The organism is Rahnella sp. PCH160 (assembly GCF_047784855.1).
In the GTDB taxonomy this organism is placed as follows: domain Bacteria; phylum Pseudomonadota; class Gammaproteobacteria; order Enterobacterales; family Enterobacteriaceae; genus Rahnella.
The window spans coordinates 3855672-3968603 of sequence record NZ_JBLOGT010000001.1 but is presented as its reverse complement, the minus strand read 5'-3'; the positions used below and the strand labels follow the sequence as shown (position 1 = coordinate 3968603).

General features: G+C 50.9%; 122 protein-coding genes, 7 pseudogenes and 1 other annotated feature (1 of these 130 cut by a window edge). Of the genes and pseudogenes, 81 read left to right on the top strand and 48 right to left on the bottom strand.

The features are described 5' to 3' along the window. Window positions 1-1411: the 5' portion of a glycoside hydrolase family 3 N-terminal domain-containing protein gene (locus ACM5QY_RS18320; RefSeq protein WP_416122110.1), read on the bottom strand. Its footprint begins 968 nt before the window's first position; 1411 of the gene's 2379 nt are visible here — the first part of the coding sequence; its start codon is at window positions 1409-1411; its stop codon lies off the left edge, out of view. A gap of 263 nt (window positions 1412-1674) precedes the next feature. Between ACM5QY_RS18320 and ACM5QY_RS18315 the strand changes: the two genes are divergently transcribed. Beyond that, a complete protein-coding gene (locus ACM5QY_RS18315) occupies window positions 1675-2190 on the top strand; it encodes an RrF2 family transcriptional regulator (protein ID WP_416122109.1) in 516 nt (171 codons plus the stop codon). Between the two features lie 197 nt (window positions 2191-2387). Next, the gene (locus ACM5QY_RS18310) at window positions 2388-3038 is read left to right on the top strand and encodes an FMN-dependent NADH-azoreductase (RefSeq protein ID WP_416122108.1); all 651 of its coding nucleotides are present in this window, start codon (window positions 2388-2390) and stop codon (window positions 3036-3038) included. Between the two features lie 66 nt (window positions 3039-3104). Here ACM5QY_RS18310 and ACM5QY_RS18305 read toward each other — a convergent pair. From ACM5QY_RS18305 to ACM5QY_RS18295, 3 genes and pseudogenes are all read right to left on the bottom strand, one after another. Then, window positions 3105-3376, bottom strand: a pseudogene (locus tag ACM5QY_RS18305) (helix-turn-helix domain-containing protein). 73 nt (window positions 3377-3449) lie between these two features. Then, window positions 3450-3590: an ash family protein gene (locus ACM5QY_RS18300; RefSeq protein WP_195814525.1), complete on the bottom strand. Its 141-nt coding sequence runs from the start codon at window positions 3588-3590 to the stop codon at window positions 3450-3452. Window positions 3591-3799: 209 nt separating this feature from the next. After that, the gene (locus ACM5QY_RS18295) at window positions 3800-4135 is read right to left on the bottom strand and encodes a LysR substrate-binding domain-containing protein (RefSeq protein WP_416122107.1); all 336 of its coding nucleotides are present in this window, start codon (window positions 4133-4135) and stop codon (window positions 3800-3802) included. Between the two features lie 19 nt (window positions 4136-4154). Here ACM5QY_RS18295 and ACM5QY_RS18290 point away from each other — a divergent pair, with 19 nt between their 5' ends. The 6 genes from ACM5QY_RS18290 to ansP all read left to right on the top strand — a co-directional run bounded on the left by ACM5QY_RS18290 (window position 4155) and on the right by ansP (window position 12217). Beyond that, entirely contained in the window at window positions 4155-4316 is a 162-nt protein-coding gene (locus ACM5QY_RS18290) for an SDR family oxidoreductase (RefSeq protein WP_416122106.1), read from the top strand. A gap of 297 nt (window positions 4317-4613) precedes the next feature. After that, window positions 4614-6491 carry a PTS beta-glucoside transporter subunit IIABC gene (gene bglF, locus ACM5QY_RS18285; protein ID WP_416122105.1) on the top strand — a complete coding sequence of 626 codons (1878 nt, stop codon included), beginning with the start codon at window positions 4614-4616 and terminating at the stop codon, window positions 6489-6491. 22 nt (window positions 6492-6513) lie between these two features. Then, a complete protein-coding gene (locus tag ACM5QY_RS18280; RefSeq protein ID WP_416122104.1) occupies window positions 6514-7911 on the top strand; it encodes a glycoside hydrolase family 1 protein in 1398 nt (465 codons plus the stop codon). 149 nt (window positions 7912-8060) lie between these two features. Next, window positions 8061-9488 (top strand): carbohydrate porin, encoded by a 1428-nt coding sequence (locus ACM5QY_RS18275; RefSeq protein WP_416122103.1) that lies wholly within the window; start codon window positions 8061-8063, stop codon window positions 9486-9488. 166 nt (window positions 9489-9654) lie between these two features. Beyond that, window positions 9655-10503, top strand: coding sequence for a transcriptional antiterminator BglG (gene bglG, locus ACM5QY_RS18270; protein ID WP_416122102.1), 849 nt, complete (start codon window positions 9655-9657; stop codon window positions 10501-10503). Window positions 10504-10735: 232 nt separating this feature from the next. After that, on the top strand, window positions 10736-12217 hold the full coding sequence (ansP, locus tag ACM5QY_RS18265; RefSeq protein ID WP_416122101.1) for an L-asparagine permease: 1482 nt from the start codon (window positions 10736-10738) through the stop codon (window positions 12215-12217). 74 nt (window positions 12218-12291) lie between these two features. Here ansP and ACM5QY_RS18260 read toward each other — a convergent pair whose 3' ends face one another. Both ACM5QY_RS18260 and ACM5QY_RS18255 read right to left on the bottom strand, forming a co-directional pair. Then, window positions 12292-12981 carry a fumarylacetoacetate hydrolase family protein gene (locus ACM5QY_RS18260; RefSeq protein WP_416122100.1) on the bottom strand — a complete coding sequence of 230 codons (690 nt, stop codon included), beginning with the start codon at window positions 12979-12981 and terminating at the stop codon, window positions 12292-12294. A gap of 92 nt (window positions 12982-13073) precedes the next feature. Further along, window positions 13074-13868: an SDR family NAD(P)-dependent oxidoreductase gene (locus ACM5QY_RS18255; RefSeq protein WP_416122099.1), complete on the bottom strand. Its 795-nt coding sequence runs from the start codon at window positions 13866-13868 to the stop codon at window positions 13074-13076. Window positions 13869-13982: 114 nt separating this feature from the next. Here ACM5QY_RS18255 and ACM5QY_RS18250 point away from each other — a divergent pair, with 114 nt between their 5' ends. Then, window positions 13983-14435 carry a winged helix-turn-helix transcriptional regulator gene (locus ACM5QY_RS18250; RefSeq protein ID WP_416122098.1) on the top strand — a complete coding sequence of 151 codons (453 nt, stop codon included), beginning with the start codon at window positions 13983-13985 and terminating at the stop codon, window positions 14433-14435. Between the two features lie 306 nt (window positions 14436-14741). Here the strand turns inward: ACM5QY_RS18250 and ACM5QY_RS18245 are convergent, their stop codons facing one another. Genes ACM5QY_RS18245 through ACM5QY_RS18225 form a run of 5 tightly spaced genes read right to left on the bottom strand, consistent with a single transcriptional unit; the run spans window position 14742 to window position 21776 of the window. After that, window positions 14742-16769, bottom strand: a complete 2028-nt coding sequence (locus ACM5QY_RS18245; protein WP_416122097.1) for a CocE/NonD family hydrolase — start codon at window positions 16767-16769, stop codon at window positions 14742-14744. Beyond that, entirely contained in the window at window positions 16766-18409 is a 1644-nt protein-coding gene (locus ACM5QY_RS18240) for an ABC transporter ATP-binding protein (RefSeq protein WP_416122096.1), read from the bottom strand. Before ACM5QY_RS18240 ends, ACM5QY_RS18245 begins: the two co-directional genes overlap by 4 nt. Next, complete coding sequence (locus ACM5QY_RS18235) at window positions 18406-19233, bottom strand: ABC transporter permease (RefSeq protein WP_416122095.1); 828 nt, start codon at window positions 19231-19233, stop codon at window positions 18406-18408. Before ACM5QY_RS18235 ends, ACM5QY_RS18240 begins: the two co-directional genes overlap by 4 nt. A gap of 12 nt (window positions 19234-19245) precedes the next feature. Beyond that, window positions 19246-20193: an ABC transporter permease gene (locus ACM5QY_RS18230; RefSeq protein WP_416122926.1), complete on the bottom strand. Its 948-nt coding sequence runs from the start codon at window positions 20191-20193 to the stop codon at window positions 19246-19248. After that, window positions 20193-21776 (bottom strand): ABC transporter substrate-binding protein, encoded by a 1584-nt coding sequence (locus ACM5QY_RS18225; protein WP_416122094.1) that lies wholly within the window; start codon window positions 21774-21776, stop codon window positions 20193-20195. The genes ACM5QY_RS18230 and ACM5QY_RS18225 overlap by 1 nt, the downstream gene beginning before the upstream one ends. A 218-nt stretch (window positions 21777-21994) precedes the next feature. On the opposite strand from ACM5QY_RS18225, the gene ACM5QY_RS18220 reads away from it, so the two are divergent. After that, the gene (locus ACM5QY_RS18220) at window positions 21995-22276 is read left to right on the top strand and encodes a CBU_0592 family membrane protein (protein ID WP_195814541.1); all 282 of its coding nucleotides are present in this window, start codon (window positions 21995-21997) and stop codon (window positions 22274-22276) included. Between the two features lie 118 nt (window positions 22277-22394). On the opposite strand, the gene ACM5QY_RS18215 is transcribed toward ACM5QY_RS18220, so the two are convergent. Beyond that, window positions 22395-23285 carry a LysR substrate-binding domain-containing protein gene (locus ACM5QY_RS18215; RefSeq protein ID WP_416122093.1) on the bottom strand — a complete coding sequence of 297 codons (891 nt, stop codon included), beginning with the start codon at window positions 23283-23285 and terminating at the stop codon, window positions 22395-22397. 24 nt (window positions 23286-23309) lie between these two features. Beyond that, window positions 23310-24727, bottom strand: a pseudogene (locus ACM5QY_RS18210) (aminotransferase-like domain-containing protein). Between the two features lie 168 nt (window positions 24728-24895). Between ACM5QY_RS18210 and ACM5QY_RS18205 the strand changes: the two are divergent. Next, a complete protein-coding gene (locus tag ACM5QY_RS18205; protein WP_416122092.1) occupies window positions 24896-25159 on the top strand; it encodes a DUF1127 domain-containing protein in 264 nt (87 codons plus the stop codon). Window positions 25160-25300: 141 nt separating this feature from the next. Here ACM5QY_RS18205 and metG read toward each other — a convergent pair whose 3' ends face one another. Beyond that, entirely contained in the window at window positions 25301-27373 is a 2073-nt protein-coding gene (gene metG / locus ACM5QY_RS18200; RefSeq protein ID WP_416122925.1) for a methionine--tRNA ligase, read from the bottom strand. A gap of 110 nt (window positions 27374-27483) precedes the next feature. Here metG and apbC point away from each other — a divergent pair, with 110 nt between their 5' ends. The 4 genes from apbC to asmA all read left to right on the top strand — a co-directional run bounded on the left by apbC (window position 27484) and on the right by asmA (window position 31898). Next, on the top strand, window positions 27484-28596 hold the full coding sequence (gene apbC, locus ACM5QY_RS18195; protein ID WP_416122091.1) for an iron-sulfur cluster carrier protein ApbC: 1113 nt from the start codon (window positions 27484-27486) through the stop codon (window positions 28594-28596). A gap of 145 nt (window positions 28597-28741) precedes the next feature. Then, window positions 28742-29383, top strand: a complete 642-nt coding sequence (gene udk, locus ACM5QY_RS18190; RefSeq protein WP_104922420.1) for a uridine kinase — start codon at window positions 28742-28744, stop codon at window positions 29381-29383. Between the two features lie 38 nt (window positions 29384-29421). Beyond that, entirely contained in the window at window positions 29422-30003 is a 582-nt protein-coding gene (gene dcd / locus ACM5QY_RS18185) for a dCTP deaminase (RefSeq protein ID WP_120133513.1), read from the top strand. A 44-nt stretch (window positions 30004-30047) separates the two neighbouring features. Continuing rightward, window positions 30048-31898, top strand: a complete 1851-nt coding sequence (gene asmA / locus ACM5QY_RS18180; RefSeq protein WP_416122090.1) for an outer membrane assembly protein AsmA — start codon at window positions 30048-30050, stop codon at window positions 31896-31898. 78 nt (window positions 31899-31976) lie between these two features. Here asmA and ACM5QY_RS18175 read toward each other — a convergent pair whose 3' ends face one another. After that, window positions 31977-33566 carry a TerC family protein gene (locus tag ACM5QY_RS18175; protein WP_416122089.1) on the bottom strand — a complete coding sequence of 530 codons (1590 nt, stop codon included), beginning with the start codon at window positions 33564-33566 and terminating at the stop codon, window positions 31977-31979. Window positions 33567-34028: 462 nt separating this feature from the next. Between ACM5QY_RS18175 and galU the strand changes: the two genes are divergently transcribed. From galU to wzzB, 12 genes are all read left to right on the top strand, one after another. Further along, window positions 34029-34916: a UTP--glucose-1-phosphate uridylyltransferase GalU gene (gene galU / locus ACM5QY_RS18170; RefSeq protein WP_416122088.1), complete on the top strand. Its 888-nt coding sequence runs from the start codon at window positions 34029-34031 to the stop codon at window positions 34914-34916. 1007 nt (window positions 34917-35923) lie between these two features. Continuing rightward, the gene (gene wecA, locus ACM5QY_RS18165) at window positions 35924-36952 is read left to right on the top strand and encodes a UDP-N-acetylglucosamine--undecaprenyl-phosphate N-acetylglucosaminephosphotransferase (RefSeq protein ID WP_416122087.1); all 1029 of its coding nucleotides are present in this window, start codon (window positions 35924-35926) and stop codon (window positions 36950-36952) included. Between the two features lie 42 nt (window positions 36953-36994). Continuing rightward, window positions 36995-38080 carry a dTDP-glucose 4,6-dehydratase gene (gene rfbB / locus ACM5QY_RS18160; RefSeq protein ID WP_416122086.1) on the top strand — a complete coding sequence of 362 codons (1086 nt, stop codon included), beginning with the start codon at window positions 36995-36997 and terminating at the stop codon, window positions 38078-38080. Beyond that, window positions 38080-38979 carry a dTDP-4-dehydrorhamnose reductase gene (gene rfbD, locus ACM5QY_RS18155; protein ID WP_416122085.1) on the top strand — a complete coding sequence of 300 codons (900 nt, stop codon included), beginning with the start codon at window positions 38080-38082 and terminating at the stop codon, window positions 38977-38979. The genes rfbB and rfbD overlap by 1 nt, the downstream gene beginning before the upstream one ends. A 54-nt stretch (window positions 38980-39033) precedes the next feature. Next, window positions 39034-39912: a glucose-1-phosphate thymidylyltransferase RfbA gene (gene rfbA, locus ACM5QY_RS18150; protein WP_416122084.1), complete on the top strand. Its 879-nt coding sequence runs from the start codon at window positions 39034-39036 to the stop codon at window positions 39910-39912. Between the two features lie 5 nt (window positions 39913-39917). Further along, the gene (rfbC, locus tag ACM5QY_RS18145; RefSeq protein ID WP_416122083.1) at window positions 39918-40466 is read left to right on the top strand and encodes a dTDP-4-dehydrorhamnose 3,5-epimerase; all 549 of its coding nucleotides are present in this window, start codon (window positions 39918-39920) and stop codon (window positions 40464-40466) included. Between the two features lie 101 nt (window positions 40467-40567). Continuing rightward, window positions 40568-41827 carry a flippase gene (locus ACM5QY_RS18140; protein WP_416122082.1) on the top strand — a complete coding sequence of 420 codons (1260 nt, stop codon included), beginning with the start codon at window positions 40568-40570 and terminating at the stop codon, window positions 41825-41827. A gap of 133 nt (window positions 41828-41960) precedes the next feature. Beyond that, a complete protein-coding gene (locus tag ACM5QY_RS18135; RefSeq protein ID WP_416122081.1) occupies window positions 41961-42881 on the top strand; it encodes a glycosyltransferase family 2 protein in 921 nt (306 codons plus the stop codon). Beyond that, complete coding sequence (locus ACM5QY_RS18130; RefSeq protein ID WP_416122080.1) at window positions 42881-43945, top strand: EpsG family protein; 1065 nt, start codon at window positions 42881-42883, stop codon at window positions 43943-43945. Before ACM5QY_RS18135 ends, ACM5QY_RS18130 begins: the two co-directional genes overlap by 1 nt. 39 nt (window positions 43946-43984) lie before the next feature. Then, a complete protein-coding gene (locus ACM5QY_RS18125; protein WP_416122079.1) occupies window positions 43985-44893 on the top strand; it encodes a glycosyltransferase in 909 nt (302 codons plus the stop codon). A gap of 234 nt (window positions 44894-45127) precedes the next feature. Beyond that, window positions 45128-46537: an NADP-dependent phosphogluconate dehydrogenase gene (gndA, locus tag ACM5QY_RS18120; protein ID WP_416122078.1), complete on the top strand. Its 1410-nt coding sequence runs from the start codon at window positions 45128-45130 to the stop codon at window positions 46535-46537. A gap of 203 nt (window positions 46538-46740) precedes the next feature. Continuing rightward, the gene (gene wzzB, locus ACM5QY_RS18115) at window positions 46741-47733 is read left to right on the top strand and encodes an LPS O-antigen chain length determinant protein WzzB (protein ID WP_416122077.1); all 993 of its coding nucleotides are present in this window, start codon (window positions 46741-46743) and stop codon (window positions 47731-47733) included. Window positions 47734-47800: 67 nt separating this feature from the next. Here the strand turns inward: wzzB and hisIE are convergent, their stop codons facing one another. From hisIE to hisG, 8 genes are read right to left on the bottom strand one after another with little or no spacing between them, the layout of a single operon-like run. Further along, a complete protein-coding gene (hisIE, locus tag ACM5QY_RS18110) occupies window positions 47801-48415 on the bottom strand; it encodes a bifunctional phosphoribosyl-AMP cyclohydrolase/phosphoribosyl-ATP diphosphatase HisIE (RefSeq protein ID WP_416122924.1) in 615 nt (204 codons plus the stop codon). Window positions 48416-48438: 23 nt separating this feature from the next. Continuing rightward, on the bottom strand, window positions 48439-49212 hold the full coding sequence (gene hisF / locus ACM5QY_RS18105) for an imidazole glycerol phosphate synthase subunit HisF (protein WP_416122076.1): 774 nt from the start codon (window positions 49210-49212) through the stop codon (window positions 48439-48441). Further along, window positions 49194-49931, bottom strand: a complete 738-nt coding sequence (gene hisA / locus ACM5QY_RS18100) for a 1-(5-phosphoribosyl)-5-[(5-phosphoribosylamino)methylideneamino]imidazole-4-carboxamide isomerase (protein ID WP_416122075.1) — start codon at window positions 49929-49931, stop codon at window positions 49194-49196. Before hisA ends, hisF begins: the two co-directional genes overlap by 19 nt. Before the next feature lie 5 nt (window positions 49932-49936). Beyond that, complete coding sequence (gene hisH / locus ACM5QY_RS18095) at window positions 49937-50527, bottom strand: imidazole glycerol phosphate synthase subunit HisH (RefSeq protein WP_416122074.1); 591 nt, start codon at window positions 50525-50527, stop codon at window positions 49937-49939. Continuing rightward, window positions 50527-51609: a bifunctional histidinol-phosphatase/imidazoleglycerol-phosphate dehydratase HisB gene (gene hisB, locus ACM5QY_RS18090; protein WP_416122073.1), complete on the bottom strand. Its 1083-nt coding sequence runs from the start codon at window positions 51607-51609 to the stop codon at window positions 50527-50529. The genes hisH and hisB overlap by 1 nt, the downstream gene beginning before the upstream one ends. Beyond that, window positions 51606-52739, bottom strand: a complete 1134-nt coding sequence (hisC, locus tag ACM5QY_RS18085; protein WP_416122072.1) for a histidinol-phosphate transaminase — start codon at window positions 52737-52739, stop codon at window positions 51606-51608. The genes hisB and hisC overlap by 4 nt, the downstream gene beginning before the upstream one ends. After that, window positions 52739-54052, bottom strand: coding sequence for a histidinol dehydrogenase (gene hisD / locus ACM5QY_RS18080; RefSeq protein WP_416122071.1), 1314 nt, complete (start codon window positions 54050-54052; stop codon window positions 52739-52741). Before hisD ends, hisC begins: the two co-directional genes overlap by 1 nt. Window positions 54053-54056: 4 nt before the next feature. Continuing rightward, complete coding sequence (gene hisG / locus ACM5QY_RS18075; RefSeq protein ID WP_416122070.1) at window positions 54057-54956, bottom strand: ATP phosphoribosyltransferase; 900 nt, start codon at window positions 54954-54956, stop codon at window positions 54057-54059. Window positions 54957-55029: 73 nt separating this feature from the next. Continuing rightward, window positions 55030-55150 (bottom strand) — a sequence feature (His leader region). A gap of 318 nt (window positions 55151-55468) precedes the next feature. Here hisG and ACM5QY_RS18070 point away from each other — a divergent pair. The 8 genes from ACM5QY_RS18070 to ACM5QY_RS18035 all read left to right on the top strand — a co-directional run bounded on the left by ACM5QY_RS18070 (window position 55469) and on the right by ACM5QY_RS18035 (window position 63964). Continuing rightward, window positions 55469-56293: an SDR family oxidoreductase gene (locus ACM5QY_RS18070; protein WP_416122069.1), complete on the top strand. Its 825-nt coding sequence runs from the start codon at window positions 55469-55471 to the stop codon at window positions 56291-56293. A 1256-nt stretch (window positions 56294-57549) separates the two neighbouring features. Beyond that, the gene (flhD, locus tag ACM5QY_RS18065) at window positions 57550-57894 is read left to right on the top strand and encodes a flagellar transcriptional regulator FlhD (RefSeq protein ID WP_104922405.1); all 345 of its coding nucleotides are present in this window, start codon (window positions 57550-57552) and stop codon (window positions 57892-57894) included. 2 nt (window positions 57895-57896) lie between these two features. Beyond that, window positions 57897-58505 carry a flagellar transcriptional regulator FlhC gene (gene flhC / locus ACM5QY_RS18060; protein ID WP_416122068.1) on the top strand — a complete coding sequence of 203 codons (609 nt, stop codon included), beginning with the start codon at window positions 57897-57899 and terminating at the stop codon, window positions 58503-58505. Between the two features lie 177 nt (window positions 58506-58682). Further along, on the top strand, window positions 58683-59573 hold the full coding sequence (gene motA / locus ACM5QY_RS18055; protein WP_104922403.1) for a flagellar motor stator protein MotA: 891 nt from the start codon (window positions 58683-58685) through the stop codon (window positions 59571-59573). After that, window positions 59570-60700, top strand: a complete 1131-nt coding sequence (gene motB, locus ACM5QY_RS18050; RefSeq protein WP_416122067.1) for a flagellar motor protein MotB — start codon at window positions 59570-59572, stop codon at window positions 60698-60700. Before motA ends, motB begins: the two co-directional genes overlap by 4 nt. A gap of 10 nt (window positions 60701-60710) precedes the next feature. Beyond that, on the top strand, window positions 60711-62729 hold the full coding sequence (gene cheA / locus ACM5QY_RS18045) for a chemotaxis protein CheA (protein WP_416122923.1): 2019 nt from the start codon (window positions 60711-60713) through the stop codon (window positions 62727-62729). An 84-nt stretch (window positions 62730-62813) separates the two neighbouring features. Then, a complete protein-coding gene (gene cheW, locus ACM5QY_RS18040; protein ID WP_416122066.1) occupies window positions 62814-63311 on the top strand; it encodes a chemotaxis protein CheW in 498 nt (165 codons plus the stop codon). Between the two features lie 386 nt (window positions 63312-63697). Then, complete coding sequence (locus ACM5QY_RS18035) at window positions 63698-63964, top strand: helix-turn-helix domain-containing protein (RefSeq protein WP_416122065.1); 267 nt, start codon at window positions 63698-63700, stop codon at window positions 63962-63964. 281 nt (window positions 63965-64245) lie between these two features. Here the strand turns inward: ACM5QY_RS18035 and ACM5QY_RS18030 are convergent, their stop codons facing one another. The 9 genes and pseudogenes from ACM5QY_RS18030 to ACM5QY_RS17990 form a co-directional block, all read right to left on the bottom strand. Beyond that, on the bottom strand, window positions 64246-65391 hold the full coding sequence (locus tag ACM5QY_RS18030) for a phage integrase Arm DNA-binding domain-containing protein (protein WP_416122064.1): 1146 nt from the start codon (window positions 65389-65391) through the stop codon (window positions 64246-64248). Further along, entirely contained in the window at window positions 65372-65629 is a 258-nt protein-coding gene (locus tag ACM5QY_RS18025; RefSeq protein WP_416122063.1) for an excisionase, read from the bottom strand. The genes ACM5QY_RS18030 and ACM5QY_RS18025 overlap by 20 nt, the downstream gene beginning before the upstream one ends. A 207-nt stretch (window positions 65630-65836) precedes the next feature. Next, window positions 65837-66268 (bottom strand): annotated as a pseudogene (locus ACM5QY_RS18020) (hypothetical protein); the annotation flags it as partial. Beyond that, window positions 66232-66717 (bottom strand): annotated as a pseudogene (locus ACM5QY_RS18015) (DNA cytosine methyltransferase); the annotation flags it as partial. The pseudogenes ACM5QY_RS18015 and ACM5QY_RS18020, both read right to left, overlap by 37 nt. After that, window positions 66714-67649 carry an MT-A70 family methyltransferase gene (locus ACM5QY_RS18010; RefSeq protein ID WP_416122062.1) on the bottom strand — a complete coding sequence of 312 codons (936 nt, stop codon included), beginning with the start codon at window positions 67647-67649 and terminating at the stop codon, window positions 66714-66716. The gene ACM5QY_RS18010 and the pseudogene ACM5QY_RS18015, both read right to left, overlap by 4 nt. Next, window positions 67649-67888 carry a DUF4060 family protein gene (locus tag ACM5QY_RS18005; RefSeq protein WP_159281210.1) on the bottom strand — a complete coding sequence of 80 codons (240 nt, stop codon included), beginning with the start codon at window positions 67886-67888 and terminating at the stop codon, window positions 67649-67651. Before ACM5QY_RS18005 ends, ACM5QY_RS18010 begins: the two co-directional genes overlap by 1 nt. Window positions 67889-67967: 79 nt before the next feature. Next, complete coding sequence (locus tag ACM5QY_RS18000) at window positions 67968-68246, bottom strand: hypothetical protein (RefSeq protein WP_416122061.1); 279 nt, start codon at window positions 68244-68246, stop codon at window positions 67968-67970. 130 nt (window positions 68247-68376) lie between these two features. Beyond that, window positions 68377-68658, bottom strand: coding sequence for a hypothetical protein (locus ACM5QY_RS17995; protein ID WP_416122060.1), 282 nt, complete (start codon window positions 68656-68658; stop codon window positions 68377-68379). Window positions 68659-68984: 326 nt separating this feature from the next. Further along, on the bottom strand, window positions 68985-71333 hold the full coding sequence (locus ACM5QY_RS17990) for a prophage tail fiber N-terminal domain-containing protein (RefSeq protein ID WP_416122059.1): 2349 nt from the start codon (window positions 71331-71333) through the stop codon (window positions 68985-68987). Window positions 71334-71567: 234 nt separating this feature from the next. Here ACM5QY_RS17990 and ACM5QY_RS17985 point away from each other — a divergent pair, with 234 nt between their 5' ends. Then, the gene (locus ACM5QY_RS17985) at window positions 71568-71807 is read left to right on the top strand and encodes a hypothetical protein (RefSeq protein WP_416122058.1); all 240 of its coding nucleotides are present in this window, start codon (window positions 71568-71570) and stop codon (window positions 71805-71807) included. Here ACM5QY_RS17985 and ACM5QY_RS17980 read toward each other — a convergent pair. The 7 genes from ACM5QY_RS17980 to ACM5QY_RS17950 form a co-directional block, all read right to left on the bottom strand. After that, window positions 71804-72487 (bottom strand): hypothetical protein, encoded by a 684-nt coding sequence (locus ACM5QY_RS17980; RefSeq protein WP_416122057.1) that lies wholly within the window; start codon window positions 72485-72487, stop codon window positions 71804-71806. The two genes, ACM5QY_RS17985 and ACM5QY_RS17980, sit on opposite strands and share 4 nt — an antisense overlap. After that, window positions 72487-73170, bottom strand: coding sequence for an ATP-binding protein (locus ACM5QY_RS17975; protein WP_416122056.1), 684 nt, complete (start codon window positions 73168-73170; stop codon window positions 72487-72489). The genes ACM5QY_RS17980 and ACM5QY_RS17975 overlap by 1 nt, the downstream gene beginning before the upstream one ends. Further along, the gene (gene exoX / locus ACM5QY_RS17970; RefSeq protein WP_416122055.1) at window positions 73170-73838 is read right to left on the bottom strand and encodes an exodeoxyribonuclease X; all 669 of its coding nucleotides are present in this window, start codon (window positions 73836-73838) and stop codon (window positions 73170-73172) included. The genes ACM5QY_RS17975 and exoX overlap by 1 nt, the downstream gene beginning before the upstream one ends. Next, window positions 73816-74004, bottom strand: a complete 189-nt coding sequence (locus ACM5QY_RS17965; protein WP_416122054.1) for a hypothetical protein — start codon at window positions 74002-74004, stop codon at window positions 73816-73818. Before ACM5QY_RS17965 ends, exoX begins: the two co-directional genes overlap by 23 nt. Further along, a complete protein-coding gene (locus tag ACM5QY_RS17960; protein WP_416122053.1) occupies window positions 73995-74156 on the bottom strand; it encodes a hypothetical protein in 162 nt (53 codons plus the stop codon). The genes ACM5QY_RS17965 and ACM5QY_RS17960 overlap by 10 nt, the downstream gene beginning before the upstream one ends. A 12-nt stretch (window positions 74157-74168) precedes the next feature. After that, a complete protein-coding gene (locus ACM5QY_RS17955; protein WP_416122052.1) occupies window positions 74169-74327 on the bottom strand; it encodes a hypothetical protein in 159 nt (52 codons plus the stop codon). A gap of 355 nt (window positions 74328-74682) precedes the next feature. Continuing rightward, the gene (locus ACM5QY_RS17950) at window positions 74683-74889 is read right to left on the bottom strand and encodes a hypothetical protein (protein ID WP_159281201.1); all 207 of its coding nucleotides are present in this window, start codon (window positions 74887-74889) and stop codon (window positions 74683-74685) included. A gap of 10 nt (window positions 74890-74899) precedes the next feature. Here ACM5QY_RS17950 and ACM5QY_RS17945 point away from each other — a divergent pair, with 10 nt between their 5' ends. Next, window positions 74900-75124, top strand: coding sequence for a hypothetical protein (locus ACM5QY_RS17945; RefSeq protein WP_416122051.1), 225 nt, complete (start codon window positions 74900-74902; stop codon window positions 75122-75124). On the opposite strand, the gene ACM5QY_RS17940 is transcribed toward ACM5QY_RS17945, so the two are convergent. Further along, on the bottom strand, window positions 75102-75365 hold the full coding sequence (locus ACM5QY_RS17940) for a hypothetical protein (RefSeq protein WP_416122050.1): 264 nt from the start codon (window positions 75363-75365) through the stop codon (window positions 75102-75104). The genes ACM5QY_RS17945 and ACM5QY_RS17940 overlap by 23 nt on opposite strands. A gap of 489 nt (window positions 75366-75854) precedes the next feature. Here ACM5QY_RS17940 and ACM5QY_RS17935 point away from each other — a divergent pair, with 489 nt between their 5' ends. Beyond that, window positions 75855-76097 (top strand): hypothetical protein, encoded by a 243-nt coding sequence (locus ACM5QY_RS17935; RefSeq protein WP_416122049.1) that lies wholly within the window; start codon window positions 75855-75857, stop codon window positions 76095-76097. Window positions 76098-76100: 3 nt separating this feature from the next. Here ACM5QY_RS17935 and ACM5QY_RS17930 read toward each other — a convergent pair whose 3' ends face one another. From ACM5QY_RS17930 to ACM5QY_RS17920, 3 genes are all read right to left on the bottom strand, one after another. Further along, window positions 76101-76592 (bottom strand): hypothetical protein, encoded by a 492-nt coding sequence (locus tag ACM5QY_RS17930; RefSeq protein ID WP_416122048.1) that lies wholly within the window; start codon window positions 76590-76592, stop codon window positions 76101-76103. Between the two features lie 22 nt (window positions 76593-76614). Further along, window positions 76615-77040: a hypothetical protein gene (locus tag ACM5QY_RS17925; RefSeq protein WP_416122047.1), complete on the bottom strand. Its 426-nt coding sequence runs from the start codon at window positions 77038-77040 to the stop codon at window positions 76615-76617. A gap of 108 nt (window positions 77041-77148) precedes the next feature. Next, window positions 77149-77892: a S24 family peptidase gene (locus ACM5QY_RS17920; protein ID WP_416122046.1), complete on the bottom strand. Its 744-nt coding sequence runs from the start codon at window positions 77890-77892 to the stop codon at window positions 77149-77151. Between the two features lie 84 nt (window positions 77893-77976). On the opposite strand from ACM5QY_RS17920, the gene ACM5QY_RS17915 reads away from it, so the two are divergent. The 8 genes from ACM5QY_RS17915 to ACM5QY_RS17880 all read left to right on the top strand — a co-directional run bounded on the left by ACM5QY_RS17915 (window position 77977) and on the right by ACM5QY_RS17880 (window position 83375). Next, window positions 77977-78201, top strand: a complete 225-nt coding sequence (locus ACM5QY_RS17915; protein ID WP_416122045.1) for a helix-turn-helix domain-containing protein — start codon at window positions 77977-77979, stop codon at window positions 78199-78201. 63 nt (window positions 78202-78264) lie between these two features. Next, entirely contained in the window at window positions 78265-78762 is a 498-nt protein-coding gene (locus ACM5QY_RS17910) for a YmfL family putative regulatory protein (RefSeq protein WP_416122044.1), read from the top strand. A gap of 232 nt (window positions 78763-78994) precedes the next feature. Further along, a complete protein-coding gene (locus tag ACM5QY_RS17905) occupies window positions 78995-80056 on the top strand; it encodes a replication protein (protein ID WP_416122043.1) in 1062 nt (353 codons plus the stop codon). Beyond that, window positions 80056-81447 (top strand): replicative DNA helicase, encoded by a 1392-nt coding sequence (locus ACM5QY_RS17900; protein ID WP_416122922.1) that lies wholly within the window; start codon window positions 80056-80058, stop codon window positions 81445-81447. Before ACM5QY_RS17905 ends, ACM5QY_RS17900 begins: the two co-directional genes overlap by 1 nt. Further along, entirely contained in the window at window positions 81447-81872 is a 426-nt protein-coding gene (locus ACM5QY_RS17895) for a NinB/YbcN family protein (RefSeq protein WP_416122042.1), read from the top strand. Before ACM5QY_RS17900 ends, ACM5QY_RS17895 begins: the two co-directional genes overlap by 1 nt. Next, the gene (locus ACM5QY_RS17890) at window positions 81869-82357 is read left to right on the top strand and encodes a hypothetical protein (protein ID WP_416122041.1); all 489 of its coding nucleotides are present in this window, start codon (window positions 81869-81871) and stop codon (window positions 82355-82357) included. Before ACM5QY_RS17895 ends, ACM5QY_RS17890 begins: the two co-directional genes overlap by 4 nt. Next, window positions 82339-82695: a RusA family crossover junction endodeoxyribonuclease gene (locus ACM5QY_RS17885; protein WP_416122040.1), complete on the top strand. Its 357-nt coding sequence runs from the start codon at window positions 82339-82341 to the stop codon at window positions 82693-82695. The genes ACM5QY_RS17890 and ACM5QY_RS17885 overlap by 19 nt, the downstream gene beginning before the upstream one ends. After that, window positions 82692-83375: an antitermination protein Q gene (locus ACM5QY_RS17880; protein ID WP_416122039.1), complete on the top strand. Its 684-nt coding sequence runs from the start codon at window positions 82692-82694 to the stop codon at window positions 83373-83375. Before ACM5QY_RS17885 ends, ACM5QY_RS17880 begins: the two co-directional genes overlap by 4 nt. 131 nt (window positions 83376-83506) lie before the next feature. On the opposite strand, the gene ACM5QY_RS17875 is transcribed toward ACM5QY_RS17880, so the two are convergent. Next, on the bottom strand, window positions 83507-84103 hold the full coding sequence (locus tag ACM5QY_RS17875; RefSeq protein WP_416122038.1) for a hypothetical protein: 597 nt from the start codon (window positions 84101-84103) through the stop codon (window positions 83507-83509). A 249-nt stretch (window positions 84104-84352) separates the two neighbouring features. Here ACM5QY_RS17875 and ACM5QY_RS17870 point away from each other — a divergent pair, with 249 nt between their 5' ends. The 5 genes and pseudogenes from ACM5QY_RS17870 to ACM5QY_RS17850 form a co-directional block, all read left to right on the top strand. Then, window positions 84353-84622 carry a phage holin family protein gene (locus ACM5QY_RS17870; RefSeq protein WP_013575116.1) on the top strand — a complete coding sequence of 90 codons (270 nt, stop codon included), beginning with the start codon at window positions 84353-84355 and terminating at the stop codon, window positions 84620-84622. Between the two features lie 34 nt (window positions 84623-84656). After that, a complete protein-coding gene (locus tag ACM5QY_RS17865; RefSeq protein ID WP_416122921.1) occupies window positions 84657-85154 on the top strand; it encodes a lysozyme in 498 nt (165 codons plus the stop codon). Next, window positions 85147-85653, top strand: coding sequence for a lysis system i-spanin subunit Rz (locus tag ACM5QY_RS17860; protein WP_416122037.1), 507 nt, complete (start codon window positions 85147-85149; stop codon window positions 85651-85653). Before ACM5QY_RS17865 ends, ACM5QY_RS17860 begins: the two co-directional genes overlap by 8 nt. Before the next feature lie 14 nt (window positions 85654-85667). Then, the gene (locus tag ACM5QY_RS17855; RefSeq protein WP_152324080.1) at window positions 85668-85904 is read left to right on the top strand and encodes an Acb2/Tad1 domain-containing protein; all 237 of its coding nucleotides are present in this window, start codon (window positions 85668-85670) and stop codon (window positions 85902-85904) included. A gap of 73 nt (window positions 85905-85977) precedes the next feature. Continuing rightward, window positions 85978-86093, top strand: a pseudogene (locus ACM5QY_RS17850) (lysis system i-spanin subunit Rz); the annotation flags it as partial. 40 nt (window positions 86094-86133) lie between these two features. Here ACM5QY_RS17850 and ACM5QY_RS17845 read toward each other — a convergent pair. Genes ACM5QY_RS17845 through ACM5QY_RS17835 form a run of 3 tightly spaced genes read right to left on the bottom strand, consistent with a single transcriptional unit; the run spans window position 86134 to window position 86927 of the window. Next, window positions 86134-86418, bottom strand: a complete 285-nt coding sequence (locus tag ACM5QY_RS17845; protein ID WP_416122036.1) for a hypothetical protein — start codon at window positions 86416-86418, stop codon at window positions 86134-86136. Between the two features lie 21 nt (window positions 86419-86439). Continuing rightward, window positions 86440-86706 carry a DUF6953 family protein gene (locus ACM5QY_RS17840; RefSeq protein WP_416122035.1) on the bottom strand — a complete coding sequence of 89 codons (267 nt, stop codon included), beginning with the start codon at window positions 86704-86706 and terminating at the stop codon, window positions 86440-86442. Continuing rightward, window positions 86706-86927: a DUF2158 domain-containing protein gene (locus ACM5QY_RS17835; protein WP_416122034.1), complete on the bottom strand. Its 222-nt coding sequence runs from the start codon at window positions 86925-86927 to the stop codon at window positions 86706-86708. Before ACM5QY_RS17835 ends, ACM5QY_RS17840 begins: the two co-directional genes overlap by 1 nt. A gap of 121 nt (window positions 86928-87048) precedes the next feature. Here ACM5QY_RS17835 and ACM5QY_RS17830 point away from each other — a divergent pair, with 121 nt between their 5' ends. From ACM5QY_RS17830 to ACM5QY_RS17720, 23 genes and pseudogenes are all read left to right on the top strand, one after another. Further along, window positions 87049-88023, top strand: a complete 975-nt coding sequence (locus ACM5QY_RS17830) for a terminase small subunit (protein WP_416122033.1) — start codon at window positions 87049-87051, stop codon at window positions 88021-88023. Next, window positions 88001-89305 carry a terminase large subunit domain-containing protein gene (locus ACM5QY_RS17825; RefSeq protein ID WP_416122032.1) on the top strand — a complete coding sequence of 435 codons (1305 nt, stop codon included), beginning with the start codon at window positions 88001-88003 and terminating at the stop codon, window positions 89303-89305. Before ACM5QY_RS17830 ends, ACM5QY_RS17825 begins: the two co-directional genes overlap by 23 nt. A 3-nt stretch (window positions 89306-89308) precedes the next feature. Continuing rightward, entirely contained in the window at window positions 89309-90715 is a 1407-nt protein-coding gene (locus ACM5QY_RS17820) for a DUF4055 domain-containing protein (RefSeq protein WP_416122031.1), read from the top strand. Further along, window positions 90699-91811, top strand: coding sequence for a hypothetical protein (locus ACM5QY_RS17815; RefSeq protein ID WP_416122030.1), 1113 nt, complete (start codon window positions 90699-90701; stop codon window positions 91809-91811). Before ACM5QY_RS17820 ends, ACM5QY_RS17815 begins: the two co-directional genes overlap by 17 nt. Window positions 91812-91936: 125 nt before the next feature. Continuing rightward, window positions 91937-92689, top strand: coding sequence for a DUF6651 domain-containing protein (locus tag ACM5QY_RS17810; RefSeq protein ID WP_122095927.1), 753 nt, complete (start codon window positions 91937-91939; stop codon window positions 92687-92689). A gap of 14 nt (window positions 92690-92703) precedes the next feature. Beyond that, a complete protein-coding gene (locus ACM5QY_RS17805; protein WP_416122029.1) occupies window positions 92704-93840 on the top strand; it encodes a P22 phage major capsid protein family protein in 1137 nt (378 codons plus the stop codon). Between the two features lie 45 nt (window positions 93841-93885). Further along, window positions 93886-94065, top strand: a complete 180-nt coding sequence (locus ACM5QY_RS17800) for a hypothetical protein (RefSeq protein ID WP_416122028.1) — start codon at window positions 93886-93888, stop codon at window positions 94063-94065. An 11-nt stretch (window positions 94066-94076) separates the two neighbouring features. Next, a complete protein-coding gene (locus ACM5QY_RS17795; RefSeq protein WP_416122027.1) occupies window positions 94077-94559 on the top strand; it encodes a DnaT-like ssDNA-binding protein in 483 nt (160 codons plus the stop codon). A gap of 1 nt (window position 94560) precedes the next feature. Further along, window positions 94561-94911: a hypothetical protein gene (locus tag ACM5QY_RS17790; protein WP_416122026.1), complete on the top strand. Its 351-nt coding sequence runs from the start codon at window positions 94561-94563 to the stop codon at window positions 94909-94911. Between the two features lie 2 nt (window positions 94912-94913). Further along, complete coding sequence (locus tag ACM5QY_RS17785) at window positions 94914-95498, top strand: hypothetical protein (RefSeq protein ID WP_416122025.1); 585 nt, start codon at window positions 94914-94916, stop codon at window positions 95496-95498. After that, a complete protein-coding gene (locus tag ACM5QY_RS17780; protein ID WP_416122024.1) occupies window positions 95495-95902 on the top strand; it encodes a DUF4128 domain-containing protein in 408 nt (135 codons plus the stop codon). Before ACM5QY_RS17785 ends, ACM5QY_RS17780 begins: the two co-directional genes overlap by 4 nt. 46 nt (window positions 95903-95948) lie before the next feature. After that, window positions 95949-96626, top strand: coding sequence for a phage tail protein (locus tag ACM5QY_RS17775; protein ID WP_416122023.1), 678 nt, complete (start codon window positions 95949-95951; stop codon window positions 96624-96626). Window positions 96627-96686: 60 nt separating this feature from the next. Then, window positions 96687-96998, top strand: a complete 312-nt coding sequence (locus ACM5QY_RS17770) for a phage tail assembly chaperone (RefSeq protein ID WP_416122022.1) — start codon at window positions 96687-96689, stop codon at window positions 96996-96998. Between the two features lie 56 nt (window positions 96999-97054). Next, complete coding sequence (locus ACM5QY_RS17765) at window positions 97055-97303, top strand: DUF1799 domain-containing protein (protein WP_416122021.1); 249 nt, start codon at window positions 97055-97057, stop codon at window positions 97301-97303. After that, window positions 97303-99375, top strand: a pseudogene (locus ACM5QY_RS17760) (phage tail length tape measure family protein); the annotation flags it as partial. The gene ACM5QY_RS17765 and the pseudogene ACM5QY_RS17760, both read left to right, overlap by 1 nt. A gap of 356 nt (window positions 99376-99731) precedes the next feature. Continuing rightward, window positions 99732-100424 carry a phage tail tape measure protein gene (locus tag ACM5QY_RS17755; RefSeq protein ID WP_416122920.1) on the top strand — a complete coding sequence of 231 codons (693 nt, stop codon included), beginning with the start codon at window positions 99732-99734 and terminating at the stop codon, window positions 100422-100424. 36 nt (window positions 100425-100460) lie between these two features. Then, window positions 100461-100808 (top strand): phage tail protein, encoded by a 348-nt coding sequence (locus ACM5QY_RS17750; RefSeq protein ID WP_416122019.1) that lies wholly within the window; start codon window positions 100461-100463, stop codon window positions 100806-100808. Next, the gene (locus tag ACM5QY_RS17745; protein WP_416122018.1) at window positions 100805-101563 is read left to right on the top strand and encodes a phage minor tail protein L; all 759 of its coding nucleotides are present in this window, start codon (window positions 100805-100807) and stop codon (window positions 101561-101563) included. The genes ACM5QY_RS17750 and ACM5QY_RS17745 overlap by 4 nt, the downstream gene beginning before the upstream one ends. Before the next feature lie 2 nt (window positions 101564-101565). Beyond that, a complete protein-coding gene (locus ACM5QY_RS17740; protein WP_416122017.1) occupies window positions 101566-102279 on the top strand; it encodes a C40 family peptidase in 714 nt (237 codons plus the stop codon). 55 nt (window positions 102280-102334) lie between these two features. Next, window positions 102335-102673, top strand: coding sequence for a hypothetical protein (locus ACM5QY_RS17735; protein ID WP_416122016.1), 339 nt, complete (start codon window positions 102335-102337; stop codon window positions 102671-102673). 146 nt (window positions 102674-102819) lie between these two features. Next, window positions 102820-103644 (top strand): hypothetical protein, encoded by an 825-nt coding sequence (locus ACM5QY_RS17730; RefSeq protein ID WP_416122015.1) that lies wholly within the window; start codon window positions 102820-102822, stop codon window positions 103642-103644. Further along, window positions 103641-104123 (top strand): hypothetical protein, encoded by a 483-nt coding sequence (locus tag ACM5QY_RS17725; RefSeq protein ID WP_416122014.1) that lies wholly within the window; start codon window positions 103641-103643, stop codon window positions 104121-104123. The genes ACM5QY_RS17730 and ACM5QY_RS17725 overlap by 4 nt, the downstream gene beginning before the upstream one ends. Window positions 104124-104165: 42 nt before the next feature. Further along, complete coding sequence (locus ACM5QY_RS17720) at window positions 104166-104786, top strand: tail assembly protein (protein ID WP_416122013.1); 621 nt, start codon at window positions 104166-104168, stop codon at window positions 104784-104786. A gap of 15 nt (window positions 104787-104801) precedes the next feature. Here ACM5QY_RS17720 and ACM5QY_RS17715 read toward each other — a convergent pair whose 3' ends face one another. Further along, on the bottom strand, window positions 104802-105008 hold the full coding sequence (locus tag ACM5QY_RS17715; protein WP_416122012.1) for a hypothetical protein: 207 nt from the start codon (window positions 105006-105008) through the stop codon (window positions 104802-104804). Between the two features lie 161 nt (window positions 105009-105169). On the opposite strand from ACM5QY_RS17715, the pseudogene ACM5QY_RS17710 reads away from it, so the two are divergent. From ACM5QY_RS17710 to ACM5QY_RS17680, 7 genes and pseudogenes are all read left to right on the top strand, one after another. Next, window positions 105170-107703 (top strand): annotated as a pseudogene (locus tag ACM5QY_RS17710) (TipJ family phage tail tip protein); the annotation flags it as partial. Next, on the top strand, window positions 107685-109112 hold the full coding sequence (locus ACM5QY_RS17705) for a DUF1983 domain-containing protein (protein WP_463366399.1): 1428 nt from the start codon (window positions 107685-107687) through the stop codon (window positions 109110-109112). The pseudogene ACM5QY_RS17710 and the gene ACM5QY_RS17705, both read left to right, overlap by 19 nt. Before the next feature lie 313 nt (window positions 109113-109425). Continuing rightward, window positions 109426-110094: a hypothetical protein gene (locus ACM5QY_RS17700; protein ID WP_416122011.1), complete on the top strand. Its 669-nt coding sequence runs from the start codon at window positions 109426-109428 to the stop codon at window positions 110092-110094. Window positions 110095-110218: 124 nt separating this feature from the next. Beyond that, entirely contained in the window at window positions 110219-110455 is a 237-nt protein-coding gene (gene cor, locus ACM5QY_RS17695) for a phage exclusion lipoprotein Cor (RefSeq protein ID WP_416122010.1), read from the top strand. 63 nt (window positions 110456-110518) lie between these two features. Continuing rightward, window positions 110519-111970, top strand: coding sequence for a pyocin knob domain-containing S74 family peptidase (locus ACM5QY_RS17690; RefSeq protein ID WP_416122009.1), 1452 nt, complete (start codon window positions 110519-110521; stop codon window positions 111968-111970). Between the two features lie 111 nt (window positions 111971-112081). After that, window positions 112082-112321: a DNA polymerase V gene (locus ACM5QY_RS17685; protein ID WP_416122008.1), complete on the top strand. Its 240-nt coding sequence runs from the start codon at window positions 112082-112084 to the stop codon at window positions 112319-112321. A gap of 2 nt (window positions 112322-112323) precedes the next feature. Beyond that, window positions 112324-112716 carry a HumD family translesion DNA polymerase gene (locus ACM5QY_RS17680; RefSeq protein ID WP_416122007.1) on the top strand — a complete coding sequence of 131 codons (393 nt, stop codon included), beginning with the start codon at window positions 112324-112326 and terminating at the stop codon, window positions 112714-112716. Window positions 112717-112932 lie beyond the last annotated feature (216 nt).

The window sequence follows — 112932 nt, the reverse complement described above, 5'->3', positions numbered from 1 at the left end:
GGCAGCCTTTTGCGAAACGAATATTCTGCTCGCCGTACGCCGAGCGCAGCGCCCGAAGCGGCGTCGTGACCTGTCCGGTGTGCGCTTCCATCTCGCTGATAATCAGATGTACCGGGAAACTGTAACCGCTGAGCAACGCCAGCGGGTCGTCCGCCGTGGGGCCGATCACCGCGATTTTCTGGCCGGTTGCAGGTTTCAGCGGCAGAATGCCGTTATTTTCCAGTAATGTAATGGAGCGAACCGCCACTTCCCACGCCAGTTCACGCACGGCGGGTTGCTGCATTTCAGGCTGTGAATCGGGGGCATAAGGCCGTTCGAAAAGCCCGAGGCGGAATTTTTCCGTCAGAACCCGGCTGACAATGTCGTCGATTTTTGCCATATCAATCAGCCCGCGTGATACCGCGTCGGCCAGATGCTGGGTGCAATCGCCTTTCGGTAATTCAATATCCAGACCGGCATTAAATGCCAGCGCCGCCGATTCGGCATCATCGTGGCTGACGCCGTGATGCTGATGTAGCAGACTGACGCCACCGTAATCTGCCACGATCAGTCCGTCAAAGCCCCATTGTTCGCGCAGAATTTCCGTCAGCAGGAAATGATCGCTGTGGCACGGTTGGCCGTCGATATCGTGATAAGCCGGCATGACGGAACCGGCGTTTGCCAGTTTTACCGCCATTTCGAACGGCAGCAGGAAGGTATCGTTGAGTTCACGGAACCCCAGGTGTACCGGGGCGTGATTGCGTGCGCCTTCGCTGAAAGAATGGCCGACGTAATGTTTGAGCGTGGCGAGTAAATCGCGGTTTTCGCCCTGTAAACCGCGCACGTAGGCTGTCGCCATGATCCCCACCAAATACGGATCTTCGCCAAACGTTTCTTCGGTACGTCCCCAGCGCACATCGCGCGACACATCCAGAACGGGCGCTAACCCCTGATGGCATCCGACGCTCAGCGCTTCCTGCCGGATGGCGGCGGCGACCTTTTCCATCAGCTCCGGATCCCACGTCGACGCGTAACTGAGCGAAGAGGGGAACAGCGTGGCATCTTTGCACAGCAAACCGACCAGGCATTCTTCGTGAAACATCGCCGGAATGCCCAGTCGCGTTTCTTCAACCAGCGTTTTTTGCAGACGGTTCAGCGCCCGGACGCCTTCCTGCGGGCTGACAACGTGCGTCCCCATCGGACGGGTGATTTGCCCAGCGCCGGACGCCAGCTGCTTTTCCAGCGCCAACGTTTCTTTATGACCGGCAAAATCATCACTGAGATCTGAACGTTCTTTATGGTTTCCGTTGCTGTCGAGGATGAGCCAAAACGCGTGCATCTGGGCGAATTTTTCCTCCGGCGTCATGCGTGCCAGCAGGTCGGCAACGCGAGCTGCAACGGGCTGTGCAGCATCCTGATACAGATGAGTCATCGTATTTCTCCTTGATTAACCGCGGGAACAACGTATGAAAAGGTGAAGCATGAGCAGAAGTATTGTGAATGGGGCAAAGGTAAACAATTGAGGAAAGGAATATGTAATTTACGTTTTTTGATTTTGTTTTCTATTTGTGAACGGGATCAAACTGAGCGAAGCAAATGTCCGTGCCAGCAGAATTTGGGGCGGGAGGTGTTAATTACGGCGCATCTGGTGTTTAATTACGCGTTGAAGAGTCTTAGTTAGGAGTTGAACGTCGTATGTCCCATATCAGCGCTGGCGTTGAATACGCATTGCATTGCCTGTTGTATGTCGCCGATCCGCAGGGAAAGGTGACGGAGGCCAGTGTGCGCGATTTGTCAGAACTTCAGGGGGTGCCGTTCGACTATGTCGCGAAACTGTTTACCAAACTGCACAAAGCCCGGTTGATCATTGCGACCGAAGGCGCAAAAGGTGGGATCCGGCTGGCGAAGCCTCCACATGAAATCACCGTGCTGGACGTCGTGGACGCCGTTGACGGGCGCAAAAAACTGTTCGACTGTAAGGAAATCCGTAACCGATGTGCGGTATTCGAAGATACGCCGCCGTCCTGGGCGAGTGCGGGGCTTTGCGCGATTCACTCGCTGATGATTGATGCTGACAACAGCATGCGCGCCGTGCTCGCCGCCCAAACACTGGCCGGGCTGGCGGGCCAGTTCGGGCGCAAAGCGCCGCCGGAGTTCGGGCAACAGGTCAGCCGCTGGCTGGGCGATCGCGGTTCACGCCGGATCCTCTGAATTTTCAATTCCTCATATTTCGCTGAAACGGCCAGTATCCTGAAGATGCTGGCCGTTTTTGCATTTTCGTTCGCAATGTCCCCTGAAATTTTTCTGCAAAAGGATCTTGCCATGCAGGTATTAACAGGCGTATTTTTAACTACGACAAAATTAGTCGTAGTTAAAAAGTGTTCTGCACACTCACCCTAAGGAAAAGCATGAAAATTTTACACGTCGATGCCAGCTCGAAATTCCACCAGTGGTCAAACTCCCGTGCTTTGGGACGTTATTTTTTCGAGCAGCTTGAGCAGCAGGGAACGGATATTGAGATTGATTATCTGGATGTGACGGAAGAGGTGCAGCCACACATTTCTGCGGAATTCGTGCAGGCGACATATACGCCTGAAGATCAGCGTACAGGCCGCATGCGTGAAGTGCTGGCCGATTCAGATGCGCTGTGCAAACGCGTTCTGGAAGCCGATGCACTGGTGTGTGCGATGCCGATGTACAACTGGACTATTCCGTCGACGTTCAAAACGTTCATCGACAACATTGTCCGCACCAACATCACTTACGATTTGCATGCAGATGGCACCACCAGCGGTAATCTTGGCGATAAAAAAGTGCTGTTTATCACCACGCGCGGTGCGGATCTGGGCGAGGGAAGTCCTTACGCGGCAATGGATTCGATGACGCCGGTGCTGAGAAATGCGTTTCTTTTCATGGGCGTGCAAAACCCGTGGTTTGTTGATGCACAGCCACTGCAATTTTCTGATGAAGCGGCGCGCGATGCCGGGCTGGCAAAAGCCCGCACTGAACTGGATGCGATCTCCTGCGAATGGGCGGAAAGCGTTGCAGTCACAGCATAGTGATGAAAGACAGTGGGCTTGTCTGAACATTTTCAAAATGCGGTGAAAGCCAGGCTCTCACCGCTGTCACGGATTAAACCTCCGCTTTAGGGGCCGTAACTTTGGAACAACTAACTCCCCATTGGCATTGTAATAACGGCTTGGCCAGATTTCCCACGCCGGAACGCCGATCATTGCCGCAATAATCAACTCACCTTTGGGCCAGCGTCGCGACAGCGTATTGGACAGGGTTGATGCCCCCAGCCCCGAATCACGCGAGAGTGCCGTCAGCGTTGAGCTTTTTTGCGAATTGCAGCGATAATATCGGCGGGATGCCAGTCTTCACGGGTGTTCTTCATATGCTCTCTCCGTAAGACACGGGAGCATAAATCAACAGTGGGGGAGGAAGTATTGCCTGCCTTGGCGTGTCGTTCATGGTTCATTGTCCAGTAGTTTGATGTTACAGCGACCACCGGAGTTGAGAATCTCACTGGTGGTAGCCCTGACGGGGTTCTCAACACCGGTTCTACTGGATACCGGCCTGACCGAAGTCAGCCCCGCCTGAGCCACCATTGAGATATTGCTTGTTGTTTGTACAGGCAATAGCTATGCGCAGACCCAAAACGTGAAATGCAGTTGTACATTTCATGTCGCCAGTAAACATTTAGGTTGAGAATCCTGGTTACGGATTTTGCCGCAACGGGGGAATTATAACGTAACCGCTTACGGGTACCAACACCGCATTAGGAGTGCCTTTAAATTCCAGACGTTAAATGAGCGAATTAGTGGTTGGAGAGGGGCAAACGGAAGCTACTAATCACAGCTCTTAACGCCGCAGGAAGCTGGCGATGGCCGGGATAATACAGAAAAAAACCCGGAAACGTCACCGACCAGTCTTCGAGCACGCGGACAAGCAGCCCCTGCCCGACAAGTGCACATCGCCCCGGATGCGTACTCCTGATGATATCCACGAACCCATCGTTTGTGGCGAGCTCCAGCCGGATATCCGGAAACTTCCGGGTAAATTGTTTTAACAGCGGCATAAAAACAAGTTCAGCGGCAATGCGTGGCGTGTTAATGCGTACCGTTCCCTGCGGGAGTTCCCTGTACGTATTCACTTTCTCTACCGCACGGGTAATGGCCGAAAAAGCGGGCGCGATTTCGGCCAGCAGCGCAATACCGGCTTCAGTGGGTGAAACGGTGCGCGTGGTGGTGTGGCTGTGCAGCGACGAAGCGCGGTTTGTCACCGGGCAAAATCTGCTGGTGGACGGCGGTTTTACCATCGCCGGGTTGCGCTAGTTCCAATGCTGATGCTCAGGGATGAGCGTCAGCCTTCACAAAATCTGAAGCCCATCACAATTTCAACACCCGGCTGACATTACAACTTGTTTCTGCGAGCGATTCGCCAGAGAATCCGGGTCAGAAAGCAGGATTGTTACTGTCTGACAGGCAAAACCTAAACTTCTTGTTTCTTCGCATAACGTGAAGAAACCGGACGTTTAGGTTTTTTTTTGGCCTGAATTCAGGGGCCGGCCGCCCCTTTGAAATACAACGGCAATGTCGTGCACGACGCCATTACTCTGATGAGATAACACCATGGAATATAAAACCTTAGCCGAAGAGATTCTCCGCGGAGTAGGCGGAAAGGAAAACGTAAACAGCGTGGTGCATTGCGCCACCCGTTTACGGTTCAAGCTTAAAAATATCAGTAAAGCCGATGCCGCCGGATTAAAAAAGAATCCGGGCGTCATTATGGTGGTGGAAAGCGGCGGCCAGTTTCAGGTCGTGATCGGCAACCATGTCGGCGCGGTGTACGAAGCGCTGGTGCGCGGCAGTGCGCTTTCCGACAGCGGCGATGATGAAACGCAGGACAACGGCACTCTGTTTGCTCGCGCCATTGACGTCATTTCCGGCATTTTTACGCCGTTCATCGGCATCATGGCAGCGTCGGGGATCCTGAAAGGTTTCCTGGCACTGGCGCTGGCCTGCGGCTGGCTGAATCCGGAAAGCGGCACCTATAAAGTCTGGTTTGCCGCCAGCGATGCCATGTTTTACTTCTTCCCGCTGGTGATCGGCTTTACCGCCGGGAAGAAATTCGGCGGCAATCCGTTTGTCACGATGATGATTGGCGGTGCGATGGTGCATCCGCTGATGACGGCAGCCTTCAACGCCCAGCAGCCCGGCGTGCCCTCAGAACATTTCTTTGGTATCCCGCTGGTTTTTATTAACTACGCATCATCGGTTATTCCGGTGATCCTCGCCGCGTGGGCGTCGAGCTGGCTGGAAAAACGTATGATGAAACTGCTGCCGGGCTCCCTGCGCAATTTCATTACACCGCTTATCTGCCTGATGGTAATTGTTCCGCTGACGTTCCTGCTTATCGGGCCTGTCGCGACCTGGGCCAGCCAGCAACTCGCCAACGGCTATCAGTTTATCTACCACATCAGCCCGACAATCGCCGGTGCCTTTATGGGCGCGCTGTGGCAGGTTTGCGTCATTTTCGGCCTGCACTGGGGGCTGGTGCCGCTGATGATCAACAACTTCAGTATTCTCGGCCATGACACCATGTTGCCGCTGTTATTGCCTGCGGTCATGGGACAGGTTGGCGCTGTAATCGGCGTGATGTTGCGTGCCAAAGACGCGCGCACCAAAGCACTGGCGGGTTCGGCGATCAGCGCCGGAATTTTCGGTATCACAGAACCGGCGGTTTATGGGATTAACCTGCCACGCCGCCGTCCGTTTATTTTCGGCTGCGTCGGCGGCGCGCTGGGCGCGGCAATCCTGGGCTATTTCCAGACCACCGCCTATTCCTTTGGCTTTGCCAGCATCTTCACGTTCACGCAGATCATTCCACCGACAGGTTTCGACCAGACGGTTACCGCTGCAATTGCCGGCACCGCCGTTGCTATTGTTTTTGCTGCACTGGCGACCTTTTTCTTCGGCATGAACGACGAGGTTGCACAGCGTGAAACGGCCGATGCGGCGGTAGCTCCGGCTTCCGTTCAGGCTCCGCGCGGAAAAACGCTGGTGACCAGCCCGATGACCGGTGCCTGCGTGGCGCTGGAAGAGGTGAAAGACCCGACGTTTGCCAGCGGTTTGCTGGGCAAAGGCGTGGCAATTATTCCGTCTGCGGGCCGTGTGGTTTCGCCGGTCAACGGCACGGTGGTTTCCCTGTTTAAAACCCATCACGCCATCGGTATTGAATCGGAAGACGGCGCTGAAATCCTGATCCACGTCGGTATCGATACGGTGAAACTCGATGGCAAATTCTTCACGCCGCACGTAGCCGTGGACGCGGTCGTCAAACAGGGCGATTTGCTGCTGGAGTTTGATATTCAGGGCATTACTGATGCGGGTTACGACCTGACAACGCCGGTGCTGATTACCAACAGCGACGATTATCTCGACGTTATCCCGGCCAATATTGGTCATGACGTCGGCGAAGAAACCTTATTACTTACCCTTTTACGATAACAGTCAGAACCAGGAGGTTCACATGAGCAAGCACTTCCCGAAGGAATTCTTATGGGGCGGCGCAGTGGCAGCCAATCAGGTTGAAGGCGCATACCTGACCGACGGTAAAGGATTATCCACCTCAGACCTGCAACCGCAGGGCGTATTCGGCCCGGTGCAGGAACGTGTAGAAGGCGATTTCGGTATTAAAGATGTGGCGATTGATTTTTACCACCGTTACCCGGAAGACATGAAACTGTTTGCCGAAATGGGCTTCACCGTATTACGCACGTCAATTGCCTGGACGCGTATTTTCCCGCAAGGCGACGAGTTGCAACCTAACGAAGCCGGTCTGGCCTTCTACGACCGCCTCTTTGATGAAATGGCAAAATACGGTATCACGCCGCTGGTGACGCTATCCCATTATGAAATGCCTTACGGCATCGTGAAAAAACACGGCGGCTGGGGCAGCCGGGATACCATCGGATTCTTTGAGAATTACGCCCGTACCGTGTTCACCCGTTACAAAGATAAAGTGAAACACTGGCTGACGTTCAACGAAATCAACATGTCGCTGCACGCGCCGTTTACGGGCGTCGGGTTGCCGGAAGGCAGCAGCAAGCAGGCGATTTATCAGGCCATTCACCACCAGCTTGTGGCGAGTGCCAAAGCGGTAAAAGCCTGTCACGAAATTATTCCTGACGGCCAAATCGGCAACATGTTGCTGGGCGGAATGCTGTATCCGCTGACCTGCAAACCGGCCGATATGATGGAAACGCTGCAACAAAACCGGGAATGGTTATTCTTCGGCGACGTTCAGGTGCGCGGTGCGTATCCGGTCTATATGAAGCGTTTCTTTAAAGACCGCGGCATGGAAATAAATATTACTGCCGAAGATAAAATCGCTCTGAAAGAAACCGTCGATTTTATATCATTCAGTTATTACATGACCGGTTGTGTGACCACGGATGAAGAACAAAATATTAAAGCGCGCGCCAATATATTAAATATGGTGCCAAATCCACATTTACAAAGTTCAGAATGGGGCTGGCAGATTGATCCGGAAGGCTTACGGTTCTTAATGAATGAATTATATGACCGTTACCAGAAACCGTTATTTATTGTTGAGAATGGCCTGGGTGCCCGCGATAAAGTCGAAGCGGACGGCAGCATTAATGACGATTACCGCATTCAATATATCAACGACCATCTGGTGCAGGTGCGCGAAGCCATTGAAGACGGCGTGGAAGTTATGGGCTACACCAGCTGGGGGCCTATCGATCTGGTGAGCGCATCGAAAGCCGAATTCTCCAAACGCTACGGTTATATTTACGTCGACCGTGACGATCAGGGAAACGGGACGCTGGAACGCCGCCGTAAGAAAAGCTTCTTCTGGTATGCCGAGGTGATTAAATCTCACGGCGCATCGTTAAAAGCCTAAATAAACCGTAATCCGGTGGCCTGATTATTATCAGGTCACTCAAAATCTAAAATATTTATATAATGCGAAATTCCACCCGCAGGACATTCTGCGCCTGCGGGAAGGAATTCGAATAACAATAAAATAATCAATAATTCGAAGGGAATGTAATGATGAAATTTTCTCAGACTTCTGTTTTACCTACACAGGATGGCACGTTATATAAAAAACGACCCGCGCCATATTCTTATCGTCAATATCTTGCGCTGGCTGTTTGTCTGGCCAGCGCAGGACTTCAACCGGCGCTGGCCGCCAGTGACTGGAACGGAACCGTGCTCGGTTTTGAAGCACCGGCCAAAGGAATGCTCGGTGATATGCTGGGGATCCGACCGATTCTTGAAGACCACGGTTTCCATTATCAGCTCGGCTACCTGAGTGAATCCTCTTATAACGCCGGTGGCGGTTACAACCATGACAAGAAACTGGCGTACATCGACCAGTTCTCGCTGACGTTTACACAGGATCTGGAAATGTATACCGGCATTCCCGATGCGGCGATTGAAGGGAACATTGTCAACCGGAACCATAACGACAATCTGACGTCGGAACGCACACAGGATCCACGCGTCGGTTTTAACGATATCGCACAGGAAAGCTGGGGAGGCCAGTCGATTACGCGTCTGGGCTGGCTGACCTTCGGGCGCAGTTTCGACGACCGTAAACTGCACTGGCGTATCGGCATGATGAACAAGAATCAGGATTTCGATCAGATTATCCCGTGTGATTTCCAGTTGCTCAGCCAGTGCGGGGGGAAATCGGCGAACTCGATGACCTGGTACAACTGGAATAAGCATTACTGGGGCACCACCGTCCAGTACAAACTGACGCCCGGCCTGACGCTCAAAACCGGCATCATGGAACAGAACCCGGACGCGTCGGACCGAAAATACGCCTGGAGCGGTTCGCTGAAAGGCGCGCGCGGTATTTTACTGCCAATGGAAGCGGAGCTGAAAACCAAGGTCAACGGTTTGCCGGGGATTTATAATTTCGGGCTGTTGTACACCAACTCGCCGCAGCAGGATCTCTCGGAAGGGAAAACGCAAAGCGTCGGGGCCAGTGATCCTGAGGGTTACCGTTCCCACAGCAGCACCTGGTTTATGTACACTGGTTTCAACCAGCAGGTGACGCAGCGCGGCGATGACCCGAACCGCGGCATGAGCGTGTCGTACAGTCTCGGCCTGGCCGACCAGCGCAGCAACAGCATTCACTACACGCAGGCAGCGTCCATGCGCTATCGCGGGCTGTTCGATGCGCGTCCTGACGACTGGCTCGGCTTTGGCATGACGTACATTAAAATGAGCGATCACTACCGGCAAAATCAGGAAAACCTGAATGCCATTTATCAGGTCGATGATTACAGTAATCCGCTGTATACGCCGTTGTCCGGGCATTCGGTTAACGCGGATTTGTACTATCAGATTAAGGTGCGTTCATGGCTTATTCTGCAACCGGATTTGCAATACTGGTATCGTCCGGGCGGCGTGAAAGAAACGCAGGACGCCTGGGTGACCGGGCTGAAAGCGATTGTCACTTTCTGAGTGCCGGGCTTGTTGGAACGCCGGGATCGTTATCACGCTTTTTCAGTAATGTGCATTGAGTGGCTGATCTAACCTGTTAATATTATCAGACAGATACGCAATGCTGCGCCAGATAAAACCTGATCTTCTTCGCCGACGGTCGGGTTTTTCTTTTCAGGGAATCACAATGAAAATCGCCAAAATTTTAAATAATAACGTGGTGGTGGTTGTCAACGATCAGCAGCGGGAACAGGTCGTCATGGGCCGCGGTCTGGCGTTTATGAAAAAAACGGGAGATGAACTTGATGACAGCAAAATCGAGAAAATCTTTGCCCTGCAAAACGACGAACTGGTCGCGCATCTGACCGAGCTGCTGTCGCATATTCCGATGGAAGTGATGACCACCTGCGACCAGATCATCTCGCTGGCGCGAAACCGGCTGGGCAAGTTGCAGGAAAATCTGTATATCGCGCTGACCGACCACTGTAATTTTGCCATTGAGCGCCAGAAACAAGGCGTGCCCATCAGCAATGCGTTGTTGTGGGAAACCCGCCAGTTGTATCCGAAAGAATATGCGTTGGGCGTAGAAGCGCTGGACATTATCGATGCGCGTCTGGGTGTGCGTCTGCCGGTGGATGAAGCCGGATTCATTGCCCTGCATCTGGTCAACGCTCAACTGAACGGTGAAATGCCGGAAGTGGCACGCATTACCCGCGTGATGCAGGAAATCCTCAATCTGGTGAAATACCAGCTGCGCCTGGAATATGACGAAGAGTCGCTGAGTTATCAGCGCTTCGTTACCCACCTCAAATTCTTTGCCCAGCGGATGCTCAACCGTACCGTGGTCGCCGACGATGATATGACGCTGCATGTGGCGGTAAAAGAAAATTACCCGCAGGCCTGGCTGTGTTCAGAAAAAATCGGGGAATATCTGGCGGCGCAGTATGAACGCGGGCTGACGACCGAAGAAATCATGTACTTGTCGATCAACATCGAACGGGTGCGCAAAGAGAGCAAGCCGCCAGATCATGCATAAAACCGTCGTTGTGCGCACAATTCACGCTGCGAATTATGTCTTATCACAATTTTTAAGTACGGTTTTTTTTGCCTCATTTAATGAGAACAGGTAGCATCCTTCGCCGTTATTGCATCAAAAACAGTTCCGGCTAAAAAAACTACAGTGGGTTAACCACGTAAACGTCGTCGCTTGCAATCGTTTGCTTGCAGCACCGGCGTCAGGTGAAGGTTATTTTGGAGAACAAGTCATAATGAAGTCTCATAAGAAATCGGCAGAGGCAAAACACGCCGCAAAACGGCGCTGGCTGGATTCGCACGAAAGCGGTTATCACAAGAGCATGGGCAATCGTCAGGTTCAGATGATTGCTATTGGTGGCTCTATTGGTACCGGTTTATTCCTCGGTGCGGGTGCGCGTTTACAGATGGCAGGCCCGGCGCTGGCTATCGTGTATGCAGTATGTGGTATTTTCTCATTCTTTATTCTGCGTGCACTGGGCGAACTGGTTTTACACCGTCCGACCAGCGGCAGCTTCGTCTCCTATGCCCGTGAATTCCTGGGTGAAAAAGCCTCCTACGTGGCGGGCTGGATGTACTTCCTGAACTGGGCGATGACCGGCATTGTCGATATCACCGCAGTGGCTCTGTACATGCACTACTGGGGAACCTTCGGTGATGTCCCGCAATGGATGTTTGCCCTTGGTGCGCTGGCGATTGTGGCGACCATGAACATGATTGGCGTGAAGTGGTTCGCCGAAATGGAATTCTGGTTTGCGCTGATCAAAGTCGCGGCTATCGCGATCTTCCTGGTGGTCGGTGTGGTGTTCCTCGGCACCGGAAAACAGCTCGACGGGAATACTACCGGTCTGCATCTGATCACGGATAACGGCGGTATCTTCCCGCACGGCCTGTTACCGGCGCTGGTCTTAGTGCAGGGGGTGGTCTTCGCCTTTGCGGCTATCGAACTGGTCGGTACCGCCGCAGGCGAAACGAAAAATCCTGAAAAAGTGCTGCCGAAAGCCATCAACAGCGTGATCTGGCGTATTGCACTGTTCTACGTCGGCTCCGTGGTGCTGCTGGTTCTGCTGTTGCCATGGAATGCGTATCAGGCAGGCCAGAGCCCGTTTGTCACCTTCTTCAGCAAGCTCGGCGTGCCGTACATCGGGACGATCATGAATATCGTGGTGCTGACCGCTGCGCTGTCGAGCCTGAACTCTGGCCTGTATTCCACCGGTCGTATTCTGCGTTCGTTGTCGATGGGCGGTTCCGCACCGAAATTCATGTCGAAGATGAGCGCGCAACAGGTGCCTTATGCGGGTATTTTGGTGACTGTAGGCATTTACGTAATAGGCGTTATCCTCAACTATTACGTGCCGACGCAGGTCTTTGAGATTGTCCTGAACATCGCGTCACTGGGTATCCTCAGTTCATGGGCATTTATCATCGTGTGCCAGATGAAACTGCGTACCGCCATCAAAGAAGGTCGCGCGAAAGACGTCTCCTTCAAAATGCCGTGGGCACCATTCACGTCGTGGCTGACGCTGGTCTTCCTGGCGGGCGTGCTGATCCTGATGGCCTTTGATTACCCGAACGGAACCTACACGATAGCGACCATTCCGGTGCTGATCATTCTGCTGGTACTGGGCTGGATTGGTTTGCGTAAGCGCGCGGCGGAAGTTCATGCCGAGCAGGCTGCGCACGAAGAAGCGCATCAGGAAAGCGTGGAATCGAAGTAACCTGAGTTATCGCAGTTAAAATGGCCTTCCTCTTTACAGAGTGAAGGCCATTTTGTTTTTCAGGGGATAGCTAATCAGACGATAGTAAAGCTGAATTCGCTCAGCCCTTCGATCCCGCCGGTGATCACATCACCGCGCACCACCGGGCCGACGCCCGCAGGCGTACCGGTGTAAATCAGGTCACCCGGCTTGAGTTCTACCGCCTGCGACAGATAGCTGATCACATCCGCCACCGGCCAGATCTGATCATTTAAATCGCCGCGCTGACGTTTTTCACCGTTCACATCCAGCCATATTTTACCGGCGGCAGGATGTCCGGTCTGGCTGACCGGCAGCAGCGGATTTGCCGGTGCGGAATCATCAAACCCTTTAGCAAAATCCCACGGACGGCCCAGTTTTTTCGCCTGCGCCTGAATATCGCGACGGGTCAGATCCACGCCCACGGAATAGCCCCAGACGTGAGAAAGCGCGTCTTCGGGGGCAATGTTTTTCCCGCCTTTCGCCAGCGCGACCACCAGCTCAACTTCGTAATGCAAATCTTCGGTCAGCGTCGGATACGGCACATTGCCGCTGGCCGGGATCACCGCATCGGCAGGTTTTGAGAAGAAGAACGGCGGCTCGCGGTCAGGATCATGGCCCATTTCGCGGGCGTGTTCAGAATAGTTCCGGCCAACGCAATACACGCGGCGTAAAGGGAAACGCGCACTCTGGCCTTCAACGGCCAGAGAAGGCGTTTTGGGTACGGCAATTACAAATTCGGTCATCGTATTCACTTCACAAAGTTAACGTATTTTCATATTTGCAAAGCGGACACCGGTTGACCAGCAAATTGTTGTTACTGGTCAATGTCGGACGGTCAGGATTTGTAACGCGGTGCCGGATGTGACTGGCTGAACACCGGCACCATTGCGCTGCGGCGCGCTTCGAAATCAATCCATTGTTGTTCATCCTGCAACGGAGGAATGGTGATTTTTTCCTTGCTGTCAAAACCCAGCAGCGCGGCATCAACCAGTTCACCGACTTCCATCACGCCGGAAATTTCGTCGATATTCTTGCCGGAGCGTTCCCAGATTTCAGTGCGCGTCGCGGCTGGCAAGACGGCCTGCACGTATAAACCGCGCTCTTCCAGTTCGAACTGCAAGGTCTGGCTGAAGGTCAGCACAAAGGCTTTCGTCGCGGAATAGACCGCCGCGCGGGCTTCCGGCATCAGCGCCATCACTGAGGCAATATTGATAATCGCGCCGTCTTTGTGTTTCAGCAGGCCATCCAGCGCCACGCGGGAAAGACGCGCCACAGACGTGACGTTCAGGGTAATCAGATTTTCAATGGCATCGGCGTCGCTGTTTTCAAAGCCGCCTTTCAGGGAAGCCCCGGCGTTGTTGATCAGCAGAGTAATTTGCGGATTTGCGCGGATAAAATCTTCGACGCGAACCAGATCTTCAGAACGGGTCAGGTCTGCGGGCAAAACGGTCACGTTTGTGCGGTACTCCTGTTGCAGACGCTCTGCCAGTGCATCCAGTCGTGCAACGTCGCGCGCCACCAGAATCAGGTCATAACCGCGTTTCGCCAGACGGTCAGCATAGGTCGCGCCGATACCGCTGGATGCGCCGGTGATTAAAGCGACGGAGTGTGAAACTTTTGAATCAGACATGGCAGAACCTCTCAGAAATGTGAATGTGGTTTAATGATGAAACTAGGTGATTTTTAGCACTGGTGGTTTTATAATGCAACCAGATTTTGTAAACCGCCCTGAGCAGGAAGTGCCATGAAACGAACCCGACTGGAAAACACGCCATGCCCGGCAGGCCGCGCGCTGGATTTAATAGGTGACTGGTGGACGCTGCTGATTGTCCGTGATGCGATGCACGGTGTTTCGCGGTTCAGTGAATTCCAGCGTAGCCTGGGCGCGGCGAAAAACATTCTCAGCACGCGCCTGAAAGCGCTGGTTGCCGAAGGCATCCTGAAAGTGGAACCCGCCGCCGACGGTTCGGCGTATCAGGAATACGTCCTGACAGAAAAAGGCCACGCGCTGCGTCCTGTGCTGATCGCATTAGGACAGTGGGGAAGTGAATACCTGTTCGAAGAAGGCGAAGCCTGCACCCTGATGGTCGACACCAAAAACCGCCAGCCCCTGCGCAAAATCGAACTGCGCGCACAAGACGGACGAATACTGGAAGATAACGAAATTACAGCGATAGTCCCCCAAATCCCACACTGATCAGCTTTTGAGAAATTTCACTGGCGTATTCAAAAATGCATAAAAAATCCCACTGGCGCGCTCAGAAATTTTGCTGACCGAAGATTCGAGACCTGTGGCTCGAACCTTCGGGGAAGGAACCGCGCAGCGGCAAGATTTCGCGCCACGCGCCGGAGCAACAGAACATGTCCTTCGTTCCAGCGGTAGCGCGCAGTTAAAGAGCCCGGGATTCTTAAGGGGCGCGGCGAAAGGCGCTCCTTAAGGCCGGCGTGGGTGGCAACCCACGGTGTTGACCTCGATTTTGAATTTAAAAACTAAACTCCAAGCCTACCGCTTCACCCTCTCATGCCAGTACTTCGTAAACTCCTCCTCCCCGTTCAGACTCACCACCATGTCGCCGCTGACGATAAAATGCGTCAGGTCGCTGCGCAGCTCGAGTGTAATCTCCGCTTCCATCCACCAGCCTTCACGGCCCATTTTCATGGTTTGCGTCAGCAGATAGCGCGCGGAAAGCGGGTCGCTGTTACTGACCGTCAGCTCGCGGCGTAAACTGTGATCAACCGTCGTATCAATATCATCGAAACGATAAACGCCTTCGCCGAATACGCCGCCCACGCCGTGGGTCACGCTGGTCCAGCTGTCGGTCAGGAAATCATAAGTGATGTTGCGGTCAACGCGTCCCGGCGACAGCACGGTTTGCGGCGTCAGCGGGGCGCTTTGCGGTTCGGCGATCGGGCCATCAATCGACACCGGCTGCTCGCACACCGGCAGGCTAAGCTGCGCGCTGTGCAGGTCTACTGTCAGCGTCGCGGCTTCTGCCATCGGCCAGATCATCGGCCAGAAGGTGGTCGCCAGCGAGAGTCGCAGGCGGTGTCCGGCGGCAAAACGATGAGCGATGCCGTCCAGCTGTACCGGTACTTTGACTTTTTGTCCCGGCACGAGCGGTACAGATTTATCGTGGCCGTACAGATGCGCCAGATTCAGCCAGCCGTGCGTGACGCGGTTTACCGCACCTTCCGGTGAAACGTCGGAAAGGCGGACGTAAAGCATCGCCGCCGGTTTATCACTGCTCAGCTCCACCGTGAATTCCGGGAAACCGAAGATGGACAGTGGTTCGGCCAGCGGTTCGCCGTCAAAGATTTCCGCCATGCCGTCGTCAACGCGCTGATCCGGCGGCATTTCACCGGGCACGCCTGCGCCCATCCATTCCCCGGCCATCAGCCCGTGATTCTGAGGCGAACAGATATTGATGACGCCCGCAGTGGCGTCCGGCTGGGTATTGAGCTGGCCTCGCGAAAGCCAGCGGGGCATATAATTAATATTGCTGGCGGTGCCGCGATCAAAACCGACCCATTCGCCTTTGCTGACCGGACGCATCGCCGAAGGCGGCTGGCTGTCCTGCAACCAGGTCTGAATCATCGGGCCTTCCATCGCGCCGTTTTGTTCGCCCTTCAGCCAGTGATCCCACCAGCGAACCGCTTCCTGCAGGAAACCGATCGCCGGTTCCGGCGTGCCGTCCTGCGGGTAAATATGCGCCCACGGGCCGAGAATGGCGCGGCGCGGAACCTGTAAATTGTCCATCAGGCGGAAAACAGCATTGCTGTACGCATCCGCCCAGCCGCCAATCGCCAGCACCGGGCATTCAATGGCTGACCAGTCTTCGCACACCGAACCGTGCTGCCAGTATTCGTCGCGCAGCGGGTGTTCCATCCACAACGCCGGGAAGAACGGCATGTTTTCCAGACGGTTAAGCCAGTCGCCATACCAGCTTTCGCCGACCAGCGCCGGATCGGCCGGACGGCTCTGGTACGCCAGCATAATGCCGCCCCACCAGAGGTTATCGTTGAGCAGACAGCCGCCTTTGTAGTGGATGTCGTCGCGGTAGCGGTCGTCTGTGGAGCAGACGGTAATAATGGCTTTCAGCGCAGCAGGACGGCGCGCGGCGACCTGTAATCCGTTAAATCCGCCCCAGGATTTGCCCATCATGCCGACGTTGCCGCTGCACCAGTTTTGCTGCGTGATCCATTGGATGACTTCCAGCGCATCGTCCTGTTCCTGCAACAGGTATTCGTCGGCGAGTAATCCGTCGGATTCGCCGCTGCCGCGCATGTCCACGCGCACCACTGCGTAACCGTGACCGGCAAAAAAGCCGTGCATCGGTTCGTCACGCGTGCGGGTTCCGTCGCGTTTGCGGTACGGGATGTATTCAAGGAGTGCCGGAACCGGCTGGCTGGCGGCGTCGTCCGGCAGCCAGAGGCGGGCGGCGAGGCGTGTGCCATCGCTCAGCGGGATCCACAAATGTTCGGTCACGGTGACGGCGTGAGGGAATTCGGTCACGATGCGTTTGGTGCTCATAAGACTCCTGTCGAAGAGAGGACTGCCGCAGGAAGCGCGGTGCCGCGCAGGGCGAGAACGTCGTCCAGCCAGCTGGTGCGCATTTCCGGTACGGACGTCAGCAGTTTTTCGGTGTAGCTGTGCATTGGCGCACTGAATACCACGTCGGTATCGCCGCTGGCGACAACCTGGCCCTGATACATCACCGCGACCTGATGAGCGATGCGTTTTACCGTGCCCAGATCGTGCGTGATGAACAGGTAGGACAGCCCGAGCTGTTCCTGTAAACGGCGCAGTAAATTCAGTACTTCTTCCGCCACCAGCGGATCGAGCGCTGAAGTGGCTTCGTCACAGATAATCAGTTCCGGCTGTGCGGCCAGCGCGCGGGCGATACAGACGCGCTGTTTCTGCCCGCCGGACAGCTCGCCGGGGCGACGGTCGATCAGTTTCTCCGGCAGTTCGGTCAGGCGCAGTAACTCCTCCACGCGCTCGCGAACCTGCTTTTTGTTCATCCCGAAATAGAAGCTCAGCGGGCGGCCAATAATATCCAGCAGCGTCTGGCGCGGGTTCAGTGCCACGTCGGGAAGCTGATAAATCATCTGCATCCGGCGCAGGGTTTCTTTGTTGCGCTTCTGGTAATTATGCGAAAGCGCCATGCCGTCGAAATTCACCGAGCCTTCGGTGTCCGGTAACAGGCCCACCAGCGCCCGCGCCAGCGTACTTTTTCCGCTACCCGATTCACCGATAATCGCCAGCGTTTTGCCGCGCGGGAGTTGCAGGCTGACATCATGCACCACGCGTTTGCCGTTATAACCGGTGCTGAGTTTCTTCATGGTCAGCAGCGGCTGGCCGGAAGATTCATGGCCGCCAGCCAGTGGCGTCAGCGCGTGTTCACGCTCCGCGACCAGCCTGCGGGTGTAATCCTGCTGCGGGTTTTCCAGAATGGTTTGCGTGCTGCCGGTTTCCACTTCCTTGCCGTGGCGCAGCACCATAATGCGGTCGGCGAGCTGCGCAACAACGGCCAGATCGTGCGTGATATACAGCGCGGCGGTGTTGAACTCACGCACCAGTTTACGCAGCATCACCAGCACTTCAATTTGCGTGGTGACGTCCAGCGCCGTGGTCGGTTCGTCCATGATCAGCAAATCCGGTTTACAGGACATCGCCATCGCGGCCATGGCGCGCTGAAGCTGTCCGCCGGAAAGCTGATGCGGATAACGCTTGCCGATGTTTTCCGGATCCGGCAAATCCAGTGAACGGAACAGCGAAATCGCCCACTGGCGGCTTTCTTCTTTGTTCATCAGGCCGTGGCGGATCGGGCCTTCGCAAACCTGTTTTTCGATGGTCAGTGCCGGGTTAAACGAGGCAGCGGCGCTTTGCGCGACATACGCCACGCGCTTGCCGCGCCATTCGCGTTTAACGCGCGAAGGCTGTGAAACGATGTCGGTGCCGTCGAGGATCACTTTGCCGCCCGCAATCCGGCAGCCCTGACGCGCATAGCCCAGCGCCGCCAGCCCGATGGTGGATTTTCCCGCGCCGGATTCGCCAATCAGCCCGAGCACTTCGCCCGCCGCAAGCTTCAGGGAAATGTCCTGAACCAGCGGCGAGCCGTCGAGAGTTTCGATGCGCAGGCCGCGCATTTCTAAAATTGTCCGGGTCATGCTTCATCTCCATGCGGCAGGCTGTTACGTGCCAGCAGCCAGTCAACCACCAGATTGACGCCAATGGTCAGCAGCGCAATCGCCGCTGCCGGATACAGGGGCGCAAACTGGCCGAAGTTAATCGCCTGCGCGTTGTCACGCACCATGCTTCCCCAGTCTGCGTAAGGCGGCTGAATGCCCAAACCTAAGAAACTCAGCCCCGCGATAAACAGGAAAGTGAAGCAGAAACGCATACCAAATTCGGCCAGCAACGGCGGCAGGGCGTTTGGCAGAATTTCCCTGAACAGCACCCAGCGCAGGCCTTCGCCGCGCAGACGCGCCGCTTCGACATATTCCTGGCAGACAATCGCCTGCGCCACCAGCCGCGCCAGACGGAACACGCGGGTGGCGTCGAGCAGGGCGATCGTCAGCACCAGAACCGGAATTGACGTGCCCATCACGGACAATACGATCAGCGCGAAAATCAGTACCGGAATCGACATCACGGTATCGACGATGCGCGACAGCACGGTATCCACCCATCTGCCGTAAATCGCGGCGGTGAAACCGGCGACGATGCCGATGATAAAGGAGCTGAAGGTGATGGTCAGGGCGATGGCGATCGTCGTGCGGGCGCCAAATAAAATGCGCGAGAGCATGTCGCGCCCGAGGCTGTCGGTGCCAAACGGCGTGGCGGCAGACGGCAGCAGCCAGATATCGCCGACCTGTTCGGTTTCGCTGTGCGGCGCAAGCCACGGCGCGAAAATGGCGGCGAAGAGATTCACCGCAATAATCACAATGCCAATCCAGGCCGACAGCGGGATGTTAATGAAATACCGGTTCATGCTGTCCCTCTTTTAGCGCGCATGGCGCAGGCGTGGATTACACCAGATCGCCAGTAAATCGGCGGTGGTATTAAGAAAAATGTAGGTGCCGCCAAACAGCAGACCGCAGGCCTGAACCACCGGCAGGTCGCGCTTGGTGACAGCGTCCACCATATACTGGCCAATGCCCGGATAGACAAACACCACTTCCACCAGAATGACGCCGACCACCAGATACGCCAGATTGAATGCCACGACGTTGATGATCGGTGCGAGGGCGTTGGGCAGCGCGTGCGAGACAACAATGCGCCAGCGCGGAATGCCTTTGAGCACCGCGCTTTCGATGTACGGGCTGGACATCACCGCGGTCACCGACGCACGCGTCATGCGCAACATATGTGCCAGCACCACCAGCGTGAGTGTGAGCATCGGCAGGGTGCAGACGTAAAGCCGGTCGAGGAACGAAGATGAACTGTCAACCATCGCCAGACTCGGGAACCACGTCAGGCGGATAGCAAAGGCGATCACCAGAATGTAGCCGACGAAAAACTCCGGCACGGAAATGCTGATGAGCGTGAGGGTATTCGCCAGGCGGTCGAACACGGAACCGCGCCAGATGGCGGACGCAATTCCTAAACCGACCGCCAGCGGAATGGCGATCACAGCGGCGTATCCGGCCAGAAACAGCGTGTTTGCCAGGCGCGGCAGAAGCTCGTCGCTGATGGCGCGGCCATTGGCCAGCGAATGCCCGAGATCCCCGTGCAATATACCCGCCAGCCAGTGCAGATAACGCAGCACCGACGGTTCATCCAGCCCCAGTTGCAGCCGCAGCGCCGCCACGGTTTCCGGTGTTGCGCTTTGCCCTAAAATCGCGGTCGCAACGTCGCCGGGCAACATTTCTGTGCCGATAAAAATCAGCACAGAGACCAGCCACAGCGTGATAATGCCCAACAGGACCCGCTGTAAAATCCGTTTTTTCATCATGCCTCCAGCCAGACGCGCTCGGCCAGACGACCACCCATGAAGTTGAACATCGGATGCGGTTTAATCCCGCCGACTTTTTTGCTGGCGGCATCAAGATAATCCCCAAACAACGGGATCATGGCACCGCCGTTGTCGCGTACGATGCTTTGCAGCTCGCCGTAAATCTCCGCGCGTTTACTTTCATCCAGCAACGAACGCGCCTGAAGCAGCAGGGCGTCGAACTTTTCATCCTTCCAGTGCGTGTCGTTCCACTTGGCGGTGGACTGATACGCGGTAGAAAACATCTGGTCAGCCGTCGGGCGTCCGCCCCAGTAACCCATGCTGAACGGCGCTTTCATCCACACGTCGTCCCAGTAGCTGTCGGCAGGCTGGCGCTTGATGCTGACCTGAATGCCGCCTTTCTGCGCCTGACCCTGGAACAATGCGGCGGCGTCGAGTGCACCGGCAAAGGCAGCATCAGACGAAGACAGCTCGACTTTCAGGTCGGTTAATCCGGCTTTTTTCAGGTAGAACTTGGATTTGTCCGGATCGTAAACGCGCTGCTCGAGGCTGTGGTTGAAGAAACGATCGGTTTTCGGGATCGGGTGATCGTTACCCAGCGAGCCGTAGCCGCGCAGCACGGTATCAAGAATTTTCTGGCGGTCGATGCCGTGTTTAATCGCCATACGCACGTCGTTGTTGTTGTACGGCGCGACGCTGCAATCCATCAGGAACGTAAAGTGCTGGCCGCCGGAAGAACGGATGATGTTCAGGGCCGGGCTGCGTTTGAGGAAATCGACCGTTTTGAAATCGACGCGGTTGATCGCGTGAACCTGGCCGGAAATCAGGGCGTTGGTGCGCGCGGTCGGGTCGTTGATCACCAGCACTTCCACGGCGTCAACAAAGGCGCGATCCGGTTTCCAGTAATTCGGGTTGCGTTTGAACAGCGAGCGCACGCCCGGTTCGTACTGATCAAAGATGAAACCGCCCGTGCCAATCGGGTGCGACCAGTCGGTGAAGCCCGCGGGCACGACCACCAGATGGTAATCCGCCAGCAGATACGGCAGGTCGGCGTTGCCGCCGTCGAGCGTTATCAGGATCTGGTTGTCGCCCTGTTTGGTCAGGCCGGTAATCGGTGCCAGCTGCGTTTTGATGGCGCTTTTGGATTTGTCGCCGCGATGCAGGTTGATCGAATAGAGAATGTCGTCGGCGTCCAGCTTTTTGCCGTTGTGGAAGGTGACGCCCTCACGGACGGTAAACACCCATTCGGCCGCGCCCGGTTTGGCTTCCCACGCAGAGAACAGTTCCGGCGTGGCTTTGTTATTTTCATCAATTTCAATCAGGCCGTTCATCAGCATATATGCCTGGTTGAGCGGCACCCAGTCGCTGAATAACGTCGGGTCGAGCGTATCACTGGTATTTCCGCCTGACATACCCAGTTTTAATATGCCGCCTTTCTTCGGTTCAGCGGCGAAAACAGAAAACGGGGAGAAACCCATGGCGCTGGTAATACCCACAGCGGAAGCGCTGGTAATAAAGCCGCGACGGCTAAGTTGTGCATCCTGCATTAATTTCGTCAAAGGGGAATTATTATCTTTCATTAATTTTCTCCATAGTACGTGCTGGAATTTTATAGGTGCAGGCGAAATACTCCGGGTGTTTCAAAGGGACGAAATGGATTGCCCTGATGATTTATATCAAAACCCCCTGCGGAACTTGCATGAGAATTTATCATGAGGGTATGCGAAAAATGCGCGGCAGAACACCCTGAAAAGCTTTATTTTTCTGAGCTATCAATGTCTGGAAAGGGAAGTGACCGGTGGAACTGCATACGGTTGTCGGCTTAATAGGGGTGTTTTGCTACCTTCTGGCTTATGCGCTGGTTCAGATGCGCAGGCTAGCGGTTGATGCTAACAGTTACGCCTATCTTAATATAATCGGCGGTGTATTTGGCCTGTATTCCTTAAGCCATGATTTTAACCTTGCATCTTGTATTTCGCAGTCATGCTGGCTGTTGTTTACATTACTGGGCATGAATTCGGCGAGAAAACGCCGAATTCTGGAGAAAAATAAAATCCCACCGGCGGATGTCAATTCATAATATTTTATTATGACGTCAGATTATTATTATTTTTTATAAATAGTGTGACGATACTCTCGTCAGATCTGCTAAATAATGATTGCCAGACCAGATATCTGAAATCTGGCAATGCTCTTTTCTACGGCTGTTTCAGCCAGTTAATGACTTTGTGTACGATGGGCTTCAGGAATTTATCCTGCGGCGTCAGCATGTAACATTTTCCGGCAGCAGCCAGTTTACCGGGGTGCGCGGCCACCAGTTGTCCGTTGTTAATGTAATCCTGCACCAGACCTTCCCAGCCAAGAAGAATGCCATCGCCCAGCACCGCCGACTGCACCAGAAACGGGTAGTTATTGGCGCGCCATGTCCGGCGCGGGGTGACAAAAGTGGCATCCTGCGAGGCGAACCAGTCGCGCCAGCCGGTCCATTCGCGCTGCGGATCGTCCTGAATCAGCAGGGTTTGTTCCAGCAAATCTGCCGCGCTGGCACCGGCGGGCAGGCGGCTGAAAACTTCCGGCGAGCACATCGGATAACAAACTTCATCAAACAGCGCCTGGACGTGATAGCCGGGCGGTGGCTCACGGAGATAGAAAATAGCCAGATCAAATTCTGATGATTTGAGCTCAGAAAAACTGTCGGAAATTTTCATCTGGATTTGCAAATCAGGCATCACCTGGCGCAACGAAGACAGGCGCGATGACAGCCAGAGGCCGCTCATGGCGCTGGTACAGGCCAGCGTAACCTGCGGCAAACCATTCCAGCCCATGACTTCTGCCGTCGAAAGTGAGATATCGCCAAGCAGTTTCCGCACCTGATGCGCGTAGGTTTCTCCGCGCGGCGTCAGTGTGGTTTTACGCTGCGCCCGTTGGAAAAGTTTGCAGCCGAGCATTTCTTCAAGCTGAATAATCTGGCGGCTGATGGCGCTTTGCGTGAGGTTGAGTTCATCGGCTGCCCTGGAAAAACTGCAATAACGCGCCACACATTCGAATGCCACCAGGGTGTTGAGCGGCGGTAAAGGTTCTATCTGCACAGTGAGGGGTTCTCCGGGATGCGTTTAGCAGCTTTCCAGCATGTGTGACACCATCTGCCCGACCTGCTGGACGGCGCGTTCAGTTTTGGCCGCCAGAGGCTGAGCATAGTTAATCCGCAGGCAGTTGCGGTACTTGCCTGAGGCTGAAAATATCGAACCAATCGCAATTTGTACAAATTGTTCTTCCAGCAGCCGGTTCAGGCGCAGTGTATCAATACGTTCGTCCAGTTCGATCCACAGCAGGAACCCCCCTGAGGGCGGCTGACCCGCGTGCCGCACGGGAAATATTTCATCACCCAGTCGGTCATGGTGCACAGATTACGCTGGTACTGATTGCGCATTCTGCGTATGTGCTGGAGGTAGTGACCCTGTTTGATGAAATCTGCAATGGCGATTTGCGGCAGCGTGGCCGACGCGCCGGTGGTGATGTATTTCATGTGCAGCGCGCGGTCATGATAACGGCCCGGTGCAATCCAGCCGACGCGCAAACCGGGCGCCAGCGTTTTGGAAAATGAGCTGCAAAGCAGCACGCGGCCATCGTCATCAAACGAGGTAATGGTCGCCGGACGCGGATACTGATACGCCAGTTCACCGTAAACATCGTCTTCGATAATGGCGATATCGTAGCGCTGGGCCAGACGCAACAGCGATTTCTTGCGGTCATCCGGCATGTTGTAGCCGAGCGGATTGTTGCAGTTGGGTGTGAGCTGTATGGCTTTGATGGGCCACTGTTCCAGCGCCATTTCCAGCGCTTCCAGGCTGATACCGGTGACCGGGTCGGTCGGAATTTCCAGCGCTTTCATGCCGAAACCTTTCAGGGTTTGCATCGCGCCGTGAAAACTCGGCGAATCCACCGCCACGATGTCACCGTGTTCGCAGACCGAACGGATAGCGATAGACAGCGCTTCGTGACAGCCGGTGGTGATCAAAATGTTACTGGCATCCATGTGGCTGCCGCTGTCGATCATCAGGCGCGCAATCTGTTCGCGCAGATCTTCGGAGCCGTAAATGCTGTCGTAGTGGAAGGCGTTGAGGTTCTGATGCTGCCCCGCGCGGCCCATCAGGCGGCTGAGCGGTTTAAGCGTGGCGGCGGTGACGTCCGGCGAGCCGCGCCCGAGTTGAACAAAGCCGGGAAGGTGGGGCGAGGTGATCAGCTCCAGAACCTGATCCCACTGGGAAATCTCCACCGGGCGCTGCGTCGGGCGACACCCGCTCGGCAGCGCTGCCTGCAAGCGGGCTTCTTTGACGAAGTAGCCGGATTTTGGCCGCGCTTCCACCAGTTGTTTTTCTTCCAGTACGCGGTACGCCTGCTGCACGGTGCTGACGCTGACGCCGTGCTCACTGCTTAAGACGCGCACCGAGGGCAGGCGGATCCCCGCCGGATACAGCCCCTGTTCGATGCGGTCACTCAGCACATTAGCCAGATTTTCGTAACGGTTCATTTTCATTTCCTCAACGACTGCGCAATAAGAGCAGTACAGATGCGTCTAATCTAACGCTGAATCTGTCATTGGATCCAGATCTGTATGGTTGAAATACAAAAAAACTGAATCTGTAATGTTTTTGCTGAATGTTAGATCCTGATCACAGGTCGTTAACAGGAGCAGAAAATGAAAAATACCATTGAAGAACGGCAGTTTGCCGCGTGTGAGTCAGTGCGTGGTGCCGATATTGTTGAACCGGTACAGATGCCGGTTAAGCAGGGCGGATGGGTAAAACAGGCATTGAGTATTCTACACAGCTGGAATGAGCGCCGCGTCAGCCGCAAACTTCTGCATGCGCTGAGCCCGGAGCAACTGAAAGATATCGGGCTGGCGAGAGAGGATATTGACAGAGATTATCCGCGAGGCGTCTGGCCGAACTGGCCGAAATAAAATCCCCTTCGCATTTTGGGCGCCCTGTACGTTTTGCGCTGCGCTGTAACCTGTGTAAAAGGGTATTTAAAGCGAATTTGGATCTGAAAAATAAAAAAAGCCCGATGATTTCATCGGGCTTTGATCGTTGTTGCGAAGGGCTTATTTCACCTGCATGCCAGGCTGTGCGCCGGAATCCGGGCTGAGCAGGAAGATGTCTTTGCCGCCAGGGCCCGCGGCCATCACCATGCCTTCGGAAATGCCAAAGCGCATTTTACGTGGCGCAAGGTTCGCCACCATGATGGTCAGACGGCCTTCCAGCGCTTTAGGATCCGGATACGCGGAGCGGATACCGGAGAAAATCTGACGGGTTTCGCCGCCCAGATCCAGTTGCAGACGCAGCAGTTTGTCGGAACCTTCCACGAAATCAGCGCTTTTGATCAGCGCGATACGCATGTCGACTTTCGCGAAATCATCAAACGTGATGGTTTCCTGAATCGGATCATCCGCCAGCGGGCCAGTCGCCGGGGCTTTCGCCGCCGCAATGTCTTCTTTCGATGCATCAACCATAGCCGTGACTTTATCCAGTTCGATACGGTTAAACAGCGCCTTGAACGGATTCACCTGATGAGACAGCAGCGGTTGTGCAATCGCATCCCACTCCAGCGTGGTATTCAGGAACGCTTCGGTACGTTCAGACAGTGAAGGCAGAACCGGTTTCAGGTATGTCATCAGCACGCGGAACAGGTTGATGCCCATTGAGCAAATCGCCTGCAGGTCAGCATCGCGGCCTTCCTGTTTTGCCACAACCCACGGTGCCTGTTCGTCAACATAACGGTTCGCCAGATCAGCCAGCGCCATGATTTCACGGATTGCACGGCCGGATTCGCGGCTGTCGTACGCCTGCGCGATGCTTTCAGCCGCATCGGTGAAGGTTTTGTACAGCGCTTCGTCAGCCAGTTTATCCGCCAGTTGCCCATCAAAACGTTTGGCGATGAAACCGGCGTTACGTGAAGCCAGGTTAACCACTTTGTTAACGATGTCTGCGTTCACGCGCTGCACGAAATCTTCCAGATTCAGGTCGATATCGTCGATACGGGAGGACAGTTTCGCGGTGTAGTAATAACGCAGGCAGTCCGCATCCAGATGGTTCAGATAGGTGCTGGCCTTGATGAAGGTGCCACGTGATTTGGACATCTTCGCGCCGTTTACCGTCACATAGCCGTGAACGAACAGGTTGGTAGGTTTGCGGAAGTTGCTGCCTTCCAGCATCGCCGGCCAGAACAGGCTGTGGAAATACACGATGTCTTTACCGATGAAGTGATACAGCTCGGTGGTGGAATCTTTTTTCCAGAACTCGTCGAAGTTCAGGTCGCTGCGGCGGTCGCAGAGGTTTTTGAATGACCCCATGTAGCCGATTGGCGCGTCCAGCCAGACGTAGAAGTATTTGCCCGGCGCATCAGGAATTTCGAAGCCGAAATACGGCGCATCGCGGGAGATATCCCACTGTTGCAGGCCGGATTCAAACCATTCCTGCATTTTGTTCGCGACCTGCTCCTGCAACGCACCGGAACGGGTCCACGCCTGTAACATCGCGCTGAACTCCGGCAGGTCGAAGAAGTAGTGCTCGGAATCACGCAGCACCGGCGTCGCGCCGGAGACCACAGATTTCGGCTCGATCAGTTCAGTCGGGCTGTAGGTCGCGCCACACACTTCGCAGTTATCACCGTACTGGTCTGGCGATTTACATTTCGGACAGGTGCCTTTCACGAAACGGTCAGGCAGGAACATGCCTTTCTCCGGATCGTACAGCTGAGAAATGGTGCGGTTCTTGATGAATCCGTTTTCTTTCAGACGACCGTAAATAAGCTCAGACAGCACACGGTTTTCGTCACTGTGCGTGGAGTGATAGTTGTCGTAGCTGATGCCGAAGCCGGCGAAATCTTTCTGATGCTCCTGGCTCATTTCGGCAATCATCTCTTCCGGCTTGATACCGAGCTGCTGCGCTTTCAGCATGATCGGTGTGCCGTGCGCATCGTCCGCACAGATGAAGTGCACTTCATTGCCACGCATTCGCTGGAAACGGACCCAGACGTCAGCCTGGATGTGCTCGAGCATGTGGCCGAGGTGGATGGATCCGTTGGCGTACGGAAGTGCACAGGTTACCAAAATTTTTTTCGCGACGTGAGCCATAGTAAGAGCTTGCTTTCTGTAGTTGAAATCAGGGGTATTGATGTTAACCGAAAGCGCCGCCCCGCGTAAACAAACGGGGGGATCTCCTTACGGGTGTTCTGTTATGCTATTAGGCAGATAAACAGTCTGATAACCAGTTTCAAGGAGCCGGGATGACATCTCAATCCCCACAGCAGTCCACACCCGCAGGGCTGCGCGCACTAGTGACCGGCGTACTGGCCACCTTCCGTCATTCAACACTTCAAAAAGATTTAGTCGCGATAAAAGCGGTGCATCATTGCGTGCTGATGGACGAGGTTCTGCATATCGATCTGACGCTGCCGTTCGCGTGGAACAGCGGTTTCGATATTTTAAAAGAAGAGACCAGCGGCGAATTGCTGCGCGTGACAGGCGCTTCGTCCATCGAGTGGAAACTGCGTCACGACATCGCCACGATGAAACGCGCGAACGACCAGCCCGGTATCAAAGGCGTGCGCAATATTCTGGCGGTGAGTTCGGGCAAAGGCGGTGTGGGGAAATCCACCACAGCGGTGAATCTGGCGCTGGCGCTGGCTGCTGAAGGCGGGAAAGTCGGCATTCTGGACGCGGATATTTATGGCCCGTCTGTGCCGAACATGCTGGGCACGGAAGAAGAGCGTCCGACATCGCCGGATGGCGTACATATGTCGCCGATTATGGCGCACGGGCTGGCGACCAATTCCATTGGTTATCTGGTCACCGACGAAAATGCGATGGTGTGGCGCGGCCCGATGGCCAGCAAAGCGCTGATGCAGATGTTGCAGGATACACTGTGGCCGGATCTGGATTATCTGGTGATTGACCTGCCGCCGGGCACCGGCGATATCCAACTGACACTCTCGCAAAATATTCCGGTGACGGGCGCGGTGGTGGTGACGACGCCGCAGGACATCGCGCTGCTCGACGCCATGAAAGGCATCGTAATGTTTGAGAAGGTGCATGTACCAGTTTTAGGCATTATCGAAAACATGAGCATGCATGTGTGCAGCAATTGCGGGCATCATGAACCGATTTTCGGTACCGGCGGCGCACAGCGTCTGGCCGAGAAATACCGTTGCGAGTTACTGGCTCAGTTACCGCTGCATATTTCGCTGCGTGAAGATTTGGATCGTGGCGAACCGACCGTTGTCTCTAATCCGGAAAGTGAGTTCACGACGATTTATCGCGAACTGGCGTCAAAAGTGGCGTCTCAGCTGTACTGGAGAGGCGACGCAATTCCGACAGAAATCGCTTTCCGGGCGGTTTAATCTCCCAACTCTGCGAATTATTGCCCGATGTCAGCGATTACACCGCCTTAACGCTGGCATCGGGTAGTGTGTTGTACTTATAATTGGCGCGTTCAAAGCACACGCTGTGCTTGCCTTCCAACTTCCAAATCAGGTCTTTAATTTTATGTCTGACAAATTCCATCAGTGTGTCATCGTGGGTATCGCTGGCGCATCTGCTTCGGGAAAAAGCCTCATCGCCAGTACTATATACCGTGAACTTCGTGATCAGGTAGGTGATGAGCATATCGGGGTGATCCCTGAAGATTGCTACTATAAAGACCAAAGCCATATGACCATGGAAGAACGGGTCAAAACCAACTATGACCATCCGAGTGCCATGGACCACAATTTGCTGTTCCAGCACTTGCAGGCAATGAAGTCAGGTCAGGCTATCGAATTACCGAGTTACAGCTTTATCGAACATACCCGTCTGGCTGAGACCGTGACGCTCAAGCCGAAGAAAGTCATTATTCTGGAAGGGATCCTGTTACTGACCGATGTGCGTCTGCGTCAGGAAATGAATTTCTCTATCTTCGTGGATACGCCGCTGGATATCTGCCTGATGCGCCGCATGAAGCGTGATGTCAACGAGCGTGGCCGTTCTATGGATTCCGTGATGGCGCAATACCAGAAAACTGTCCGTCCAATGTTCCTGCAATTTATCGAACCTTCTAAACAATACGCAGACATCATTGTGCCGCGTGGCGGTAAAAACCGGATTGCGATTGATATTCTTAAGGCGAAAATCAGCCAGTTCTTTAACTAATCGCGGAACAATCCGTAGAAAACCACACCGGAGATACGATGAGACTTTGCGATCGAGATATAGAAGCCTGGCTCGACAGCGGCAAATTAGGTATTTCACCGCGTCCGCCAGTCGAGCGGATTAACGGTGCCACAGTAGATGTGCGTCTGGGCAACGGTTTTCGCGTTTTCCTCGGGCATAACGCCGGTTATATCGATCTGAGTGGCCCGAAAGATGAAGTGAGCGCCGCGCTGGATAAAGTGATGAGCGACGAAATCGTTTTGCCGGAAGGCGAAGCTTTCTTCCTGCATCCCGGCGAACTGGCGCTGGCGGTCACTTACGAATCCGTCACTATCCCGGATGATCTGGTCGGCTGGCTCGACGGACGTTCCTCACTGGCGCGTCTCGGCCTGATGGTGCATGTGACCGCTCATCGTATCGATCCGGGCTGGAAAGGTCGTATCGTCCTTGAGTTCTATAATTCCGGTAAACTGCCTCTGGCGCTTCGCCCCGGCATGCTGATTGGTGCGTTAAGTTTCGAGCCGTTGTCCGGTTCTGCTGCACGTCCTTACAACAGCCGTCAGGATGCGAAATACCGCGACCAGCAAAGTGCAATTGCCAGTCGTATTGATAAAGACTGATTCTGCTTTTTATCTGCGTGAGCGGATGAAAACGTGAGGAAGGCATGAGAAGACTACTGACAACACTGGTGATTTTACTGGTGGTTATCATTGCCGGCATGACTTCGCTGGTATTTCTGATCAATCCGAACGATTTCCGTCAGTACATGGTGGAAAGGGTTGAGATGAAAAGCGGTTACCATCTGGCAATCAATGGCTCACTGCGCTGGCACGTCTGGCCACAGTTGAGCATCATTGCCGGCCAGACCTCGCTCACCGCACCGGGTGCGAAAGAACCGGTGGTCAGCGCTGAAAATATGCGTCTGGATGTCAAACTCTGGCCTCTCATCTCTCATCAGCTCGCCGTCAAGCAGGTCCTGTTCAACAATGCCGTTATCCGGTTAACGCCGGATACTGAAGAGAACCAGCCTGATGCGCCGGTTGCGCCTTCTTCTCCGGTTCCTGTGGCACCCGGTGCGTCTGATCTGGACGCTGGCTGGAAGTTCGACATTGATAAAATCAGCATCGCTGACAGTCTGCTTATCTGGCAGCGCGGTGATGATGAGCAGATTAATGTGCGCGACATTAATCTCGAAATCGATAAAGACGACAACCGTCAGGCATCGGTTCAACTTTCCAGCCGCATCAACCGTAATCAACGTGATTTAGCCTTCACGATGAATGCCGAGCTGGATATGCAGCATTATCCGCAGGCCTTTGCAGCCAATATCAGCAAATTTACCTATCAGCTGAGCGGTGCGGATATCCCGGCGAAAGGCGTTCAGGGCAACGGTTCAATGCAGGCGAGTTATCAGCGGGATAATAATTCCGTTACGCTCAGCCAGCTGGCACTGACCGCCAATGATAATCAGATCTCCGGTACGGCTTCGGCCACACTGGGTGATGAACCGAATTATCAGCTGAACCTGAGCGCGGAAAAACTCGATCTGGATGCGCTTTCCGGCTGGCAGCCGAAAACGGCGGAACAAACGGCCACGACCTCTCAGGCCATCACCTCGGCACCGGTTATTGCCAGTGATATCGATGAACAGCCAAACGGGCTGAGTGAGCTCCAGACCTTTAATGCGCGTCTGGCGCTGAAAGTGGCTGATCTCACTTACCGCGGTATGAAAATCCAGAACCTGGCACTTGATGCTGACAATCAGCAGGGGCAGGTTTCACTGTCAACGTTCAGCGGCAATATGGGCACCGGTCACTTTTCATTACCCGGCGAAATGGATGTTACAGGTAAGAAAATTCAGGTTCACATGGTGCCTGACGTCAGTAAAATTGAGCTCGGCGATTTGCTGGCGGCTTATGAACTACCTAAGGCAATCACTGGCAACTTCTCGCTGAAAGGTGATGTGAGTGGTGAAGGTCTTTCAGCCGCTGATTTCGCGCGGCACTGGCAGGGCGACGGGCAGCTGTCTATGGACAATGCCCGTCTGAATGGCATGAATATTCAGCAGCTTATCCAGCAGGCCATTGCGAGAAACAGCGATAAAGTTCAGGGTCTGGATCGTTACGAGCACTACAGCCAGATTGATACGCTGAATGCGCAAGGGCATCTGGCCGACGGCACGCTGACGCTGAGCGATATGGAAGGGCTGTCGCCAATGGTATCAGGCAAAGGTAATGGCACCATTAACATGGCCGGGCAGCAGGTCGATATGAATCTGCTGATCCGTGTGACGGGTGGCTGGAAAGGCGACAGTAATCTGATCAATACGCTGAAAACGACCGATATTCCGCTGCGCATATACGGGCCGTGGTCGCAGATGCATTATCAGCTGCAAGTCGATCAGATACTGCGTCAGTCACTGGAGCAGAGCGCCCGCAGCGCTATTCAGAACTGGATTGATAAACGCAAAAACAGCAAAGCGGATGATGAAGTGCAGAAGTTATTGAAAAAGTAACATCGCTTTTGTTGATATAAATGAAACGGGGTGCTCAATGGCACCCCGTTTTTTTTGGTCACGTCCGACGGCAGAAACTCAGACTTCGTAATCGTGGGACACCGGGGGATTGAGCGGGGTGATCTTCACTTTCAAAATCCGGTGACTGCTGACTTCGAGCGGCTCATACAGATAATCGTTAATTTCAATCTGCGCGCCGACCTGCGGAATGCTTTGGGTATATTCCATCAGTAAGCCCGCCAGCGTGTGGTATTCGCGCTTATCATCGAGCGGCAGGGGAATGTACATCACCAGATCTTCGAGCGGCATGTAGCCATTTGCAATCCAGGTTCCGTCTTCCTGCTGCTGGATGTCGTGGCGCGCATCAGGCAGTTCATCGGATTCCGGCAGATTCCCGGCGATGGTTTCCATCACGTCGGTCAGCGTCACGATCCCTTCCACAGAACCAAATTCATCCACGACAAAAGCAAAGTGCGTTTTAGCCTGGCGGAACTGCTCAAGTGCCATCAGTAACGAAAGTTGCTCCGGGAATATCAACGGCTGGCGGATCAGCGCTTTGAGATCTAACTCATTTTGCAGAAGTTGTTGTTTGAGTAAATCAACCACATGAACAACGCCCAGCGGTTCATCGGTGGAGCTGTCTTCTGTTACCAGAATTCGCGTGTGCTGATTTTCGGCAATTTGATTGCGCAAAACCTCAATCGGATCATTCAGTTCGAGATTATCCACATCATGTCGAGAAGTCATCACGCTGCTGACCGTGCGCTGTCCCAGCCCCAGGACACGCTCAATCATGTTGCGTTCCTGCTGGTTGAAAATAGCATCGTCCTGGTCTCCGCTGTCAGCAATCAGGCCGGACGAATGGGCATCCAGTTCGGCTTCTTCATGCTTGCCACTTAAAACGCGAAGAACTGTCTCCGCCGTGCGTTCACGTAAAGAGCGGCGCGAAGATAAGAAGCGTTTACGGTTAAATTGTGCCAGCTGATTGAGCGCTTCAATGATGACCGAGAAACCGATAGCCGCGTACAGATAACCTTTCGGGATCGCATATCCAAACCCTTCCGCGACCAGACTAAAGCCGATCATCAGCAGGAAACTCAGACATAAAATAACGATGGTGGGATGCGCGTTCACAAACTTAGTCAGCGGCTTACTGGCCAGAAGCATCAACCCGATGGCGATACAGACTGCCGCCATCATGACGGCCAGATGATCCACCATACCGACAGCGGTAATCACCGAGTCGAGGGAAAATACTGCATCAAGAACCACAATCTGCGCCACGACAGGCCAGAATCTGGCACGGCTTTGCTGATGACTCTGCTCTTCATCTTTACCTTCCAGGCGCTCATTGAGTTCCATAGTGGCCTTGAAGAGCAGGAATACGCCGCCGGTCAGCATAATCATGTCGCGCGCGCTGAACGCATGCCCGAGCAATGTGATAAGAGGGCGGGTGAGGGTCGACAGCCAGGAAATCGACGCCAGTAACAACAGGCGCATCACTAATGCCAGCATTAAACCTGTAACGCGGGCTTTGTCGCGCTGCCGGCGGGGAAGCTTTTCTGCCAAAATGGCGATAAAAATCAGGTTGTCTATCCCTAAGACAATTTCGAGGATAACCAGGGTAGCCAGCCCGGCCCAGATTGACGGATCGGCGATCCATTCCATATTGCTTGTTTAACCTTTAGTTACACGACGGTTGTCGCACGTAGAATAATGGGCGTCAGAGGGCGAAATTTCAAATCTAAATCAGCGTGCTACCGCATATCGGGTATGAACAGAAACAAGAACAGTCCGGTGTGAGAAAAGTTTAAACGGATGTTTTGGAAAGCAGCAAATTGTGCACAGAAAATCAGCGAACAGGTTCAACATTCCTAATTTTAAGTCTTTAGCTTACCGTTATGTGCTGCTTGCTGGTATCGTAATGACATACACAGAATGGTGCTGGAGTCCTAAAGTCAGCAGTATAGTCTCCCTAAACGAAATCACAGGGACTATACTCAGGGAAGAAAATATCGTGCTGGGAAATAAATTTGTTTATACAATTTCAGTTCAGTGAACGCCCTGACATGTTTGGCTCCCAACTGACTGAATTTACACACCAATAGGTTTCAAGGAGTATCTTCTACAATGTTAAAAGCTGTTATCCCTGTTGCCGGTCTGGGCACACGTATGTTGCCAGCGACGAAAGCCATTCCTAAAGAAATGTTGCCTATCGTCGACAAGCCTTTAATCCAGTACATCGTTAATGAATGTGCGGCGGCGGGCATCAAAGAGATCATTCTCGTCACGCATTCTTCCAAAAATGCCATCGAAAACCACTTCGATACCTCATTCGAACTGGAAAGCATGCTGGAAACCCGCGTTAAGCGTCAGCTGCTGGAAGAAGTGCAGTCGATCTGCCCGAAAGGCGTGACCATCATGAACGTGCGTCAGGGTCAGTCTAAAGGCCTCGGGCACGCCGTACTTTGTGCTAAACCTCTGATTGGTAACTCACCTTTTGCCGTTATCCTGCCAGACGTTCTGATGGATGATTCAACCAGCGATCTGCGTAAAGACAACCTTGCCGCAATGCTGCGCCGTTTCCAGGAAACCGGAAACAGCCAGGTTATGGTTGAAGAAGTGCCTGAAAAAGACGTGTCTAAATACGGTATCGTGAACTGTAATGGTGTGGAAGTTGAGCCGGGCGAAAGCGCGCCAATGACTGCTATCGTTGAAAAACCTGAGCTGAAAGATGCGCCATCCAACCTCGCGGTTGTCGGTCGTTACGTGCTTTCAGAAGCAATCTGGCCTCTGCTGGCTGTCACTCCGTATGGTGCAGGCAATGAAATTCAGTTAACAGATGCGATTGCTATGTTGATGAAAAAGCAAACCGTAGAAGCTTTCTCCATGACCGGCCGCTCACACGACTGCGGTGACAAACTGGGCTATATGAAAGCGTTCGTCGAGTACGGCATCCGTCATAAAGCACAGGGCGAAGCGTTCAAGGCATGGTTGAAGGAATTTGCGCAAGAGTAAAACGTTGACAGTTTCGTAAAAAGCACCAGTCTATGGTGCTTTTTTATTGATAACAAATAGAGACTTAACTGTTTTTATGTTCCTGAAACGCCCTTTTCTAATTCTGAAGGAATTAACAATGAGAGTCTTCAGCCCAGGCTAAGATGTCTGGATGATTGTCAATCAAACAAAAGCTAATGCATTTACCGTAATCGTAACTAATACCTTTTATAGACTGAGCAGCGTCTTGCTTGTTATCTAATCATACAAGGGGATTGATCAGATTTTTACCAATAAAAGTTTATAATTGGTACTGCGTTGTTAAACACATTGCGCTAGGCTCTATAGCATCAGGTTGAAGCAGGGATAAGGTATTAATATTGATGGATTTGCGCGTTGCATATTTTGTGTTCAGTGCATGTAAGCACCTGTAAGGTTTACATCAATACTTGGCGCTGTTAAATGTAAATATGATTCGATGGCTGAACATTTTATAAGCGATTGTGGAAGCATTTTGCGTGTTCCGCAGAGGGAAGACACTTTTAGTGGGGCAGGGATAATTTAATCTTGTGGCGTAAGCCAAATAGGTTAAGAATCCTTTCAGTCAATGTTGCAATGCGTGTAAAATCCCTGACAGAAGCATGGAGTCATGTTGGTACCTTCAGGTAAACAATGAAATAAGTGTATTGGTAGCTTTGGAGCCAAGGGCGGTAGCGTGGTTTTTTATCATTGGTATGCATAACTGACGCCTGATATAGAATAGGACGAACATGTGGAGTGCCAATACGCCCGCTTGATTAGAAATACTTCAGATTTCTTACTTTCTAAGCATTAGATCCTTCATGCGCATTATTCTTCAGCTGGGTATCAATGAAAAGTGGGAGAGGGTAATTAAATTAAAAAATGCCTCAAAGGAATTGTAACGTGATGAGTAAACAGGATGCTGATTAATTTTAAAAGTTAGAACCCTCTTTTAAAAATTAGATAAATTATTTTTGATATATCAATTTAAAGAACATGGTGCGGTCATGCAAGAATATATTATAATATTTTTTAGTGCTCTAGTTTCTCTATTTATTGCACGTAAGGTTGCGCGACGAATAGGTTTGGTCGATAAGCCTAATGCGAGAAAACACCATAATGGTCACATCCCATTGGTTGGTGGTGTATCTATTTATATTTGCATTTGGGTTATTTATTTTTTACAACCTGAATGGTTTCCTGACTTTTATTACTACATTATTTCTGTAACCCTTCTTCTTGGTGTTGGTGTCTTAGATGATAGATTTGATTTACCCGTCACTCCACGTATAGCGCTTCAGGCCATTGTTGCTATTATCATGATGGTGAGTGGCATTAGATTAATTACGCTGGGCGACATTTTTCTTGGGCATGCAATAGGTCTGGGAATATTTGGGTATGTAATAACTATTTTTGCTGTAATGAGTGCGATTAATGCTTTTAACATGGTTGATGGAATTGATGGATTATTAGGTGCTTTGTCGTGTGTCAGTTTTGCCTCATTGGGGGTGGTCTTTGGATTACATGGTAAAGAAGAACTTGCGCAATGGTGCATATGTTTGACTATTGCCTGTGTCCCTTACATTCTGCTTAATTTGGGTATCCCATGGGGGCGGAAGTTCAAAGTTTTTATGGGTGATGCAGGAAGTACATTAATCGGATTTACGGTTATCTGGTTGCTTATCTTAGCGACCCAAGGTCAATCTGCCATTATTCATCCCGTCACGGCCTTATGGCTCATTGCAGTTCCCCTTATGGATATGGTACGCGTCATGATTTCACGAATTCGGCGTGGGGATAGCCCATTCAAGCCTGACCGTGAACATCTTCATCATATTCTTTTAAAATATGGCTTTAGCCACATAAAGGCCTTGGTCATTGTGTTGATAATATCAATATCGTTTTCAGTAATTGGTATTATGCTAGACCAATATAACACTTCACAGTTGGCTGTTTTAATATTATTCCTTTTTTGCTTTGGATTGTTTGTCAAATACATAAACTCCATGGGGAAAAAAGCTGAGAAAGTTGAATAATGTTGATACTTATAGAGCAATAACAAAAGAGAGATTTCTAAAATGAAAATACTGGTAACTGGTGGTGCGGGATTTATTGGTTCTGCAGTCGTTCGCCATATTATTGATAATACCAATGACCAGGTTGTTAATGTCGATAAATTGACATATGCAGGTAATCTTGAGTCACTTGGTGCTGTCTCTTTGAATGAACGATACGCTTTTGCTCAAGTAGATATCTGTGATTTGAATAATCTCAACCATGTATTCGAAGAGCACCAACCTGATGTAGTAATGCACCTCGCGGCAGAGAGTCATGTAGATCGCTCTATCACCGGACCCGCTGAGTTTATCGAGACCAATATAGTTGGTACATATACGCTGTTGGAAGCTACTCGTGGCTACTGGGCGAAATTAAACCAACAAAGAAAGGATAAATTCAGATTTCATCATATTTCTACAGATGAAGTTTACGGAGACTTGCCTCATCCTGATGAATGGCATAGCGAAGATCCTCTCCCACTCTTTACCGAAAAAACAGCTTATGCACCAAGCAGTCCTTATTCTTCATCTAAAGCTTCAAGTGACCATCTTGTGCGTGCCTGGCAGCGTACTTATGGCCTGCCGTGTATTGTGACGAATTGCTCAAACAATTATGGGCCCTATCATTTTCCTGAAAAACTCATTCCATTAGTAATTCTGAATGCACTGGAAGGAAAAAACCTTCCTATTTACGGAAAAGGCGACCAAATTCGCGACTGGTTATATGTTGAAGATCATGCCCGAGCACTTTACACCGTAGTCACCGAAGGTAAGGTTGGCGAGACATACAATATTGGTGGTCACAATGAGAAAAAAAATCTCGATGTGGTCCTGAGTATCTGTGATTTATTAGATGAGATTGTGCCTAAGGAACAGTCCTACCGTGAACAGATCACTTATGTCGCAGACCGCCCGGGGCATGACCGCCGTTATGCTATCGACGCAGATAAAATTAATCATGAGTTGAATTGGAAACCGCAAGAAACGTTTGATAGCGGGATTCGGAAAACGGTTCAGTGGTATCTGGATAATCAGGTTTGGGTTAATAACGTGAAAAGTGGTGCTTATAAATCCTGGGTCGAGCAGAACTATGGAGACCGCAAGTAATGGATATTCTTCTTTTTGGTAAGACAGGACAGGTGGGTTGGGAATTACAAAGAGCCTTAGCGCCTCTGGGGAACGTGATTGCTCTGGACGTGCATTCAGAAGCATACTGTGGGGACTTCAGTAACCCTGAAGGAATCGCTGAAACCGTTCGTCGCATTAAACCTGATGTTATCGTCAATGCTGCAGCGCATACCGCTGTTGACAAAGCTGAGTCGGAACGTGACTTTGCACAATTGCTCAACGCAACAAGTGTTGCAGCTATTGCAAAGGAAGCCGAGGCAATTAATGCATGGTTGATTCATTATTCAACAGATTATGTTTTCCCGGGAGATGGTGACAAACCTTGGTCTGAAGATGATGCTACTGGGCCGCTGAATACCTACGGTGAAACAAAACTGGCCGGTGAAATTGCCATCCAACAAAATTGCCAGAAGCATTTGATTTTTCGTACAAGCTGGGTTTATGCGGGTAAAGGTAACAACTTCGCTAAAACTATGCTTCGTCTTGCAAAAGATCGGGAAGAACTTTCTGTTATTAATGACCAATTTGGCGCTCCGACTGGCGCCGAGCTTCTTGCCGATTGTACCGCCCACGCAATAATGACCGCACTACGTAAGCCTGAAGTGTCGGGTCTCTATCATTTGGTGGCTTCAGGTGAAACGACCTGGTTTGATTATGCAAATGTTGTCTTTGCCGAAGCGCAAAATGCAGGTTATCCCCTCGCACTAAAACAGACTCATCCAGTTCCAACGAGCGCTTATCCGACCCCAGCCCGACGCCCACAAAATTCTCGACTCGATAACAGTAAATTTCAGCAGACCTTTAATCTGAATTTGCCTAGTTGGGATATCGGTGTAAAACGTATGCTTGCTGAGTTATTTACCCCAACTGGGTTGTAAAAGATAATATCGTGTTGCCTTTTAAAATGCTGCATTAAAAATTGAGAGCTAAATATGAATACACGTAAAGGAATTATTCTTGCTGGCGGATCGGGTACGCGCCTCTATCCAGTTACTATGGCTGTAAGCAAGCAACTTCTGCCGATTTATGATAAACCAATGATATATTACCCGATCAGTACACTGATGCTTGCGGGTATTCGGGATATCCTAATTATCAGCACTCCACAAGATACGCCGCGTTTTGAACAACTTCTGGGAGATGGCAGTCAGTGGGGCCTAAATCTTCAATATAAAGTGCAGGAAAGTCCGGATGGCTTAGCGCAAGCATTTGTCATAGGCGAAGAGTTTATCGGTGATGATAACTGTGCATTGGTACTTGGCGATAATATTTTCTATGGCCATGATTTACAGAAACAGTTAGAAGCAGCAGTTGCTAAGAAGTCGGGCGCAACTGTATTTGCCTATCATGTTCATGATCCAGAACGCTACGGTGTTGTAGAATTTGATAAAGAAGGGAAAGCTATTTCACTTGAAGAAAAACCTGTTGAGCCAAAAAGCAATTATGCCGTTACAGGGCTTTACTTCTATGACAACAGTGTTGTCAAAATGGCGAAAAGTCTAAAGCCTTCTGAACGTGGTGAGTATGAAATTACGGATATCAACAGGTTATATTTGGAGGAAGGTCGTCTTTCCGTTGCAATGATGGGACGTGGTTATGCTTGGTTGGATACGGGAACTCATCAGAGTCTGATTGAGGCGAGCAACTTTATTCAGACCATTGAACTGCGCCAGGGATTGAAAGTAGCGTGCCCGGAAGAAATTGCTTATCGAAAAGGATTCATTGATGTAGAGCAGGTCAAAAAATTGGCTGCGCCACTGATTAAAAACGATTACGGCAAATATCTATTAAAGATGATTAAAGGTCATTAAAACTCATGCAAATAATAAAAACCGAAATCCCAGATGTGTTGATTTTTGAGCCGAAAGTATTTGGTGATGATCGTGGTTTCTTTTTTGAGAGCTTCAATCAAAAAGTTTTTGAAGAGGCTGTAGGCCGCAAAGTTGACTTTATACAAGACAACCATTCAAAATCAACGCAAGGTGTGCTCCGTGGCCTTCATTACCAGTTACCTCCATTTGCTCAAGCTAAACTGGTCCGATGTATTGTTGGTGAGGTTTTCGACGTAGCAGTAGATATTCGCAAAACTTCATCAACATTTGGTAAATGGGTTGGTGTACATCTTTCTGCAGAAAATAAACGTCAGCTTTGGATCCCAGAAGGCTTCGCGCATGGTTTTCTTGTATTGAGTGAAACGGCTGAATTCGTGTACAAGACCACAAATTACTACTCACCGACGCATGATCGTGGTGTTATATGGAACGATTCAGATGTTGGCATTAAATGGCCATTAACTACGATCCCACTTCTGTCTGCAAAGGATGAAAGTGCAAAACTCTTAAAAGATTCCGAATCTTTTTCTTAAGAATTTTTTATTAACTATTTATCGGAAAAATAATAATCAGGGTGTCAGGGACGACATCCTGGTGAGAGTTTTTTAGACTAAATAAATAGTATGGGCGTATAATGAGTCTTATCAAAAATAGTATTTGGAATTTATCAGGCTATGTAATTCCAACCTTAATTATGGTTCCTGCCTTGGGGTACTTAGCAAGAGTCCTTGGGCCTGAACTGTTTGGTGTTTATACCATAGCTATAGCCATTGTTGGGTATGCAGGGATTTTTGACGTTGGGCTGACTCGCGCTATAGTAAGAGAAATAGCTGTTTATAGAAACAATGATGCAGAACGAAAGAGAATAGTGTCGACGGCAACTTCGTTTATTTTTGTGTTTAGTTCCTTTTGTGTATTAGGTTTATATTTCCTTATTCCTCAGGTTTTACATTTACTTAATATTACTTCGCAACATTTTTTAGAAGCAGAACAGTCTTTAAAAATTCTAATTTTTTCAATACCAATGTTTCTACTCAACCAACTTTGGACCTCAATTTTAGAGGGAGATGAAAAGTTTCAACTAGTTAATTTTCAAAGAAGTATTTCCAGCTCAATAATAGCAGGTTTTCCTGCTCTCTTTGTAATGCTACATACAAGCCTAGTTTACGCAATCATAGGTCTTGTCATTGGTCGTTTATTTTCATTAATTGTTGCTTTTATCTTTGTTAGAAAAGAAATTGTTGAAGCAAAAATACGTTTCCATTTCAATACATTTAAGAGACTCATCTTCTTTGGAGGATGGATGACAGTTAGTAATATTATTAGCCCAGTGATGGTTTATTTCGACCGTTTCGTAATAGCGAATATATTTGGTGCCAAAGTCGTTGGTTATTACACAGCACCCTCTGAAGCAATAGCAAGGCTTGGTGTTATACCAGGAGCATTGGCCAGAGCAGTTTTTCCGCGTTTAAGTAATATTGTAGATTCTAAAGACTTTCGCACGCAGTTAAGTTTTTCATACAAGCTGATGGCTATCGGTATTTTACCGGTTGTTATTTTAGGTGGTTTTTTTTCGTATAAAATCCTCTATATTTGGATGGGTAAGGACTACGCCGAAAATTCCACTTCGATATTATGCGTTCTGCTCTTTGGTTTCTTTTTCAATTCTATAGCTGCGATCCCATTTGCAGCTATACAATCCGTTGGTAAAGCCAAACTCACTGCATTTCTTCATTGCATAGAAGTCATACCTTATCTATTAATATTATATTTTTGCGTGTCAAAATTCGGGCTTATAGGTGCCGCTTACGCATGGTCATTACGAGTTATTGTAGATTGTTTTTTACTTATTATAATTTCTGATAAATGTATAAAGTCGTATCGTTCAAATTGATATCAAAATAATAATTTATTTTAAGGAACACCATAATTAATTTGTAGACGTAAAAATTTTATCTGACACTGTTATCAGTGCAAATATTTTCCGTCCTGATTAATTACTAATTAAAAATGGTATGGGGTTGTAAATGATTTCTGATTTTAAAAAAGTATGTGCGATAGTTGTTTTGTATAACCCAGATTTGATTGTTCTACACAGATTGCTAAAAAGCGTGATTAATCAAGTTGGGCAGGTTCGCCTGGTTGATAATACACCTGATGTTGAACTAGCAAAAATGGATTCGGAGTTTTCCCATTACGGTGCAAGTTTGAGCTACGAGCCATTTAATGAAAATCACGGCATTGCATATGCTCAAAATAGAGGTATCGATTATGCGAAAAATAATAACTTTAGCCATGTTTTGTTGCTAGACCAAGATAGTGAACTACCTGCTTTTATGACGGAGAAGCTACTAGAAGCAGAAAAAGAACTTTTAAAAAATGACGTTAAAGTCGCTGCAGTTGGACCTTCGTTTATTGATGAAAAGTCAGGCCATATCGGTCCAGCAGTATGCGTTAAATTTTTTAGAATTAAAAGAATTCCTATTACTGAAGATATTCCTTACTTTAAAAGTGATTACATTATTGCCTCTGGAAGTTTAATCAGATTATCGATATTGGATGTGACTGGTGTGATGGATGAAAAATTATTCATAGACTGGGTAGATATTGAATGGGGAGAGCGCTGTAGTAAATTAGGATATGATTCTTTTATCGTTTCTTCGGTTCAAATGAAACACAGCATTGGAGATAGTTATGTACAGTTTTTGGGTAGGAATATAAATCTTCATTCGGATTTTCGAAATTACTTCATAGTAAGAAATGCTTCATACCTTTTATTCAGAAATAATTTAAAATTTAAAAGTAAGTTTTTGCTTATTGTGAAAATTCCATATTATATTATTATGTTTTCCTATTTATCCAAAAGAAAACTATATTCAGTAAGCCTGCTCACCAAAGCATTCCTAGATGGTGTGGTTGGACGGATGTATAAGGGGTATTTCAAATAATGTTTTACTTTATTTTTGTAACGACAGCTTTTTATGTTTTTATTATTAGCTTGTTGTTTACTCAAGTGGAAAGTAAAAAAATACCCTATACTCTATACCTCCTCCCAATGTTAATTATTTTGTCTATAATTATTGGCAGTCGTACGCCAGGTGTTGATCACGATTATCAAAATTATATTAGTTGGCTTGACGAGATAGGCGGAGATTTCGGTGAGATATTTAAGCAAGGTAAGGATGTTGGTTTCATTCTAATATACATGTTTACATCCCTATTTGATGATAGTTATGTACTCTTTTTTATAATCATTGCTTTCTTATCGCTTTTTTTCAAACTTAAGTTTGCTAGCTTGGTTTTCGATGGGCAGTACTGTTTACTGATATTTCTAGTGATCTTATCTCGATTTATTATAGTACATGATTTCACGCAAATTAGGGCCGGACTTGCGATTGCAATGGCCTCATATGGTGTACTTAAGTTACTAAATAAAAGTAAAATTCTAGGGTGTTTTATAATTCTATTGGGAGTTTCAGTTCACCTCTCAGCTATACTTTTACCATTAGTTTATTTAGCTTATATTACTTTCGCCAATAGAAAATCCTTCACTACATTATTGCTTGCACTGCCTGTGGCGGGTATATTCATGGGAGCATTTATTAAAACAGTGCTTCCTTATCTCGACTCCTCACGTATTAATGTTTATCTCTCTGGAGAATATGCGACTGAACATATTTCGTTGTTTTCGTTTTATTATCTGGTAAGACTTGTTGCATTTTATGGGGTTATGTTCTTTATGTACAGAAAAACATCTGTTCATTACAGAATTTATCCTTTTGTCGCATCAATAAGTCTTTTTCTAAATGCTGCCTTTTCTTGGAATGATTCAATTGCGCTGAGACTGGTTGAAGTCCTTGGCTTCTTTGACATGGCATTACTGGTGCTACCCTTGCTTTATCTTGAAAAAAATAGCAAGTTAATCTATTTTTCTGTTATCGGCGCTGTATCTGTTATGTTTTTTGTATCCTCTACTAAGATAGTTAACGACTATATTAGTTATTTTTTCTAGAGCGAAAAGGGTAAATTGCCCAGGAGTCTTAGCATTCCCATGATCCAAACAGTTAAACCAAAAATTGCTGTGCTCTTTGCAGCCTATAACGGGATTGATTGGTTATCTGAACAAATAGAATCAATACTAAATCAGTCAGATGTACAAATCACAATATTTATAAGTGTTGACCTTTCCACTGATTCCACTTATGAAGCCTGCCAGGAATTATCTCAGGTTTATGATAATATTGAAATATTGAAATATGGTGCACGTTTTGGTGGTGCTGGTAAAAATTTCTTAAGGCTTTTCGTCGATGTTGATTTCACGGGTTTTGATTATATTAGTCTCGCTGATCAAGATGATATCTGGTTACCAACAAAACTCATAGATGCAATCAATGCACTAAACGCTAACACGTGTGATGGTTACTCGAGCAATGTGACAGCATTTTGGCCTGATGGAAAGACGTGCCTAATTGATAAAGCTCAAAAGCAAGTTGCGTATGACTTCTTTTTTGAACCGGCTGGACCTGGGTGCACCTATGTGCTTACTAATCGTTTGGCCAACCAGTTTAAACACTTTGTTCAGGAAAATAGGCATGACGCTGAACTTGTAGTGGCTCATGACTGGCTTATTTATGCGTATGCAAGATTTAATAATTATGGGTGGTATATCGATAAAAAGCCTTCTATGTTGTATCGCCAGCACGCAAATAACCAAGTTGGAGCAAACGTAAACCTCACGGCTTATTTTAAAAGACTCAAATTGGTTAAAAGCAAATGGTACCAAGGTGAAGTCTTTAAAGTTATTAATGTGTTAGGCGCTAAAAGTCATCCGTTCATTAAAAAAAATCTTGTTAAAGGCCAAGTTAATTATAATGGACTTGCATTAAGTGCGTTTAAATGTAGAAGACGCCTACGAGATAAGTGCGCACTACTAATTTTATGCATAGTTCATCTCTTTTAAACGTTTGGATAATTAAAAGCTACTTTTCGCTCAACATATCTCATCTAAACACCTCGTATTTGAAGGTTCTTTAAGTTTGTCAATATACTTTTGTGCTATCCACGCAAGTTATTTCCGATGGAATCGATTTTAACATCAAACTCTACCCACACCCCTTGTAGCTGGGTTAACATCGGGAACGTATCCAGTGCGGCATTGAAGTCGTAGCAACCATCCAAAAGACAGGAGTATGTAATGTCCAAACAACAGATCGGCGTTGTCGGTATGGCGGTCATGGGCCGTAACCTCGCGCTTAACATCGAAAGCCGCGGTTATTCCGTTTCCATTTTTAACCGTTCTGGCGACAAGACTGATGAAGTCATCGCAGAAAACCCGGGTAAAAATCTGGTTCCGCACTACACCGTCGAAGAGTTTGTTGAATCACTGGAAAAACCACGTCGTATCTTGCTGATGGTTAAAGCCGGTGAAGCAACTGACAAAACCATTGCATCCCTGACTCCGCACCTGGATAAAGGCGACATCCTGATCGATGGCGGCAACACCTATTATAAAGACACCATTCGCCGTAACCGCGAACTGTCTGAGCAGGGCTTCAACTTCATCGGTACCGGTGTTTCCGGCGGTGAAGAGGGCGCACTGAAAGGCCCATCCATCATGCCTGGCGGTCAGAAAGAAGCGTACGCACTGGTTGCGCCAATTCTTGAAAAAATCGCAGCACGTGCTGAAGATGGCGACGCTTGTGTAGCGTACATTGGTGCGGATGGTGCAGGTCACTACGTTAAGATGGTTCATAACGGTATCGAATATGGCGACATGCAGCTGATCGCAGAAGCCTATTCTCTGTTAAAACAGTCTCTGAACCTGAGCAACGAAGAGCTGGCCACCACCTTCGCAGAATGGAACAAAGGCGAGCTGAGCAGCTACCTGATCGACATCACCAAAGACATCTTCACCAAGAAAGACGAAGAAGGTAAATACCTGGTCGACGTGATTCTCGATGAAGCAGCGAACAAAGGCACCGGTAAATGGACCAGCCAGAGCTCTCTTGATCTGGGCGAACCCCTGACGCTGATCACCGAGTCTGTTTTTGCACGTTACCTGTCCTCTTTGAAAGATCAGCGTGTAGCGGCTTCTAAAGTGTTGTCCGGTCCGGCTGTTAAACCTTTCGCGGGTGACAAAGCTGAGTTTATCGAGAAAGTTCGTCGTGCTCTGTACCTGGGTAAACTCGTTTCTTACGCGCAGGGCTTTTCACAGCTCAAAGCAGCTTCTGACGAGAACAACTGGGATCTGAACTACGGCGAAATCGCGAAAATCTTCCGCGCAGGTTGTATCATCCGTGCTCAGTTCCTGCAGAAAATTACCGATGCTTACGCTGAAAACGCGTCCATCGCTAACCTGTTGCTGGCTCCGTACTTCAAAAATATTGCTGACGAATATCAGCAGGCGCTGCGTGACGTCGTATCTTATGCCGTTCAGAACGGTATCCCGACGCCAACGTTCTCTGCTGCGATCAACTACTATGACAGTTACCGCTCAGCGGTTCTGCCCGCTAACCTGATCCAGGCACAGCGTGACTACTTCGGTGCACATACTTACAAACGCACTGATAAAGACGGCGTATTCCACACTGAATGGTTGGATTGATTTTTACTCGTCTTTACATAAACGCCCCGGATTTGGGGCGTTTTTTTTGAAAATATCCCACTACCGCCTATTTTCTGCTATGACCTTTTCAGTCAATTCTTACGAAAATTATTACTTTTCATATAAATTTTTAATAGAAACAAGTCTATAATCTTCAGACGCAAATTACTGGTAAATTGTGACTGTTTCTTTTTAGGGTAAACATGAATCAAGATATTAAAATGACGAAAAATCAGCCTGCAAAGCAAAACGAAGAAATCGATCTGATCGACCTGGTTTTGCAATTGTGGCGCGGTAAATGGGTAATCGTTTCAATAATGGTTTTGACCATTATTTTGGCAACAGCATACTTGTTCGTCGCTAAACAGAAATGGACGTCTGAAGCAATTGTTACGTACCCGGATTCTGGTCAGATTGCTAATTATAACAATGCGATGGCCGTTTTATATAGCCAGAATCCAGCGAATGCCCCCACTGTGGTTGATGTCCAACAACGTTTTTTCAGCCGCTTCAACTCAGCGATTTCCGCTTTAGCTGAACAGCTTGATAATCAGGTCCAACCCGAAAAACTGACCATAGCTCCCGCGGTTAAAGATCAAACTGTACCGCTTAAAATTAGCTATACGTCAAAATCAGCTGGGGAAGCACAAAAGACGCTGACCACATACATCCAGCAGATTAATAAGCGGGTGGTAAGTGAGTTGGATGGTGACCTGCAGACAAGTATTAATTCCAAAATTGACGATATTAAAGTCGATTTGGAAACCCAAGAGAAAGTTGCTCAGGAGAAGAAAGATCGTCGCCTGCAGATATTAAACCAGGCTTTGCTCGTAGCTCAACAGTCCAATATTAAAGATACGTTGGTACAACAGGCTGAAACTCTTTCCGAAGACACGCTTTTTGTTCTGGGGAGCAATGCACTTTCTTCTACGATTAAAAACGAAGCGACGCGTCCATTACCTCTTGAAGGCTCTTATTATCAGGCTCGTCAGACTCTATTGGCAATTAGCGCATTAAAGTCTAAGCCGGATACTACCTATGCTCTTCGTTATGTGATGAAGCCTAATCTTCCAATTCATCGTGACAGCCCGAAGAAGAGTCTGATCCTTGTGCTGGGTGCGTTGGTCGGAATTATTTTAGGCTCAGTAATCGTCCTGGGTCGCAACATGGTGAAAAACTATTCACCACGTAGCTGATTTATTGTCATAAAAAAAGCCGCCAATGCATCTGCAAAGGCGGCTTTTTTACGTCTTAAGATTGCTGTTATTTCTTATGACGTTGACGCAGGTTGTCGATCACTGCGCTCAGGTTCAAATCCTGATCCTGCAACAACACCAGCAGGTGGTATACCAAGTCTGACGCTTCGTTTTTCAGCTCAAAACGGTCGTTAACGGTTGCTGCCAGCGCAGTTTCCACGCCTTCTTCACCGACTTTCTGTGCGATGCGTTTGGTGCCGCTGGCGTACAGTTTGGCGGTGTATGAGCTTTCCGGATCAGCAGTTTTACGCGATGCCAGCAGCTCTTCAAGTTGGTACAAAAATGCCCAGTCGGTTTCAGCAGGGTGGAAGCAGCTGTTATTGCCTTTGTGGCACGTCGGGCCAACCGGATTGACCAGAACCAGCAAGGTATCGTTATCGCAGTCAGGCGTAATACTGACCACGTTGAGATAGTTTTCTGAGGTCTCGCCTTTGGTCCACAGACGTTCTTTGGTGCGGGAATAGAATGTCGCTTTACCCGAAGATTGCGTGACGCTCAGTGCATCCTGATTCATGTAGCCAAGCATCAGCACTTCGCCAGACACCGCGTGCTGGATGATAGCTGGCATCAGGTTATCGACTTTTTCCCAGTCGAGCTGGCTGATTTGTTCCCCGGTCAGCAGACCGGTTTTTACTTCCTGATTGCTCACAAGCGGATCTCCACGCCATTTTCAGCTAAATAGCTTTTCAGCTCGCCAATATTGATAATTTGTTTGTGGAACACCGAAGCGGCCAGTGCGCCATCAACGCGTGCTTCACGGAAAGCGTCGAGGAAATGCGGCATCGTGCCCGCCCCGCCAGAAGCAATAAGCGGAACATGGCAGACTTCTCGGATCATCTTCAGCTGTTCCAGATCGTAGCCGTTGCGTACGCCGTCCTGATTCATCATGTTCAGCACGATTTCGCCCGCGCCGCGTTCCTGCACTTCCTTCACCCAGTCAATCGTCTGCCAGGTGGTCACTTTGGTACGTGCCTCATCGCCGGTAAACTGATGAACCTGATACGTGTCGGTTGCCGCGTCGTGCCAGGTATCGATGCCCACAACAATGCACTGTACACCATAACGGTCGGCGAGACGGCTGATCAACGTCGGGTCAGCAAGCGCAGGAGAGTTGATGGAGATTTTATCGGCGCCATACTGCAAAATCCGGCCCGCGTCTTCCAGGCTTTTAATCCCGCCCGCGACACAAAACGGGATATCAATGACTTCTGCCACGCGCGATACCCAGCTTTTATCCACCACGCGGCCATCGCTTGAAGCGGTGATGTCGTAGAACACCAGTTCATCGGCACCTTCTTGTGCATAACGCTGCGCCAGCGGGACGATGTCGCCAATGATTTCGTGATTGCGGAACTGCACGCCTTTTACGACCTGACCGTCTTTAACGTCGAGGCAGGGGATTATCCGTTTTGCCAGCATGAAATTGCCTCCGTCACATTGAATTTACCGTCGAGTAAAGCCCGCCCGACAATCACACCTTTCACGCCGCTGTCACGCAGATTGGCGATGTCCTGCAATGAACCGATACCGCCAGAAGCCTGAAAAGCGACCTGCGGAAAACGCACGGTCACTTCACGGTACAGCTCAACGTTAGAACCGGCCAGCGTCCCGTCGCGGGAAATATCCGTGCACAGAACGTGTTTCAGGCCGAAGGGCAGAAACTGTTCCACAATCTCTTCGAGTGTGGAATTGGAATTTTCCTGCCAGCCGCTGACGGCAACATTTTTAGTGCCATCAGCAGCAATACGGACGTCGAGCGCGAGAACAAGCGCATCCGCACCAAAACGTCTGAACCAGTCCTGAACCATCTCAGGATCTTTCACCGCCGTCGAGCCGACGACGACGCGTGTTGCACCGGCATTCAGCAACGCTTCTACGTCCTGTTCGGTGCGTATACCGCCGCCGACCTGAACGGGAACAGAAACGCCCGCCAGCAATGTTGTCAGCAACGGGATCTGGCGTGCCGCCGGATCTTTCGCGCCGGTTAAGTCAACCAGATGCAAAACCTCAGCACCTTGTTGCTGATAATCCTGCAAACGCGGAAGCGGGTCGTTGCCATAATCACGCTGCTGGCCGTAATCGCCCTGATGCAAACGCACCACGCTGCCTTCGATCAAATCTAAAGCCGGGATAATCATCCTGTTTACATCTCCAGAAAGTTTTTCAGCAACTGTGCGCCCGCCGCTCCGGAACGCTCGGGGTGAAACTGCACGCCGAAGAAGTTGTCTTTTTGCACGGCAGCGCTGAAAGGCTCACCGTAAAGCGTCTGCGCGACCGTGTTTTCACACACCGGCATGGCGAATCCGTGGACGAAATAGAAGTACGCATTTTCATCAATGCCACGGAATAAACGGCTGTCTGCATGCGCTGTCACCTGGTTCCAGCCCATGTGCGGCAGCGGCAAACCGTGATCTTGCATCCGGCGTACCGGCGTTTCGATAATTCCCAGCGTATCAATCCCGCCGTTTTCTTCACTGGAAGACGCCAGCAGTTGCATCCCGAGACAAATCCCCAGCACCGGCTGAGTACAGGCTTTGATCAGCGCAATCAGTTCGCGCTGTTCGAGTTGTTCCATCGCCGCTTGCGCAGTCCCCACGCCCGGTAAAAAAAGCTTATCGGCATGCAAGACAATCTCCGCATCACGGCTCACCCTCGGTTCAAACCCCAGACGCTGAACCGCATATTTCACGGAAGAGAGGTTGGCACAACCGGTATCCAGGATAACGACATTCATCACAGCACTCCTTTCGAGCTCGGCAACGTATTACCGTCGACACGGATCGCCTGGCGAAGTGTCCGTCCGAATGCTTTGAACAGGCTTTCCACGCGATGGTGATCATTCTTGCCTTTAGTGCGCAGGTGCAGGGTACAGGCCATCGCGTAAGACAGTGAACGGAAGAAGTGCTCGACCATTTCCGTACTCAGATCGCCGACGCGCTGATAGTTAAACTCTGCCTTATATTCCAGGTGCGGCCGGCCGGAAATATCCAGTGCGCAGCGCGCCAGACATTCATCCATCGGCAACACAAAACCAAAACGGCCAATACCGCGCTTATCGCCCAGGGCTTTATTAATGGCTTCACCCAACGCCAGCGCCGTGTCTTCAACGGTGTGGTGATCGTCAATGTACAAATCACCTTTCACTTCGATGTTCATCCGGAAACCGCCGTGTGTGGCGATCTGATCCAGCATGTGGTCGAAGAAGCCGACACCGGTGCGGATCTTGCTGTCGCCTTCGCGATCCAGCCAGACATCCACGTCAATCGCCGTTTCACGGGTCACGCGGTTCACTTTGGCGTGACGGTCGCGTTTCGTCAGTTGCTCCGCAATATTCGCCCAGTTCAGTGTATCGCGCTGATAACGCAGACCGGCGATGCCCATATTAGCGGCCAGCTGAATGTCGGTATCACGGTCACCAATCACATAACTGTTGGCGGTATCGAGCACGCCGCTTTCCAGATAAGCCTGCACCAGTTTGGTTTTAGGTTTACGGCAATCGCAGTGATCCGCCGGCAGGTGCGGGCAAATCAGCACTTCATCGAAAACCACGCCCTGAGAAGTCAGGATTTGCATCATCAGGTTGTGGGGCGGATCGAACGTTTCCTGCGGGAAACTGGCGGTGCCCAGCCCGTCCTGATTGGTGATCATTACCAGCTTAAAGCCCGCGTTTTGCAGGGACAGCAGGGCCGGAATAACGCCGGGCTCCAGCGCCAGTTTGTCCAGACGATCGACCTGAAAATCTTCCGGCGGCTCAGAAATCAGGGTGCCGTCGCGGTCAATAAAGAGCGTTTTTTGAAATTGTGGACTCTGGCTCACATGTGCTCCTTGCGGGGGCTATTTTGTTTTTCATTAATAGAGGCGGCAGCAGCACCGGGTAATGCCTGCAGGGCACTGATGACCCTCTGCAATTCTTCCCGAGTGCCGATAGTAATACGCAAGCAGCCGGAAAGCCCCGGTTGCTTGTTCTGGTCACGCAGGATAATGCCCTGATCCCAGAGGTTTTTAAATGCTGCGCTTGATGCGGTAAAGCGCGCCAGCACATAGTTGGTCTCACTGGCAAAAACCGCTTCAACGCAGGCGCATTTCTCCAGCTCTTCCTGCAACCAGACGCGGTTTTCGATCACTTCGGCCACGCGCTGACGCATCATCGCCAGGCCTTCCGGGCTCAGTGCCTGTGCGGCGATATCTGCCACCGGCGTAGATAGTGGATAAGGCGCGATCACTTTCATTAATAAGCCGATGACTTCGCTGTTCGCCAGCGTGAAGCCGCAGCGCAAACCGGCCAGCGCAAAGGCTTTCGACAGCGTACGCAAAATGGTGAGGTGCGGATATTCCTGCAACCAGCCGGAAACGCTCGCCTGCGGGCAGAATTCGATATACGCCTCGTCCACCGCCACAATCGCGCGGCCACGGGTCATTTCCAGTACAGCGCGGATTTCATCCGGGTCGATAACATTGCCGGTCGGGTTGTTCGGGCTGCACACGTAAACCAGCTTCACGCCGTCCAGCGCGGCTTCGATGGCCGGAAGATCCAGCGACCAGTCGGCTTTAGCCGGAACTGTGCGGCCTTCGACGCCAATGGTTTCCGCGCTCACGCTGTACATGCCGTAAGTCGGCGGGCAATAAAGGATGGCGTCCTGGCCCGGTTCGCAGAATGCGCGGATCAGCAGTTCGATGCCTTCATCTGCGCCACGGCTGACCAGAACCTGCTCAGGATCGACACCGGCGTAGGCGGCGTAGCGGTTAATCACCCGCGCGGGCTGACATTCCGGATACCGGTTAAACGTCTGCTGCGTCAGTTCAAAATTCGGGGCGATAGCGTATTCATTGGCATTAAGCCACACATCCCCGTTGCCACCCAGACGGCGGGCGGACTGATAAGGTGTCAGTTCCTGCACGTTTTTACGGGCCAGCGCCTGAACGCTGAGATTCTTTTCATTGCTCATCAACGCGGCTCCTTTAAGGCTTTCACGCGCAAGGTGACTGCGTTTTTATGCGCGGTCAGTTGTTCGGCCTGCGCCAGTATTTCAATGGTATCGGCCAGCCCCAGTAAGCCTTCCGGCGTTAACTGCTGAACGGTCATCCGTTTCTGAAAATCGGCCAGACCCAGGCTTGAACAGGTTGCGGTGTAACCGTAGGTCGGTAAAACGTGGTTGGTGCCCGACGCGTAATCGCCCGCGGATTCCGGTGACCAGTCGCCGAGAAAAACGGAACCGGCGCTGGTGATGCTGTCGACCAGTTGCTCCGGCTCACGGGTTTGCAGGATCAAATGTTCCGGGCCGTAGGCGTTGCTGATTTCAATACACTGCGCGATGTCTTTCGCGACAATCAGGCGGCTGCTTTCCAGTGCCTGACGCGCAATTTCGCTGCGCGATAACGTCGCCAGCTGGCGTTCAACCGCTTCGCCGACCGCCTGCGCCATTTTCAAATCTGGCGTCAGTAAAATAACCTGCGAATCCGGGCCATGTTCGGCCTGCGAAAGTAAATCAGAGGCCACGAAATCCGGCGTTGCGCCGCTGTCTGCAATCACCAGCACTTCAGATGGCCCGGCAGGCATATCAATCGCCGCGCCGTCCAGGCTCTGGCTGACCTGACGCTTCGCTTCGGTCACATACGCATTGCCCGGCCCGAAGATTTTTGCCACGCGGGGCACAGTTTCCGTGCCAAACGCAAGGGCTGCGATCGCCTGTGCACCGCCCAGCTGATACACCTCTTCCACGCCACATAACTGTGCGGCATACAGAATTTCGTCGGCAACCGGCGGTGGTGAACAGAGCACCACTTTCTGGCACCCTGCGATGCGTGCCGGTGTCGCTAACATTAATACGGTCGAAACCAGCGGCGCAGAACCGCCCGGAATGTACAGCCCGACGGACTGAATCGGGCGGGTCAGTTGCTGGCAACGCACACCCGGTTGCGTTTCAATATCCACCACGGCCAGTTTCTGCGCCTGATGGAAGGTATTGATGTTACGCACCGCGTGCGCCATCGCCTGTTTTACGTCATCGCCTAAACGCGCTGCGGCTGCGGAAATTTGCTCCGCGGTGACACGAAGATCCTGCACTTCAGTTTTATCAAAGCGGGCGCAAAACTCGCGCAGCGCGCTGTCACCTTCACTGCGGACACGGCGCAGAATTTCGCTGACCGATTCAGTAATACGGTCGGATGCAGAAATAGCCGGGCGGGTCAGCAGGTCGCGACGTTGTTGTTCGTCGCATTGTTGCCAGTCAATAGGGGTAGAGAACGCGTCAGGCTTCATGGCATTACTCCATCATTTTTTCGATTGGAAGAACCAGAATGGAGCTGGCACCCAGTGCTTTCAGCTTCTCCATGGTTTCCCAGAACAGCGTTTCACTGCTGACCATGTGCATGGCAACGCGTTGCTGATCGCCTGCCAGCGGTAAAATGGTCGGACGTTCAGCGCCCGGCAGCAGTGCCACGATCTCATCCAGACGCTCACTTGGCGCGTGCAGCATAATGTATTTGGATTCGCGTGCCTGAATAACGCCCTGAATACGGGTCATCATTTTGTCGATCAGCAGTTGTTTTTCCTGCGGCATTTCGCCATCGCGCTGAATAAGGCAGGCTTTGGAGCGGTAAATCACTTCGACTTCGCGCAGGCCGTTGGCTTCGAGCGTTGCGCCGGTAGACACCAGGTCACAGATCGCATCAGAAAGACCGGCGCGCGGGGCAACTTCTACGGAGCCGTTCAGCAGGCAGGATTTGAAATCAACGCCTTTTTTATCAAGATACTGTTTGAGCAGGTGAGGGTAGGAGGTGGCGATGCGCGCATTTTGCAGACTTTGCGGGCCGGTGTACTCGGCGTCCAGTTGGGTGGCCAATGACAGACGGCAACCGCCGAAATCCAGACGACGCAGTGTGAAGTAACGCGGGTCTTCGCCCTGAGCGCGGCGGCTCAGTAATTCTTCTTCCAGTACGTTCTCACCGATAATGCCCAGATCGACCACGCCGTCCATAACCAGCCCCGGAATATCGTCATCACGAACACGCAAAATGTCGATCGGCATATTTTCAGCGAAGGCGATCAAACGCTGTTCCTGCAGGTTGATTTTAATCCCGCAGCGGGCCAGCAGCTCGCGTGACTCATCGCTGAGGCGACCTGACTTCTGCATTGCTATCCGTAAACGTGTTTTATCCAGCATGATGACCTCTGTTTCTCAATTATTTATCGTAAATTCTGTTTGTCAGATTCTTTTACTTCAATTCCTTCGGCCATAAAAAAAGCCCCCGGAAGAAATCTTCCGGGGGCCTCTCTGCGTTCTGCGCCTCTGGAAGATCTAAACAGTCTCCCAGCACCAATCGCCTGAAAGACTAGTCAGGGTGATGGTGATGATGGTGGTTAATCAGAACGTTTGTCATGTCAGTGTCTCGTTTTGTTCATTCAGTGCCGCGTGATTCAAAACTGAATCATTCGCCACACGTATCAAATTCGTTGCCAATAAAACTAAACTATCGGGTGGTAACAGCGCAACCTTTTTTTCTGATGATGAGTTTTTCTTATCCGAAGCAGGGTTTTCATCAAATAAATGAATGATCTGCTAACAGACGCTGAGAAATCCTTACGCACCCCGCCAGGGAAAAGGCGTATTTTGCTAGTATATAGAAAGATATCTGCAACTGACGAAAGGTTGCCAGAGAACAAACGGAGCGATGTATGAAAAAAATTTCGATTATCGGGCTGGGCTGGCTGGGCATGCCGCTGGCAATGGCGCTGGCCTCAAGAGGGTACGACGTGGTCGGGAGCAAAACCACGCCCGACGGTGTGGATGCCGCCAGAATGGTCGGTATTGAATGTTTCCCGCTGGTATTCACGCCGGAAATAGAATGCGAAGCGGCCGACCTTGAACGGTTGCTCAATGTGGATGCCCTGATCATTACGCTGCCGGCGCGCAGAACCGCCGAAGGCAGTGAACTCTATTTTCAGGCGGTGCAGCAACTGACCGACAGCGCGCTGGCGCATAACGTCCGGCGCATTATATTTACCAGCTCAACCTCTGTGTACGGCGACCACGAAGGGGTGATGAAAGAAGACTCTCCGCTGCTGCCTGTTTCACGCAGCGGCATTGTGCTGAAAGAGCTGGAAAACTGGTTGCACGGTTTACCTAATACGTCGGTTGATGTGCTGCGTCTCGGCGGGCTGGTGGGCGGCGATCGTCATCCGGGGCGGTTTATGGCCGGAAAAACGCAGGTCAAAGGCGGTCAGCACGGCGTTAACCTGGTGCATCAGGATGATGTGGTTGCTGCTATCACCTTATTACTGAGCCTGCCAAAAGGCGGTCACACCTATAACCTCTGTGCGCCTGCGCATCCGGCTAAGGCCGCGTTTTATCCGGCACTGGCCCGGCAGATGGGGCTTGTGCCACCGACGTTTGCTGAAGAGCCTTCAGCAGGCAAGGGCAAAATCGTGGACGGCGACCGGATCTGTAAAGAACTGGGGTTCGAATATCAGCATCCTGACCCGCGAAACATGCCTTTCTAACTGACAACAGTTAATTCAATAATATTCCGTTATGACCTGCCTGAATTTTAGGCGGGTTTTGTATGCCGCTGTTTTTATGTTCAGTAACTATACAAAGGGATTGTCAGTCCACAATCTCTTTAGGCCATTATTAAATTTTCATTTCACGATAATCAGCCTGCTCAATAACAGATTAATCTCTGTAATTCTTTACGAATACCCTCAATGACCGCAGTTAACGATGTGCTTTATTCGCTTTTTCATAGCCTGAAGTGGCGTGGAATGCTGGTGGGGTAATAAAAATCCTATTCTCAGGCTTACAATTTGCCATTGAGCGGCATAAACCACTTTTTTAAGCACAATCATTAAAGTTTTCCTGAAGAGTTGCCGATACATCTGTATGGCCTAAGTCTGCCATTTCATCAATTCTGCTTATCAATCTAGTCTGATGACTGGATGTCTGCGCTCGCCTTGAAACAATTACTTACAATAATTGTCTTTTTGCTTTTAAAATAGCGTGGTTGCTCACGATTCCCCTACTTTTTGAACTAAATTTAACCAAAACTTTTCGGACCCGATGCCCTGCAGGGCAGGTGGTGACTGGTTTGTGCATAATTAGCACAATGATCACGCTATTTGAAATTTACAGCACAAAAGACTGGTTGAACTATGATTAATCAATCTGTGTGCTAACCATTTGGCTTTAATTGGTCTTTGTACGAAATGATCTCAAAATGGCGAAAAAACACAGTCTGAGCACCCGTTTTTAGACACTTTTTTACTTTTGGCTTAAAACTGCGCAAATTTTTACGATAAATTGCACTTTTGGAGACAAAATAAATTTTAAAAGTGTGATGTACGTCACACTTTATTCAAAATTCGGCAACGCCCAGATTGTATGTATAAAGGAAACGGGGTTAGAGTTGCGTCGTAGTAAGATTATTCCTAATAATGTATGTAAAAGCGTTTCACTGAATGAGATGCCATAACAGCAACGGACCCTGCCAGTACACCAAAACTGAACTGTTTCACGATTACTTAGCATTGCAATTGTCACAATTAATTTAATTTACATCAGGAACGACTTTGTATTGGCGGTGAAGTAAATACCGCGGGATAAATCTTTTTCTAACGTGAGATTTATTAATCAGCCAATGATCCAATTGTTTTGATAGTAAAAAATACTCCTGTCACGCCGGGTACAACTCTTGCTGCATGGAATATGTCTATCAATCAGCCACCTTAAAAAAGTGGCATCGGTAATGGGGTAGAACAGAATGTCCGAATTGCTTAAGCACATATATGATATCAACCTGTCATATCTATTGTTGGCACAGCGTTTGATTAACGACGAAAAGGCCTCGGCGATGTTTCGCCTGGGGATTGATGACGTGATGGCCGATACCTTGGGGCGACTGACGTTGCCACAGATGGTTAAACTGGCTGAAACGAACCAGCTTTTATGTCAGTTCCGCTTTGACGACAGCAATACCATTGAACGACTGACTCAGGAATCGCGCGTGGATGACTTACAACAAATCCACACCGGCATCCTGTTGTCCAGCCACCTGCTTAAAGGCCTGGCTGCGAAAGACAGCGGCGCGATGAAGAAAAGGGCGTAGCTATGTCTGGGAAAGATGCGTCAACCAAACCGGCAGAAAAAAGTATCGTCCAGGAAGCACGGGACATTCAGCTTGCCATGGAATTGATTACGCTGGGTGCCAGATTGCAGATGCTGGAAAGCGAAACGCAATTGAGTCGTGGCCGACTGATTAAACTGTACAAAGAATTGCGCGGCAGCCCGCCGCCGAAAGGGATGCTACCGTTCTCAACGGACTGGTTCATGACCTGGGAACAGAACATCCATTCTTCCATGTTTTACAACGCGTACTCTTTTCTCTTAAAGAGCGGACATTGTCATGGCGTGGAAGTGGTGATTAAGGCTTACCGCCTCTATCTGGAGCAATGTCCGGAACAACCGGGTGAAGCGCCGATCCTCGCGCTGACCCGTGCATGGACGCTGGTACGTTTTGTCGACAGCGGAATGCTGCAGCTCTCTGCCTGCAACTGCTGTGATGGTTCATTCATTACCCATGCACACCAGCCGCGCCACGGGTTTGTCTGCAGTCTTTGCCAGCCCCCATCCCGCGCAGTAAAAAAACGTAAACTTTCCCCGCAGGTTGCCGATATAACATCTCAAGAGCTGGACGAACAGGTCAAGCGCGCTGTCTGAGATTGTTAGGTTGCAGTATGTCGTCCGGAGCGGTGGAAACACCGCTCATCATTACCCCCTAACGTATCAGCCTTAATCTGGCCCCTTTTATGCACGTTTGAGCTGCATAACGCCGGGCAGATGGCACAGCCACGCGCTTTTCCTCGCCCTAAAACCACATCGAATTAAGGATTCATCGTGCTAGTGATAATAGGTTACCTCGTGGTCTTGGGCTCAGTGTTCGGCGGTTTCATGCTCGTCGGCGGTGAACTGGGCGCTTTATACCAACCCGCAGAATTGCTCATCATCGGCGGTGCCGGCATCGGTGCCTTCTTCGTCGGTAACAACGGCAAAGCGATTAAATCCACTCTGAAGGCCTTGCCACAGCTGTTTCGAGCGTCGAAATACAACAAAGCGTTGTACATGGATTTAATGGCGTTGCTGTACCGGCTGTTAGCCAAGTCGCGGCAACAAGGGATGCTGTCGCTGGAAAACGACATCGATAATCCGGCTGAAAGCGACATTTTTGCTAATTATCCCCGCATCATTGCCGATAAGCATTTAGTCGAATATCTGACTGACTATCTGCGCCTGATGGTCAGCGGCAACATGAACGCCTTTGAAATCGAAGCACTGATGGACGAGGAAATCGAAACGTATGAACACGAAAGTGAAGTGCCGGCCAACAGCCTGGCGCTGGTCGGCGATTCACTGCCTGCTTTCGGTATCGTCGCTGCGGTTATGGGGATCGTCCATACCCTGGCCGCAGCAGACCGACCGGCGGCGGAACTTGGGGCGCTGATTGCCCATGCGATGGTGGGGACCTTCCTCGGTATCCTCCTAGCCTACGGATTTATTTCCCCGCTGGCCAGCGTGTTGCGCCAGAAAAGTGCTGAAAACGCCAAAATGATGCAGTGCATCAAGGTGACTTTGCTGTCGAGCATTAACGGTTACGCGCCACAAATTGCCGTCGAATTTGGCCGTAAAACGCTTTACACCTCCGAACGACCTTCCTTCATCGAGCTGGAGGAACACGTTCGTCAGGTCAAGTCACCGGGCCAGAAACAAACTGAAGAAGAAAAAGTATGAAGCATCAGAGCCATCCAATCGTTGTTGTACGCAAGAAAAAGAACAAGCACGGCGGAGGGCATCACGGCGGTTCGTGGAAGATTGCTTACGCTGACTTTATGACCGCGATGATGGCTTTCTTTCTGGTGATGTGGCTGATTTCTATCTCCAGCCCTAAAGAACTTGTGCAAATTGCCGAATACTTCCGTACGCCACTGGCGGTGGCCATTACCGGCGGGCCACGCAGCAGCGATGCCACCAGCCCGATCCCCGGCGGCGGCGCTGACCCGACGGTGCAGGACGGTGAAGTCCACAAAATGGATCAATCGCAGGGTGATGCTAAGCGTGAAACCGGCGATTTAAAGAAATTGCAGCAAAAGCTCGAAGACATGCTGGCGTCGGATCCCCGGCTCAAAGGCTTGCGCCCGCATCTGATGATTAACCTCACCGAGCAGGGTTTGCGTATTCAGATTATTGATAGCCAAAACCGCCCGATGTTCCAGCTTGGCAGTGCGATTGTTGAGCCTTACATGCGCGATATCCTGCGGGCTATCGGGCCGGTTCTGGATGATTTTCCGAACAAAATCAGCCTGGCCGGTCATACCGATGACATGCCGTATGCGCAGGGTGAACGCGGCTACAGTAACTGGGAATTATCCACAGACCGCGCAAACGCCTCGCGCCGGGAAATGATTATCGGCGGTCTGAGCGAAGGGAAAGTGCTTCGGGTGATGGGCATGGGTTCTACCATGCAACTTAAAAACCATCCGGCCGGGGACGCGATTAACCGCCGCATCAGTATTTTAGTGTTGAATAAGCATGCGGAAGAAGCGATTGAGCGCGAAAACAGTGAGGGTGAAGCCATCACCATCAGTGACGCCGGTGAACTGCAAAGACAAGTGCCGGGACGTCAGACCGCACCGGCACTGGCACCCCAAATGAGCCCGGCTCCGGCTGCACCGGTCGCCGTGCCCGTGACACCAGAATCATCAGCAGCACCAGTAGCAGCACCATCAATACCCGGGATTACTACGCAGACGCCAGTGACACCATCGGCGGGCGCCCAACCTGCCGCAGCGGCTCCGGCCGCTGCGACGGTCACGGCACCTGCGACCACATCAACAAGCCGCGATTCACAGCAGAGGTGATCACGTGAGCATGGATATTACTGATTTTTATCAGACATTTTTTGATGAAGCAGACGAGTTGCTGGCGGACATGGAACAACATCTGTTGTTGCTTGATCCGCAAGCGCCCGATATTGAGCAGCTCAACGCGATTTTCCGCGCAGCGCACTCAATCAAGGGCGGGGCAGCGACCTTTGGATTTACGGTTTTGCAGGAAACGACCCACTTACTGGAAAACCTGCTCGACGGTGCTCGTCGTGCTGAAATGAGCCTGAGCACCGACATCATCAACCTGTTTCTGGAAACAAAAGACATTATGCAGGAGCAACTCGACGCCTATAAATCATCCCGGGATCCCGATGCAGAAAGTTTTGAATACATCTGCGCGGCCCTGAGACAACTGGCCCTCGACGCGCAACAAGAGCGGGAGCCTGCTCCGGATCTTCACGTTGTCGAAACCGTTTCTGCCCCCGGCGCGCCTGCAGCTCAGGCAGCACCGGCATCGGGTGGTCTGCGTGTGCGTCTCTCTGGCCTGAAAACCCAGGAAGTTCCGGTCATGCTGGAAGAACTGGGGAATCTTGGCGAGATTAAAGATCCGGTTCAGACCGCTGACAGCGTGGAAGCCACGCTGGTCACTACCGTGACCGAAGACGACATTATTGCGGTGTTGTGTTTTGTGCTCGAACCGGAACAAATCAGTTTCACCCACGCAGCCAGCGCCCCGGCAGTTGTCGAAGCGCCCGCTTCCGTACCTGCTGTGGCCGAGGTCGCAGCGGTTCCTGCCGCCCCGCGTTCTGCCCCGGTTCTGACCGCTGTGCCGAACAATGAAGTGGCAAAAGCCCGTGCGCCAAAAGCGCCGGAATCCACCAGTATCCGCGTTGCGGTCGAAAAAGTGGATCAGCTCATCAACCTGGTCGGCGAACTGGTCATTACCCAGTCGATGCTGGCGCAGCGTTCTGACTTGCTGGATCCGGTAGTTCACAGCGACCTGCTTAACAGCATGGGCCAGCTTGAACGTAACGCCCGCGATTTGCAGGAATCGGTGATGTCGATTCGTATGATGCCGATGGAATTCGTGTTCAGCCGCTTCCCGCGTCTGGTGCGTGATCTGGCAAGCAAGCTGAATAAGCAAATCGAACTGACGCTGCTGGGCAGCTCGACCGAACTCGATAAGAGCCTGATCGAACGCATTATTGACCCGTTAACGCATCTGGTGCGTAACAGCCTTGACCACGGCGTGGAAACGCCGGACGTGCGCGCTGCGAACGGCAAAGATCCGACCGGTAATCTGACGTTGTCTGCGGAACATCAGGGCGGAAACATCTGCATCGAAGTTATCGATGACGGTGCGGGGCTCAACCGCGAACGTATTCTGGCGAAGGCCGCGTCGCAAGGCATGAATGTCCACGACAACATGAGTGACGAAGAAGTCGGCATGTTGATCTTTGCCGCCGGGTTCTCGACGGCAGAAAAAGTCACCGACGTTTCAGGTCGCGGTGTGGGCATGGACGTGGTGAAACGAAACATTCAGGAAATGGGCGGTCACGTTGAAATCCATTCCCAGCAGGGCAAAGGCACCACTATCCGCATCCTGCTGCCGCTGACGCTCGCCATCCTTGACGGTATGTCAGTGAAAGTCGGCAAGGAAGTCTTCATTTTGCCACTGAATGCGGTAATGGAATCGCTGCAACCGCTGGCGGAAGATTTACATCCGCTGGCCGGCGGCGAGCGTGTTCTGCAAGTACGCGGTGAATATCTGCCGCTGGTTGAGCTTTATAACGTCTTTGATGTTAAAGAGGCGAAAACCGAAGCCACTCAGGGCATTGTGGTGATTTTACAAAGCGCAGGGCGTCGCTACGCGTTGCTGGTTGACCAGCTGATTGGTCAGCACCAGGTGGTGGTGAAAAACCTGGAAAGCAACTATCGCAAAGTGCCGGGCATTTCCGCCGCCACCATTTTGGGTGACGGCAGCGTGGCGCTGATCGTGGACGTGTCAGCCTTGCAGTCGCTGAACCGCGATAAATTAGCAACAGGCGCAACCGCCGCATAACAAGCAAAGCTTCCGGCGGCTGGAAACGTCGCCGGGTGTGAAGAACTCAGGCCGATTTAAAGATAAAAAGCAAAGGTGAACAACATGGCAGGACTTGCAACCGTGTCTAAAATTGCGGGCGAAACGGTAGGTCAGGAATTCCTGATCTTTACTTTAGGCGATGAAGAATACGGCATCGATATCCTGAAAGTGCAGGAAATCCGCGGATACGACCAGGTCACCCGCATTGCCAACACCCCGGCATTTATTAAAGGTGTGACTAACCTGCGTGGTGTGATTGTGCCGATCCTCGACCTGCGCGTGAAATTCGCTCAGGAAGATGTGATTTACAACGAAAACACCGTGGTGATCGTCCTCAACTTCGAAAACCGTGTGGTTGGTATTGTGGTCGATGGCGTTTCTGACGTGTTGTCGTTGAGTCATGATCAGATCCGCCCTGCACCTGAGTTTGCAGTGACAATGTCGACGGAGTACCTGACCGGGCTGGGGTCGCTGGGTGAACGTATGCTGATCCTGGTGGATATTGAGAAGTTGCTGAGTAGCGAAGAAATGGCGTTGGTTGATTCGGTGACGAAGATTTAAGTCTTTGAAGTCAAAACCGTGGGTGTCGGCCCACACCGACTTGGGGGGCGGCATATCGCCGCCGCCCCCCAAGACCCCCCGGGCTCTTTCACTGCGCGCTGCCGCTGGAACGACGGACATGTTCTGGCACATCAGTGGGTGGCGCAAATCTTGCCGCTGCGCGGTTCCCTTACTCGGTTTCGAGCCTCTGGTCTCGAAACTCTCGCGCGGCAAGATTTTGAGCGCGCCAGTCTCGAACAAATACCCGTCTCCAACAAATACCCTTCTAGAACAAATGCCAGTCTCGAACAAATAAAACCCTCTCCGTGATTCTTATGTAAAGTCATAGGGTTAATGGCGTTGTCTTGCTCCTCCCCCTGCGAAGGGGAGGCCGGGAGGGGGTTTTAATGCCCTCTCTGCAATTCCCTGAAAACCATAAAAACTCTTTGGAATCAGCATCTCATTCCCGAACTTTGCCCATTTTTAATGTGTGGATATCCAGCTATTGTCTCCTCGCTGCGGCAAAATCCGCAGCCGGGCTTAGGAACCTGGTTTTCTGCCGTAGCACCGCACTTTGTGCTTGGCCGAAAGGCGAAAAACTGATCGCTGAAGCGATTGGCGTACGGGCAGAAATCATCTGGCCGAGCCGCTACAGCGAAACGAAATACCTGTGAAATTTGGGCCATACGCAGCTGATTATCCAAAAGGGGTCTCGACCCCTTTATTTTCGCGTTCCGCTAAGTTATTGATTTAACGTTATGTATTATTAGTGGCCGAAAAAAGGGTTTTAAACAGAATCAGGCGCTAAATCATTATTTCATCGGGAAATATCGTTAATATGCAACGGTTCGCTGCCGCGCAGGCAGCACACGAATGAGTTAACCCACTGTTTTATTGCTAAATAAATCTATTCCCCAAAATCTCTCCAAAACTCTTCCCCAAAACTGACTGATAATTAAACGGCAATGACAATCCATTTTTCTTTGCGCTCATCATGATAGAGCTCAGTCATCTTCGCTGAAGTGTGTCCCAGTAATTCCTGTGTGTTGATCCCCTGGGCTTTATATAAGCGTTCAGAAAGAGAGCGTTGTTCGTGAAATGTCGGCGGTGTTTTACCTTTTTCAATTTTTATTTTGGCGCAATCCCGAGCTTCGGCGAATCGCTGCGTTAATGATCCTTCAGCTACAGGTGAACCCAATGCTGAACCTCCCACGACCGTTGAATTATGGACAAGGTGCTTACTCAGAACTCGGTCGCGGCATCTGTTAATCACATCGCGAACACTCATGTTGATGGCATCACAATGCAACGATAAGGGGATCGCTATCCGGATTTTGCCTTTCCCCTTTCCCTGGACAACATGAAGCATGTCATCCCAAATATCAGAGAATTTCATTTTTACAATGTCGCCACGGCGCTGGCCAGTAACTACAGCGAGCAGCATGGCATTGCAGATATACGGTGATCTGTGTTCAGCCTCGCGATAAATCGCCCACCAGTTCTCGAGCGTGAGTCTCTGTCTGGATACTTCATCCAGCGGTTTACGGGTGGCCAGAGCCGGATTGAAGCCGGGGGGGACCTCTCCGGCAAACTGTGCTTCTTTAAACATGTCGATCCACGCCGCCCGCATAACCTGCGCCATCCTTGTTTTATTCGCATCGACATATTCGTTTATCAAAGCAGCCATCTCACGCGCGCCAACATCTTTAAGCAATATATTTTGCGACCTGGCCGAAAGGAGTTCCGCACACGCCTTACGGCCTCTAGCGGTTGATGATGCCAACTCTTTTCGCTGCACGCGTCGATCAAGGATCGCCTTATATTCTTTCACCCACTGCTTTAACCGCATGTTCTGAGCATTAGGTTCGGTTCTTTGCTTCGCGATGTCTATTAGGGCGAAAGATTGAGAAGTTAATTGCTCTGAGGTAATGCGATTCATTTCAAGAGCCGCAATGTGCGCGGCTTCTGAATCCGTACCAAAACCGATGAACTCCCCCGTGATAGGGTGACGGTATTGCCAGTACGTTTTGTTGTTTCGCTTATCCAATTTGCAATACAAGTTCGGTGTTGAAATGGTGTATTTACGGGGTCTTGCTGCCATTAAGTGCTTTCTCCACTAAAGTGCGGGCGTTGGCTGAAAGATGGTTCGATATTTCGACCCGATCAACCATACCAACAAACCTTGCTTCCTCATCAACGACCCACCGCCGACCCTGTTTTACTGCCGGCGGGTAAGTCTGCCGGGTTTTTGCAATTCGATGCAGGGTGGCTTTACACGGTGGTTCTTTGAAGCCATTTGGCCCTGCTGCCCATTCCGCTAAAGAAACTAATTGGCCCATGCTATTACTCCACACGTTTAGTTATAGCCGGCTGCAAACCGGCTTACTGGCTGATCCAAAATCGGCCGTAATATTTCCCAGCTCGCCACCAGGGCATTTTTTCACCTGGTGGCATAGCTGGCGCAAACTCAACTGGAACAAACCACAGATTCAGCATTCGTTTCACAAAAACACGCCTGACGAAATGCGAACGGGTTATCTCAGTCATTATCTGTGTCCCTCGCATGTCCAATCCCGGCAGCCGTCAAAGTCGTAAGGGTTTTCCTGCCAGCTGATCTTTCCGCAACTTGGGCAGTTCCAGCGGGTCTTGACTGATAATTTGCGACGCTTCTGACGTTTTAACCAGCCTGGCTGACGCAGGCCCGCGCTTTGAATCATGGTTCGGCGGTCGAGCAGGTTGATGTTGAACGTCCTGCGTTTCACTGCGTCAGCTGTAGTGAACGGTAACCAGACCAGGTTGATATCTGTTGTGTCAGGCTTTGCAAAAGTTCTGGCTTTGCTGAAATCATCACTCGGCAACAGGTCTGACAGCCAATACAAATCATTGCCATTCCATTTGCCTTTAACGAAAGCCACATATTCTTTGCAGCCTTCTTCGATAACGGTCTCATCAGGGATATGCCGGTTGTCAGCATGCCAATGAAAGCAGCAAAAGTTTCACCAGCGCGCGCAGGATCCGGATGTTCTGTGCCGTCTTCGGCGGTTAGAAGTGGGCCCCAAGTTTTAAACTCTTCGACGTTCTCCAGCATCATCACACGCGAGCGTTTCGCCAGTGCCCAGCGGATCACAATCCACGCCAGCCCACGAATTTCTTTCTTAACCGGTTTGCTGCCCTTCGCCTTGCTGAAGTGACGGCAGTCCGGACTGAACCACGCAAGACCAACCGGGCGGCCAGCGGTTGCCGCGACAGGATCCACGTCAAACACTGATTCGCAGTAGTGCAGCGTTTCAGGGTGATTGGTGGTGTGCATGGCGATAGCATTTTCGTCGTGGTTGATTGCGATATCCACGCTGCGCCCGGTTGCCATCTCAATGCCAGTGCTCGCACCGCCGCCGCCTGCAAAATTGTCTACGATGATTTCTTTCACGCTATTGCTCCCATTTTGCGGGCAAGTGTGCCGGCGGTATCAATGATCTGGTCGACCGGCATTCCGTCCATTTTGAGGCGGTTGATGTGGTGACGAAGTTTGTTCTGCAGGTGCGCGTCGAGATTTGAAGACTCCGCGACCAGGCCAAAGAGATGATTAACCTCGGCTGGCCACACGCGGTTGCTGGTTTCCGGCACTGGAATAATTTCAGGAATATTTTGTTGCTGGGTTTGTTGTAATGCGCCAGCAATAGCCTGGTAATGGCCGGTCTGTGCTTTTGCGCGTGAGTTGCGCTCTGCAGGCATTGTGGTGAACTTCGCCGGTACCAGGTCGATATCGTTAAACGGGTTTTCGTTGCCCCAGTGATGCCAGCCAGCGGCGTCACCACGGCTGAACAGCTCAATGCGGGATACGGATCCGTAAAGCTCTTCGAGACGGAAACGCACCTCGGCTGGCTTTTCGCTATGCTCGCCGCGACAGCTATGAACGACCTGTTTAACGCTGGCGCTGACTCGTTCAAGCCCGGTGCCGCGAGTGGCGATCAGAACATCTTCGCTATTGCCACGCGTGTAGTTGCCGCCGTTCATTACCGTTTCTGCACTCAGCGCATCCAGAAAATCCTCGAAGTCGAGCATGGTTTGATCAGCCAGGGCCCGTTCTATGCGACCGCGCGCCTGCTCATAAAGCTTGACCCATGTGAAGCCTTTCATGGTCTTGACCTTGAAGCCCCACGCCTGCGCCAACTCGACGGCCTCGGCGGCAAAGTTGCCGGTGTACCACAGCGCAAGGACCGCGTTGTCGGCGGCGATTGACCAGACCGGCAGACGCTTAATTTCTTCGAGCGTCATGGTGCTGTAATGGTCATCGGCGGCGCCGTTGCTGATTTTGTTGCTGTATTGCCACGGCGGATCTGCATAGATGAGCTGATACATCAGGCCGGTACCCCGCATATTTTCGAAAGTGAACGGTGGTGATTCATTACCGTTGCCACGTATGACGCTTTCCGGTTCATCACCTCGATGGCGTAGTTCCGGCCAGCGACGCGCACCTGGTAAGTTTCGCTGTTCTTTCGCCGGGCGTAATCACCGTATTTCTGTTGGTGGCAGCTCAGTGCAGTTTCTGCTGCCTGCTTTTCTTGCGGCGTAGGATTGCCGCGAATGATGTGACGCATGGCTTTCTCCAGGCGTAAAAAAGCCCCGCGGTTGCGAGGCTCATAAGGTCCGATAAACCAAAGTGACTAGTAAAGACGGTCAATCATTATTGTATTTATCGCAGGATGGGCAGAAATCAATTCCAGAATACTCCTCAAACACTTGTTTAATAGTGTCAGTTGCATCGAGCTGGTTTTCAAAAGAATCTAACTCACCACGCTTAAATGCAGCACTTGCCATTTTATACGCAGGTTCCAGCTCACCATCGCCTTCGTAAATACAATCTTCATGAAATCTGCAGTTAGTAAGTGCTCCTGTTTCAAGTAGAACGCCCAAAGCATAATCTCTTTGCTCTTCTGCCAACTCAAAAACTCCCATCTCGACCCCCTTCATTTATGAATAACTAGGAAAGAAACCGCCATAATTCTCGTAAATTAGCCGATGAATTATACTTATAAATTAGTGAGTATTTCTGGGTTTGCTGGCAATTTTATGGAATTTGTTAGAATTATTTTGCAGTACCTTTGGTCTCCGCAAACTGCTCGACGAGCTCGACAACATCCACGCCCAGGGCTTTCCCAATTTCCAGAAACAATACCGTTGTGTCATTCAGACTGCGCTGAATGCTTGGGCCGCTTTCGAAGCCCAGCGACAGCTTGCAGGTCATGCCGTGATGCTTATTCAATTCGCACCAGATATTTAATCGCTCTGCGACGCCGGTGCGCTCATTACCGCAATTGTCATGAACGACCAGGCGTTGGCGGAGGTCTGTAATGTTTAACTTTTCCATCTTGGAACCTTTTTCAGACGTAAAAAAGGCCGCCAATTGGCAGCCTTATGTGTTTTCAGTGATGTTCAGTATTCTTTTGATTTCAGAACTCTCCTTTTCCACCAATTGCTCGTAACAACAGGGTAAATAGAAGCAATAACTGCAGATGTGAATAAGGCCCTATAAGCTATGTTCGGTGAGAATGGAATGCCAAACAAAGCACATTGAAATAAATAACAAATGACAAACAACACGAATACCTTGAGTGCTTTCATCATTTTTTCTCCTTAGGCTGAAAATCCATCTTACTATTAATCATCAACGGTAATCGGTAGATTATATCTTTCTTATGCCACTTTTGCGCAAGCAAGTCTTGATATATTGAAAGCTCCTGTGAATTTGCTGAATAAAACACGCGGAACTCCGTATACAGCGCCAGCAGGACAGACTAACTGTGTTGAATTAGAGGCCATGTATCTGTTAGTACCTTGAGAGTAGTTAGGTAGATCAGTGTTGTTAAAGTTATCTCTCATTAATTGTGAATATGTTGAACTGGTTGTAGAAATCAATGCACCTGCTGAATCATACCAGGATATAGATGATTGCATCTGTAGACTCCCCGTGGCAGACAGTGGCTGAATAGCTCCATACACGTAGAATATATTTCCTGCCTGACACGGAAATTTTTCTCCTGCTAAAGTTAAGAATCCGTTATCTGCTGCGCTTGTTACGCTTAGTTGATTCCCTCGTCCATCGCTTCTTGCTGTTACTGACCCGGTCATCTGACTTCTACTGGCAACAGCAAACCTTACAAAAGTTCCTGTCGCTAAGTCAGTCCCCACCACTTCAGAACTAAAATCATATCCCCTATTAAGAATATAATAAGGAGATGGTATTTGCCTAAATGCATCCTTAAAATAATTAGTCATATACAGGCGGCTGCTAGTGGAGGCGAAAATGTCTTCAGTGTATGCAGGGTATTCATGACGGAAATCAATGCTATCAAGAAGTACCTGAGTATCGCCGTTTGTGAGAAGTCGGCTAGGTGAGTTAATGATTGTTGCTGCAACAGATGCGTCAGGACGTGCAAGGAATATAACCTGATGCATCATAACAATGCTGTTAGATAAGGCAGTAACTGGGCTGTTTACCAGATAACCGCCCCATTGTTCAAAATGACTTTGAGAAACTTTTGCAGACAGATATGTCGCAGTTGCACCTAAAAGGAATACATCACCAGGGCCGAAGTCAAAACTGCATCCGATGAAGTTGGTGTCCATCGCCGGCATATTGATGTAGATATGAGCCAGCAGCATATGTCCGAAAATGCAATCTATGGCGTTCATACGTTCACCAGAGTTTGTGCTGGCGCTGCTCGGTGCTGCCCAGTTCGCATTATTATACTCAAAATGGCATTTTTCAAGAGTCGTAAGATAGGTATCAATAGACCCGAAGCAAACCGCATAGTTAGTGTTTCTAATCGCGAGGTTACTGATCCGCACGTTTCTACAGCCGGATTTTCCTGATGAAGTATTCCCGATAAAAAGGCCGTTAGAGCTGCTAGCCGATTGCGCTGGCCCTTGCAAATAGATCTGGCCGCCGATGGATGAGATATTGTCACCCTTATGAAACGTGGTATCTACACCGGCTACGGTATTAGTGATGCTCCAGATGCTACCTGTGGTGATCGCTGTCGCATCGATCTTGACGTTGCCATAGGCGACGATACGCACCCATGAAGGCATCGTAATAGCCGCAGAAAGTGTATAGGCCCCAGCGTTGATAGCGATGACAGGAGCGCCATAGAAGCCATTTGCCAGGACATAGGCGTCAACAAAAGCAATCGCTTTAGTCAGAGATGCGTAGAGGTCACCAGCCGGCTTAAGCCCCATCATCCGCAGATTGATAATGGAGTCCTTGAAGACGCGTTTAAGCCGCTTCTGGTCTGACGTTACCAAGATGCTCCAGCCGTCATCTGCCGAAGATGTGTCGGTACTGTCATAGACAAATTGATCGCCCAGCAATCCATTTAAATTAACTGTAGGATACTGTGTTGATACATCGGCGGAAAGCCTTACCGCCTGTATGTCCTCGAACCCTTTTAACTGTGCTATGGTCTTATCTAAGTCATCCTCGCTATATACGCCGATATTTTGGCGTACAACTACTGCATTTTCTACATCTGCCAAGTTTTTGCTCTTTGGCATTGTCACGCCATCTGATGCAGACAAAGACGTTATAACCGCATCAGAGCTAGCCTGACTCTCTGCTTTGCTATCGACACCCAGATTAGCTCTTGCGGTGGCTTTATTCGCCACATCGTTGAGATTCTGCGCCTTGTCTATTGCGCCATTTATCAGAGATATGTCGCCTGGTGCTCCGAGACGGGATAATACATATTGAACATAAATAGGATCGTTATTAGCTAATAAGTATTCATTAAGCGTGCCGTCTGGTGATGTAGGCAAAATATTTATTTTACCTACAGAAATCAAATCTATGTTTTTATATATTATTGATACGGAATAATATCCTGTCGTTACGGGAATGCTGTAACTCCCGTCAGCGCCAGTCATGGTTATGCTGTCTGCTGTCAGAGTAACATCAGTATAGTTACTTAGCGTGTTTAGCACTATTCTTGCCGCAGCTAATGCCTGGCCGTTAGGTGCTTTAAGTATTCCTGAAATAATAGGCATAGCTTTATCCTTTGTTAGGTGATAACAGAGAATGGCTTTTTTACAGACATAAAAAAACCCGCCGGTGGTGCTCCTGGCAAGCTGCTGATCTGTAGATTACCTGATTCACTGCCGATATTATTCTTCATTTTTATCTGATACAACAGGCCATTTCCACGGATCGAGCGGTTTGCATGTACCCCTGGTAGTTATTAGGACGCGGTAAGAACGACGTGTTCTTTTTCGATCGGCTGGATGGTTGGTGTCCAGCAGCAATCTGGCGCGACCGTGGCCGCCGCCGCGCTGGCCGGAATCGCGGTAGTAATATTCTTTCGGGCTGGCGACCCACGTCGTTGCGGTCATGTGCAACTTGACGCGCTTCTGGCCGTCTGCCCGCACAACTGTGCCGGTGTGTGTTTTGATTTAGGCATGGTGATTGCCTCGGTAGGAAAGGGGATTACCAGCCCTGAACGGGCTGGCGCTGCTGGCCGTTAGAACGGAATATCGTCGTCGAAGTCCTGAACCGGCTGTGATGCCGTATTACGGTTCTGCAGACCAGTTGTCTTGGGCTGATTCGTCTGGCTGGTATAAGGATTTGCTAGGGGGTGTGCGCCGTTGGCGCGCTGCGCGTTGGTACCGGCATTCGGGTTGCGATCGTCCTTATCCGTCAGCCCGGCAACCATCTTATCGACAGCTTCAGCTGGTTGGTTCTCGGCGTGCTCGGCATACGTTTTACGGGTGCCGCACTTGAATGCCTGGCGGATCTCCATCCGGTATCCGTCGCCACCATTGGCTTTCGTATAGAGAGTTTTCTGCAGGACAAGACCCACAGATTTGCCGACAAGCATCTGGTTATGCCATTCCTCGCCTTCCGGTCCCTGTACTTTTACCGGCGCTGCTTCTTTGATGCCTGCCGACCACATCAGGGCGGAGATCAGGCCCATGCCGAACGTTGGCTCGCCATCTTTGCCCAGATAGTTAATGCGCAGGTAGTTGGCTTTCGCACCGTTAGAGTCGAGGCTGATTTCCAGCGCCTGTGACTGACTGCCGTCTTTACCAAAGGTGTAAACAGCGGAAGAGATAACGCCTTCATACGCGCCGTTCTCAGAGATACCCATGTTGCCAGCCTTTTTGGCCGCTTCCGGATCGAATTTAAAGCTCATTGGTTGTTGCATCAGATTGTTGCTCCTAAGGAATCAGACATGAAGTCGCAGATCGCGACGTCCACAGCTTTGAGGTCGTTGTCCATTTCGGACTGGTCAGGGAAAAGGTCTGGCGGGGCTTTAGCCGTGTCGTTGTCGTCACCTTTGATTAGGAAGACGTGCTTCCCGTCTTTCTTGATGGCGCGCAAAACGATGGAGAAATACCCCTCGGGCGTCAGCTTTTCGTTCAGCATCTTCCCGGCGGTTTTCATCCGGATTTTGCCTTCGCTTTCTTCTGTGTGAGCCAGAAAGTAAACTCGAACGTCGTCCGGCAGCTGTGTGGCGGCGGTGATAATCCGCCAGACGTGATCGGCCATTTCAGTGAATTTGGTGTAACCGGTCTGATAGGCACGCATCATGTTTTCGTGCTGCATGACGACTTGGAAGTCATCGATGATCAGCACCTTTCGCGATTTGGAGAGAACCATGCGCTGGATCTTGTCCTGCACTTCGTTCCAGTCATCGGTTCGGAACACGTTACCGCGCTGCGGTTCGCCGTTCGCGTCAGGCTGGCCGTGAATGCGCCAGCCTTTCGAGCGGAACGGGAGTAGTTTGGGGATGCATTGGATCAGAAGGCATTCTTCTGGCTCGAAATTGCGCAGGCTGTACGACTTGCCCGCGCCGGAGTCCCCGAGTATCAAAACTGGAGTACCCATCAGAACATCGCTCCCATGTAGTGGCGCATTGTGAATTTCTGATCCTCGTTGAGGTCCATATTCGATAAACACCAGCGGAAATATTCGGGGTGGTTTGCACCGATATCCGCAAAGGTTTGGTCTTTGTGCTTCCCGAATTTCATGATGTAGAGCAGAGAAGGGCTGTTCGTGATTTCCCGCATCTGTGAGATTGTCCAGCGCGCCTCTTTATTCATTCGCAACAGGATCGCTGCGGTGACGTAACAGTCATAAAGTGCGCGGTGCGGGTAGAGCCCCTCAGGCACGTAAGGGTTGATATCCTTCGCGTAACGCAGGTACTGGTTACCGTGACCGCCTTCCGGCCACAACTTACGGGCCAGTTTCAAGGTGCAGATCCACGGTGCGGTAATCTGCGGCAGCTTTTCACGGTCAAATGCGGCGTTGTGTGCAACGTAGATATCCGCGCCGAGGTACTTATCAATCACATCGTCGATGAGCGGTGCGTCAGCCACCATTTCCTCTGTGATGTGATGCAAAGCCATAGCCTCAAAGCTGATAGGCTCAGGGGGCTTTACAAAGTCGCTCATGGGGTTGCAGATTTCACCGTTTACGATATCGACGCTGGCCACCTCAACTACGCCGCCGGGAATTGACGTCGTTTCGGTGTCAATTACTCGAAATGTAAGCACGCTGATTTCCTTTGTCGGTTTGGGCATCCAGAACTGCCTCGAGGTGAGAGAGCCGCACGGCCAGGTTTGCGAGCTGCATCGGCGATATCCGCCGGGCGATGCACAGCGATAAAATCAGGTCTTCCGTGGTTTTTGCCTTGTTCTGAACGTTCGGCATCAGTTCCATAACGCGTCCACCAGTAGCAGGAACAGAGTCACCGCCAACAGCATCGCTGTAGGGAACCAAAAGCCGCGCCACGTCAGTGGCTGCCAGTTGCGGACGTCATCGCCGGACAATTTGTGGCGATACTGGATTTTTTGAGTAGGCTTCATTTCCATGATGTTCTCCGTTTAACGTGAGTGGTCAGCCAGACCGGCCAGCTGTGTTTCTGCGTGCAGCAGTTGCTGAACACCACCACCGGCAAACCGACATGCATTGATGAACAGGTGCGCTGGCGCGGCGTTGTTGAAAGTGGATTTCGTTGCATCCGAACCTCCGATTGAATCCATGACAAAGCGCCCGCGCTGGCAGGCTTCTTTGCGATGGAGTGAAAAAAAATGCCCCAAGGGGATGGGGCAAAGACACACAGCATTGGATGATTAACGGAGAGAGCTGCGTCGCTGGATTCGAACCAGATCCGGGGTAGGGAACCCCTCGCATTGCCTTTTATGCTACGACACAACTGAAAGAGCACTACCGCGTTTTTGCCGGTCCATCCTGGCTTTTGGTACTTCCCCGGCTGCGAGATTTTTTTTGAATGCCAGCGCTCTTTCAGTTGTGTGCTGGGATGATGCCCAGCTATCCACCGCCTTTACTTTTAAGCCCAATCAAATGCTGCGGTACTCCGGGCTGTAACTCTGTAGTTTATTGCGGTAAGGATGGTGTGAACGGATATTTCGCTGCATTACCGAATCGGTTTTTGATCATGACGTTTTTGTAAATGATGACCTCTGCATGAAGTGACGCCTTGTCGACTTCATCTTTTAAAGCTCCGTCCCCGATCGTAAGATTGGGATTCTGGAAATCGTCGTCTTCAAGAAATAGGACGGTTAAATTTTTCACTTCGTACATGGAAACCTCGATGGAAATTAAAGGTGACTTTTTAGTGCTGCTGCACAGTAAATCTCAAGATGGTTATCTCGTAGATACCATGTCGGGAATGGTTATGAAGAACATGGATGCATTTACCAAAGAGCTGTCTAGCGATTACTACGTGATTGCAATGGCTGATACTGCAGAAGGGCTGGAAGAGAAAAAGCAAAAGTTGCTCAAGCTGCGAGCCCTCAAAAATGACGGGACGCTTTAAGATTACCTTGGGGTGATAAGCACTCGTCGTATTCCGCTTTGCTCATCGCCTCTTCACCTTCTTTCAAACTGTCGAAATACTCTTCGTAGCTGCTCATGCCGTGATCCTCATTCAGTGGTCTTGCCAAAGCCCCGGATGACAGGGGCAGTGGTAAAGCCACTTCACTTTTACGTTTATCGCTCACTGATGCGTTAATGGGGCGCGAACCCAAAGTACCGGACGCTTCACGCTGCATTTCCATCCGTAACTCGCCTATCTGGAACTCGAACACTTACCGGCGCTCGCTGGCGCTGGGTGGTCGGAAATTGCGGTCTGTCCGCTTTACTTGTCCATGATGAAATCCTCCGGTAAATCGCCAGATTCAACAGAGGCTGGCTCCTCTTTCTTCGTAACCTCCCGCACCGTCATTGTCGAAACTGATCGTGCGAGAGGAAAATATTTCTTCCCCTTAAAGAGCTACTTATCGGTCGATCCCTTTCGGGGCCGGAAGTGATTGCATCGCTCACCTCATCGCGTGCTGCTTAGTTGGCGTCCTGCCGTGTCGATGGAGTGATTATTAGCTGTTGGTTAATTTTAGTCAATAACCAATGGTTAATTTAGCTATCAATTAAAATTATCTAATTGAACTGAAAGTGAATTTATTTTTTATTGAGAGCATGGAGATTGAAAACTCCAGCATGAAGCTGTGCGGGGATGTGTTAATTTGGATGAAATTTCAGCGGAGGTTGATATGTCTGATGCAGATGATTTTTTCCAGCAAGCACATCCGTATGTGGTGAAAGTTCTGGGTACGGCTCTTATGCAGCTATTGGTCGAAGAGAGGGAGTTAACAAGAGAGGCATTGGTTGAAATGATTCAGGTGCTTTATCAGGATGATGATTTTGACTTGGCTGCGGAGTTGGCTATAGATGTGCTTAGTTTACCAGGGAAGGATAGTGATATAGTCGACCAAGCCGGCTATGAAGCCGACTGATTATTATTTTTCAGGCGTAATAGCTGGTGGGGTACTAGTTTGTGGGATTGTATTCACAACAACATTTGGCTGTTGAGGTGGAGCGGGTTTGTTAGCACTTTTATTTGAAAAAAATATTACAATAGAAAGCATAACCGCACAAACACTAATGACCAAAGATATGATCCACTGAGCCTGTGTAAGTCTCTTTTCAGTAGCATCTGATTTTGCACTGATATTATTTAAAGATATTGATATATCTTTAAATGACTCCGTATAAGAAGTCCTAAAATTTGCCATTTCTGTGCGCATAGATGAAGCAACAGATTCAACCTCTGATTTGCTTGCTTTCAGGTGCGCTTGAAGCTCATTTCTTGTCATATCACTCATTTGAGCCTCCGATAAGTTGGTTTCAGGATCATTCTCATAGCTTATACTTATTCCAGAATCTGTGCCACCAACGACCTTAAATGTGCTTCTTTTGGGCTCACCGGCTGTAATATTTTGTTCTTGCATGTGTTTGATCTACCGATAATAACTAGTCAACAGAGAAAAAACTCACATTAGTGTGGAGCGCTAATTCAGTATCTTTCGAATCCATGATTTCACATCTTATTTGATAAATTCCCTTTGCTGGAATGTTAAGTTTTTCGAGCTTAACTACAACTTGCCCATCAATCTCACCACCAAGAATTGTCCCTTTAGTGTTGATTTCTACTGACGCAAGTTCTGTAAATGGATTCAATAGCTGAGCTTCTTCACCTTTTTTTATAGTAATATGAATAGCTTGGATGAACATTTTAATGTTGTATTTATATAGCGGCATTAAACCAACAAATCCAACACGGGTATTAAGAGTTATTTCTGAAGGAAAGATCCCAACTGAGAACTTTGTCTTCGGCTGTATCAACTCATTTTGATCGTCGAATGGAATAACAAAGCTAATTCTTTCAAATCTATCCATTTATAATCCTTATGAGACCCTAATTGATGTTCTCAAAATTCGTTTTATCTCTTTATCTGACTTTAAAGCTAAGACTAGCAGGGTAGTGGATTATCGAATGTAAGACTGCTAACCAAACCGTTTGTAATCTATAGATTGGCGTAACAAAACTTTAGCCATCACGAAGAACTGATCCTCGTCACCATCTTCAATAAACCACTCCTTGTAAGCCGGATTGTCAGACAGAACGCAAAGTCGGTTTCTCTGCATCTGCAGGCGTTTAACGTGGAGAGTTTTTCCGAACACAAAAACATAAACGCCATCGCCATCAAACTGCGTCACGGCCATATCGACGAAAATATCATCACCCGGATTGATAGTGCCTTCCATGCTGTCGCCGCGGACGGTTATCACTTTTACGGTATGTGCTGGGCGGTTACCAAAGAGGGATCGTGCCTGCTCATTGGAGTATTCAATAGCCCGGATCGTTTCAATGAATTCTGTTGATACAAGGTAACCGTGGCCTGCGCTGGCTTGTACATCGAGAACATCAACCCGGTAGAAATCAGCGCCGGACTTGGGATCAACTAATGCTGGCGCATTCTGTCCATTATCTCGCATTTCCCCTCTCCCGTATTCCAACCACTCCGTTCTGACGTTAAGCCAGCGGCTCAGCGCAAGGATGTTTGTCGAGTCAGGTATAGCGGCTGAATTAAACCACTTCCATATACCCGGTTCTGAGATGCTGATTCCCTGTTTGCCTAACGCTTTTTTGACGCGGCCCGGCAGTCCACGGCCTGCCACGCCAGCATCTAAACATGCAGCGTTAAGCCTTTTAGAGAACTCTTCTTTTAAATCTTCGCTTTTAACCATTCGTTAAGTATCCAAAGAATTGACATAACTTTCAGTTAAGATGTATTCTTAACTCGTAGTTAATTTAGCTAACAAGGAACAACTATGAACCCAGTACAAATTGCAGTTAATGCAGTTGGTGGGCAAACGGCAGCTGCCAAGATCTGTGGGCTCTCAGTGGTAGCTGTCCATAAGTGGTATGCAAAAGGCCGCCTTCCCCGAACTGAATATACAAAAAAGACTAACTACGCCGGTCTCTTAGCTGATGCAGCAAAAGGACAATTTACAGCTGAGTGGTTATTAGGCGCGGCGAATCCAGATAAGGTTTAATTCAATAATCTGATTTTAAAGGATTTAAGCATTTCATTTAACCACGATCAGGAGCGTTTGACAGTGGACAAGAAAGCCCCCGACTGGCTCGTCGAAAAACAGCCCGATTGGTATGTCGATGTTTGCCGGGATCTGATCACAGATTTACCTGGTGGATATTTCGAAGCGGCGAAGTGGCTGAAAACGACAGAGGACGGTGTTTACAACCGCCTGAAGGAGCTGAAAGGGCAGGTGATGCCTCTCGGTTTCGCCATGGTTCTGCAGAAAGCTGCCGGTAATCCAAGGCTGGCGCATGAAATCGCATTCCGCAGCGGCGGCAGCTTTGTGCCAAATCCTAACTTGGACGAGCTGGATGATATCGAACTTGGACGCATGTTCCGCGAAATGGCCGTGCGCATGGGTAAGCTGGCGGAAACGTATGACGAGATTACAGCCGATGGCGTGATCGATGACTCGGAGAAAAAGCGCTTTATGTCGGAAGGCAACGTGCTGATAAGCAGTATTACAGCTTTCCAAGAGCATTCGCTGGCGCTGTTCCATAAGCCAGGCGGTGACGTGTGAACGCTGCAAAAAGAAAAGCCGCACTGCGGGAACAGTACGGCCATCACTTCTATAAAAACCACTGAGATTTTATCCATTATGCACAAAAACAAGCGCCCAGCGCAACCCCGAGAATTTACCCGCTACGACTTCGTTCGGCCTGCCGATCCTATTGGTGCGGCGCCCAAGGCATTTCAAAAACGCTTTGCGTCTGAATGGCGCAAGGTGCAGGCGCAGCATGAGGAAAAAACGGATGAGTAGCACCGCTGAAATTATTCAATTCCGCGCAGCAACAGTGCGGGAGGAGTGTCGCGTGGCCGATCTTGATGATGGGTATACACGGCTGGCAACAATGATACTGGAGGAGCTGGCAGGTGCAGATTTCACTAAGCGTCAGTTTAAGGTTCTGCTGGCTGTGATCAGGCTGACATACGGCTGGAATAAACCCCGTGACCGGATAGCTAACTCTCAGCTTTCTGAGATTGCAAAGTTGCCTGTCAAACGCGTGAGTGAAACGCGTGTGCAATTACTGAAAATGAACGTTTTATCTGCGGTAGGCCAGATGATTGGTATCAACAAAAACGTGTCCGAATGGGTGCTCCCTCAAAACGAGGGATTATCCCTCAAATCAGGGGATAAAAAATCCCTCAATTTAGGGGAGTCCTATCCCTCAAAACAGGGGGACACCATAGACATTATTCCAAAGACATTAAAAACAGATCCCCCTAAAGCCCCCAAGGGGGAAACCGGGAAGGAATTTTCAGAACAAGTTCTGGCAGAAGCAAAACAGGCTCTCGAGTATTACAACGAGATCACCCAAGGCAGTTGCCGTTCTGCAGAACCATTCGCAGTGCTTCTGACAGAAGCCAAGTCCCGCAGCGCCTATACCCTGCAAGACCTGCAGTTAGTCGTTCGCTGGGTGGTGATGACGTGGAAGCGCCGAAATAACACCGTGGCTAAGCCTGCCAATATCTGCCGTGTGGGCAGGTTTGATGGCTACCTGTCTGACGCCACGCAGTGGCAGAAAACCTTTGTCGATATCGACTGTCAGGCTGTCATCGATGCCTACAACGAAGTTACATCGGGTCATCTGGCACCAGCAGAGCTTTATCCCGACCGTGAAATTGCTATTCGTGAACTGGCTGGTTACCTCGCTAAAAAAACACCTCAGGGATTCAGGGCATATTTCGCTGCATTTCTGGCAAATGCGCGCGAATTCCATTACGGCGGCGCGGACGGAACCGGTTTTCGCGCCCATTTTGATTACCTGATGAAGCCAGAGACGCTGCGCAAAGTACGGGAGGGAACACTGTGATTAATACGGATATCGAGGCAAGCGTGATCGGCGGCCTGCTGCTGAACGGCTATACCCCAGACGCGGCGGATGTGCTGGCCACTCTCAGCCATGAGGCTTTCTCAGTGCCGTTTTACCGAGAAACGTTCAAGGAAATTAAGCGTCAAGCCAACAATCGCGGCTTGATCGACAGCCTGCTGGTGGCTGAGGCAATGGGTAATGACCAGTTCGCTAACGTCATGGAAACTATGCGCCAGTGTCCGTCAGCGGCGAACCTGAAAGGCTATGCCCGCATCGTCGGAGAGTTTTCCCAGATCCGCCAGTTCTCCCAACTGATGGAAAACTATTACGACCAAATCACCGGCGCGAACAACCATGAGCGGGCAATCGACACCATTCAGGAGTTTGTCAGCCAGGTTATGAGCATCAACCGGCCGACAGATGAGGTGCAGCCCGTTCACATCGATGAGCTGATGGGCTCATATGCCGAATTGCTCGAGCATCGCCTCCTGAACGGCGAGGAATCGGACACGTTGAAAACCGGCATTCCTGAGCTGGATGAAATTACCGGCGGCCTGAACAACGAAGATCTGATCATCGTTGCTGCGCGCCCTGGCATGGGCAAAACCGAATTTGCCCTGACCGTGGCCGAAGGCGTAGCGGAAAGCACCATCCGGATCGGTGAGGAGACCATGCCCCGCGGCGTGCTGATTTTCAGCATGGAAATGAGCGCGCAACAGGTCATAGAACGCCAGCTGGCTGGCGCTGCGAATATGCCTGTTTCCTCATTACGCAAGCCTTCACGGATGGACGATGAGGACTGGGCGCGCGTATCGATGGGCATTAAGCGTCTGTCTGGCCTGCAGGTGTGGGTGGTTGATGCGTCGAAACTGACCATTGAGCAGATCCGGGCGATTTCTGAACGCCACAAACGCAAGCACCCGAACCTATCCCTGATCCTGTGCGATTACCTCGGCTTGATCGAGAAACCGCGTGCCGAACGAAATGATCTGGCAATTGCCCATATTTCCGGCGGGATGAAGCGCATGGCGAAAGACCTGAAAACGCCAGTGATGTCTCTCAGCCAACTATCACGCGACGTGGAGAAGCGCCCGAAAGGCCAGAAGCGGCCCGTTAACTCAGACCTGCGCGACGGCGGGAGCATTGAGCAGGATGCCGACGGGATTTATATGCTGTATCGCGAAGGCGTGTATGACCCGGAAAGCCCTGCCGCGCCGTTCGCTGAGATCATCGTTACCAAGAACCGGTTTGGTGAGCTCGGAACGGTTTACCAGCAGTTCAAAAACGGCCACTTCAAGCCCACAGATCAGGCGCATGCCGCCGAGATGTGCAAACAGCGCCAGTCAGCGCCAGCTGCTGCAGGCCGCCGTTATGGGAAGGCGGATTTTTGATGGATGATTTCTGCCTGCACGAAACCACAAAAGCGCAGCTCTGGCCGGTACTGAAAGAGCTGGTCGCATCTGGCAAGCGCTACCGCGTCAGCATCAAAGAGTGGAAAGAAAAGCGCTCAATCAGCCAGAACTCGCTGCTATGGAAATGGAGCGGCGAAATCGCCGGGCAGCTCGCCAAAACAGGAAAAGGCAATCTCTCCGATGAGCAGATGCACGAATACCTGAAAGAGATTTATTGCCCGGCGAAGGCGATCACTGTCATGGGTGAAACGCGCTACGTGAAATCGACCAAACTGCTCGACACAGGGGAAATGACGATTTATCTCGATCAGCTCAATACGTGGGCGTGCCAACGTGGCTTTCGCCTGACCATTCCGGCGCGCTGCGAATACCAGCAACTTAGAAATCAGCAGGAAGGATTATGAAAATCGACAATAGAGGCAGGGTATTGTCGGATGCATGCCTGCAGACGATGGGCGGCAATGGTCGTTTTAAGCCGAAGCATGGAATGAAAAACACCGCTGAATATCGCACTTGGGTTGATATGAAAGCGCGCTGCCTGAACCCCAACAGAGATTCATATCCGAACTACGGTGGCAGAGGAATCAAAGTCTGTGAACGGTGGATGAGCTTTGAAAACTTTTTTGCAGATTTAGGCCCTCGCCCTGATGGGAATAGCATTGACCGGATTAACCCTGACGGCGATTACGAGCCCGGGAACGTGCAATGGATTTCGCTGATTAAGCAGCAGAGCAATAAAAGAAGCAATGTGTTCGTCAATTACATGGGCGAGAAGATGACAGCAACACAGTACGCGCGACTGACCGGCCAAAAACCAGACTCTGTAAGAAGCAGTATCCGCAAAGGCAGAAAATTAAAGGACGCGACCATATGCGAACCTATGCAATAACTCCGATACCAAAGCCGAGGCAAACGCAACGAGACCGCTGGAAACAGCGCCCGCCTGTGCTGCGTTATCGCGCGTTCTGTGACGAAGTGCGGCTTAACCGCATTTCCCTGCCTGATTGCGGCTGGCACGTCACGTTTGTTTTGCCAATGCCAGCAAGCTGGAGCAAAAAGAAAAAAGTGGAAATGTCCGGTAAGCCACACCAGCAAAAGCCGGATAAAGACAATCTGGAAAAAGCATTGCTCGATGCAATTTTTGAAGATGACTGCCGGATCTGGGACGGTCGCGTCTCTAAGGTCTGGGGTGAAACCGGTCAGATAATTATTGGAGAAACAGCATGAATCTCGAAGCAGCTATTAAGCATTTTTCACCGAAATGCCTGATGATCAGTGACTCATCGCGCGCGACAGCATCTGCTGCCCTGACCGGTACCGATGTGATGGCTGCTCTGGGTATGGCGCAGGCGCGCGCTGAACTGGGATTCGCTCTGTTCTTCGCAAAACACATGAAAGACCGGCAGAGCAGGGATAAAGCCGTGAAACTGCTGGCGCAGATCGCCATGAAGATAGCGCCAGTGACCATCGGCAAAGTTGCTGGTCGACGAATGGCAAAGGCCATGCTGATTCTCTGTGGTCAGGCGGTGGAGGTTTATTGCCGAACCGCAGATGATCCTCATGTGCGCTGCCCGCAGTGTAAAGGCCGTCGAAAAGTTGCAGCGATAGCGCTGGCGAACGGCGGGGGAGTCGTTTGCGATTATGCTTTGATGGGCCTGGCCGAAGGGCAATTTAGTGAGCCAGAGGAGCGTGAATGTCCGCGTTGTCACGGTAGTGGTTTGAAAGCTTCCCCATCCTCACGCGCTTACCGGGCGATAAATGCGTTGTTGCCTGAGCTGCCTCAGCGTACCTGGTCCCTTAATTGGAAACCTTTGTACGATGAACTGCTGAGTCGCTGCGAGGCTGAGGAATCGCAGGCAGACGCGCAGTTTATGAAAATAACGCGCAACGATACGATGGCGGCATAATTTCAACTTATCGTTAATTTTAGCGACGCGTTATTTGCATTCTTGCCAAAAGTGTAATAGATTCCTCGCAATGATGGGATTTCAATACCCCAAAGATTTTGAGCCTCGGCACTCGCCGGGGCTTTTGCGTGTTAATGACTTGTAAATTGCGACACCATTGAGAGATATGTCTGGTACGAACCTGCTCCAAAAGCTGCTAATGAGAGAAACCCCGCAACTATGGCTATGAAATTTAGTGAATGTCCAGTTATCTGCCATTTCTTCATTGTTCCAAGGGAGCTTCTTGTAAAACATGATTGTGCTAAATAGGTAAACCCAGAACAGCCTGCAGCTAAAAAGACTCCAATACAGAACATTAGCAATCCTTTTGAAACTAAAAGTGCTGCCATATCCAGTGAGCCTTTACTCCAGATATTCCCAATAAAAGCCAGCAAAGCTACCGAAGCACCTCCGTTTATGAGCATGCAACTTTTTGCCGCATTTATTCCTATGGTAATGGTTGATTTGAATGACTCAAGGCGGATAGCTTCGTTAATTTTAAGTACTTCAATATTTATTTGTTGTTGAGCTTTGAACGTCTCCAAAGAAAAATCATGATTTTGCGGGGATTGTTCTTTTGCGGTTTCAAGGTGTTTTATTAAGCTGTCAATGCTGACATGAGTGTTACCTTTATCTTTAAATTCAGTTACTTCATAGATTATTTTATCTAAAATATCATTTTGGCTCATTTAAACATCCTTTATTAAAACCTAAGTGGACAAAATACCTCGAATTTGTGACTAAATCACTTTCTGTGCCTATTCGATATTCAACATCTTTTTTAACTAATTACAAACTTCTCTAAGGCTGCCAATTTTGCGGCCTTTTCTCGTTTTGGCGGCCAGTCAATCAGCTAACCATTCATCCTTTCGCAAACGGACTGAGCCGCTAAACCCCTCTCGACTACGCACCCAACCGGATGACCGGAGGGGGAGACTATGAAAATGGACGAAAAATACAGTAACGCTACATACGGTGGTGCTGGAATTACGGCCTTCTTTGCAAGCTTATCCCTTCAGGATTGGGGCTTTATCGCTGGCGTGCTGATCGGGGCGCTCTTTACTGCTTTGACGTACTTCCTGAATCGTCGCGAACAGATGAAGCGCACCCGGATTCTTCAGGAAATCGCCGACAAGGTAGATGCAAAAAATCCATCAGCAACCGCCCAGGTTGTTAACGAGCTCGCGCAGAAAACCAGCGAGGTCTGAAGTGGCAAACCTTAAAACGAAACTCAGTGCCGCCATGCTGGCGCTGATCGCTGCTGGCGCTTCTGCACCAGTGCTGATGGAGCAGTTTCAGAAAGAGAAAGAAGGCACCAGCCTGATTGCCTATCAGGATCAGGGCGGCGTCTGGACTATCTGCGGTGGCGTTACCTCTGTGAATGGAAAGCCTGTGGTCAAGGGCATGAAATTAACCCGGATGCAGTGCGAAACCATCGATAAAGCAGAGCAGGCCAAAGCGCTGGATTGGGTTGAGAAGAATGTTCACGTTCCTTTGACCGAGCCGCAAAAAGTCGGCATTGCTTCATTCTGCCCGTGGAATATCGGCCCCGGAAAATGCTTCACCTCCACGTTCTACCGAAAACTTAACGCTGGGAACCGATTAGGGGCATGCGCTGAGATAAAACGCTGGATTTGGGACGGAGGTAAAGACTGCCGTATTCGCTCCAATAACTGCGCTGGACAGGTCATCAGGCGTGATCAGGAAAGCGAACTGACCTGCTGGGGGCTCGATGAATAACAATTTACCGATTGTGCTGGCCTTCGTGGCTGGCGCTGCTCTTTCCTGGTGGGTTGAAGGGCTGCGCTGGGACGCTAATGTCTCCAAGCTGAATGAAGACCACACTGCCGCGCTGAAGAAACAAAGCGATCAGGCCGTGATTGACCTGACCAACCAGCAGAAGCGTACCGAAGCGGCACAGGCCGCGCTGACAGCGCTGGATGCTAAGCACACGAAGGAAATGGCAGATGAACAGGTCAAGAATGAGAAATTGCGCTCTGATGTTGCTGCTGGTACTCGCCGGGTGCGGATCGCCGCGGCAAACCTTGCTACCTGTCAGCTCGTCGGGAACAGCACTTCCGGCACCGGCATCCTGGGCGATGCAGTACAAATCGACCTCTCGCCAGCAGGTGGATCAGCTGTTCTCAGTCTCAGAGAGTCAACCAGTAGAGACGACCAAGTAATCCAATACCTTCAGGGCTATGCCGCTGAAGTCCAGAAGCGTTGCAAAATTAACTGATGAAGGAATGATTGATGAGCGAAGCGAAACCTCAAGACGGCAGCACGGTCAAAGGCTATCGAACCCTATCCGAGCAAGATATTGCTGATATGAACTCATTGAAGGCGCTTAGCCGCCAATTTGTCTCGCACCTTGAAAGGCTGCGCAGTGATGGAGCGGACCCGCGGTGGCTGGCGATCGCCAAAACGGATATGCAGACTGCATGCATGGCTGCGTGCCGAGCTGTGGCGCAGCCAGACGGCGACTGCTAAGGCATTACAGCAGGCATTCACTGAGGGCCTGCGATAATGATGGCTGAGCCGTGTGGTTAATGGTGAATATGGTCAACTTACTGACGCCGCTCAACGGGATTATTTCACCCTCAGAGAGCGAATCGAAACCAGCGGGAAAGTGATTCTGGGCTACAGGCGTATGTGCGTGAGCAGTGCTTAAAAAAGTAGATAAAGAGCCCAAAATAAGGGCTCTGCGATTAGAAGATGGTTATTGTTCCGGGAACATTACGCCAAACGAATATTTTGGTTTTCCGTTACTGATCTTTAATACTTTTTCCTCTTCATCCCATTCCATCTCCTGCCAGTCAGTGTTGAAATACTGGAAATCGCCGATGGGTTTATCGAAACCAAATTCGACTTTGTTATGGTCAATGGTGATCGTTATAGTGTGCTCAATGCCTTTCACATAGCCTGTAAGGGTTGATACCACATCAGTGGAAATATCTAAATAACTACGGCAATCTTGGGCTGCAATCATTGACTCTATGCTCATACCTTTTCCTTTTTATAACTATTAACCGCGCGCTTCGCGGCCAGGCTCGTCTTCTGCAACGCGGTATCGCCAGTACTTACCAGATTTGACCCATACGACATTTTCTTCGTTTAGCTTCCTAAATGCGGCAAGAACATTTTTGGCTAAAGATAGGTTGCCATCTGAGTTGTCTACTAAAAAATCTTCTCGATCTAGCCTTACCAGGTGGTCAACTACATCTTCTTGATACAGGCAGCTTTCAAGAGCTAATTTTGCCTGCATCCAGTCGGCAATTTCTGATGCGGTCACTATTTTACCTCAATAAGCGAAGGTTCGCGGAATCTGCCTTCTTCCAGTTTTTTGCCTGCAAACCACTGGCAAGTATAAAAACCATTGAATTGATATTCGCCTCCAGATACACGACTCCGATCTAAAGAGAACACGCTCATTACTGGGCCTCCTGCGTTCAGTTGAACCTTACTACCAACATCAAATTTAGGCTTTTCCCCAACCCATTTTATTGCGCTCATTTTATAACCTCATTGTGTGTGGGCTATTTCAATGGGGATTGAGAAGATGTAAATCAATCTCTGGCTGCAATGAATATCAAAAATATGACCGTAAACTAGGAATGAATATGGCAAAACCGGATTGGGGGGCCATTCAGAAACATTTCCTCGCCGACCATGCCATAACGAACATATCCCCAAAGACTGGTGTGAGGCGCAGGGCATCAACTACGCCACGGCGCGCCGCTACGTCAAAAAACCATCCGCTACAGATGCGCAAAAAACTGCGCAGAAGAAAGTGCGCAATGTGCGCAGCGAAGCCGTTGTGTCGAGCATAGACGAACTGATTGACGACGACGGTTTCACACCGATGCAAGCTGCCTTTGTCATTGAATATCTTAAAGATAAGAACGCGTCTCAGGCAGCTTTACGCGCTGGCTATTCCGACTCATCGACCGGTCCGCAGCTGATCAGGAAAGATCATATTGCGCAGGCTATCAATCGCCAACTGCGCGCAATCGCGGAGCGCCAGCTGATAACCGCCGACCAAATTGTTGCCCGGATGTGGAACATGGCGACTGTTGACGTGAACGAGCTGGTCGAATATCGGCGCTATTGCTGCCGTTACTGCTGGGGAAAGCTTCACGGTTACCAGTGGACGGAAGAGGAATATGGACGAGCTCGCGGCCAGGCACTCATCGATAAAAAGCCGGAGCCTGATGTTGCCGGTGGTTTTGGCTTTCGCGAGAAACGTCCGCCGCATCCCGAATGCCCTCAATGTAACGGTGACGGCACTGGCGCGGTACACATCCATGATTCACGTCGGCTTTCACCGGCTGCGCGCATGGCTTATGACGGCGTGAAGGTGACTAAAGACGGCATTCAGGTGCTGATTGCCGATCGTGGCCGCATGCTGGAGAACGTCGCGAAGCATCTCGGCCTGTTTGATAGCCCCGCGGCGAAGCAGCTGCAGGAGCTGGATATCGAGGCCAGGAGGATCGAGAACCAGCGTGCGCGTCAGGATGAGAAGAACGAAGGAACTGAGCCAACACCGGTTCAAATCATCATTAATGCTGTAGACGCGAGGGTTAAAGATGGCGATCAGTCCGACGCTTAACATCCCTCAGGCGCGCTTTCTCGCCATGCCGCATAAGTTCAAAGCATACGTTGCTGGGTTCGGCAGCGGCAAAACGTGGGTAGGCTGCGGCGGTATCTGCAAAGGTTTTTGGGAATTCCCAAAAATCAACCAGGGATATTTCGCGCCGACTTATCCTCAGATCCGCGACATTTTCTATCCGACGGTTGAAGAGGTCGCTTTCGACTGGGGTCTGAACGTCAAGATCAATGAGAGCAACAAAGAGGTTCACTTCTACGAAGGCCGGATGTATCGCGGTACCACTATTTGCCGCTCAATGGAGAAGCCCGCCACGATTGTCGGTTTTAAAATTGGTAATGCGCTGGTGGATGAACTGGACGTCATGCCCGCGGCTAAAGCTCAGCAGGCGTGGCGTAAAATCATCGCTCGTATGCGCTATAACGTGCCCAATCTGCGAAACGGCATTGATGTGACGACGACGCCTGAGGGCTTCAAGTTCGTTTATCAGCAGTTCGTGAAGGCGGTGCGCGATAAGCCGGAACTTTCCACACTGTACGGACTGACGCAGGCCAGTACATTCGACAATGCGAAGAACTTGCCGCCGGACTACATTTCTTCGCTGTTGGGCTCCTACCCGGAAGAGCTGATCAAAGCTTACCTACGCGGGCAGTTCACCAACCTGGCAAGTGGCACCATTTACCATCAGTTCAATCGACAGAAGAACAACTGCGCAGATGAAGAGCAGCCAGGAGAACCACTTTTTATCGGTATGGATTTCAACGTAGGCAAGATGGCTGCCATCGTTCACGTCAAACGTGATGGGCAGCCGCGCGCTGTTCGTGAACTGACAAAGGTCTACGATACCCCCGCGATGATTAAGCGTATTCAGGAGGAATTTTGGCGCTACGAAGGCGGTCGGTACGTGGCCAGCCGCCAGATTTATATTTATCCCGACGCCTCCGGGGACAGCCGCAAATCAAACAATGCCAGCGCGACCGATATCGCGCAGCTGAAGCAGGCGGGATTCAGCGTGTTGGTTAACCCATCCAACCCACTAGTTAAAGACCGCATCAACTCGATGAACGCCATGTTCTGTAATGCGCTGGGCGAACGCCGCTATCTGGTGAATGTACAGCGTTGTCCGGTCTATACCGAAAGCCTGGAGCAACAGGTATGGGATAAGAACGGCGAGCCGGACAAGAAGGCGGATAACGACCACCCAAACGACGCAGGCGGTTATTTCATCGTGAAGGATTTCCCGATCATCAAGCCGCAGGGCAGAGCCACCCCACTACGGATGTAAACCATGCCAGATATCTCAACACCCAATCTTGACTATGGGAACATGGTCGAAGCGTGGGACATCAATGATGCCCTTATGGGCGGAACGCTGTACATGCGCCAGCTGGGTGAAAGCTATTTGCCACGCTGGCCGAACGAAGAGATCGACGCCTATAAAAAACGGCTGGGTGCGGCAACTCTGCTGCCTGCCTACGAGGAGACAATAAGCCAGAACAACGGTCGCGTTTTTGCGGAACCGGTGAAGCTAAGCGACGAAACGCCGGACCAAATCGTTGAAATCTGCAAAAACGTCGATATGGCCGGTAATCGGCTGGAGGTTTGGGCGCAGGAATTCTTTCGGATGGCTTCCCAATATGGTCTGTCGCATGCGCTTGTGGATTACCCGCGAGTTGATGCTGAAGCTGTTAAGACAAAAGCGCAGGAGAAGAAGTCCGGCGCGCGGCCGTATGTGACACTGATTAATCCGCGTCAGGTGATCGGGTGGGACTCGAAAGTTCAGAATGGCTCAGTGGTTTTAACAGAGCTGCGGATAAAGGAAATCATAGTCGAAAAAGGCGATGATTTTAGTCAGAAGAAGGTTGAGCAGATCCGCTACATGACGCCCGGAAAAGTGCAAATCTACCGCAAATCAACGGGAAACGATGGCGCTTCAGTTTGGTCTGTACACGAGGAGTGGAACACCTCAAGAAGCGATATCACCCTCGTTACCCTCTACACCAAGCGCACCGGTTTCATGTGCGGCAGCCCGCCGTTGCTTAACCTTGCCATGTTAAACATCAAGCATTGGCAGAGCCAGAGCGAGCAGGACAACATTCTGCATGTCGCGCGGGTGCCTATCCTGAGCGTTTACGGTCTCGCCGAAGGACAGGAGCTGACGATCGGAGCATCAACGGCGACCCGATTCGACGACCGCTCTCGTCAGGGTATCGAATATACCGAGCATACCGGCAATGCGATTGGAGCCGGAAAAACCTCAATCGAGGATTTAGAGCAGCAGATGCGGCAGGCTGGCGCGAAGTTGCTGCGAGCTGAAAATACCTCCACTAAATCCGTCGATCAGACCAACGAAGAACGCATGCAGGAGCATTCGCCGCTTTATACCATGGCGAACTCGCTCGAGGATGCGCTGGATAATGTGCTGCAAATCATGGCCGACTGGCTTGGATTGCCGGAAGGCGGAAACGTCGACGTGCGGACTGAGCTTGAAGCGGCGGAGCAGACGATAAACGCACCGGCGGCGATGGCTATCCAGTCATTGCGTCAGGGTGGAGACATTCGGCCTATTGACGCAGTGCGTGCTTTGCAGAGCCTGCGCATCATCGATCCGGACGCCAAGCCTGAATTGGTGATCGACGAACTGAACAATCTGGCGCCGAACATGGCAGGCGGTCCGAATGGCAACGGTCAATGAGCATTTCCGTGATGAGGCGATCAGCCATGCGCTGTTTGTAAGCCGTTATTCCACTGGCGTCTCGAAGCGGATGGTGAAAATCCTTAACGAAAGCGATGCTGAGCTCACCGCGCGGTTGTTGGTTGCTATGGACGGGCTGGCGCCGAATAGTTTCACCGTGCGCCAGCTGGAGGGATTGCTGGGCAGCGTCCGGCAGATAAACCAGACCGCCATTCAGGCAACTTTCTCTACTCTCGCGGATGAGCTGCAGAGCTTCGCAGATCATGAGGCTGGTTATCAGCTCAGCTTGTTTGATGCCATCATGCCCGCGCCTGTTAAGCATCATTTCCCGTTGGCGGCTATCACTGCAGATCAGGTGTATGCCGCAACGATGGCCCAGCCATTTCAGGGACGTTTACTGAGCGAGTGGGCGACCAATCTGGAGAACGACCGGCTGGCGCGGATCACCAACGCTGTCCGGGTAGGATATCTCACCGGTAAGCCTACCGAGCAGATAGCGCGAAATGTTCGAGGCACGGCGACGAATAACTTTCAGGATGGCGCTATCCAGGTGAGCCGGGCTAACGCCGCCAGCATCACCAAGACGGCCATCAACCATCTTGCGGCAACGGCGCGCACCCAGTTTGCGGAGCACAACAGCGATATTGTGGATTGTAAACAGTGGCTTTCGACACTGGATAACAAAACCACGCCGACCTGCATTATTCGGGACCGGTTGAAGTACTCGCTGGAGAATAAGCCCATCGATCACGAAGTCCCTTACCTGCAGGGACCCGGTCGGATCCACTTTTGCTGTCGCTCGACCGAAACGCTGGTAACGAAATCATGGCGTGAACTCGGCATCGATGTAGATGAAATGGATGCGGGAATGCGCGCCAGCATGGACGGGCAGGTTGCGGCGCAGACAACGTACAGCGAATGGCTCAGCCAGCAATCCCTATACCGGCAGGTTCAGGTGCTGGGTGATACACGCGCCAGACTTCTGCGGAAAGGTGGTATGAAGGTGCCGGATTTCTTCACTGATAAGGGGGAGTGGATCACGCTAAATAAGCTGAAAGAAATCGATGCCGCTGCGTTTGAAAAAGCCGGTTTTTAGACATTTGAAATATTTATATGAGGCTGCCTTAGGGCGGCCTTTTTTATGCCTGCCGTTTAGCGGATGCGATACGGCGCCGGGTCGGATGACCTTTTGATTACGGCCGGAAGGCCTGGAGAAAAACCATGAAATTGAAATTAGATGCTGACGGAAAGGTTGTCGTTGAAAACGGAATGCCGGTATTCATCCATGATGATGGCAAAGAAATCCCGTTCGATGCGCCAGCCGCACTGAGCAAGATCACTGCCCTGAACGGCGAGGCTAAATCGCACCGTGAAGGCAAAGAAGCGGCGGAAGCCCAGCTTGCGAAGTTCTCAGGCATCGAAGACCCGACGAAGGCGCTCGAAGCCATTCAACTGATGACCAAAATCGACCAGAAGAAGCTGATTGATGCGGGAGCAGTGGATCAGGTGAAGGCTGAGATCACCAAGTCATTTCAGACGCAGCTCGATGAAGCAAACGGCAAGAGCAGCAAGCTCGAGCAGCAGCTCTATCAGGAAATGATCGGTGGCCGTTTCAACGGTTCGTCTTTCATCAAAGATAAAGTCGCTATCCCCGCTGATTTTGTTCAGGCCCGCTTTGGTCAGGCTTTCAAAATCGAGGACGGCAAGGTGGTTGCCTATGACCCATCCGGTAACAAAGTGTACTCACGCACCAAGCCCGGCGATCTGGCCGACTTTGACGAAGCGCTGGAGTTCCTGGTCGAGCAGTACCCGCAAAAAGACCACATCCTTAAATCATCCGGCGCCAGCGGCGGTGGCTCTCAGCAGTCACAGCACCAGGCTGGTCAAAAAACCATGAAACGCGATGCGTTTGACTCGCTGGACCATACCGGCAAGCAAGCTGCGCTCAAAGACGGCGTGAGCATCGTAGATTAATTTCGGAGTAACACATGTCTAATACTTTAACTGGCCTGATCCCTACTATTTACACCGCGCTGGACGTGGTATCCCGCGAACAGGTCGGTTTTATTCCGGCCGTTGCCCGAAACACCAAAGCCGATGCTGCTGCAAAAGGCCAGTCAGTGCTGGCACCTGTCGCGCCCGTGGCTACGACCACTGACATTATTCCTGGCCCAACAGCGCCAAACGACGGCGATCAAGATATTGGCTCTGTCGACGTTAAGATCACCAAATCCAAAATGGCACCGGTTAAATGGAACGGTGAAGAGCAGCTGGCGATTGGGCCTTCCGGTACCTACAACACCATTCTGGCAGACCAGTTCAAGCAAGCATTCCGCGCTTTGGCGAATGAGGTAGATGGCGATCTGGGCGCGCTATATTACGGTTCTTCCCGCGCTGTCGGCACTGCGGGTACCGCGCCGTTTGGGGTGAAAGAAGATTTCTCTGATTTCGCCAATGCACGACAGGTTCTGTCAGACAACGGTTCACCGACGACCGATCTGCAAATGGTGCTGGGTTCCTCTGCGATTTCGAATCTTCGCGGCAAACAGTCAGTGTTGTTCAAAGCCAATGAGGCGGGAACCGATCAGCTGTTGCGTGAGGGTATTCTGGGGCGTGTTGAAGGCTTCAATATCCACGAGTCTGCAGGCGTTAAACGAGTTTCAGCTGGCGCGGGCAGTGGTTATCTCGTGAACGGCGCTAAATCAGAAGGCGACATCATTATTGCAGTCGATAGCGGCACCGGGGCTATTGCTGCGGGTAAGCTTGTCACTTTTGAAGGCGATGACCATCAATATGTGATTGCGGCAGCGACTGCGACAACCATCACGCTGGCAGCTCCGGGACTGCGTCAGGACCTTGCGGATAATGCGGCGATCACCATCGGCGGCGCGTTTACCGCCAACATGGCATTCGACCGCAACGCATTCCTGCTGGCGTCGCGCACACCTGCTATGCCGGACGGCGGCGACACAGCGGATGACGTTATGAATGTGACCGATGCTGTTTCAGGGATCACCTTCCAAATCGCCCTTTATCGTCAGTATCGCCAAGTGCGTTACGAGGTCGGTTTGGCGTGGGGTATCGCGTCAATCAAACCTGCACACTCAGTGATTGTTCTGGGTTAACCGTCATTTGAAGGGGCTTCGGCCCCTTATTTATTGGAGGCCACTATGGCTGGATTAACCAAAGAGCAGCGTGATGCGAAAAACGCGGCTGAAACTGATGTAATGAGCGTTGCGATGTTCCGCGATGAGCCAGAATATGCAGGCGGTCCGGTATTGGCAGATGTTCACGCCGATGAGGTTACCCGTTGGCTGGATCAAGGCTGGCGCGTTGCGGAATCAGAGTAAGGAGCTGAGGGATGCTGATCACAGATCCAGATTCGCCTGACTTTGAAAGCTACGCCAGCGCCGCTGACATGCGTGAACTGGCCTTACGACGGGGTTACGCCGTGCCGGATGACGTCGCCGAATGTGAGCAGCTACTGGTTCAGGCTATGGATTACCTCGTAGCGTTGAAGTGGAAGGGGACCCGCTCAGTTCCTTCGCAGCCATTGGCCTGGCCGCGCAGTGGTGTCGTTGTCGACGGCTATGCATTGCCAAGAAAGTCTATCCCGAAACAACTCATTCTGGCGCAATGTCGGTTAGCCGTAGAAGCGCAGGAAACTGATCTGCAACCTTCATTTTCCGGAGGCGGACAGGTGACACAAGAAACGGTGACCGGCGCGGTCAGCGTCTCTTATGCAGAGGGTTCATCAACCGATGCGCCTTCATTCGCCTGGCTGAACGGCTTGCTGCGTGGAATGGTGACGAGCAGCACACAGGTTCAGGTGGTTCGAGGATGATATGGCAATCAACTATCTGCGAATGCGCGCAACCGCAACGCGGTTGCTGACCGAGAACGGCCGGCAATACCTGCTTACGCGTGGCGGCACCGTGAAAATGGTGGCAGGCAAAGAAGTCACCTCGCTAATTGAAACGGCGAGGCCGGTCGGGGTCATCACGGCTTATGCACCGGGCGAAATCGACGGGACGCGGATCCAGAATGGTGACATCAAACTGACGGCGACGTATGACGTCGAAATCAGGACTGATGACCGGATCGAGGTAGACGGGAAAAAGTACCGTGTTGTGCTGCCGGGTCCAGTAAAACCGGCAGCAACACTGATTTGTTATAAAGCTCAGCTGAGGGCGTAACGATGGCTGATAACGATTCGTTTATGACATCGATTAATGCCTTCGTGGCGACGGCCAAAGCCAATCAGGAAGAAGTGATCCGCGCTACCGGCATCAAAATTCTCGCCCGTCTCGTCGACATGTCACCTGTCGGAAATCCCGAAGTGTGGGCGGTTAACCAGACTGCAGTGGCCTACAACAAAGAAGTGTTCGACCATAACGAAGCCCTGAAATCGGATGCCGCCAACCTGACCAAAACCGGTCGTCTGAAGCGTAAGGCGCGGGTCAGTGACGGCATGGATGTGAAAGCGCCAGCGGGTTATACCGGCGGCCGTTTCCGTGGTAACTGGCAGGTGTCGCTGGACGCGCCAGCGACCGGAGAAACTGGCGTTATCGACAAAAGTGGTGGGGCGACAAAAGCGGCCGGCGGTTTAGTCATGGCGTCGTTTAAGGTCGGCACTAAATCCATCTACTTCTGCAACAACGTGCCTTATGCCTATTTGCTGGAATTCGGTCATTCCAAACAGGCACCCGGTGGCATGGTGCGCATCACCGCTGAAGAGTTTCAGCGTTTCTTTACTGAATCAGTGCAGGAGGTGAGACCGTGAGCCAACAAGTCATAACTCAGCTGCTTGAGGCGCGACTGGGTGAGTGGGCAGAAGCGCAGGGTCTGCAGGTAGCTTTCGACAATATCGGGTTCAGTCCTCCCGATGGGATCTATCTTGAATCCCACGTTATGCCAGCGACGACGGCTGCTATCGACCTCAGCCGACAGGCCATGGTGTTTCGCGGGGTCTACCAGATAAACATTATCGCCCCCGCCGGTACCGGAAAATCAGCAGGTGGTCTCATCGCTGAACAACTGATCCAACTGTTCCCTGAAAATCAGGAAATGAGCGACGTCGGCCTGACTTGTTATATCAATAGTGTGCCCAGCGCTTTCGCAGGCATATCTACAGAAACCTCTTACACCATCCCCGTCAGTATGTCTTATCGCGCTGACATCTCGTAAGCGCCGCCTGCTGGCGGTTTAAAATCCCTCTTAATGGAGAATCCCCATGGGCTTTGCATTGCCTAATGGCGCGACTGTATTCGTCGGGTCAAAACTCGCTGCCACTGTGGCAGCTACCGCAGTATCAAACGCAAAGGGCGCTGTGTTCACCGTCGCTACAGGTCACGGTCTGGCTGTGGGCGATCCTGTTCTTATCTCCTCAGGCTGGGGCCTTATCGATAATCTGGTCGCCCGCGTTTCAAGCCAGACAGCGACGTCCGTCACCATCGATGTGCTCAACACCTCAGACACCAATTTCTTTGCGGCAGGCGCCGGTGGCGGCTCTTTACGCAAAGTTACCGAGTGGACTGAGATACCACAAATCACCGAGGTCGCTTCCAGCGGTGGCGATCAGCAGTACGTGCAGATTCAGTTCCTGTCCGATGACCGCCAGCGCAACCTGGCAACCTACAAAGCGGCGAAAACGCAGACCTTCACGCTGGCGCATGATTCAACCCTGCCAATCTATGGCGTGCTGACGGCCGGTGACCGCAGCGGTGACACTTTGCCGCTGCGCATGTACGTACCGAAGGCTAAAGAAATGCGCTACTGGTCAGGCATCCCATCCTTTGACCCACAGCCAACTACTGCGGTGAACGCCGTCGAAACCGTACAGGCAGCCTTTGCCGTGCAGTCCCGCGACATGACGTTCTACAAAGACACCGTGTCAGAGCCTTCCAGCTGATCGATTTTCTAATTTGAGCCCGGCAACGGGCTTTTTCCTTACTCTTTTACCGAGGCCACCATGGCAGCCAAATTCAAATTAAAACCGAACCCAACGTTTAAAGCCGATGTGACTATTCCCGTGCCGGGCGACGAGCCAGGGATTGTGACCTTCACGTTTAAGCATCGCCCGATCAAAGAGCTGGCGGATCTGGAGAAGGTCGAGGGTAAGCACATCTCTCAGTTCCTGCTCGAAATAACAGAAGACTGGGCGTTGCCGGACGAATTTAATCAGCCGAACGTTGAAATCCTGCTGGATAACTATCCACGCGCCGGTGAGGCGATCATGAAAGCGTATTACGCCGAACTGCTGGGTAATCGCGAAAAAAACTAATAGCGGTTGCCTCGGCGTTCTATACGCCTGATCCCACTGCTGAAGAGCTGGCCGGTATGGGGCTGACAGCGGATGACTTCGAACAGGTCATTATCGATGTCTGGCCCGATGTTTGGCCTGCCTTCGACGTCTTTCAGGCGGCCAGCACGCAGTGGCGAGTGGGAATGAGCGGGGCGACCGGTCTGGATTACAACTGCCTGCCCTGGCTGATGCGTACTTACGGTATAGACGACGAAGCAACCGCGCTGCACGACATCCGAACAATGGAAAGAACGGCGCTGAAACTCATGCATAAGGGGGCGTAATGGCCGGTGACATTGCAACAATTTCGCTCCGGGTCAATACGTCCGACGTTGAGCGCGGCAGTAACGAACTGGATAAATTTGCTGACGCAGCCGCCGATGCGGCAAAGAGTGCTGACAATTTTGGCACCAGCGGCAAAGGTGCTGCCAAAGCGTCGGCAGAGGTCGCGCGCGAGGTGGAAGATACTCACCGGCGCGTGCGGGAATTCACTGAGGGTCTCAAGCAGAACGAAGCCAGCACGAAAGGCGCGGCGCAAGCGACAGCCCAGCAGCAGCAGGAGCTGCGCACGCTGCTTACCCAGATCAATCCGGTAACGGGCGCTTTCGAAAAGCTCGACAACATGGAGCAGCAGCTGTCGCGCTTCAATGCCAAAGGGCTGATTGATAGTGATACGTTTCGCGACGCGGCGCGCACTATCCAGCAAACGCGGGAAGAACTCGGGCGCGCAGCTGATGCGCGCACCGAGGAAGGTCGGGCAGCTGCTGCGGCTGCACAGCAGGATAAAGCTGCTGCCGCAGCTAAAGAGTCATTTCTTGCCAAACTGCGCGATCAGAACGCGCTCTATAAAACGTCAGCATCAGAGGCTGCAGAGTATCGTGCGGCCCAGATGGGTATCACTCAGGAGGCCGCACCGCTCATTGCCGCACTGCGTCTGCAGGAGGATGCCACGCGGCGGGATGCCGAGCAGAAGCGGTTATCTGCGCAATCCTCACGCGTCCTCAAGCAGGCGATTGCCGAGCTGGAAGCCGCCGAGCGCTCAGCGGCGCAGGAAGAGCAGCGCGCGGCAAACACCCGGCAAAGCTTCATCAAGTCGCTGAACGACCAGGCGAACGCCGTGGGCAAAACCAGAGCGGAAATTCTTGAGCTCAAAGCCGCTGAATTAGGTGTTACTACGCAGGCCGCGCCTTTTATTGCCAAGCTGAAAGAGCAGGAAACAATCTGGAAGAATGGCGCGATTTCACTGGGGCAGTACCGTCAGGCAATGCGGCAGCTGCCTGCACAACTAACGGACGTTGTCACATCTCTGGCTTCTGGCATGCCTGTTTATATGGTCGCCATTCAGCAGGGCGGCCAGATTAAAGATTCATTCGGTGGTATTGGAGCCGCGGCAAAGGCGTTGTCTACCTTTATTAGCCCGATGAATTTGCTCATTGCGGGTACCGCTGCTGTATTTGGCGGGGCCTATCTTGCTATCTACAAGGCAAAGCAGGTCATTGACGACACAACCGCTAGTGTCTCTAAAACCCTCGGTGTGACCGGTGATGCAGCCACTAAATTGGCGCTCAACATTATCGGAATTGCGGATGCTTCAAACCAGTCTGTCGAGGACACCAGCAAACTTTTTATCACCATCAGTGACGGCGCTGACCAGGCAGTTAACAAAATGCTTTCGGTCGGTATTGGTTATTCAGATGCCAAAAAATACGCTGATGACTATAAGAACAGCGCGGATTTCAGCGGACTGAATTCAATCATTGAAGATCATAAGCTGAAAGTTCTTGGCATAAAAAGTGCCTGGAGCGAAGCCATTGAAGAACAGCGAAACTATTACGCTGGCAGTGGTGGATCGAAGCAAAATGTTGCATTGGGTGGTGCTTATGATCCTGCGGCAGCGCTAATTGATAAGCAAAAGACCTTACTCGGAGATGTCACCGCTGCAACCATTGCCGGGAATCTGGCAACCAAAGAGCGAGTCGACTGGATAAATAAAGAGTATTTAGCCACTGACCGTGTTGCAGGTGCTGAAGCCCGCCTGGCCGAAGCCAGACAGAAAGCAAAACTCATTGCTGATTCTGGTGACAAAGAGGCTATAGCCAATGCGGGTAAACTGATTGTTGCCAGAGAAAAGGAAGTCGAACAGGCCAAAAAGAGCCAGATCCCGAAAACGCCAAAGGAAAAGGCTTTTCAGGATGATGCAGGCACCCGTGAGCTATTGGCAAGTCAGCAGCGTGTCGCAGCACTTAAGGATCAGGTAACAGCAAGCTCGACACTAACCAGTCAGGAACAACAACTCTCGAAGTTCACGCAGCAGATTGCCGACCTTAAAAGTAAAACCATCCTGACCGCCGATCAGAAGTCTCTGCTGGCGCGCTCCGGGGAGATTACTGCCAGCTTGCAACTCGAGGCACAGTTATCCCGTGAGAACGTACAGCGAGAGAAAGCTGTAAAGGCGCTCAAGCAAATGCAGGACTACACCACTTCTATCGTCAGCAAGAACGCCCAGACTCAGGAAAAGTTTGGTCTTACGACGAAACAAGCTGGTCGCGTCGATCAGGAAACGCAACTCGACAACACGTTTCGTAAACAGACAGACGGCATCACTGATCCGGCTGCTCTGTCGAAAATTACTGCTGAATACAATCGGGCGAAAGAAGCGTTACGAGCAGGGTGGGATCAGGAGGATGCCAATCAGGGGACTGGTTGACGGGCATGAATCAGGGGATCACGCAGTTCGGTGAGAACGCCAGCGACGTGTTTACCGCAACTGGTCAGCTGGCGCAAACAACGCTCAGTGATATGTCCTCAATGATGACCACGCTGGCAACGACTGGCAAAGCCAACGTAAAGGATTTTGCGAAGTCATTCCTGACCAGCATTGTTGAAATTATCAATAAATTGCTCATAGCGCAGGCGGTTCAGGCTGCTATGGGCTGGATCAGCAATTCCTTCTCAGCAGGCTCCGCGTCGACGTCAGCGGCTTCAGGTACTGGTGCGATGGGATTAGCCACCAGCTACAGCGGCTACGATTCAGGAGGCTATACCGGAGAAGGCGATAAGCATGCGCCAGCTGGTATCGTCCACCGGGGCGAGTTTGTCATGACTAAAGAGGCAACCAGCCGGATCGGCGTCGATAACCTGTATTCGATGATGCGGGGTTATGCCGACGGCGGTCTGGTCGGTGAAAATGCCCCTATGTATGGTCTGCAATATTCCGGAGCGGGAAGCGTGCTGGTGCAATCTTCTGTTGTCATTCAGGGTAGTGACAACCAGCAGCAACCTGGTGGAAATAACGATGCGTTGATCAAAGCGTATAAGCAAACGGTCGATAAGGCCGTTACAGAAGGGATCCAGAGGGAGTCGCGAAATGGCGGCATAATCTGGAATGCTCAGCAGCGCCGATAGCCCTCAGACGAGGGTTTTTTTATTGCTGGAGACAATATGGCAATCGAAACATTCAGTTGGAAAACGCAGATTCAGGCAGGCATGGAGGGCACGTTTGAACATAACGTTAGAGAGGCACAGTTTGGGGATGGATATAAGCAGGTTTCTGGGAATGGTATCAATCCAGAGACCCAAAGCTGGCCGATAGTTCTTACCGGGCGAAATTCAGACATCCTTTCTGCACTGGCTTTTATCCGCACTCACACCACCAAATCTTTCATATGGACACCGCCATTCGGGGTGTTGGGGTTATATCGCGTGGTGAAAGATTCCATCAAAGCTACGCCGGTTAGCGGCAATTCTGTGACTGTGCAGGCAACTTTCGAGCAGGCTTTTAAACCATGAGCATAAACAGTGATTATCAGAAATTAGAACCGGGCGACACTGTGCGGCTGTTTGAAGTGGATGGCACTGCGTTCGGCACAGGTGATGTGCTCCGGTTTCACAATTACAACCTGGCTTATACCGCAGCTGAAATCGTGGCTGCCGGTGGCGATGAATCGAAACTGCCAGCGAAATCTATCTGGTGGCAGGGTAACGAGTATTCTGCATGGCCGGTTCAGATTGAGGGGATCGAGGCGTCAACGAGCGGAACCAGTGCACAACCAAAACTGACAGTGGCAAACCTCGACGGCTCGATCACTGCGTTGTGCCTGGCGTATGACGACATGCTGCAAGCTGTGGTGACGATTCACGATACGCTGGCGCAGTACCTTGATGCCCGGAACTTCGCGGGTGGCAATATGACCGCTGACGCGACGCAGGAAAAGTTGCAGGTTTTCTACATCGACAGCAAAAGCTTGGAAACCAACATCTCTGTTGAATTCACGCTGAGCAGCCCGATGGATTTGCAGGGGCTGATGATCCCGACGCGCCAGCTCCATTCTCTTTGCACCTGGTGCATACGTGGAAAATACCGGTCAGGTGATGGCTGTGATTATGCCGGTGCCAACTATTTCGATAAGCACGGCAACCCGGTCGATGACCCCTCGCTCGACGTGTGCAACGGCACGCTAAACACCGGCTGCAAACTCCGCTTCGGTGCAAACAACGAATTGCCGTTCGGCGGCTTCCCGGGCACTTCCCTGATTAAGAGCTGATTATGCGTGATAAAACCCAGCAGGCTATTTTCGAGCATGCCCGGCGGTGTTATCCGCACGAATGCTGTGGCGTGGTGGCGCAGAAAAGCCGGGTTGAACGTTATTTCCCCTGTACCAATCTGGCCGTCAATCCAACGGAAGACTTTCACCTTGACCCCGCTGGTTATGCTGACGCTGAGGATTGGGGGACGGTGATTTCCATCGTTCACAGTCATCCGGATGCGACGACACAGCCGAGCGAACTGGATAAAGCACAGTGTGACGCAACAGAATTACCCTGGCATATCGTGAGTTGGCCGGAGGGGGATTTTCGAACTATCCGGCCACGGGGCGAATTGCCATTACTCGAGCGACCGTTTGTACTCGGGCACACCGATTGCTGGGGGCTTGTGATGAGCTATTACCGGCAGACGCACGACATTGAATTGGTTGATTACCGCGTCGATTATCCGTGGTGGGAAGACGAGCACCCGGATAATTTTTACCAGGACTGCTGGTATGAATGCGGGTTCCGCGAATTCAGCGGTCCTGCAATGCCCGGCGATATGGTGATCATGCAGGTTCAGTCCAAAAAGTGGAATCACGCGGGGATTCTGCTCGAAGGAAACATGCTTCTGCACCATATGTACGGCATGCTCAGTAACCGAGTGCCCTACGGCGGGTACTGGCGGGAAAGGACGGTAAAAACTCTGAGGTTTTTGATTCAGGAGAATTAAATTTATAGAAACACATGATATGATTTTGAGAATTAATTATCGGGAATGGTAAATTATGCAACTAAATAATGTTTTTGGTGTTTCAAGAGACCCCGTGGCCAGCTATATAGAAAGAAGCAGCGTTGATAATGCACTGTCTGATGCACTTGAAACTACCAAGCAAATAGTTGTTTATGGTTCATCAAAGCAAGGCAAAACAGCATTGCTGCAACGGCATTTACAAGAAGAAGAACGTGTAACATATCATTGTGGGCCGACAAGCGTAGCAGAGGATATTTATCGTTCTTTCCTCAGAAGTCATGGCATTGAAATAGTAACTGAGAAACAACAACTTCGACCAGAGAAGTTTCTGCATCAATTAAGGGTACTTTTAGTGCAATCCTCCCATTTTTAGCTAAAACTGAGGTAGAGGCCGGTACTGAAGGGAAAAGCGGAAGAGAAAAAGAGGTAACTACCCGGCCAATTGAATTTAACCTATCAGCAGCTCAAGATGTTGGTGAACTGCTACTCAGAGTTTCTGGAGATGATAAATTTTATGTTTTGGAGAATTTTCATTATCTTTCGGATGAAGTTCAAGGCCAGTTAGCCTTTGATTTACGGACTTTTGAGGAGATGGGTATTAGATTCATCATTCTCGGAGTTTGGAGAGAAAAAAATAGGCTCATTCAATTCAATGGTGATTTACAGGATAGAATGGCAGAGGTACCTGTTGAACCCTGGGAAATAGCTGATTTTGAACGCATCGCTAGCACTGGCGAAGCAGCACTTAACATTTTGATTTCGAAAAATATAAAAGATAAAATTTTTTCGGAAGCACACGGCAGTGTTGCGGTGGTTCAAGAGTTATTAAAAAAATCATGCGAAAATGCAGGTTTCAAACAAGTATGTGCTGAACTTGGCGAAATTAACGATGAAGCAGTTTTATCAAAGGCAATAACAGATAAAGTTGCTGAATATGCTTCACGCCATATTCGTAGCTTGGAATCAATTGCTGCTGGTTCACGCAGTCGTCGCCCAAGTGAGGACGCGGTTGCACTGTATTTACAGTATTACATCGTTCACGTTCTTGTTAATAGGTCATATGAAGAACTACGTGATGGAATAGAGCGTAAGACTTTGCAGGAATATATTCGGGCTATACATACCCATCCTGATAATGTAAGAACATCTGATGTTACAGGGACCCTGACCCGACTTCCTATACTTCAAACAAACCTGAAAATTGTACCCCCCCTGCTAGATTATGATCGGGGTACAAGACGGTTAAAAATTGTAGACTCGACATTGTATTTCTTCATAGATAACTGCGATCCAGTGGAAGTGATGGAAGAGATCCCGCACCCCGACTCGATGGCCGGCTCTTGAAACCGACCCGCCCCGGCGGGTTTTTTATTGCCTCGCTTCTGAGCTTTGCTATCCTCAGCTCATCCCTCAGAGGGATGATGATGAAAAAACTACTCATAGCAGTGCTGGCGCTCGGGCTGGCGGGGTGTGCTACAAAGCCATTCGAGGAAATCCGCACTATTTATGATCGGGATATTACGACCGCTAAAGAGAATCTTACACACGTTCGCGTCCACAGAGTGTCACAACTGACAGGTTCTGCATTAGAAGAAAGCTGTCCGTTAGTACTAAAAGTTGATGAAAAAGAAATTGCAGGACTGCAACAAAATCAATATGTCGATATTTACTTACCTCATGGAGATCACACTCTTTCAGTAAGATTTAAATGTGCTCTCACTGAATGGAGAAAATCGACTCAGTTAATAGCTGATGGCAAACCCAAAGAGTTTGAAACCGAAATAGGCGCTGATGGGCAATATCGAATGTGGCAAACCAAATAACTAAAAAGTCGCTTAGGCGGCTTTTTTTATGGGGATTTATTAATGATAGAAACGACTTCAGAAAAGATGGCGACAGTTGAGTTATATGGTGTTCTTGCCAAGACATTCGGCAAAACTCATTGTCGACTCGTCAGAACCAAAGCCGAAGCCATACATGCTCTTTGTAAGACAATTAGCAATTTTGAACGTTTTCTAAATGCCAGTAAGTTGCGCGGCCTTACTTACGCAGTATTTGTTGGCAAAAAAAATATTGGTGTCGACGATTTAGGTTATCCGGTGAATCAGGAGGTTATCAAAATAGTCCCTGTGGTTATCGGTAGTAAGCGCGCGGGTATGCTTCAAACTATCGTTGGTGCCGTACTGGTTGTTGTCGGTGCAATAGGCACGTTTACTCCGTTTGGACAGGCATTCGGTGGTGCGGCGTGGGGCCCCGCGATGATGAAAATCGGTGCTGCAATGGCCCTTGGAGGTGTCATTCAGATGATCTCCCCACAAACCGCCGGGCTAGCCAGCAAACAGGATGCCGATAACCAGGCATCCTATGCCTTCGGCGGCGTTACGAATACGGCCGCACAGGGGTATCCAGTACCCATTCTATACGGCAAGCGCCGGATCGGTGGCGCGATTATTTCCGCCGGGATTTATGTCGAAGACCAACAATAGCTATTTTTTCATTATTTACTCAAGAACGAACTGAGTGAATTGCTTAGCAAAATCTACAAGGCCAAAGCCATTTAACTCCAGAATAATATTTTCTCGTTGGTCTAATGGCATTTTGGCAATAAGCAGGCCAATAACCATCTTTAACTGCACCACTTCTTTTTCTACATCTTTTAGATCTTCGAATTTACAGTTGAGATGAATGTTTCTATTAACAAGCGGCATTTTATCCTCACTAAGTATTTTCTGGTCAGTACGTTGGGCACGCGCTGAGCATGTGATTTCTCAAACATAACATAGCCTCATCAGCAAATTCGCAACATCCTGATATTCGATCAGTCCTTCAACTCCAGCCGCCTCAGTGCGGCTTTTTTTATGGGCGCAATATGGCAACAGCTACCAAAATAAAAGGCAGCAAAGGCGGCAGTTCTTCATCCCGCACGCCTGTAGAACAACCAGATGACCTTCAGTCTATCGCAAAAGCGAAACTTCTTATTGCTCTGGGGGAGGGGGAATTCGGCGGTGGCCTGACAGGCCAATCCATTTTTCTGGACGGAACGCCGCTTCTGAATAGTGACGGGTCGAGCAATTTCAGCGGGGTGGCGTGGGAGTTTCGCGCTGGAACGCAGGCACAATCCTACATTCAGGGATTGCCCGGCACTGAAAACGAAATAAGCGTCGGCACTGAGGTCAAAAGTGCCGTCGCCTGGACGCATACTTTCACCAATACCCAACTTTCAGCCATTCGCCTACGCCTGAAATGGCCGTCACTCTTCAAACAAGAGGACGACGGGGATCTGGTTGGGTACTCGATCAATTACACCATTGAAATGCAAACAGACGGCGGCGCGTTTCAGACTGTCGTAAATACGGCGGTTACCGGTAAAACCACATCGGGATATGAGCGCAGCCATCGTATTGATTTGCCGCAGGCTGTGTCAACGTGGACGATCCGCCTGCGCAAAATTACCACTGATGCCAACAGCGCCAAAATTGGCGACGCAATGACAATCCAGAGTTACACGGAAGTCATTGACGCAAAATTGCGGTATCCGAACACCGCGCTGCTGTACATCGAATTTGATTCCAGCCAGTTCAACGGTTCTATCCCGCAGATCTCATGCGAACCGCAGGGACGCGTCATTCGTGTGCCTGATAACTACGACCCGATAACGCGCACGTACAGCGGAACATGGACCGGCGCTTTTAAATGGGCATGGTCAGATAACCCCGCATGGATTTTCTATGATGTTGTGGTGACGGAACGCTTTGGTCTGGGTAACCGACTTACCGCGGCTAACATCGATAAATGGGAGCTGTATCAGGTCGCGCAATATTGCGATCAGATGGTTCCTGACGGCAAGGGCGGCAGCGGCACAGAACCACGTTATGTTTGCAATGTATACGTGCAAAGCCGGAATGATGCCTATACGGTTCTGCGGGATTTCGCGGCCATCTTTCGTGGCATGACATACTGGGGCGGCAATCAGATTGTTGCCCTGGCGGACATGCCGCGCGATATCGATTACAGCTACACCCGTGCGAACGTCATCGATGGTCAGTTCAGTTACTCGAGCAGCACCACCAAAACCCGATACACGACGGCTCTGGTGTCATGGTCAGATCCGGACAATGCCTACGCTGACGCGATGGAACCCGTCTTTGAACAGGACCTGGTCACGCGCTACGGCTTCAACCAGTTAGAGCTGACGGCAATCGGCTGCACCCGTCAGTCAGAGGCGAACAGGAAAGGGCGCTGGGGCATCCTGACCAATAACAAAGACCGCGTGATTACCTTCTCGGTCGGTCTGGATGGCATGATCCCGCAGCCGGGTTACATCATTGCTGTTGCTGACGAAATGCTGTCAGGAAAAGTAATGGGTGGCCGCATAAGCTCAGTTAACGGCAGGGCCATTACGCTGGACCGCGTGCCGGATGCTGTCGCCGGTGGCCGGCTGATTTTAAACCTTCCTTCTGGCGCGGCACAGACACGCACGATCCAGTCAGTCTCCGGGAAGGTCGTCACTGTGACCACCGCCTACAGTGAAACACCGGAATCTGAAAGCGTATGGGTTGTTGAGTCTGACGAGCTGTATGCGCAGCAATACCGCGTGCTCAGCGTCGCTGACAACAATGACAACACGTTCACCATTTCCGCGGCCTATCACGACCCGGATAAATATGCGCGCATTGATACCGGCGCGATTATCGACGAACGTCCGATCAGTGTTATCCCGCCGGGCAGCCAGGCTGCACCTGCGAACATCATGATCAGCAACACCTCAAGCATCATTCAGGGGCTGTCAGTTGCAACAATGCATGCCGCATGGGACCAAACAACCGGCGCGATTGCATATGATGCTCAGTGGCGTAAAGACGATGGCAACTGGATTTCTGTAGGACGCTCATCAACAAACTCTTTCGATATAGCCGGAATTTATGCCGGTAACTATCTGGTTCGGGTCCGTGCCATAAACGCCGCTGAAATCTCTTCAGGATGGGGGTATTCGGTTTTAACGCCCGTAACCGGTAAAGTCGGAGTGCCGCCGGTTCCTGTCGGGTTTGCGGCCACGTCGATTGTCTTTGGCATCACCCTAAACTGGGGATTCCCAGAGGGGCTGGGGATACTCAGCAGACCGAAATCCAGTACAGCCTCACCGCAGACTTTGCAGATCCGCAATTACTCACCGATGCGCCGTATCCGCTGAGAACTTACACCATGCCCGGCCTTGCGGCAGGTCGCGAGTTTTGGTTCCGGGCGAGGCTTATAGACAAAATCGGCCAACAGGGGGATGGACTGACGTTATCCGCGGGGTATCCAGTTCTGATGCCAGCGATATTCTTGACTACATCGGCGATCAGTTTCTGTCGACTGAGGCTGGCCAGCAGCTCACATCGCGGGTGGACTCAGTAGAAGAAACCGTTGGTGAGCTGAATGACTCAGTGGCTGCTGCTGAGCAGTCTATTGCGGACACCAACGATCATATCAATCAGGTAAATACTGACCTGCAAGGAAAGGTCGATGCCATAACCGGCGGCAGTACTTCTTCAATCGCTCAGGTTGTATCACAGGTCACCATCCTTCAGCAGAACGATGTTAACCAGGCCCAGCAGATCACCGCGGTAACCGCCACGACAAACGGTAACAAAACGGCTATAGCCACAGAAACCACTGCCCGCACAACGGCGGATACGGCTCTGGGCACGCGTATCGATCTGACGAATGCACAGGTTGGGGAAAATAAAACCGCCATCACGACGGAAACTACAGCCCGTGCAACGGCGGATACCGCGCTGGGTACGCGCATTGATAATCTGACTACGACCGTCGGGAACAATACGACCGCCATAACCCGTGAAACGACAGCGCGCACAACAGCAGATACGGCACTGGGCTCCCGTATCGATAACCTGACGACAACGGTCGGCAATAACACGACGGCCATCACGTCTGAAGCAACAGCGCGCGCGACAGCGGATACAGCACTGGGGACAAGGATAGACAGCGTTAAAGCAACAACCGACGGGAACACGGCGTCGATTGGGTCATTGCAAACGGCGCAGACGACCACGGAAGAGGCCATCGCCAGCCTCACTAACGTGACGGAGGCCAACTTTGATAACAGTGCTTTAGCCTCGATTGAAAACAGTATTTCGAACGACGCGGATGCGCAGGCTCAAAGAAAAACCTCCGGTGACATCAGGCTGTCGGTCATCGTGGCCAACGCGAGAATTACGGCTACTGAGGTGACGCGGGCTAATGACCAGGAGGCGTTTGCCCAGTACCAGCAAACCGTGTCTGCCTCGATTCAGGATCTAAATAAATCCAATTCTGAGCTATCCGCCACGGTGCAGACCACGGCTTCAGCAGTGGTCGATCTCAACGGCAAAGCCTCGGCTCAGTGGGGCATTAAGTTAGGGATAAACAGCAACGGCCAGTATTACGCCGCCGGTATGGGGATCGGTCTGGAGAACACACCGGCTGGCATGCAGTCGACGGTCGCCTTCCTCGCGAATAACTTCGTGGTGATGTCGGACGTGAACGGCACGCCGAAGGCGTTCTTCGCCATTCGAAATGGTCAGACGTTTATGGATGAAGGTTTTATCGCTGCCGCCTCGATTGGTAGAGGAAAGATAACAGACACCCTTCAATCAGATAACTACGTGCAAGGTCAGTCAGGTCTGCTTATCAACTTCAAGACAGGGCAGATTGAAAACTATGGAACATCAGGAAATGGGGCTAAAAAGTCAACAAACGTAACTGACAGTGTTAGAGATGAAAATGGGGTGCTTCGTGCTCAGTTCGGTTTAATCACAGGGGTATTCTGATGGCTAACTAGGGGATTCAGACGTGGGATGCAAGCGGGAACCTGAACAACACCGGTATTGTACCGGTGCTTGTTGTGGCAACCGTCTATTTAAGTGCGGGACAAGTTTCCGGCACTTATTCATATTCAGTACCAGCAGGATTCCAAGTCACGGCAATTCAGTCACCGATCACAGGGGATGCCTACTCAGGCTCACGTCGGAAAATAACAGGTTCCGGCGGCACTATAACCATCAGCGACGGAGCCGGGGATTATTCTGCGGGAACATACACAGCTGACGAGTGTTGGCTGGTCATTTATTTGGTGAAAGTATAATGGCAACGTGGGGCGCATTATTCACTGATCAGTACGGAAACCCCTGGATTACGCCAGATACCACACCGATGTGCCTGGTACAGAAAATTGTTTTAACACCTTCAACGGGGGGAACATACAATTTACCGGTCAATTCATCCTCACCGTTTATTATCGCTTGCCATGCGACTGTAAATAACGTCATTTTTTATATAAACAAATTGGGCTCAACTTATACGTTGAGTTACCAGGTGGCGGGAACTGGCGGAAGTCCTGGAACCGTGACAATTTATATTTTCGGATATGTCATCCCTCAGCCGTTACCGAAATGGGGGGTGGCAATTTGGAACGCCGCAGGGCAATGCATATTGACGAACGAAACGAAAGTGATGAATCCACCAGTGGGGTACGGGACTATTGGCTCCACAACTGATATTGGTTATCTCGTTGATAAGACTGCTTCTGGTAAATGGGCAGTTCTGCCGAGAGTGATGGGCATTGTGACCGGCGTCTATTCAGGCTCTCAGGCTCGCCCGTATTCGTCACCCATTGACACGCTCGCTTATTATGATGGCAACTCAACGCGGTTGTCTGCTGGTACCCGCGTTGCGCCTAGCGGCTCAATCATAAACGTGGGGTACGCAAATTCACGTGACCAGATATTCGCAATTGACGTTTCTCGTTATTAATCAATCAGTAAAATGAACGATCGTTTAAAACGATCAATATTAAATAATTGATCTGTATAACCAATTATCCGTAAGCAATTTTCATTGTTAATGTCCACGCATCTACGTTAACAGGGACATAAACATGAGAAATATTTTGATGGTTCTTGCCATTGTGCTGTTGGCTTCCGGCTGTGCCGGTGTGCTTGAAAAGCAGGCACCCGTCTGTTCTGGCACCGCGCTGATCGCAGGGCAGGAAACCACTGTACAGATTTATGGCGTGCGCAAGGTTGCAAGCCAAACCCAGTACAAAGCGGGGGACCCTTTTGGCTGGCGCTGGGTAAACAAGACGAATTTCAGCCGAACAACGTGCGATAAATAGCTTCCCTACATTCAAATTAAACCCGCCGAGTGCGGGTTTTTTATTATCTGGAGTAAAGAAAATATGGCTTGGTACAACACCGGCACGGTCGCAGTTGCGGCAACTAAAGTAACAGGCACAGGCACAAATTTTCTCGATTCGAAATTTGGCATCGGTGCAGGCCAGGCATTCCTGTTACCGGGATCCGGCACAGTTAAAATATACGAGATTGCGAGCGTAGAAGATGCAACGCACCTGACCCTCAAAACGACAGCCGGTACTGTGGCCGCCGGCGCTGCCTATGCAGTAATGAGTTTCTATACTGATTCGGTACCTGACTTTGCCAAGCGCCTGGCTGCGCAGCTCAGTTATTACCAGTCTCAGATGGACGGCTGGCAGACCATTATGACAGGCACCGGGACGGTGACGGTAGCTGCGCCTGACGGAACGGTCGTCAACATCAGCAGCTTTGCGAAACTAACGTCTGACATATCGAGAGCGTATCTTGATGGCGGAAATCTGGGCACGACAATTTTCCCCAACAATCTGGGGAACACCGCCGATTTCAACATCTACTATCAGACGGCAAACGCTAATGCGGTGATCGCCAACGGATACCCGATCGCCAAAGCCGGGACGCTTTACGTCACCAAGTCGGCCTACGGCTGCCAGCAAATGTACATCACATTCCAGGGGGAGGTTTTCGTTCGCGGTCTCACGGCAACATTCAACCCGGCAGCACCGAACTGGTCAGACTGGTGGCCTATTTTTACGGGCAAAAGTACCATTCCCGTCGCTAATGGTGGCACAGGGGCAACCACTGCTGTGGCAGCTCGCACTGCGTTGGGGGCAGCAGCGACTGGCGCAAACACCTTTTCTGGTACACAAACAATGCCAGCAATAGAGATATCTGGAGTAACGAATCCCTTTATTGATTTCCATTATTCTAATGACGCAAGTGACTACACTTCCCGAATAATCATGAACGACGCTAACGCACTTACAGTAATGGGCAAGCCCCTCGATGGCGCTAATAGCTTCCGATGCCGCAGGGGGATCGGGGGCGTGACTTTAAACACAAACCCATTCAATTTTTACTGGAACGACGCCAATCTCGAAGCCTGGATACAGACGACTCAAGTCGGAAACGTCACGCTGGCCGCCGTATCTGATAAGGCTTTAAAAAGTGATATCGCTTATATGGACGAAAATCCTGATATGAGCGGTGTGGCATTAGCAGAGGTTCTGCAATGGAGAACGGCGACATTCAAATATAAAGCGCGTGGGGTGCTGGAGGAATCTGATACTCAGCTTGGCTTTATTGCGAACGATTTAGTTCTGGTTTCGCCAGAATGCGTTAAAGGGGAGGGTCTGAAGGATGGATGGGATGAAAACAATCCGGAAGATGCCTACTACCTTAATGAGATCGCGTTGATTGCGAAACTGACCGACGCTTTGCAAACTCAACAAGAGCAAATTGAAGCGCTACAGCGTGATGTAATGATCCTGACGCAACCACAAGAACAGACATCATAACTTTCTTCCCTTGCCGATCAGCGTCCTAAGGTTTTTCTCGTCTTTCGATCTTCACATGCATAAAACTTCATGATTATACTGTATGTATGTACAGTTAATTGGGTGGCTAACATGCCAAGAAGATATGAAATTGATGATGCTTTCAAGCAGGCCATCAAAATAAACGCGAAAGGGCGGCGGACCATCACTACTGAGGATTTTGTGGCGGAACTGGCGAAAAGAAACTGGCATTGGGGATTGCGTGAAGCGAACCACTGGATCGAAATCTACGTGAATACTTTTCACGACGTATCGACTGTAGAAGGTGATGCCAGGACTTTCGCGCTCTTCAACCCAAACGGAGGTCGTTAACAATGGTGTTTCCATCACCGGCAGGGGATTACGTTGAAAAATCGGTAACGCCGAATGAAGCCTGTAAGTGGTTTAGCCGGCCAGGTCAGTTTCTTATGCGCGCTGGTGATGCAAGCTGGCGGGCTGGCATCAAGAAAGATGTGATTCTTGTTATCGATACAGCACGCAAGCCACTGGAAGGCAGCATTGTGATCGCAACAATCTGCGGCGAATTCTGCATGAAGCGCATGCGCTTTTATCCGACGCTGGCGTTGCAATCTCTGGATCAGCCGGACGTGGCGATGCTGATAGAAAGTGGAGATCTTGAAGGTGAAGAGACAATGATTTTTGGTGTTGTCACTTTCATCATCAATGACGCAACGACGGATGAATTTGATGACATTCCGTGCATTTAAAAGTGCCTGTAGGTAGTGTGCTAATCTTTGGGAAAACTACCTGAGGTTAATATGCAATCAGAAGAAGAAAATCAATTAGTCAGAAGAGAAATTGGCGAAGCAGTATTGGCTGTGCTCGGGCAGGGTAAGATCGTGAGTGTCGAGAACATTATTACTTATCTCGAAAGGCAGCATCAAGAAGTTACCCATCTTCAATACAAGAACAGATATCTGCAT

Coding starts and splice junctions, on each gene's coding strand:
- ACM5QY_RS18315 (WP_416122109.1), top strand. CDS start 1,675: ATGTCCCATATCAGCGCTGGCGTTGAATACGCATTGCATTGCCTGTTG.
- ACM5QY_RS18310 (WP_416122108.1), top strand. CDS start 2,388: ATGAAAATTTTACACGTCGATGCCAGCTCGAAATTCCACCAGTGGTCA.
- ACM5QY_RS18300 (WP_195814525.1), bottom strand. CDS start 3,590: ATGGTGGCTCAGGCGGGGCTGACTTCGGTCAGGCCGGTATCCAGTAGA.
- ACM5QY_RS18290 (WP_416122106.1), top strand. CDS start 4,155: ATGGCCGAAAAAGCGGGCGCGATTTCGGCCAGCAGCGCAATACCGGCT.
- bglF (WP_416122105.1), top strand. CDS start 4,614: ATGGAATATAAAACCTTAGCCGAAGAGATTCTCCGCGGAGTAGGCGGA.
- ACM5QY_RS18280 (WP_416122104.1), top strand. CDS start 6,514: ATGAGCAAGCACTTCCCGAAGGAATTCTTATGGGGCGGCGCAGTGGCA.
- ACM5QY_RS18275 (WP_416122103.1), top strand. CDS start 8,061: ATGATGAAATTTTCTCAGACTTCTGTTTTACCTACACAGGATGGCACG.
- bglG (WP_416122102.1), top strand. CDS start 9,655: ATGAAAATCGCCAAAATTTTAAATAATAACGTGGTGGTGGTTGTCAAC.
- ansP (WP_416122101.1), top strand. CDS start 10,736: ATGAAGTCTCATAAGAAATCGGCAGAGGCAAAACACGCCGCAAAACGG.
- ACM5QY_RS18260 (WP_416122100.1), bottom strand. CDS start 12,981: ATGACCGAATTTGTAATTGCCGTACCCAAAACGCCTTCTCTGGCCGTT.
- ACM5QY_RS18255 (WP_416122099.1), bottom strand. CDS start 13,868: ATGTCTGATTCAAAAGTTTCACACTCCGTCGCTTTAATCACCGGCGCA.
- ACM5QY_RS18250 (WP_416122098.1), top strand. CDS start 13,983: ATGAAACGAACCCGACTGGAAAACACGCCATGCCCGGCAGGCCGCGCG.
- ACM5QY_RS18245 (WP_416122097.1), bottom strand. CDS start 16,769: ATGAGCACCAAACGCATCGTGACCGAATTCCCTCACGCCGTCACCGTG.
- ACM5QY_RS18240 (WP_416122096.1), bottom strand. CDS start 18,409: ATGACCCGGACAATTTTAGAAATGCGCGGCCTGCGCATCGAAACTCTC.
- ACM5QY_RS18235 (WP_416122095.1), bottom strand. CDS start 19,233: ATGAACCGGTATTTCATTAACATCCCGCTGTCGGCCTGGATTGGCATT.
- ACM5QY_RS18230 (WP_416122926.1), bottom strand. CDS start 20,193: ATGAAAAAACGGATTTTACAGCGGGTCCTGTTGGGCATTATCACGCTG.
- ACM5QY_RS18225 (WP_416122094.1), bottom strand. CDS start 21,776: ATGAAAGATAATAATTCCCCTTTGACGAAATTAATGCAGGATGCACAA.
- ACM5QY_RS18205 (WP_416122092.1), top strand. CDS start 24,896: ATGAAAAATACCATTGAAGAACGGCAGTTTGCCGCGTGTGAGTCAGTG.
- apbC (WP_416122091.1), top strand. CDS start 27,484: ATGACATCTCAATCCCCACAGCAGTCCACACCCGCAGGGCTGCGCGCA.
- udk (WP_104922420.1), top strand. CDS start 28,742: ATGTCTGACAAATTCCATCAGTGTGTCATCGTGGGTATCGCTGGCGCA.
- dcd (WP_120133513.1), top strand. CDS start 29,422: ATGAGACTTTGCGATCGAGATATAGAAGCCTGGCTCGACAGCGGCAAA.
- asmA (WP_416122090.1), top strand. CDS start 30,048: ATGAGAAGACTACTGACAACACTGGTGATTTTACTGGTGGTTATCATT.
- ACM5QY_RS18175 (WP_416122089.1), bottom strand. CDS start 33,566: ATGGAATGGATCGCCGATCCGTCAATCTGGGCCGGGCTGGCTACCCTG.
- galU (WP_416122088.1), top strand. CDS start 34,029: ATGTTAAAAGCTGTTATCCCTGTTGCCGGTCTGGGCACACGTATGTTG.
- wecA (WP_416122087.1), top strand. CDS start 35,924: ATGCAAGAATATATTATAATATTTTTTAGTGCTCTAGTTTCTCTATTT.
- rfbB (WP_416122086.1), top strand. CDS start 36,995: ATGAAAATACTGGTAACTGGTGGTGCGGGATTTATTGGTTCTGCAGTC.
- rfbD (WP_416122085.1), top strand. CDS start 38,080: ATGGATATTCTTCTTTTTGGTAAGACAGGACAGGTGGGTTGGGAATTA.
- rfbA (WP_416122084.1), top strand. CDS start 39,034: ATGAATACACGTAAAGGAATTATTCTTGCTGGCGGATCGGGTACGCGC.
- rfbC (WP_416122083.1), top strand. CDS start 39,918: ATGCAAATAATAAAAACCGAAATCCCAGATGTGTTGATTTTTGAGCCG.
- ACM5QY_RS18140 (WP_416122082.1), top strand. CDS start 40,568: ATGAGTCTTATCAAAAATAGTATTTGGAATTTATCAGGCTATGTAATT.
- ACM5QY_RS18135 (WP_416122081.1), top strand. CDS start 41,961: ATGATTTCTGATTTTAAAAAAGTATGTGCGATAGTTGTTTTGTATAAC.
- ACM5QY_RS18130 (WP_416122080.1), top strand. CDS start 42,881: ATGTTTTACTTTATTTTTGTAACGACAGCTTTTTATGTTTTTATTATT.
- ACM5QY_RS18125 (WP_416122079.1), top strand. CDS start 43,985: ATGATCCAAACAGTTAAACCAAAAATTGCTGTGCTCTTTGCAGCCTAT.
- gndA (WP_416122078.1), top strand. CDS start 45,128: ATGTCCAAACAACAGATCGGCGTTGTCGGTATGGCGGTCATGGGCCGT.
- wzzB (WP_416122077.1), top strand. CDS start 46,741: ATGAATCAAGATATTAAAATGACGAAAAATCAGCCTGCAAAGCAAAAC.
- hisF (WP_416122076.1), bottom strand. CDS start 49,212: ATGCTGGCAAAACGGATAATCCCCTGCCTCGACGTTAAAGACGGTCAG.
- hisA (WP_416122075.1), bottom strand. CDS start 49,931: ATGATTATCCCGGCTTTAGATTTGATCGAAGGCAGCGTGGTGCGTTTG.
- hisH (WP_416122074.1), bottom strand. CDS start 50,527: ATGAATGTCGTTATCCTGGATACCGGTTGTGCCAACCTCTCTTCCGTG.
- hisC (WP_416122072.1), bottom strand. CDS start 52,739: ATGAGCAATGAAAAGAATCTCAGCGTTCAGGCGCTGGCCCGTAAAAAC.
- hisD (WP_416122071.1), bottom strand. CDS start 54,052: ATGAAGCCTGACGCGTTCTCTACCCCTATTGACTGGCAACAATGCGAC.
- hisG (WP_416122070.1), bottom strand. CDS start 54,956: ATGCTGGATAAAACACGTTTACGGATAGCAATGCAGAAGTCAGGTCGC.
- ACM5QY_RS18070 (WP_416122069.1), top strand. CDS start 55,469: ATGAAAAAAATTTCGATTATCGGGCTGGGCTGGCTGGGCATGCCGCTG.
- flhD (WP_104922405.1), top strand. CDS start 57,550: ATGTCCGAATTGCTTAAGCACATATATGATATCAACCTGTCATATCTA.
- flhC (WP_416122068.1), top strand. CDS start 57,897: ATGTCTGGGAAAGATGCGTCAACCAAACCGGCAGAAAAAAGTATCGTC.
- motB (WP_416122067.1), top strand. CDS start 59,570: ATGAAGCATCAGAGCCATCCAATCGTTGTTGTACGCAAGAAAAAGAAC.
- cheA (WP_416122923.1), top strand. CDS start 60,711: ATGGATATTACTGATTTTTATCAGACATTTTTTGATGAAGCAGACGAG.
- cheW (WP_416122066.1), top strand. CDS start 62,814: ATGGCAGGACTTGCAACCGTGTCTAAAATTGCGGGCGAAACGGTAGGT.
- ACM5QY_RS18035 (WP_416122065.1), top strand. CDS start 63,698: ATGCCCTCTCTGCAATTCCCTGAAAACCATAAAAACTCTTTGGAATCA.
- ACM5QY_RS18030 (WP_416122064.1), bottom strand. CDS start 65,391: ATGGCAGCAAGACCCCGTAAATACACCATTTCAACACCGAACTTGTAT.
- ACM5QY_RS18025 (WP_416122063.1), bottom strand. CDS start 65,629: ATGGGCCAATTAGTTTCTTTAGCGGAATGGGCAGCAGGGCCAAATGGC.
- ACM5QY_RS18010 (WP_416122062.1), bottom strand. CDS start 67,649: ATGTATCAGCTCATCTATGCAGATCCGCCGTGGCAATACAGCAACAAA.
- ACM5QY_RS18005 (WP_159281210.1), bottom strand. CDS start 67,888: ATGCGTCACATCATTCGCGGCAATCCTACGCCGCAAGAAAAGCAGGCA.
- ACM5QY_RS18000 (WP_416122061.1), bottom strand. CDS start 68,246: ATGGGAGTTTTTGAGTTGGCAGAAGAGCAAAGAGATTATGCTTTGGGC.
- ACM5QY_RS17995 (WP_416122060.1), bottom strand. CDS start 68,658: ATGGAAAAGTTAAACATTACAGACCTCCGCCAACGCCTGGTCGTTCAT.
- ACM5QY_RS17990 (WP_416122059.1), bottom strand. CDS start 71,333: ATGCCTATTATTTCAGGAATACTTAAAGCACCTAACGGCCAGGCATTA.
- ACM5QY_RS17985 (WP_416122058.1), top strand. CDS start 71,568: ATGGTTGGTGTCCAGCAGCAATCTGGCGCGACCGTGGCCGCCGCCGCG.
- ACM5QY_RS17980 (WP_416122057.1), bottom strand. CDS start 72,487: ATGCAACAACCAATGAGCTTTAAATTCGATCCGGAAGCGGCCAAAAAG.
- ACM5QY_RS17975 (WP_416122056.1), bottom strand. CDS start 73,170: ATGGGTACTCCAGTTTTGATACTCGGGGACTCCGGCGCGGGCAAGTCG.
- ACM5QY_RS17965 (WP_416122054.1), bottom strand. CDS start 74,004: ATGGAACTGATGCCGAACGTTCAGAACAAGGCAAAAACCACGGAAGAC.
- ACM5QY_RS17960 (WP_416122053.1), bottom strand. CDS start 74,156: ATGGAAATGAAGCCTACTCAAAAAATCCAGTATCGCCACAAATTGTCC.
- ACM5QY_RS17955 (WP_416122052.1), bottom strand. CDS start 74,327: ATGGATTCAATCGGAGGTTCGGATGCAACGAAATCCACTTTCAACAAC.
- ACM5QY_RS17950 (WP_159281201.1), bottom strand. CDS start 74,889: ATGTACGAAGTGAAAAATTTAACCGTCCTATTTCTTGAAGACGACGAT.
- ACM5QY_RS17945 (WP_416122051.1), top strand. CDS start 74,900: ATGGAAATTAAAGGTGACTTTTTAGTGCTGCTGCACAGTAAATCTCAA.
- ACM5QY_RS17940 (WP_416122050.1), bottom strand. CDS start 75,365: ATGGAAATGCAGCGTGAAGCGTCCGGTACTTTGGGTTCGCGCCCCATT.
- ACM5QY_RS17935 (WP_416122049.1), top strand. CDS start 75,855: ATGTCTGATGCAGATGATTTTTTCCAGCAAGCACATCCGTATGTGGTG.
- ACM5QY_RS17930 (WP_416122048.1), bottom strand. CDS start 76,592: ATGCAAGAACAAAATATTACAGCCGGTGAGCCCAAAAGAAGCACATTT.
- ACM5QY_RS17925 (WP_416122047.1), bottom strand. CDS start 77,040: ATGGATAGATTTGAAAGAATTAGCTTTGTTATTCCATTCGACGATCAA.
- ACM5QY_RS17920 (WP_416122046.1), bottom strand. CDS start 77,892: ATGGTTAAAAGCGAAGATTTAAAAGAAGAGTTCTCTAAAAGGCTTAAC.
- ACM5QY_RS17915 (WP_416122045.1), top strand. CDS start 77,977: ATGAACCCAGTACAAATTGCAGTTAATGCAGTTGGTGGGCAAACGGCA.
- ACM5QY_RS17905 (WP_416122043.1), top strand. CDS start 78,995: ATGAGTAGCACCGCTGAAATTATTCAATTCCGCGCAGCAACAGTGCGG.
- ACM5QY_RS17895 (WP_416122042.1), top strand. CDS start 81,447: ATGGATGATTTCTGCCTGCACGAAACCACAAAAGCGCAGCTCTGGCCG.
- ACM5QY_RS17890 (WP_416122041.1), top strand. CDS start 81,869: ATGAAAATCGACAATAGAGGCAGGGTATTGTCGGATGCATGCCTGCAG.
- ACM5QY_RS17885 (WP_416122040.1), top strand. CDS start 82,339: ATGCGAACCTATGCAATAACTCCGATACCAAAGCCGAGGCAAACGCAA.
- ACM5QY_RS17880 (WP_416122039.1), top strand. CDS start 82,692: ATGAATCTCGAAGCAGCTATTAAGCATTTTTCACCGAAATGCCTGATG.
- ACM5QY_RS17875 (WP_416122038.1), bottom strand. CDS start 84,103: ATGAGCCAAAATGATATTTTAGATAAAATAATCTATGAAGTAACTGAA.
- ACM5QY_RS17870 (WP_013575116.1), top strand. CDS start 84,353: ATGAAAATGGACGAAAAATACAGTAACGCTACATACGGTGGTGCTGGA.
- ACM5QY_RS17865 (WP_416122921.1), top strand. CDS start 84,657: ATGCTGGCGCTGATCGCTGCTGGCGCTTCTGCACCAGTGCTGATGGAG.
- ACM5QY_RS17860 (WP_416122037.1), top strand. CDS start 85,147: ATGAATAACAATTTACCGATTGTGCTGGCCTTCGTGGCTGGCGCTGCT.
- ACM5QY_RS17855 (WP_152324080.1), top strand. CDS start 85,668: ATGAGCGAAGCGAAACCTCAAGACGGCAGCACGGTCAAAGGCTATCGA.
- ACM5QY_RS17845 (WP_416122036.1), bottom strand. CDS start 86,418: ATGAGCATAGAGTCAATGATTGCAGCCCAAGATTGCCGTAGTTATTTA.
- ACM5QY_RS17835 (WP_416122034.1), bottom strand. CDS start 86,927: ATGAGCGCAATAAAATGGGTTGGGGAAAAGCCTAAATTTGATGTTGGT.
- ACM5QY_RS17825 (WP_416122032.1), top strand. CDS start 88,001: ATGGCGATCAGTCCGACGCTTAACATCCCTCAGGCGCGCTTTCTCGCC.
- ACM5QY_RS17820 (WP_416122031.1), top strand. CDS start 89,309: ATGCCAGATATCTCAACACCCAATCTTGACTATGGGAACATGGTCGAA.
- ACM5QY_RS17815 (WP_416122030.1), top strand. CDS start 90,699: ATGGCAACGGTCAATGAGCATTTCCGTGATGAGGCGATCAGCCATGCG.
- ACM5QY_RS17810 (WP_122095927.1), top strand. CDS start 91,937: ATGAAATTGAAATTAGATGCTGACGGAAAGGTTGTCGTTGAAAACGGA.
- ACM5QY_RS17805 (WP_416122029.1), top strand. CDS start 92,704: ATGTCTAATACTTTAACTGGCCTGATCCCTACTATTTACACCGCGCTG.
- ACM5QY_RS17800 (WP_416122028.1), top strand. CDS start 93,886: ATGGCTGGATTAACCAAAGAGCAGCGTGATGCGAAAAACGCGGCTGAA.
- ACM5QY_RS17795 (WP_416122027.1), top strand. CDS start 94,077: ATGCTGATCACAGATCCAGATTCGCCTGACTTTGAAAGCTACGCCAGC.
- ACM5QY_RS17790 (WP_416122026.1), top strand. CDS start 94,561: ATGGCAATCAACTATCTGCGAATGCGCGCAACCGCAACGCGGTTGCTG.
- ACM5QY_RS17785 (WP_416122025.1), top strand. CDS start 94,914: ATGGCTGATAACGATTCGTTTATGACATCGATTAATGCCTTCGTGGCG.
- ACM5QY_RS17775 (WP_416122023.1), top strand. CDS start 95,949: ATGGGCTTTGCATTGCCTAATGGCGCGACTGTATTCGTCGGGTCAAAA.
- ACM5QY_RS17770 (WP_416122022.1), top strand. CDS start 96,687: ATGGCAGCCAAATTCAAATTAAAACCGAACCCAACGTTTAAAGCCGAT.
- ACM5QY_RS17765 (WP_416122021.1), top strand. CDS start 97,055: ATGGGGCTGACAGCGGATGACTTCGAACAGGTCATTATCGATGTCTGG.
- ACM5QY_RS17755 (WP_416122920.1), top strand. CDS start 99,732: ATGAATCAGGGGATCACGCAGTTCGGTGAGAACGCCAGCGACGTGTTT.
- ACM5QY_RS17750 (WP_416122019.1), top strand. CDS start 100,461: ATGGCAATCGAAACATTCAGTTGGAAAACGCAGATTCAGGCAGGCATG.
- ACM5QY_RS17745 (WP_416122018.1), top strand. CDS start 100,805: ATGAGCATAAACAGTGATTATCAGAAATTAGAACCGGGCGACACTGTG.
- ACM5QY_RS17740 (WP_416122017.1), top strand. CDS start 101,566: ATGCGTGATAAAACCCAGCAGGCTATTTTCGAGCATGCCCGGCGGTGT.
- ACM5QY_RS17735 (WP_416122016.1), top strand. CDS start 102,335: ATGCAACTAAATAATGTTTTTGGTGTTTCAAGAGACCCCGTGGCCAGC.
- ACM5QY_RS17720 (WP_416122013.1), top strand. CDS start 104,166: ATGATAGAAACGACTTCAGAAAAGATGGCGACAGTTGAGTTATATGGT.
- ACM5QY_RS17715 (WP_416122012.1), bottom strand. CDS start 105,008: ATGCCGCTTGTTAATAGAAACATTCATCTCAACTGTAAATTCGAAGAT.
- ACM5QY_RS17700 (WP_416122011.1), top strand. CDS start 109,426: ATGGCAACGTGGGGCGCATTATTCACTGATCAGTACGGAAACCCCTGG.
- cor (WP_416122010.1), top strand. CDS start 110,219: ATGAGAAATATTTTGATGGTTCTTGCCATTGTGCTGTTGGCTTCCGGC.
- ACM5QY_RS17690 (WP_416122009.1), top strand. CDS start 110,519: ATGGCTTGGTACAACACCGGCACGGTCGCAGTTGCGGCAACTAAAGTA.
- ACM5QY_RS17685 (WP_416122008.1), top strand. CDS start 112,082: ATGCCAAGAAGATATGAAATTGATGATGCTTTCAAGCAGGCCATCAAA.
- ACM5QY_RS17680 (WP_416122007.1), top strand. CDS start 112,324: ATGGTGTTTCCATCACCGGCAGGGGATTACGTTGAAAAATCGGTAACG.